107 protein-coding genes (1 of these 107 only partly in view) are annotated in these 115343 nt (G+C 50.9%); 65 read left to right on the top strand and 42 right to left on the bottom strand.

Going from position 1 to position 115343, the window contains the following annotated elements:
* From BUB30_RS12760 to porN, 5 genes are all read left to right on the top strand, one after another.
* Window positions 1-113, top strand: the 3' portion of a protein-coding gene (locus BUB30_RS12760; RefSeq protein WP_073134197.1) for a PorP/SprF family type IX secretion system membrane protein. The gene continues 838 nt to the left of window position 1, outside the view; only the last 113 of its 951 coding nucleotides appear in the window; its start codon lies off the left edge, out of view; its stop codon occupies window positions 111-113.
* 126 nt (window positions 114-239) lie between these two features.
* Window positions 240-1325 carry a T9SS ring complex lipoprotein PorK/GldK gene (gene porK / locus BUB30_RS12755; RefSeq protein ID WP_073134195.1) on the top strand — a complete coding sequence of 362 codons (1086 nt, stop codon included), beginning with the start codon at window positions 240-242 and terminating at the stop codon, window positions 1323-1325.
* A gap of 71 nt (window positions 1326-1396) precedes the next feature.
* The gene (porL, locus tag BUB30_RS12750; protein WP_073134193.1) at window positions 1397-2221 is read left to right on the top strand and encodes a type IX secretion system motor protein PorL/GldL; all 825 of its coding nucleotides are present in this window, start codon (window positions 1397-1399) and stop codon (window positions 2219-2221) included.
* A 44-nt stretch (window positions 2222-2265) separates the two neighbouring features.
* Entirely contained in the window at window positions 2266-3858 is a 1593-nt protein-coding gene (porM, locus tag BUB30_RS12745) for a type IX secretion system motor protein PorM/GldM (RefSeq protein WP_073134191.1), read from the top strand.
* On the top strand, window positions 3858-4769 hold the full coding sequence (gene porN, locus BUB30_RS12740) for a type IX secretion system ring subunit PorN/GldN (protein WP_073134189.1): 912 nt from the start codon (window positions 3858-3860) through the stop codon (window positions 4767-4769). Before porM ends, porN begins: the two co-directional genes overlap by 1 nt.
* A 31-nt stretch (window positions 4770-4800) precedes the next feature.
* Here the strand turns inward: porN and uvrC are convergent, their stop codons facing one another.
* The 3 genes from uvrC to porW are packed head-to-tail and all read right to left on the bottom strand — an operon-like array spanning window position 4801 to window position 11481.
* Window positions 4801-6597, bottom strand: a complete 1797-nt coding sequence (gene uvrC, locus BUB30_RS12735) for an excinuclease ABC subunit UvrC (RefSeq protein ID WP_073134187.1) — start codon at window positions 6595-6597, stop codon at window positions 4801-4803.
* Window positions 6598-6602: 5 nt separating this feature from the next.
* Window positions 6603-8912 (bottom strand): transglycosylase domain-containing protein, encoded by a 2310-nt coding sequence (locus BUB30_RS12730; RefSeq protein ID WP_245804077.1) that lies wholly within the window; start codon window positions 8910-8912, stop codon window positions 6603-6605.
* On the bottom strand, window positions 8881-11481 hold the full coding sequence (gene porW / locus BUB30_RS12725) for a type IX secretion system periplasmic lipoprotein PorW/SprE (protein ID WP_143164882.1): 2601 nt from the start codon (window positions 11479-11481) through the stop codon (window positions 8881-8883). Before porW ends, BUB30_RS12730 begins: the two co-directional genes overlap by 32 nt.
* Before the next feature lie 95 nt (window positions 11482-11576).
* On the opposite strand from porW, the gene BUB30_RS12720 reads away from it, so the two are divergent.
* The 12 genes from BUB30_RS12720 (at window position 11577) to BUB30_RS12665 (ending at window position 20048) form a co-directional block, all read left to right on the top strand.
* Window positions 11577-12437 carry a M23 family metallopeptidase gene (locus BUB30_RS12720; RefSeq protein WP_073134184.1) on the top strand — a complete coding sequence of 287 codons (861 nt, stop codon included), beginning with the start codon at window positions 11577-11579 and terminating at the stop codon, window positions 12435-12437.
* A gap of 12 nt (window positions 12438-12449) precedes the next feature.
* Window positions 12450-12881, top strand: a complete 432-nt coding sequence (locus tag BUB30_RS12715) for a bactofilin family protein (protein ID WP_073134182.1) — start codon at window positions 12450-12452, stop codon at window positions 12879-12881.
* Window positions 12835-13071, top strand: coding sequence for an AtpZ/AtpI family protein (locus BUB30_RS12710; protein ID WP_073134180.1), 237 nt, complete (start codon window positions 12835-12837; stop codon window positions 13069-13071). Before BUB30_RS12715 ends, BUB30_RS12710 begins: the two co-directional genes overlap by 47 nt.
* Complete coding sequence (locus BUB30_RS12705) at window positions 13068-13442, top strand: hypothetical protein (RefSeq protein ID WP_073134177.1); 375 nt, start codon at window positions 13068-13070, stop codon at window positions 13440-13442. The genes BUB30_RS12710 and BUB30_RS12705 overlap by 4 nt, the downstream gene beginning before the upstream one ends.
* Before the next feature lie 90 nt (window positions 13443-13532).
* Entirely contained in the window at window positions 13533-14579 is a 1047-nt protein-coding gene (atpB, locus tag BUB30_RS12700; RefSeq protein WP_073134175.1) for a F0F1 ATP synthase subunit A, read from the top strand.
* Between the two features lie 58 nt (window positions 14580-14637).
* Complete coding sequence (gene atpE, locus BUB30_RS12695) at window positions 14638-14886, top strand: ATP synthase F0 subunit C (RefSeq protein ID WP_073134174.1); 249 nt, start codon at window positions 14638-14640, stop codon at window positions 14884-14886.
* 80 nt (window positions 14887-14966) lie between these two features.
* Window positions 14967-15461, top strand: coding sequence for a F0F1 ATP synthase subunit B (gene atpF / locus BUB30_RS12690; protein WP_073134172.1), 495 nt, complete (start codon window positions 14967-14969; stop codon window positions 15459-15461).
* 3 nt (window positions 15462-15464) lie between these two features.
* Window positions 15465-16025, top strand: coding sequence for an ATP synthase F1 subunit delta (gene atpH / locus BUB30_RS12685; protein ID WP_073134170.1), 561 nt, complete (start codon window positions 15465-15467; stop codon window positions 16023-16025).
* A 13-nt stretch (window positions 16026-16038) separates the two neighbouring features.
* Entirely contained in the window at window positions 16039-17619 is a 1581-nt protein-coding gene (atpA, locus tag BUB30_RS12680; RefSeq protein ID WP_073134168.1) for a F0F1 ATP synthase subunit alpha, read from the top strand.
* A 23-nt stretch (window positions 17620-17642) separates the two neighbouring features.
* Window positions 17643-18533: an ATP synthase F1 subunit gamma gene (gene atpG, locus BUB30_RS12675; RefSeq protein WP_073134166.1), complete on the top strand. Its 891-nt coding sequence runs from the start codon at window positions 17643-17645 to the stop codon at window positions 18531-18533.
* Between the two features lie 58 nt (window positions 18534-18591).
* Window positions 18592-19422: a hypothetical protein gene (locus tag BUB30_RS12670; RefSeq protein WP_073134163.1), complete on the top strand. Its 831-nt coding sequence runs from the start codon at window positions 18592-18594 to the stop codon at window positions 19420-19422.
* Window positions 19404-20048 (top strand): class I SAM-dependent methyltransferase, encoded by a 645-nt coding sequence (locus BUB30_RS12665; RefSeq protein WP_073134162.1) that lies wholly within the window; start codon window positions 19404-19406, stop codon window positions 20046-20048. The genes BUB30_RS12670 and BUB30_RS12665 overlap by 19 nt, the downstream gene beginning before the upstream one ends.
* Before the next feature lie 36 nt (window positions 20049-20084).
* Here the strand turns inward: BUB30_RS12665 and BUB30_RS35145 are convergent, their stop codons facing one another.
* Window positions 20085-20462, bottom strand: coding sequence for a helix-turn-helix domain-containing protein (locus BUB30_RS35145; RefSeq protein ID WP_073134160.1), 378 nt, complete (start codon window positions 20460-20462; stop codon window positions 20085-20087).
* Between the two features lie 170 nt (window positions 20463-20632).
* Here BUB30_RS35145 and BUB30_RS12655 point away from each other — a divergent pair, with 170 nt between their 5' ends.
* Window positions 20633-21049 (top strand): hypothetical protein, encoded by a 417-nt coding sequence (locus BUB30_RS12655; protein WP_073134157.1) that lies wholly within the window; start codon window positions 20633-20635, stop codon window positions 21047-21049.
* Window positions 21050-21061: 12 nt separating this feature from the next.
* Here the strand turns inward: BUB30_RS12655 and BUB30_RS12650 are convergent, their stop codons facing one another.
* Together BUB30_RS12650 and BUB30_RS35445 are read right to left on the bottom strand one after the other, a co-directional pair.
* On the bottom strand, window positions 21062-21712 hold the full coding sequence (locus tag BUB30_RS12650) for a DUF4349 domain-containing protein (protein ID WP_178377092.1): 651 nt from the start codon (window positions 21710-21712) through the stop codon (window positions 21062-21064).
* Between the two features lie 52 nt (window positions 21713-21764).
* Window positions 21765-22640, bottom strand: a complete 876-nt coding sequence (locus tag BUB30_RS35445; RefSeq protein ID WP_084138055.1) for a YdeI/OmpD-associated family protein — start codon at window positions 22638-22640, stop codon at window positions 21765-21767.
* A 303-nt stretch (window positions 22641-22943) separates the two neighbouring features.
* On the opposite strand from BUB30_RS35445, the gene BUB30_RS12640 reads away from it, so the two are divergent.
* Genes BUB30_RS12640 through hemH form a run of 3 tightly spaced genes read left to right on the top strand, consistent with a single transcriptional unit; the run spans window position 22944 to window position 26954 of the window.
* Window positions 22944-24770, top strand: coding sequence for a PAS domain-containing sensor histidine kinase (locus tag BUB30_RS12640; RefSeq protein ID WP_073134153.1), 1827 nt, complete (start codon window positions 22944-22946; stop codon window positions 24768-24770).
* Window positions 24770-25939, top strand: coding sequence for a hypothetical protein (locus BUB30_RS12635; protein WP_073134151.1), 1170 nt, complete (start codon window positions 24770-24772; stop codon window positions 25937-25939). Before BUB30_RS12640 ends, BUB30_RS12635 begins: the two co-directional genes overlap by 1 nt.
* Window positions 25940-25946: 7 nt before the next feature.
* Complete coding sequence (hemH, locus tag BUB30_RS12630) at window positions 25947-26954, top strand: ferrochelatase (RefSeq protein WP_073134149.1); 1008 nt, start codon at window positions 25947-25949, stop codon at window positions 26952-26954.
* Here hemH and BUB30_RS12625 read toward each other — a convergent pair.
* On the bottom strand, window positions 26951-27691 hold the full coding sequence (locus BUB30_RS12625) for a LytR/AlgR family response regulator transcription factor (protein WP_073134148.1): 741 nt from the start codon (window positions 27689-27691) through the stop codon (window positions 26951-26953). The two genes, hemH and BUB30_RS12625, sit on opposite strands and share 4 nt — an antisense overlap.
* Window positions 27688-28782 (bottom strand): sensor histidine kinase, encoded by a 1095-nt coding sequence (locus BUB30_RS12620; protein WP_073134146.1) that lies wholly within the window; start codon window positions 28780-28782, stop codon window positions 27688-27690. The genes BUB30_RS12625 and BUB30_RS12620 overlap by 4 nt, the downstream gene beginning before the upstream one ends.
* A gap of 188 nt (window positions 28783-28970) precedes the next feature.
* Between BUB30_RS12620 and BUB30_RS12615 the strand changes: the two genes are divergently transcribed.
* Window positions 28971-29270, top strand: a complete 300-nt coding sequence (locus BUB30_RS12615; protein ID WP_073134145.1) for a DUF2147 domain-containing protein — start codon at window positions 28971-28973, stop codon at window positions 29268-29270.
* A 51-nt stretch (window positions 29271-29321) separates the two neighbouring features.
* Here BUB30_RS12615 and BUB30_RS12610 read toward each other — a convergent pair whose 3' ends face one another.
* The 6 genes from BUB30_RS12610 to BUB30_RS12585 form a co-directional block, all read right to left on the bottom strand.
* Window positions 29322-31322, bottom strand: a complete 2001-nt coding sequence (locus tag BUB30_RS12610; RefSeq protein WP_073134144.1) for a hypothetical protein — start codon at window positions 31320-31322, stop codon at window positions 29322-29324.
* Window positions 31323-31332: 10 nt separating this feature from the next.
* Complete coding sequence (locus BUB30_RS12605; RefSeq protein ID WP_084138053.1) at window positions 31333-32103, bottom strand: class I SAM-dependent methyltransferase; 771 nt, start codon at window positions 32101-32103, stop codon at window positions 31333-31335.
* 7 nt (window positions 32104-32110) lie between these two features.
* Complete coding sequence (locus BUB30_RS12600) at window positions 32111-33061, bottom strand: glycosyltransferase family 2 protein (RefSeq protein WP_073134141.1); 951 nt, start codon at window positions 33059-33061, stop codon at window positions 32111-32113.
* Between the two features lie 169 nt (window positions 33062-33230).
* The gene (locus BUB30_RS12595) at window positions 33231-33629 is read right to left on the bottom strand and encodes a DUF2721 domain-containing protein (RefSeq protein WP_073134140.1); all 399 of its coding nucleotides are present in this window, start codon (window positions 33627-33629) and stop codon (window positions 33231-33233) included.
* Between the two features lie 12 nt (window positions 33630-33641).
* Entirely contained in the window at window positions 33642-34880 is a 1239-nt protein-coding gene (locus tag BUB30_RS12590) for an MFS transporter (protein WP_073134138.1), read from the bottom strand.
* A gap of 4 nt (window positions 34881-34884) precedes the next feature.
* On the bottom strand, window positions 34885-35397 hold the full coding sequence (locus BUB30_RS12585; RefSeq protein WP_073134137.1) for an AAA family ATPase: 513 nt from the start codon (window positions 35395-35397) through the stop codon (window positions 34885-34887).
* Between the two features lie 87 nt (window positions 35398-35484).
* Between BUB30_RS12585 and BUB30_RS12580 the strand changes: the two genes are divergently transcribed.
* The gene (locus tag BUB30_RS12580; RefSeq protein WP_084138052.1) at window positions 35485-36954 is read left to right on the top strand and encodes a flavin monoamine oxidase family protein; all 1470 of its coding nucleotides are present in this window, start codon (window positions 35485-35487) and stop codon (window positions 36952-36954) included.
* A 15-nt stretch (window positions 36955-36969) separates the two neighbouring features.
* On the opposite strand, the gene BUB30_RS12575 is transcribed toward BUB30_RS12580, so the two are convergent.
* From BUB30_RS12575 to BUB30_RS12560, 4 genes are all read right to left on the bottom strand, one after another.
* Window positions 36970-37368, bottom strand: a complete 399-nt coding sequence (locus BUB30_RS12575) for a response regulator (RefSeq protein ID WP_073134134.1) — start codon at window positions 37366-37368, stop codon at window positions 36970-36972.
* A 27-nt stretch (window positions 37369-37395) separates the two neighbouring features.
* Window positions 37396-38886 (bottom strand): sensor histidine kinase, encoded by a 1491-nt coding sequence (locus tag BUB30_RS12570; RefSeq protein ID WP_073134132.1) that lies wholly within the window; start codon window positions 38884-38886, stop codon window positions 37396-37398.
* A 96-nt stretch (window positions 38887-38982) separates the two neighbouring features.
* Window positions 38983-39744: a sulfite exporter TauE/SafE family protein gene (locus BUB30_RS12565; protein WP_317044199.1), complete on the bottom strand. Its 762-nt coding sequence runs from the start codon at window positions 39742-39744 to the stop codon at window positions 38983-38985.
* A 154-nt stretch (window positions 39745-39898) separates the two neighbouring features.
* Complete coding sequence (locus tag BUB30_RS12560) at window positions 39899-40585, bottom strand: septal ring lytic transglycosylase RlpA family protein (RefSeq protein ID WP_073134129.1); 687 nt, start codon at window positions 40583-40585, stop codon at window positions 39899-39901.
* 169 nt (window positions 40586-40754) lie between these two features.
* Between BUB30_RS12560 and guaB the strand changes: the two genes are divergently transcribed.
* The 8 genes from guaB (at window position 40755) to BUB30_RS12520 (ending at window position 50589) form a co-directional block, all read left to right on the top strand.
* Window positions 40755-42227, top strand: coding sequence for an IMP dehydrogenase (gene guaB / locus BUB30_RS12555; protein WP_073134127.1), 1473 nt, complete (start codon window positions 40755-40757; stop codon window positions 42225-42227).
* Between the two features lie 198 nt (window positions 42228-42425).
* Window positions 42426-44501 (top strand): GAF domain-containing SpoIIE family protein phosphatase, encoded by a 2076-nt coding sequence (locus BUB30_RS12550; RefSeq protein WP_073134126.1) that lies wholly within the window; start codon window positions 42426-42428, stop codon window positions 44499-44501.
* Between the two features lie 74 nt (window positions 44502-44575).
* A complete protein-coding gene (locus BUB30_RS12545; protein WP_073134124.1) occupies window positions 44576-44920 on the top strand; it encodes an STAS domain-containing protein in 345 nt (114 codons plus the stop codon).
* Window positions 44910-45329 (top strand): ATP-binding protein, encoded by a 420-nt coding sequence (locus BUB30_RS12540; protein WP_073134122.1) that lies wholly within the window; start codon window positions 44910-44912, stop codon window positions 45327-45329. The genes BUB30_RS12545 and BUB30_RS12540 overlap by 11 nt, the downstream gene beginning before the upstream one ends.
* A 45-nt stretch (window positions 45330-45374) precedes the next feature.
* Window positions 45375-47303: a foldase protein PrsA gene (locus tag BUB30_RS12535; RefSeq protein ID WP_178377091.1), complete on the top strand. Its 1929-nt coding sequence runs from the start codon at window positions 45375-45377 to the stop codon at window positions 47301-47303.
* Window positions 47257-48198, top strand: a complete 942-nt coding sequence (locus tag BUB30_RS12530; RefSeq protein WP_245804076.1) for a peptidyl-prolyl cis-trans isomerase — start codon at window positions 47257-47259, stop codon at window positions 48196-48198. Before BUB30_RS12535 ends, BUB30_RS12530 begins: the two co-directional genes overlap by 47 nt.
* Window position 48199: 1 nt before the next feature.
* The gene (locus BUB30_RS12525) at window positions 48200-49621 is read left to right on the top strand and encodes a peptidylprolyl isomerase (protein WP_178377090.1); all 1422 of its coding nucleotides are present in this window, start codon (window positions 48200-48202) and stop codon (window positions 49619-49621) included.
* Window positions 49621-50589 (top strand): AAA family ATPase, encoded by a 969-nt coding sequence (locus BUB30_RS12520; RefSeq protein ID WP_073135129.1) that lies wholly within the window; start codon window positions 49621-49623, stop codon window positions 50587-50589. Before BUB30_RS12525 ends, BUB30_RS12520 begins: the two co-directional genes overlap by 1 nt.
* A gap of 11 nt (window positions 50590-50600) precedes the next feature.
* Here the strand turns inward: BUB30_RS12520 and BUB30_RS12515 are convergent, their stop codons facing one another.
* The 7 genes from BUB30_RS12515 to BUB30_RS12485 all read right to left on the bottom strand — a co-directional run bounded on the left by BUB30_RS12515 (window position 50601) and on the right by BUB30_RS12485 (window position 57769).
* The gene (locus BUB30_RS12515; RefSeq protein WP_073134117.1) at window positions 50601-52022 is read right to left on the bottom strand and encodes an amidohydrolase; all 1422 of its coding nucleotides are present in this window, start codon (window positions 52020-52022) and stop codon (window positions 50601-50603) included.
* Between the two features lie 164 nt (window positions 52023-52186).
* Entirely contained in the window at window positions 52187-54718 is a 2532-nt protein-coding gene (gene ccsA, locus BUB30_RS12510; protein WP_073134115.1) for a cytochrome c biogenesis protein CcsA, read from the bottom strand.
* 96 nt (window positions 54719-54814) lie between these two features.
* Entirely contained in the window at window positions 54815-55219 is a 405-nt protein-coding gene (locus BUB30_RS12505; RefSeq protein WP_073134114.1) for a cytochrome c maturation protein CcmE domain-containing protein, read from the bottom strand.
* Window positions 55220-55306: 87 nt separating this feature from the next.
* A complete protein-coding gene (locus tag BUB30_RS12500; protein ID WP_073134112.1) occupies window positions 55307-55543 on the bottom strand; it encodes a CcmD family protein in 237 nt (78 codons plus the stop codon).
* Window positions 55527-56204 carry a cytochrome c biogenesis protein CcsA gene (ccsA, locus tag BUB30_RS12495; RefSeq protein WP_073134110.1) on the bottom strand — a complete coding sequence of 226 codons (678 nt, stop codon included), beginning with the start codon at window positions 56202-56204 and terminating at the stop codon, window positions 55527-55529. The genes BUB30_RS12500 and ccsA (BUB30_RS12495) overlap by 17 nt, the downstream gene beginning before the upstream one ends.
* A 57-nt stretch (window positions 56205-56261) precedes the next feature.
* Window positions 56262-56918 carry a heme exporter protein CcmB gene (locus tag BUB30_RS12490; protein ID WP_073134109.1) on the bottom strand — a complete coding sequence of 219 codons (657 nt, stop codon included), beginning with the start codon at window positions 56916-56918 and terminating at the stop codon, window positions 56262-56264.
* Window positions 56915-57769, bottom strand: coding sequence for a Wzz/FepE/Etk N-terminal domain-containing protein (locus BUB30_RS12485; RefSeq protein WP_073134107.1), 855 nt, complete (start codon window positions 57767-57769; stop codon window positions 56915-56917). Before BUB30_RS12485 ends, BUB30_RS12490 begins: the two co-directional genes overlap by 4 nt.
* A gap of 90 nt (window positions 57770-57859) precedes the next feature.
* Here BUB30_RS12485 and BUB30_RS12480 point away from each other — a divergent pair, with 90 nt between their 5' ends.
* From BUB30_RS12480 to BUB30_RS12400, 17 genes are all read left to right on the top strand, one after another.
* Complete coding sequence (locus tag BUB30_RS12480) at window positions 57860-58879, top strand: NAD-dependent epimerase (RefSeq protein WP_073134106.1); 1020 nt, start codon at window positions 57860-57862, stop codon at window positions 58877-58879.
* A gap of 17 nt (window positions 58880-58896) precedes the next feature.
* Window positions 58897-60147, top strand: a complete 1251-nt coding sequence (locus tag BUB30_RS12475) for a nucleotide sugar dehydrogenase (RefSeq protein WP_073134104.1) — start codon at window positions 58897-58899, stop codon at window positions 60145-60147.
* A gap of 8 nt (window positions 60148-60155) precedes the next feature.
* A complete protein-coding gene (gene galE / locus BUB30_RS12470; RefSeq protein ID WP_073134102.1) occupies window positions 60156-61184 on the top strand; it encodes a UDP-glucose 4-epimerase GalE in 1029 nt (342 codons plus the stop codon).
* Window positions 61185-61218: 34 nt separating this feature from the next.
* The gene (locus BUB30_RS12465) at window positions 61219-62349 is read left to right on the top strand and encodes a DegT/DnrJ/EryC1/StrS family aminotransferase (RefSeq protein ID WP_073134101.1); all 1131 of its coding nucleotides are present in this window, start codon (window positions 61219-61221) and stop codon (window positions 62347-62349) included.
* Window positions 62346-62930, top strand: coding sequence for an acyltransferase (locus tag BUB30_RS12460; RefSeq protein ID WP_073134099.1), 585 nt, complete (start codon window positions 62346-62348; stop codon window positions 62928-62930). Before BUB30_RS12465 ends, BUB30_RS12460 begins: the two co-directional genes overlap by 4 nt.
* Window positions 62927-63838 carry a Gfo/Idh/MocA family oxidoreductase gene (locus BUB30_RS12455; protein ID WP_073134098.1) on the top strand — a complete coding sequence of 304 codons (912 nt, stop codon included), beginning with the start codon at window positions 62927-62929 and terminating at the stop codon, window positions 63836-63838. The genes BUB30_RS12460 and BUB30_RS12455 overlap by 4 nt, the downstream gene beginning before the upstream one ends.
* Before the next feature lie 50 nt (window positions 63839-63888).
* Window positions 63889-64761 carry a dTDP-4-dehydrorhamnose reductase gene (gene rfbD / locus BUB30_RS12450; RefSeq protein WP_073134096.1) on the top strand — a complete coding sequence of 291 codons (873 nt, stop codon included), beginning with the start codon at window positions 63889-63891 and terminating at the stop codon, window positions 64759-64761.
* A 27-nt stretch (window positions 64762-64788) separates the two neighbouring features.
* Window positions 64789-65205: a GtrA family protein gene (locus BUB30_RS12445; RefSeq protein WP_143164881.1), complete on the top strand. Its 417-nt coding sequence runs from the start codon at window positions 64789-64791 to the stop codon at window positions 65203-65205.
* Between the two features lie 157 nt (window positions 65206-65362).
* The gene (locus BUB30_RS12440) at window positions 65363-66640 is read left to right on the top strand and encodes a flippase (RefSeq protein ID WP_084138049.1); all 1278 of its coding nucleotides are present in this window, start codon (window positions 65363-65365) and stop codon (window positions 66638-66640) included.
* Between the two features lie 39 nt (window positions 66641-66679).
* On the top strand, window positions 66680-67303 hold the full coding sequence (locus BUB30_RS12435; protein ID WP_073134091.1) for a class I SAM-dependent methyltransferase: 624 nt from the start codon (window positions 66680-66682) through the stop codon (window positions 67301-67303).
* Window positions 67270-68484 (top strand): glycosyltransferase family 4 protein, encoded by a 1215-nt coding sequence (locus BUB30_RS12430; RefSeq protein WP_084138048.1) that lies wholly within the window; start codon window positions 67270-67272, stop codon window positions 68482-68484. Before BUB30_RS12435 ends, BUB30_RS12430 begins: the two co-directional genes overlap by 34 nt.
* A 59-nt stretch (window positions 68485-68543) precedes the next feature.
* Complete coding sequence (locus tag BUB30_RS12425) at window positions 68544-69293, top strand: polysaccharide deacetylase family protein (RefSeq protein WP_073134087.1); 750 nt, start codon at window positions 68544-68546, stop codon at window positions 69291-69293.
* A 121-nt stretch (window positions 69294-69414) separates the two neighbouring features.
* The gene (locus tag BUB30_RS12420) at window positions 69415-70032 is read left to right on the top strand and encodes a methyltransferase domain-containing protein (RefSeq protein WP_178377089.1); all 618 of its coding nucleotides are present in this window, start codon (window positions 69415-69417) and stop codon (window positions 70030-70032) included.
* Window positions 70033-70078: 46 nt separating this feature from the next.
* A complete protein-coding gene (locus BUB30_RS12415; RefSeq protein WP_073134085.1) occupies window positions 70079-70906 on the top strand; it encodes a glycosyltransferase family 2 protein in 828 nt (275 codons plus the stop codon).
* A gap of 200 nt (window positions 70907-71106) precedes the next feature.
* The gene (locus tag BUB30_RS12410) at window positions 71107-72321 is read left to right on the top strand and encodes an alkaline phosphatase family protein (protein WP_178377088.1); all 1215 of its coding nucleotides are present in this window, start codon (window positions 71107-71109) and stop codon (window positions 72319-72321) included.
* Window positions 72314-73606: a hypothetical protein gene (locus tag BUB30_RS12405; RefSeq protein WP_143164880.1), complete on the top strand. Its 1293-nt coding sequence runs from the start codon at window positions 72314-72316 to the stop codon at window positions 73604-73606. The genes BUB30_RS12410 and BUB30_RS12405 overlap by 8 nt, the downstream gene beginning before the upstream one ends.
* Before the next feature lie 290 nt (window positions 73607-73896).
* Complete coding sequence (locus tag BUB30_RS12400) at window positions 73897-74700, top strand: glycosyltransferase (RefSeq protein ID WP_178377087.1); 804 nt, start codon at window positions 73897-73899, stop codon at window positions 74698-74700.
* 3 nt (window positions 74701-74703) lie between these two features.
* Here BUB30_RS12400 and BUB30_RS12395 read toward each other — a convergent pair whose 3' ends face one another.
* Window positions 74704-75858 carry a glycosyltransferase family protein gene (locus BUB30_RS12395; RefSeq protein ID WP_073134079.1) on the bottom strand — a complete coding sequence of 385 codons (1155 nt, stop codon included), beginning with the start codon at window positions 75856-75858 and terminating at the stop codon, window positions 74704-74706.
* Between the two features lie 163 nt (window positions 75859-76021).
* On the opposite strand from BUB30_RS12395, the gene BUB30_RS12390 reads away from it, so the two are divergent.
* From BUB30_RS12390 to BUB30_RS12365, 6 genes are all read left to right on the top strand, one after another.
* On the top strand, window positions 76022-77284 hold the full coding sequence (locus BUB30_RS12390) for an O-antigen ligase family protein (RefSeq protein ID WP_073134077.1): 1263 nt from the start codon (window positions 76022-76024) through the stop codon (window positions 77282-77284).
* Between the two features lie 75 nt (window positions 77285-77359).
* Entirely contained in the window at window positions 77360-78166 is an 807-nt protein-coding gene (locus tag BUB30_RS12385; protein WP_073134075.1) for a glycosyltransferase family 2 protein, read from the top strand.
* Window positions 78167-78251: 85 nt separating this feature from the next.
* Window positions 78252-79301: a glycosyltransferase family 4 protein gene (locus tag BUB30_RS12380; protein ID WP_073134073.1), complete on the top strand. Its 1050-nt coding sequence runs from the start codon at window positions 78252-78254 to the stop codon at window positions 79299-79301.
* Window positions 79302-79373: 72 nt separating this feature from the next.
* A complete protein-coding gene (gene pheS, locus BUB30_RS12375) occupies window positions 79374-80408 on the top strand; it encodes a phenylalanine--tRNA ligase subunit alpha (RefSeq protein ID WP_073134071.1) in 1035 nt (344 codons plus the stop codon).
* An 8-nt stretch (window positions 80409-80416) separates the two neighbouring features.
* Window positions 80417-81286, top strand: a complete 870-nt coding sequence (locus BUB30_RS12370) for a 3-hydroxyacyl-CoA dehydrogenase NAD-binding domain-containing protein (RefSeq protein WP_073134069.1) — start codon at window positions 80417-80419, stop codon at window positions 81284-81286.
* Window positions 81261-81725, top strand: coding sequence for a Rieske (2Fe-2S) protein (locus BUB30_RS12365; protein WP_084138045.1), 465 nt, complete (start codon window positions 81261-81263; stop codon window positions 81723-81725). The genes BUB30_RS12370 and BUB30_RS12365 overlap by 26 nt, the downstream gene beginning before the upstream one ends.
* A gap of 86 nt (window positions 81726-81811) precedes the next feature.
* On the opposite strand, the gene BUB30_RS12360 is transcribed toward BUB30_RS12365, so the two are convergent.
* A complete protein-coding gene (locus BUB30_RS12360) occupies window positions 81812-84379 on the bottom strand; it encodes a phosphoenolpyruvate carboxylase (protein WP_073134067.1) in 2568 nt (855 codons plus the stop codon).
* Window positions 84380-84619: 240 nt separating this feature from the next.
* The gene (locus BUB30_RS12355; RefSeq protein WP_073134065.1) at window positions 84620-85039 is read right to left on the bottom strand and encodes a DUF1573 domain-containing protein; all 420 of its coding nucleotides are present in this window, start codon (window positions 85037-85039) and stop codon (window positions 84620-84622) included.
* 225 nt (window positions 85040-85264) lie between these two features.
* Here BUB30_RS12355 and BUB30_RS12350 point away from each other — a divergent pair, with 225 nt between their 5' ends.
* Both BUB30_RS12350 and BUB30_RS12345 read left to right on the top strand, forming a co-directional pair.
* Entirely contained in the window at window positions 85265-86530 is a 1266-nt protein-coding gene (locus BUB30_RS12350; RefSeq protein WP_073134063.1) for a sensor histidine kinase, read from the top strand.
* A 19-nt stretch (window positions 86531-86549) separates the two neighbouring features.
* Complete coding sequence (locus tag BUB30_RS12345; protein ID WP_073135122.1) at window positions 86550-87236, top strand: response regulator transcription factor; 687 nt, start codon at window positions 86550-86552, stop codon at window positions 87234-87236.
* A gap of 93 nt (window positions 87237-87329) precedes the next feature.
* Here BUB30_RS12345 and BUB30_RS12340 read toward each other — a convergent pair whose 3' ends face one another.
* The 8 genes from BUB30_RS12340 to BUB30_RS12305 all read right to left on the bottom strand — a co-directional run bounded on the left by BUB30_RS12340 (window position 87330) and on the right by BUB30_RS12305 (window position 100950).
* On the bottom strand, window positions 87330-88775 hold the full coding sequence (locus BUB30_RS12340; protein ID WP_073134060.1) for an amino acid permease: 1446 nt from the start codon (window positions 88773-88775) through the stop codon (window positions 87330-87332).
* Window positions 88776-88933: 158 nt separating this feature from the next.
* Window positions 88934-89629: a lipoprotein signal peptidase gene (locus tag BUB30_RS12335; protein ID WP_073134058.1), complete on the bottom strand. Its 696-nt coding sequence runs from the start codon at window positions 89627-89629 to the stop codon at window positions 88934-88936.
* 48 nt (window positions 89630-89677) lie between these two features.
* Complete coding sequence (ileS, locus tag BUB30_RS12330) at window positions 89678-93106, bottom strand: isoleucine--tRNA ligase (RefSeq protein ID WP_073134055.1); 3429 nt, start codon at window positions 93104-93106, stop codon at window positions 89678-89680.
* Window positions 93107-93253: 147 nt separating this feature from the next.
* Entirely contained in the window at window positions 93254-95680 is a 2427-nt protein-coding gene (locus BUB30_RS12325) for an efflux RND transporter permease subunit (RefSeq protein WP_073134053.1), read from the bottom strand.
* 181 nt (window positions 95681-95861) lie between these two features.
* Window positions 95862-97187 carry a deoxyguanosinetriphosphate triphosphohydrolase gene (locus BUB30_RS12320; RefSeq protein ID WP_073134051.1) on the bottom strand — a complete coding sequence of 442 codons (1326 nt, stop codon included), beginning with the start codon at window positions 97185-97187 and terminating at the stop codon, window positions 95862-95864.
* 143 nt (window positions 97188-97330) lie between these two features.
* Complete coding sequence (locus BUB30_RS12315) at window positions 97331-97921, bottom strand: LURP-one-related family protein (protein ID WP_073134049.1); 591 nt, start codon at window positions 97919-97921, stop codon at window positions 97331-97333.
* A gap of 105 nt (window positions 97922-98026) precedes the next feature.
* Window positions 98027-99571, bottom strand: coding sequence for a glycine--tRNA ligase (locus tag BUB30_RS12310; RefSeq protein WP_073134047.1), 1545 nt, complete (start codon window positions 99569-99571; stop codon window positions 98027-98029).
* 101 nt (window positions 99572-99672) lie between these two features.
* On the bottom strand, window positions 99673-100950 hold the full coding sequence (locus BUB30_RS12305) for a sensor histidine kinase (RefSeq protein WP_073134045.1): 1278 nt from the start codon (window positions 100948-100950) through the stop codon (window positions 99673-99675).
* A gap of 260 nt (window positions 100951-101210) precedes the next feature.
* Between BUB30_RS12305 and BUB30_RS12300 the strand changes: the two genes are divergently transcribed.
* Both BUB30_RS12300 and BUB30_RS12295 read left to right on the top strand, forming a co-directional pair.
* Window positions 101211-102068 (top strand): universal stress protein, encoded by an 858-nt coding sequence (locus BUB30_RS12300; RefSeq protein ID WP_245804075.1) that lies wholly within the window; start codon window positions 101211-101213, stop codon window positions 102066-102068.
* A complete protein-coding gene (locus tag BUB30_RS12295) occupies window positions 102061-103308 on the top strand; it encodes a cation:proton antiporter (RefSeq protein WP_073134043.1) in 1248 nt (415 codons plus the stop codon). Before BUB30_RS12300 ends, BUB30_RS12295 begins: the two co-directional genes overlap by 8 nt.
* Before the next feature lie 46 nt (window positions 103309-103354).
* On the opposite strand, the gene mazG is transcribed toward BUB30_RS12295, so the two are convergent.
* Entirely contained in the window at window positions 103355-104167 is an 813-nt protein-coding gene (gene mazG / locus BUB30_RS12290; protein ID WP_073134041.1) for a nucleoside triphosphate pyrophosphohydrolase, read from the bottom strand.
* A 299-nt stretch (window positions 104168-104466) separates the two neighbouring features.
* Here mazG and BUB30_RS35140 point away from each other — a divergent pair, with 299 nt between their 5' ends.
* The 4 genes from BUB30_RS35140 to BUB30_RS12270 all read left to right on the top strand — a co-directional run bounded on the left by BUB30_RS35140 (window position 104467) and on the right by BUB30_RS12270 (window position 107869).
* Complete coding sequence (locus BUB30_RS35140; RefSeq protein WP_178377086.1) at window positions 104467-104640, top strand: hypothetical protein; 174 nt, start codon at window positions 104467-104469, stop codon at window positions 104638-104640.
* A gap of 34 nt (window positions 104641-104674) precedes the next feature.
* Window positions 104675-106078 carry a phosphoglucosamine mutase gene (gene glmM / locus BUB30_RS12280; protein WP_073134037.1) on the top strand — a complete coding sequence of 468 codons (1404 nt, stop codon included), beginning with the start codon at window positions 104675-104677 and terminating at the stop codon, window positions 106076-106078.
* Between the two features lie 30 nt (window positions 106079-106108).
* Entirely contained in the window at window positions 106109-107254 is a 1146-nt protein-coding gene (locus tag BUB30_RS12275; protein ID WP_073134035.1) for a cysteine desulfurase family protein, read from the top strand.
* A 141-nt stretch (window positions 107255-107395) separates the two neighbouring features.
* The gene (locus tag BUB30_RS12270) at window positions 107396-107869 is read left to right on the top strand and encodes an SRPBCC family protein (protein ID WP_073134033.1); all 474 of its coding nucleotides are present in this window, start codon (window positions 107396-107398) and stop codon (window positions 107867-107869) included.
* 132 nt (window positions 107870-108001) lie between these two features.
* Here BUB30_RS12270 and BUB30_RS12265 read toward each other — a convergent pair whose 3' ends face one another.
* From BUB30_RS12265 to BUB30_RS12250, 4 genes are all read right to left on the bottom strand, one after another.
* Window positions 108002-108868, bottom strand: a complete 867-nt coding sequence (locus tag BUB30_RS12265; protein ID WP_143164879.1) for a Calx-beta domain-containing protein — start codon at window positions 108866-108868, stop codon at window positions 108002-108004.
* Between the two features lie 190 nt (window positions 108869-109058).
* Window positions 109059-110846: a MutS-related protein gene (locus tag BUB30_RS12260; protein WP_073134029.1), complete on the bottom strand. Its 1788-nt coding sequence runs from the start codon at window positions 110844-110846 to the stop codon at window positions 109059-109061.
* Window positions 110847-110879: 33 nt separating this feature from the next.
* The gene (locus BUB30_RS12255) at window positions 110880-111362 is read right to left on the bottom strand and encodes a GAF domain-containing protein (RefSeq protein ID WP_073134027.1); all 483 of its coding nucleotides are present in this window, start codon (window positions 111360-111362) and stop codon (window positions 110880-110882) included.
* 94 nt (window positions 111363-111456) lie between these two features.
* Complete coding sequence (locus BUB30_RS12250) at window positions 111457-111816, bottom strand: cupin domain-containing protein (protein WP_073135119.1); 360 nt, start codon at window positions 111814-111816, stop codon at window positions 111457-111459.
* Window positions 111817-111859: 43 nt separating this feature from the next.
* Between BUB30_RS12250 and BUB30_RS12245 the strand changes: the two genes are divergently transcribed.
* Window positions 111860-112555, top strand: a complete 696-nt coding sequence (locus BUB30_RS12245) for a glutamine amidotransferase-related protein (protein WP_073134025.1) — start codon at window positions 111860-111862, stop codon at window positions 112553-112555.
* Here the strand turns inward: BUB30_RS12245 and ribD are convergent.
* The gene (gene ribD / locus BUB30_RS12240) at window positions 112526-113590 is read right to left on the bottom strand and encodes a bifunctional diaminohydroxyphosphoribosylaminopyrimidine deaminase/5-amino-6-(5-phosphoribosylamino)uracil reductase RibD (RefSeq protein WP_073134023.1); all 1065 of its coding nucleotides are present in this window, start codon (window positions 113588-113590) and stop codon (window positions 112526-112528) included. The two genes, BUB30_RS12245 and ribD, sit on opposite strands and share 30 nt — an antisense overlap.
* Before the next feature lie 29 nt (window positions 113591-113619).
* Here ribD and prmC point away from each other — a divergent pair, with 29 nt between their 5' ends.
* Together prmC and BUB30_RS12230 are read left to right on the top strand one after the other, a co-directional pair.
* Window positions 113620-114525 (top strand): peptide chain release factor N(5)-glutamine methyltransferase, encoded by a 906-nt coding sequence (prmC, locus tag BUB30_RS12235; RefSeq protein ID WP_073134021.1) that lies wholly within the window; start codon window positions 113620-113622, stop codon window positions 114523-114525.
* 30 nt (window positions 114526-114555) lie between these two features.
* Entirely contained in the window at window positions 114556-115329 is a 774-nt protein-coding gene (locus BUB30_RS12230) for a Rossmann-like and DUF2520 domain-containing protein (RefSeq protein WP_245804073.1), read from the top strand.
* Window positions 115330-115343 lie beyond the last annotated feature (14 nt).

The raw sequence follows: 115343 nt of genomic DNA, 5'->3' as shown, positions 1-115343 counted from the left end.
AGGATCGGGCTGCAAAAGAGACTTTTTCACTGGAATTTATGATAAGCTATGATCTACCGGTAGTTGGCACCAGCGGCAAAAAAGTCGTTCGGACCCCCCGGTATAGGCACTAGCCGACATTTGATTTTGGTATTTTTAAGAATTTGTGGAATTTGTAAATAGTTTCTCCAAAAAGTAAGGCGAATAAAGGGTAACTTTCGAGCCTCAAAATTTTAGCATAGCAAACTGAGCAGAAGTATATGAATAAATCGGTTGTTTCTAAAGTAGTTTTAGTATTCGCAGGGGCTGTTGCCAGTGCTTGTGGATTACTTGGCCTTGGCGGCAAAAAAGGCGGCGACCAGGGTGAACTCGTTGGTGTTCCCGGGCGAGAAGGCTGGGTGATGACCATCCCCTATGGTATGGTGCCCATTCCTGCCGGAACATTCCACATGGGGCAAGCGGATGAAGACCCTGCTTCTACGCAGATCAACTTCAACAAGCAAGTAACGATCGGTTCGTTCTTCATGGACGATACAGAAATCACGAACAATGAGTATCGCCAGTTCACCAACTTTTTCCTGGTCGATAACGGAAGCATTGAAGGCTTCGAAACTGTAGACGCAGAAACGTTCCGTCAGAAATACTATCCGGATACCGCTTCCTGGGTTCGCGACTTCGCACACCACATGGGCGATCCTATCCAGGACTATTACTACTGGCACCCCGGCTACGACGACTATCCGGTCGTGGGCGTGAACTGGGACGCTGCCGTGTTCTTCGGTCAATGGAGAACCGCTTACCTGAACGACTACCGCAAGAGCGTGGGTGATTTTCCGATGCCCGCCTTCCGTCTGCCCTCCGAAGCAGAATGGGAATATGCAGCCCGCGGTGGCCGCGATATGGCAAAATATCCTTGGGGTAACCCGTATATCCGTAACTCGAAAGGTTGTATGCTGGCCAACTTCAAACCCGGCCGCGGTAACTTCTACGACGACGGCTTCGCCTACTCCTCACCCGTACAGTCCTACTTCCCCAACGACTATGGTCTGTACGACATGTCAGGCAACGTATCCGAATGGTGCCTCGACGACTTCAACCCCGCATCCGTACCCACGGTTTGGGACTTGAACCCACAATACATCGACCCCCGTACCAACCCGGAAAGTGCCAAGTACAACCCCCGTGTTCCGCCCAAGAAAGTGGTTCGCGGCGGCTCGTGGAAAGACGTGGCCTACTACCTGGAAACCGGTACACGGACATATGAATTCAAAGATTCCACCCGTGCGTATATAGGCTTCCGTTGCGCCATGACGCACTTGGGCCGTTCGTCAGGTCAGGAATTTTAGCACTCAGATCGACCCTAATCCATTTTCTATATTTTATAATATCAAAAGGCAAAACTTAAACCATTACTACAATGAGCAAGAAAAAAGGCGGATTTGTTGAACTACTCTACAAAACTATAATGCCAAAAGTCTATGGTATTGGTGCGGCAGTCGTAATTATTGGGGCGTTATTCAAGATCCTCCACTACGAAGGTGCTGACCAAATGCTGTTCATAGGCTTGACCACTGAAGCAGTTATTTTCTTTCTGAGCGCTTTTGAGCCGCCTCATCAAGAGCCCGATTGGTCGAAAGTATACCCCGAACTGGGCGAAGACTACGAAGCTCCTGCAACGCCTACCCGGATCTCTAACAAGCCTGCAGGCGCATCGCTGACACAACAATTGGATGTTTCCCTGGAGAAAGCCAAAATTGGCCCTGAACTGTTGGATAGCTTAGGCAAAGGTCTGACCAACCTGGCCGACTCTGCCAAGAAAATGTCGAACCTCTCCGATGCAGCAGTAGCCACCAACGACTACGCTACCAACGTGAAGAAGGCTTCTACACAGCTTTTGGAAATGAACAAGTCCTACGACACTGCCATCAAGGCCGTATCGAGCATGTCTGAAGCATCCAAAGACGCTGGCGAATACCACTCGCAAGTACAAAAAGTGACGAAGAACCTTGCTGCTCTCAATTCAGTGTATGAAATGGAGTTGAAGGATGCCGATAGCCACGTTAAAAACATGAACAAGTTCTATGAAAGCCTCACTGGCGCTATGACCGGACTTTCCAAAGTTGGTGATAACACAGCGAAGTTCACTTCCGAACTTGGTAAGCTCACAGACAACCTGACTTCTTTGAACAAGGTTTATGGCAGCATGCTCACCGCGATGAAAGGCGGCGGACAGAACGCATAATGAAATTGGGTTTTTAACGTTTATAACTTAAAAGGAACTACAACATGGCAGGTGGAAAAGAAACCCCGCGTCAGAAGATGATAGGCATGATGTACCTCGTGCTTACAGCGCTCCTCGCGCTGCAAGTAAGTAACGCGGTACTTCAGAAATTTGCCATCATCAACGAAACCCTGAATGGCTTGATCACGGCAGGTAATACCAAGAGTGAGCAAGTATTGGGTCAAATCATAAAGGATGCCGGACAGACCCAGGATGCAGGCGTGCTCGATGCAATGGCACGTGCTCAAAAAGTGAGGGAGCTCACGAAGAGCACGATGAAGCAGATCGACGATCTGAAGAAGAAGATGATGAGCGCATCCGGAACGGATAAAGTCGATGAAAAACTGATCAACGACCACAGTTCCAAAGTGGCCACCATGATGATCGATGTGTCGTCGCCGGATGGCAAAAACTATGAAAAACTGTTGAACGACTATGTAACGCAGGTAAATGATCTCTCCAAGATTCAACCCGCGTTGCCTAAAATTGCCAAGGCTCCTAAAGATCTCCCGCTTTTCGCAGGAGATGCGAACCATGTTAACAAGAGCTTTTTGGAATTCACCTTCGAAAACACGCCCGTTATTGCAGCCTTGGCCTCTGTAACCCAGGCACAAACCGAAGTGCTTGACTACGAAGGTCGTGCCCTGGATAAACTGGCAACCGACGCCGGCGCGAAACGCATCAATCTCGACAAGTTTATTCCCATGGTGCGCGCCAAGTCTTCCACGGTAGCTGCGGGAGCAAAATACGAGGCCGAGATGTTCCTTTCCGGTTCATCAACATCTTTGACGTCAGAATTCTTCAAGGACGGCGCGAAACTTCCGATCGTCCCGGATCCCAGCGGCGTGCAAATGGGTAAGATCGAATTTACAGCACAAGGTGGTGGCTATGACCCTACCGGCATTGCAAAAAAATCGTTCAAAGCTGAGATCAAAGTGAAGGGTCAAACTTTTGAGCAAACCATTGAGTACTTCGTGGCGCAGCCTGTGATCCGTGTAACAACGGGTAACGCTCCTACGCTTTACATGAATTGCGGTAATACGGTGAACATTGAAGTGCCTGCATTGGGTACAAACTACAATCCTACTTTCTCTGCGGCGAGCGCTGAGATCAGAAAGGGTGATAAGCCCGGCCGTGTTACAATCATTCCGAGTGCCCGTAAAATCACTGTGGGTGTTACCAACGGTGGAACGAAAATCGGTGATCAGCAATTCGATGTGAAGAACGTTCCGGATCCCCGCTATGTGGCTTACATTGGAAGTACAGCTGTGGATTTGAGAAATGGTATTAAGCCCAACCAACTTGCTAACCTGCGTTTTGTAGCAGAACCTGAGAACAACTTCAAAGAAGAAGTTCCCAAGGATGCACGCTACAAGATCAAACGCGCAGAAGTAATCTTGGGTCGTGGAACTGCCGGCGTGCAACGTCTTAATGCAACCAACGAAAATCCGGACCTTCGCTCCTGGTCAAGCCAGGCAAGACCCGGTGACCGTGTGGTTATCGACATCAAAGAAGTTGCCCGCAGAACGTTCACCGATGGCGAAGAAAAGGTTCCCGTTAAAGGTTCAAGTGGTATTATAATCATACCGATAAACTAATGAAAAAGAGCATTTTTATAACACTGTTTTCAGTTGGACTGACCGGCGCATTTGCGCAGGAGGTGCAGGATTTGGAAGTTCAGTACAATCCGAATTCGCTCAATCCAATTCCCGTGTATGAGCAGCACTACAAAGTGCGTGTGTGGAGGAATATCGATCTCCGGGAAAAGCAAAACAAAGGCTTCTTCGCCAAAAACGGAGAGATCAGCAAACTCATTGTTGATGCCGTAAAGTCTGGGGAGCTAACAGATATTTATAACAGTGACTCTTTGACCACCAAATTATCGAAGGAAGACTTCCTGGGACGGTTGGTACAAGAGCAAGCCCAGACCTTCCCGGCCTGGACCCCGACCACCGACTTCTACACGGATGATATCGTGAGCTTCAACGGCAAGAACTATCGCGCCGTGCAAGACAGCAAGGGCATCACGCCCAGCGAAGACGCCACCGACTATTGGGCAGGTACCAACCAAGGTAGCGGCCTTGAATATGCTGTTGGCGACATGAGCTCGATCCACATGATGGAAGACATGATCTTCGACAGAAGAAGATCCAGATTGTACTATGACATCCAGGCTTTTGAGATCATCGTTCCGGGTGCGAAGACCACCACGGGTATAGATAACTCGCTCGGATGGTTCAAATACAAGGACCTGGAAAAATTATTCAGAAACAACATTCCGAAGGCCGTTTGGTTCAATCGCCAGAACACCGCGCAAAACAAGAACTTTGCCGATGCATTCCTGCTGAGATTGTTCCAGGGCTCGATCTACAAAGTGCAGAACCCCGACGATGAAACCATCGACGACACTTACCGTGGCAACGGGCGTCCCTACAGAGAAGGCGTTTGGGCTCGCGAGTGGACGGAGATGATGCTCATGGAGAAGGAACACAACCTTTGGGAATTCTAAGAATTTGCTTTTTTGATATTGAGAAGGGAGGTCACTTGACCTCCTTTTCTTTTATGCCCAAAATGATCTCCGCCTTTTTGCGCCCCACCAATTTCTCGATCTCCTCAAACGGCGCCTCCTTGATTTTCTTCACGGATTTGAAATGCTGCAATAACTTCACGGTGGTTTTCTGACCGATGCCCTCAAGACCCTCCATCTCCGTTTTCAGCTGCACTTTGCTTCGCTTTTGCCGGTGGAAAGTGATGGCAAATCGGTGAGCCTCGTCCCGGATCTGCTGCATCAACAACAGTCCAGGTGATTTTTTACTGATGTGCAAGGGCAAGGGATCTTCCGGATAATAGATCTCCTCCAAGCGCTTGGCAATGCCGATGATGGGGATCTGGCCATAGAGATTCAATTCTTTCAACGCCTCACAAGCACTGCTCAGTTGTCCTTTGCCACCGTCGACCATGATCAGATCGGGGAGTTTGCCAGCTTCTTCCTGGATCCTTTTATAGCGCCGGCCGACGATCTCTTTCATGGAAGCAAAGTCGTCGGGTCCTTCCACGGTTTTGATATTGAAATGCCGGTAGCCTTTTTTATCCGCCTTTCCATCAACAAAGCGCACCATGGAGGCCACCGGTGTGGTGCCTTGCAGGTTGGAGTTATCAAAGCATTCGATGATGTTGGGCAAGTGTTGGATCTGCAGATCCTTTTGAAGGATCATCAGCACTTCTTTTTGTTTTGATTTCTTTCCTTCGCGGAAGATCTCGCGCTCACGCTTTAGTTCCAGGGCGTTCTTGATCGACAACGCCAGCAGTTTCTTCTTGTCGCCGATCTGCGGGATCACATTTTCAACCTTATCTTCTAACAGCGTGATCGCCACGTTGCTTAAGATCAGTTTGTTTTGACTATGGGTTTGCTCCCGTAGTTCGAAAGCCGTAAAGCTCAGGATCTCGTCGTCGGGTTCGTCGAGTTTCTTCTTCACTTCCATCGTCTTGGAGAAGATGATGGCGCCCTCGCGGATCATCAGGTAGTTCACATACGCATAGGATTCCGTGCTGGTGATCGTGCATACATCGATGTCGGTAAGATCTTTATTGACGACAAGCGATTTGGATTGGAATCGCTCCAAGGTTTCCAGCTTCTCCTTATAAAAATGCGCCCGCTCAAATTCCATATTGGCGGCCGCGGTTTTCATTTGGGAGGTAAAGTGGTTGTAGACGATGCTGAGATTTCCTTTCAAAATGTTGCGGGCCTGCTCGATCTCCTCCAGGTATGATTTTTCATCCTGGTACGCTTCACAGGGCCCCTTGCAATTGCCCAGATGATACTCCAGGCATACTTTGAATTTCTTTTGCTCGACGTTGGTCTCACTGAGCAGGAGATTGCAAGTTCGGATGGAGTATAGCTTGCGGGTCAGCTCCAACACGTTCTTCATGGCTACTACGCTGGAAAAAGGGCCGAAGTATTCGCCTTGCTTGGGCAGGTATTTGCGCGTGTAGATGATCCGGGGGAATCGCTCCTTAAGGATACACAGGTAGGGGAACGTCTTGTCGTCCTTCAGCAGGATGTTGTACTTGGGCTGGTTCTGTTTGATGAAATTGTTTTCCAATAACAATGCATCGAACTCGGAATTTGAAACCGTAAAATCAATCCGTTCAATCTCCGAAACCAGCTTGAGCGTTTTTCGATTCACGCCGGTGCTCTTGCTGAAATAGCTGCTTACTCTTTTCTTGAGGCTCTTTGCCTTGCCGACATAGATCAGCACATCTTCGTCGTTATAAAAACGGTAGACACCAGGAGATTCCGGCAGTCGCTGAACAACTTCTTTGAGCCGGTCGTACATAAAAATTATTCGTTATTGGGGTTCCAGTCTTCCTGAGGGGTCCCGGCTTCGTCGGGCGGCAGCTCATACGAACTGCAATCGAAGGTGATGTCCATTTTTGTGGCGGGCCTTCTGAACTGTCCTTTTTTGTACTCCAATGAAGCGTCGGCATAGACTTTCAACATAAATTTTTCCCAGATCGGGCGCGCAGTTTTTGAGCCCTGTCCAAGATCCCACTGTTTGTAGTGAATGCTGCGCTCGTCGCCACCGACCCAGGCGCCCGAAACCAGGTCGCGTGTGATACCCATATACCAGCCGTCGGATGCGTTGTTGGTGGTGCCGGTTTTGCCGCCAATTTCGTTTTCGGTCTTGAGGTTGAAATTCAGACCCCTCGAGGTTCCGCCTTCTTCCTGCACACCGCCCATCAGCATGTAGATCATCTTGTAGGCCGTTTGCTCGCTGATGGCCTGTCGTGTTTTGGGCACAAAGTTCTCGATCACGTTGCCATTCTTGTCTTCGATCTGGGTGATGTAGAAGGGCTCTGTGTGAATGCCAGAGTTCACGAAGGTGCTATAGGCTCCAACAATTTCATACAACGATACATCGCTTACGCCCAGACACAAGGAAGGCACGGCATCCAGTGGACTGGTAATGCCAACCCGGTGTGCAAAGTTCACCACATTCACCTCGCCTACCCGTTGCAGCACTTGAGCGGTGATGGAGTTCTTCGATTTGGCCATGGCTTGCCGCATGGTGAGCCACTCGCCGGTTCCACGATCGCCTTCGGCGTTGGGCGGGCTCCACGTGCCGCCAGGAACCTTGAACGTGGGTGATACGTCCTGCAATTTCAAACAAGGATTATAGCCAGCCTCCATCGCTGTGCCATACACAAAGGGTTTGAAGGACGAACCCGGTTGTCTTGTGCCCTGACGGACGTGATCGTATTTAAAATATTTGTGATTGATGCCGCCCACCCAGGCTTTGATAGCTCCGGTGCGGGCATCCATCGACATAAAACCTGCGTTTAGAAAGCGCTTGTAATAATTCAACGAGTCCATCGAGCTGAACAGTGTGTCGCGCTCGCCGTTCCAGGTGAAGATGGTCATGGGCTTCTTCACCTTGAGCATGATCTTCACCGAGTCGTTGCCGGCGCCATAGCGGGCCACCAGGTTTCGGTAGGTCTCCGTTTGTTTGATGCGTGAGTCGAGGAAACCTTTGATCTCATTCCAATCCTCGTCGATCCAGGGGTTCTTGCCTTTCCAGTGGACGTCGAATGTCTTTTGCTGGGGCTTCATGCTTTCGGCCATGGCCTCTTCGGCATAGCGTTGCATACGGCTGTCGATCGTGGTATGAATTTTTAATCCCGACTCCCACAGGTCATAGCCGTGTTCCTTGCACCAGGTCATCAGGTCGTTCAGGATCACCGTCCGGAAATAGGTGGCCAGCCCTTCGTTTTGATTTTGTACGGCATACTCCAGGTGAATGGGAAGCTTCAGCAGCGAGTCGTAGGTTTCGCGCGAACGGATGTAGCCGTGATTGTATAATTTAAATAACACCTCATTCCTTTTGGACAGGGCATTCTTGGGATTTCGCTTGGGATTATAGAAAGAAGGGGCCTGTAGCATGCCCACCAGCACGGCTGCTTCCTGCACGTTCAGTTCGGAGGGTTGTTTGTTGAAATAGGTTTCGGCGGCCACTTTGATGCCATAGGCATTGCTGCTGAAATCGCTCGTGTTGAGATACATGGTGATGATCTCCTGTTTGGTGAAGTTTTTTTCGAGCTTCACGGAGATGATCCATTCCTTGGTCTTGCTGATGAGGATGCGCAGCGGCCCCACCATCAAAGGTCCATCCAATTCCTCCCCGCGGGTGCTGAAAAGATTTTTGGCCAGCTGCTGGGTGATGGTGCTTCCGCCACCCTTGGAAGAAGAGTTGAATGTGAGCACCCCAAAGATCACCCGCATATAGGCACGGAAATCCAGGCCGGAGTGATCATAGAAACGATGGTCTTCCGAGAGCAACAGGGTATTCACCAGGTCCGGCGACAGCTGTTCATAGCTCACCTGGCTGCGGTTGAACCGGAAATACCGGCCCAGCGAAACGCCATCGGCAGAGATCAGTTCCGACGACAAGTCGTTCTTGGGGTTTTCAATGGCTTTCAGGCTGGGCATGTCGCCAAACAGGCCGAATAAGTTGATGCTAACCGAGAGTACGTAGAGCGGAAAACCGAGTATGATGCAGAGAAAAAGTATCCAGATGCCTTTGGTAGTTTTTTTAAACCAAGGATTTCGGGTGAGCAGGATTCTATTGACTTTCTGCAGGGTAGTTTCTTTCAAAGAATTGGAGGTATTCATCAAGACCTTTTGTTCGGTAAAATATATCGAAATTGTCTTTTGTAATGACAAAGCTATGGAATTTATGGTTCCTTAACTCGGTGAGTGTGGAAAGCTTTTCGTTGAACGTTTTTTTGTATTCCAGGGCCCAACTGATGCGGGGCAATTCGTCGACGAGCGTAAGGATGTATTCGTCGTTTAGCACCAGGTTGCTGGTCTTCAATTTCAGTTCTTTGAAATTCTCCTCGTCAAATCGCTCCAGCATCGCGGATACCACGGCGCTGAGGTTGTCGGTCCTGCGGTGAACCAACACAAAATAGTGAGGTTCTTCAAACGAGCGGATGTATTGTATGCCTTTCACTTTCTCCTGGTCGGTCTGGAAGGTGTGCGAGGCATCCAGCAGCTTCTTGGCGTAGGTGGTCAGGGGATCGTCGGGATGGGTTTTAATAAATTGGTCCAGGGCAAATTGATATTGATTAATATCTTCTGTTTTTCCCATCAGGATGACCTTCATTAATTCGATGTTGGAAGAAAACGACGTTTCTCCCATTTCCGCGGCCTGGTCAAGGGCTTGCAGGGCCTGGCGGTATTCGCCGTTCTGATAAAGGTCGTAGCCCGTTTTGTACAATTCTTTTTGCTTCTCGGCCGTTTGGCTGGATTCCTTCAGGTAGTCGGGGTTTATCAGGATCTTGGCGAAATCCGAATTCGGATATTTTGTCTTTAACAGGGACGCGTAGCTTTCTGATTTGGCCGGATCGATGTCTTTAAAGATCAGGTAGAGCTTATATAATATTTCGGGCTCATAGGCGGTCTCCGGGAACCGGCGCAGCAGGGTGTTGTAGGACGTTACGGCGTTGTCTTTTTCCAGGAGTTTGAAATAATAGATATCGCCGAGGGCAAAGTAGGCGTCCTCAATTTTTTTGAGGGCCTCCTTTTTCTGCTCGGCCGTGCGAGGGATCTGTTTGTCTACGCGCGTGTATTCAGCTGCAACGGGATCGCTGGGCGCTGGTTCGGCTGCAGTTTGTTGTTCTGTGTTGGCCGGTGTGGCGCCATCGGTGGTGCTGCGGGCGGCCTGTGCAGTGGCGGTTCGGAGCGACCGTCGCCAGTTGTCTTCCAGCGTAATGTTTCCCCAGATGCGTTGGAATTCAGTTTGCCCCAATGACATGGCGGATGGATTTCCAAAATACCAATCGGCTGCGTCGTCGCCTTCTTGTTGTTGTCCGTCGTCTCCAGAGGAAAAAACATTGTTTGTGTTGGAAACGATCTCAACGCGGTTGCGCTTTTTCTTTTTCTTGCTCTCGTTGCTGTCGGCCAGGCGCTTTTTCGCCTGGTAGGCGGAGTCGATGCGTGCACGCAGCGCAGAGGAGTCCAAAGCAGACATGGCCAAGAGGCTGTCCTGCCATTTGATGGTGTTGAGGTTTTTTACGAACTCGTCCAAAATGCTTTGGCGCGCTTTTATTTTGTCGTAGCCTTCATAGTCCTTGGGCAAGGCGTTGATGGCGCTATCGTAGTAGGCTTGTGAGAGTTCGTATTTGCGCAGCGTGTCGTAATAAATTTCACCTAACCTCAGATACGCTTCTCCGTCGATTCGTTTGTTGTTGCCTTCGCGGATCGAGCGATTAAAATCCTCCAGGGCTTGTGCGAGATTTTTCTGCTTCAATTCAAAAACACCCATCTCATAAAAGATCTTGTCTTTGAATTCCTTGTTCTTGCTATCCTTCAAAAGTTTCCGGAACGATTTGCGCGCGGCGTTCACACTCTTGCTGCGTGATATTTCCGTTACCTGCGCCATGTAAAGACGGGCATAAAAATCCACTTCGTATTCGGGATTGGTGGAGAGGCATCGTTTGTAATAATTATAAGCCTCCGATTCGAATCCTAGCTTTTGATAGATCTGCCCGATGATAAAAAAGATCCGGCCGGGGCGGTCTTTCTTTTTTAGCAGGGGCGTCACCTCGGTGAGGTTTCTCACCATGTAGTCAAGGTCGCCTTGTTCCTGGTAGAAGTAGGCTTTGGCCAGCAGCAGGTTCTTCTTGTTCTCCTTGCTCAGTTTTCCTTTCTGCACAAAGTCGATGGCGGCCTGGGCATTGTTGTACTCCTTGTGTTCCGTGAAGGTGCGCACCAGCTCGATGATGGCGGCGTGTTTGGTGTCGAGGTCCAGGCTCTTGGTGTTCACAAACTTGAAGGTCTGGATGGCGTTGCCCCAGTCCATGCTGTAGAACCGGGCCTTGCCCACCAGCAGATAGGAGTCGTCGACCCATTTGCTGTTGGGGTGGCGTTGAATGGCGAGCGAGGCCATCTTGATGGCTTCTTGTATGTCTTTGTCATAACCCTTGGCCTGAGCGGAGTCGAGCGCGGGGCAGAGTCTCAGCACGCGGTTGTAGTCATCGACCATGCTGCTCCAGACGGTCTTTTCAACTTTCTTGATCTCTTCGCGCGCATAGTAATATCCGTTGAAGTGAGCCGTTGTGTTGTGATAGGCAAGGGACGTTAGGGTCTTTTGGTCAGACGAACAGGCCGTCATGACAGCCAGGACGAACGCGAGCAGTATATAAAAAAGGGGGCCTCTCAAGCGACTGTGATTTGTGATGTTAAAAACGCAAAAAACCTAAATTCCATATTATAATAGCCTGGAATATCTAATTTTGTGCAAAAAAGCGGAATATTTTGAAGCCGAAAAAAACATTATCGAACTGGTTGACCACCCGTTATCAACTCGTTATCCGCAACGAAGAGAACTTCGCCGAAAAAACGAGTATGGGTTTTACCTACTCGAAAGTAATTCTTTTTTCAGTGATTTTGTTTACGGGCCTTTTCACGATGAGCCTGTTCATGTCCAAGACGATCCTGGCCAAATGGTTTGACCCCAAACACGAGCAGATGGTGCTGAACCGGCAGTTGCTCGAGCTGGCCCTGAAGGTAGATTCGTTGGGGCTGGAGGTGGAACGCAAGGATCAATTCATCGCCAATTTTCAGCGTGTGCTGAGCGGCGACACCAGCAATTTTGAGGATCCCGCCAAGACGCTGGGGAGCGATCAACAGCCCCTGGCGAAGCCTACCGACTTAAAAGCCACTCCCACCGATTCGGTGTTCCGAAAAGACTTCGAGCAATCGGACATGTCGCTGATCGCGCTCAACTCGAAATACAAGGAATTGCAGGAGACGTTTTTCTATTCGCCCATCACGGGATTCATCTCCGACCAATACGACGTGAAAAAGGGTCACCTTGGGGTGGACGTTGTGGCGAAGGCGAACGAGCCCATCAAGTGCATCGCTGACGGTACGGTGGTTTTTTCATCGTGGACCCAGGATTCCGGTTATGTAATTATGGTGCAACACCGCGGTAATTTGATCTCCACCTACAAGCACAATGCCCAACTCTTGAAAAAAGTTGGTACTTTTGTCAACGGAGGTGAAATTATCTCTATAGTTGGCAATAGCGGAGAGTTAACCAATGGCCCACACCTTCACTTCGAATTGTGGTATAACGGCAATTCTCTGAACCCGGAAGAATTTGTAACTTTTTAAAACCAGAACGTCATGCTAACTTCTAAAGAACAAAAACGCGCAGCCGAAGAGATTAGCAACTCCAGCAACAACATCGGCAAAGGCACCTTTTTGGAGGGCAACATCGAAACGTACGGCAACATCCGCATTGAAGGAAAGATTACCGGCAACGTGAAGTCCAAATCCAAAGTGGCGCTGGGCACCTCCTCGCAGGTGCAGGGCAATATCATTGCTCAGAATGCCGACATCGAAGGCGAAGTGAAGGGAAAGATCGAGGTCACCGAATTGCTTGTGTTGAAAGCCACGGCCGTTATCAACGGCGATATCATCACCGGCAAAATGGTGGTTGAACCCGGGGCTGTTTTCAATGGCTCTTGTAAGATGGGCGCCGTGATCAAAGACATTAAAATCGGCGAAAATGGGCTTAACAGAGCCATCCCCCAACAAGAAGTTAAAAACGTATAATAGCTATCTGAAATATAGCAGCCTGGCCATTCAGCTCCTCGTCGTTATGGGTGTGTTTGGATGGCTGGGACATTGGCTGGACCTTCGGCTGCAGCTCAAAACGCCGGCCTTCATGCTGTTGTTTGGATTCGCGGCGTTTGCGGGGATGATGTTTCAGGTCTACCGGTCCATAAAACGCGACAATCCTTGATTCGATTTCTAATAGCCCTGCTGGCAAGTGCCGTGTTGCTCGCGTTGGGCAGCCTGTACGCACACGCACACGGCTGGATACCTACCCTACCTTCCTTTTTTTATCAGACACTCATTTTTCTGGTGTTTAGCACCGCAATCATCTACCTCTATCTTTATAGAAGCAACAAGACCGGTTTGTTCCTGCACCTGTATCTCCTCACCATGGTGGTGAAATTCATTGCCTACGGGGCCTACAATCTGTTTGTCATTCTGGAAGACAAGCCTGGAGCAGTGTCCAACGTCATCTTTTTTATGCTCGGTTATTTCATTTTTACGGTCGTGGAGATCGCTTTTTTGTACCGCCGGATTACCAGCGGCGGGGAGCGTTGAAGAGGGGTAAAATCTTTATAAAAGATTTTTTTCTGGAGCATTAATTAATACCTTTGCGCTCGTATTCAAAAACCTTGAAATTAGCCCTGAATGAGCGTATTTTTGAGTCTTTCCAAGAAAATTTCTGTTGCCCTCATCGTATTGCTCGCGGCCTTTTCGCCGGCCCTTTTTGCGGCCGATGAAGCCCAGGTACACGAGCTGCAGGAAGAGCCTACCGCATCCGAACACGGGTTCAATGCCAGCGAGGTTATTATCCACCACGTGCTGGATGATCATATTTGGCACTTGTGGGATCATGGCGGCACCATTTACCTGCCGGTGATCGTCTATTCTGAAAAAGGCCTGGATATTTTCTCTTCCCACCATCTCTACGACGAACATCATAACAAAGTAGAATACAACGGCTACAAGCTTGACGAACTGGGTCACATCGTGTTTAACGGCCAGTCTGTGCTTGACCTTTCTATAACCAAGAACGTAGCCATGCTACTCATCAACGCTGCATTGCTGGTGTTGGTGTTCATGGCCGTTGCAAAGGGCTATAAAAAGAACCTTGGTAAAGCTCCGAGCGGCATCCAATCGTTCATGGAGCCGGTGATCGTTTTTGTGCGCGACGAGATCGTGAAGCCCAACATTGGCAAGCACTACGAAAAGTATCTGCCCTATATGCTGACGCTTTTCTTCTTCATCCTCTTCGGTAACTTCCTCGGCCTGTTGCCGGGTGCTGGGAACCTGACGGGTAACATCGCCGTCACATTGACCTTGGCGGTGCTCACGTTCCTGATCACGAACATCAAAGGGAACAAAGACTACTGGGCTCACATTTTCTGGACGCCCGGTGTGCCGCTGCCCCTTCGCCTGATCATTTTGCCGGTTGAAATTGTAGGCATCTTTACAAAACCCATTTCCCTGACCATCCGTCTTTTTGTGGCCATCACCGCAGGACACATTGTGTTGCTGAGCCTGATCTGCCTCGCGTTCATTTTCAAGAGCGTGTGGGTAGGCGCGGGATCGACCGTGATGGTATTGTTTATTAGTTTGATTGAATTGCTGGTTGCTGGTATACAAGCTTATGTGTTCACGTTGTTCTCTTCGTTGTACATCGGCATGTCCACCGCAGAACACGAACATCATTAAGATTTAAATAAAGATTTCCCCGGAGTCGGGGTTTGTTTCACTTAACTATTTTACAATTATGCTATTAGCTCTTTTATTGGACATCAGCTATGCGATCATGGGTGCAGGTATCGGTGCTGGTCTGGCTGCAATTGGCGCCGGAATTGGTATCGGCCGCATTGGTGGTTCGGCCATGGAAGGTATGGCACGTCAGCCTGAGGCTTCTGGAAAGATCCAGGGCGCCATGCTGATCATCGCCGCCCTTATTGAAGTGGCTGCCCTCTTTGCGCTCGTAATTTGCTTGCTGATCTCTCAGCGCGCAGCGTAAAAAAATCAGGAACCTGTCTTAGGCACTTGGCCGGACAGGTTTCTCTTTGTTGAAACTACACCAGATATTTTCTATAAAATATGGAACTTCTAACCCCCGGCACTGGCCTCATCATTTGGCAACTTATCATTTTCGTGCTGTTGTTTTTACTGTTGTCGAAACTGGCATGGAAACCCATTCTGTCATCGCTGAAAGAACGAGAGAAATCCATCCAGGATGCTCTTGACACAGCCGAGAACACGCGTGCCGAGATCGCCAAGCTCAAAGCCGACAACGCGAACCTGCTGAGGGAAGCCCGCGACGAACGCGACAAAATGTTGCGCGACGCCCGCGAAGCCGGCAACCGTTTGAAAGAGGAAGCGCAGATCGCTGCAAAGAAATCGGCCGACAAGATCATCGAAGATGCCCGCGCGGCCATCAACATCGAAAAGCAAGCGGCGATGAAAGACATCCGGATCCAGGTTTCCAATTTCTCGTTGGAGATCGCCGAAAAACTGTTGAAGAAAAACCTTTCCGACGATTCGTCGCAAAAGGCGTTGGTGGACAGCTATCTCAAAGATCTAAAGATCAACTAAGGCATGGCAGATTCAAGAGCAGCCTCACGCTACGTAAAGTCTCTGCTGGGCCTCGCCGTAGAGAAAAACGCACTGGAAGCCGTGCACAGCGACATGCAGTTGCTGTCGAAGATTTGTAATGAGAATCGGGCATTCGAACTGATGCTCATCAATCCCATTATCAAGCACGATAAGAAAAGAGATATCCTGGAGAAATTGTTCACCGGCAAAATGAATGCCCTCACACTTTCCATCCTCGACATCCTCACCCGCAAGAACCGTGAACCCCTGTTGCCCGCGATAGCCCGTGAATTTCACACGGCCTACAACGTCTACAAAGGCATCGGCAAGGCCAGCATCACCACGGCCATTCCGCTGGACGCCAGGTTGCGCGGAGAGTTTGAGACCATGGTGAAACAGCTGACGGAGAAGAAACAAGTCGAGCTCACCGAGAAAGTGGACAAGGACATGATCGGCGGCTTTGTGCTCAACGTGGGCGACCGTCAGATCGACGCTTCCATCAAGAACAAGTTGAAAGCGCTGAAAGTGAATTTTAGTTATAACCCCTACATAAAAGAATTTTAATCTCTAAAGAATCATGGCAGAGATCAGACCAGAAGAAGTATCAGCAATATTGCGCGAGCAACTTTCCCAATCCCGCACCGAAGCCGAACTCGAAGAAGTGGGCACCGTTCTCACGGTGGGCGATGGTGTGGCTCGTATCTACGGCCTCACACAGGCACAAGCCGGCGAGTTGCTGGAGTTTGAGACCGGCCTGAAAGCGCTGGTGCTTAACCTCGAAGAAGACAACGTAGGCGCCGTGTTGCTGGGTGAATCCAAAGGCATCAAGGAAGGCGACACCGTGAAACGCACCGGCAAGATCGCTTCCGTGAACGTAGGCGACGGCATGCTGGGCCGCGTAGTGGATACACTCGGTCAGCCCATCGACGGCAAAGGCCCGTTGAGCGGCAAGCTGTATGAAATGCCACTGGAGCGTAAAGCTCCCGGGGTTATCTTCCGTCAGCCCGTGAACGAACCGCTGCAAACCGGCATCAAGGCGATCGACTCCATGATCCCCGTAGGTCGTGGTCAGCGTGAGCTTATCATCGGCGACCGTCAGACCGGCAAGACCGCTGTGGCGCTCGATACGATCGTGAACCAAAAGGAATTTTACGAAAAGGGTCAACCTGTATACTGTATCTACGTCGCCATCGGACAGAAGGCTTCTACCGTAGCCTCCGTAGCTTCGGCTTTGGAGAAAGCAGGTGCTCTTCCCTATACCGTTATTGTATCTGCATCGGCTGCCGATCCCGCACCTATGCAGTTCTTCGCTCCCTTCACGGGTGCAGCCATCGGCGAATTCTTCCGCGACACCGGCCGCCCTGCGTTGGTGATCTACGATGACTTGTCGAAACAAGCTGTTGCCTACCGCGAAGTGTCTCTCTTGTTGAGAAGACCTCCCGGACGTGAAGCTTATCCCGGCGACGTGTTCTACCTCCACTCCCGTTTGCTGGAGCGGGCGGCCAAGATCATCAACAACGACGCCATCGCGCAAAACATGAACGACCTGCCTGCATCGATCAAAGGATTGGTGAAAGGTGGTGGATCGCTGACCGCTCTTCCTATCATTGAAACACAGGCCGGCGACGTATCTGCTTATATTCCTACGAACGTGATCTCCATCACCGATGGTCAGATCTTCTTGGAAACAAACCTTTTCAACTCCGGTATCCGTCCGGCAATCAACGTAGGTATTTCGGTATCGCGCGTGGGTGGTTCGGCACAGATCAAGTCGATGAAGAAGGTAGCCGGTACGTTGAAGTTGGATCAAGCTCAATTCCGCGAACTCGAAGCTTTTGCGAAATTCGGTTCCGACCTGGATGCGGCTACGAAACTGACGATCGAACGCGGTCGCAGAAACACAGAGATCCTGAAGCAAGATCAATACGCACCTGTGCCCGTGGAAGAGCAAGTGGCCATCATCACGGCGTCGACCCGTGGTTTTATGGACCAGGTTCCGGTTACTAAAGTGAAGCAGTTTGAGAAAGAATTCCTCGACCTGCTCCGCGCCCAGAACCGCGGTTTGCTCGACAACCTGCGCGCCGGCAAATTTGAAGATGCCGATGTGGCCATCATCAAGAAAACGGCTCAGGACCTTGCATCCAAATACGCTGCTTAATCCGTAGACACTGATCACCAGGTATGCCTAATTTAAAAGAAGTTAAGAACCGGATCACGTCGGTGATGAGCACGCAGCAGATCACCAAAGCCATGAAGATGGTGGCGGCGGCCAAGCTGCGCAAATCACAGGACCGGATCACCCAAATGCGTCCCTACGCCCAGAAGCTGAACGCTATCCTGAGAAATCTCTCCGAGGCCCAGCTTTCCGGCGACAGCGACAACTGGTACAGCCAGGTGCGCGAAGAAAAACGCATTCTCATCGTGGCGGTTAGCTCCGACCGTGGTCTTTGCGGATCGTTCAACACCACCGTGATGAAAGGTGTGACCCGCTTGATCCAGGAAAAATACGAAGCACAATCGCGCCAGGGCAACGTGGTTATCTTGCCGATCGGTAAGAAATCGGCCGAGTATTTTGGCAAGCGCAAGTATGAGCTCGTAGACCAATACACCGGTCTGTTTTCTTCCCTCACGTTCGCGCACGCTTCCGAAGCGGGCGAGTACATCATGAAGGTTTTTCGCGAAGGCAAATTCGATAAGGTAGAGTTGGTCTACAACGAATTCAAGAACGTGGCCACACAGATCCTGCGCACAGAGCAACTGTTGCCGGTGGTGTCGCCCGAGCCCCAGACCGGTGCTACCTCCAGCCAGATCGACTACATCTACCAGCCCAGCCAGCAGGAGATCGTAGAAGCCCTGATCCCCAACTCGCTGAAAGTACAGATCTTCAAAGCCCTGCTCGACTCCAACGCTGCCGAAAACGGCGCGCGGATGACCGCCATGGACAAAGCCACAGAAAACGCGGGCGAGCTTTTGAAGGAATTGAAATTGAGCTACAACCGCTCACGCCAGGCGGCCATCACCAAAGAGATCCTCGAGATCGTGGGTGGCGCGGAAGCGTTGAAGTCGGCATAAGAATTATAGTTTTAAGGTATACATTTGAAGTCTCTCCGGTTGCGGAGAGACTTTTTTTATGACCGGATTTACGCGGGTATATCGTTACGTTAATCTGCTGAGCCTTGACATTGTGGCGGGCGCGGTCGTGAGCGCCCTTTTCTTTGCCCGCGTATTGGATGTTACCCTTCGCCCGGTGGGTCTTTTAGCCCTGGCGTTGACGGTCTGGGTGATTTATACAGCCGATCATTTGAAGGATGCGCGCGACATCGGAAGAAGCGCATCCACATCGCGTCACCGGTTTCACCAGGAACATTTCAGAACCTTATTGATAGCCGCCGGTCTGGCCGTGCTCGTGAATATGTTTATTGTTTTTTTTCTTCGTAAGCAGATCTTTGTCAGGGGTACTGTGCTGGCCGCGGGCGTGGGGATTTATCTGATCGTGCAGCGTTATCTGAAATTCCTGAAAGAGATCTGCATTGCCTTTCTCTATACGTGCGGTGTGCTGTTGCCTTCCTATACGTTAACGAAAGTTGAACTTGTTCCCGCGCATTACTTGCTCATTGTTCAATTCGCCATGGTGGCGTGGCTGAACTTGTTGATCTTCTCGTGGTTCGATCGCGAAGGCGACGAGAAGGATAAGCAGACCTCTTTTGTTACCATGTTGGGAGAGCCCATCACGCGGGCCAGCATCTGGTGTCTGATCGGCAGCATTTTCCTGGTGACGAGTTTTTCTCTCTACTACGCCGAAATGAAACCGGCTGTGCTCATCGTGGCTACCATGGGCCTGGTGTTGGCGTTGATCTTTGTCTTTCGAGAGACTTTTGCCAGGCAAGACTATTATCGCTTGTTGGGCGATGCCGTATTTCTTCTTCCCTTGTTTTATTTGGCATGGAGCAGCAATCCTTAACGGGCTTCGATCTCCTGGCGCCTGTCTACGACCGGTTTGCCAGCCTGGTGTACGGGTCGGCCATACGCGAAGCGCAGTTGGTTTTTCTAAAGACCATACCATCGACCGCCCAGGTTTTGATTCTTGGTGGCGGCACGGGATGGCTATTGACCGAACTTTTGGAAACGCATCCCCAATGTAATGTGTGGTACATCGAAGCCTCGGCGAAGATGCTTGAACAAGCGCGGCAGAAGCTTTCGGAACAACAGAAATCTCGCGTGAAATTTATCCACGGTACAGAAGATTCTATTCCACGCGAAATACAATTCCATGCGGTGATCACTGCCTTTTTCCTGGATTTGTTTTCACCCGCTTCATTGCGGCGTGTGATCGATAGCGTAGATACCTCGCTTGCACCGGAAAGTGTTTGGCTGGTATCTGATTTTATGGCCCGTAAAGTCTGGTGGCAGCGGCTATTGCTAAAAATGATGTACACATTTTTTCGCTGGTGCTGTGGCATCGAGGCGAAGCAACTTCCGCCTTGGGAGCAGTATATGACGGCAGAAGGGTGGCAAGTGGAGGAGGAGCAGCTGTTTTTTCGCGGCTTTATAAAGAGCGTCAGATATTCCCGGCAAGAAAAATTATGAGATCAAACGAGGGGAGGATTTTAGGGGACTATGGCTTCACTGAAGCATCATCGAATCTTTTCCCAATTGCTGCACCAGCTCGGCTTTTTCCTCCATCAGTTTGATGATCCGGCGCAAATAGTCGATCTCCTTTCGGGAGAGCTCCAGTTGTTTCTGGAAATCCGAGGTTTCGGTTTTGAGTTGTTTGATGGCCTCTCCTTCTTCCTGGACGGGAGATGACACATAGTATTGGAAAAAATTATGGTCCAGCACCTGCGATATTTTCAACAGCAGGCCCGTGTCGACATGACGTTTTTTGAAGATGCGGTAAACATTTTGCCGAACGGTTCCCAGCTCGTCGGCAAAATCGGTAAGCTTCATGTGACGGTTGTCGAAGACTTCCTTGATTTTTTCGCCAATTTCTATGGTTGCCATGGGATTGGATTTTGTACTTCTAAGTTACGTAAATTTTGCGGTTACGGTTTGGCCCTTTTCAGGGGTAGTTTTGTAACCAATTATTTTACAGTGTCGCCTTTAAGCAGTAAACTTACGTATGCAAAGCCATGACAATAGGTTTTGCCCCACCTCTCACCGCTTCAGAAAGCATGGTAAAAGCTTTTTATAAGGACGAATACGCCACCATTGAGCTGGACGAATCGATTCCCTGCATCAAGCTCACCTTGAACGGCGTGCCCCGCTACAGCGAGCACTACAACTTTGTGCAGATGAAGCGCCTGGAGCTGATGCGTCAGGAAATCCGCAATTACCCCAAACTCCACATGCTCACCGACAGCCGCACCGCCGGCCCCGTGCTGGACGAGGACGTGGCCTATTTCAGAGGGCACGTGATGCCGGAAATGGAAAAAGCCGGTGTCCGCTACCTGGCCATTGTCATGCCCAGCAGCAAATTCACCCAGCTCACGATCCGGGAAATGATCGGGGAGGTGACCATCATGAAGGTGCAATTCTTCGACTCCATCCGCGATGCCCGGCACTGGCTCCGGAAGATGACGTTGTTATAATCCAGGTTACATTTAGTCGCGAACAAAGAGCCATTTTATGCCTTTGTAGAGCCCCACGAAAGGATAGCCCAGAAGGCCGATCTTGTGCTTTTTCTCCAGGTGTATGGTCACGGTCGAAAAAGCCGCCAGGTGGTCAAAACGGGCCAGCCTGCCCTTAAGCAAATCGATCTCGCTGTTGAGTCGTTCCAGCTCCTTCTCAACTTTCACAGCCGCTTCAACGTTTTCTGCTTTTTCCAGCAACTGCAAATAGCGTTGCCTGGCTTTCTCGGCGTTGTCGAGCCGGATGGTGTAGTCTGTATAATCATCGGTCACGTCCTGGCCGGAGAGAGAGCGGGCTGTCACTTTACCCATGGCAGACAGGTCCTGTAGAACATTGCTAAGCTGCGCGGCAGGCACCCGTATGGTTGACAGTTCGTCGCCAACGGTCATTACATAGCCATCGTATTTCTTTGTTAGCAGGGGAAGCTTTTTGTTAAGGCTGTCGGGCTCTTTTAACAGTAGCGTTATGGAGGCGTTGTAAAGCACTACGCGGCTTTTGTCGGCCGCAGGCTCGGCTGTTGGCGCTGACCGGAGGTCACTCAAATACCGGGCGCTGTACGAAGTATGCGTGCCGCATGAAGCAAGGCATAGCAGGACGGCGGCAGAGAGAAGCATGTTTTTCATGGGATAGATTTTTTTGCTTCCCATAAAAACAAAAATCAATCCAAGCCGAAAGCTATTTCGCTGCCGGGTTCTTTTTACCCGCGAGGAGTTTTGTTAATGTATCGTCGAGTCTTTTCAAACGGGTCTCCTCTTTTTTTGCGGAGGCGATCCAAACCGCATACTCCTTGCGATTGGTATACGATAAGGTCTCAAAGAATTTCCGGGCAGCAGCATTCTTCTTCAACACTGCTTGCAGGTCATCGGGTATTTCCAGTACTCTTTCTTCCGTGTCTTTTTCGAGGGTGACATCGATTTTATCTCCGGCCTTTTTGCCGATCGCTTCGCGGATGTCTTTCCGGACAATGATGACATGCCCACCTGTTCCCATCGGCGCCAGGATGCCACGATAGGGGTGGCCGTCGAAGGTGGCCTTCACTTTCACCTGGCCGCGGGTGCCATATTCTTTCTCCACATCGAAGGGTACGGTGACGAAAGCACCATCAATTCCATCGGAAGGTTTTTCCATAGCGGCACGGAAGCTATGCTTTCCGCTGGACTTCGGTTGGCGGTTCATCACGAGAATCTTTGTGCGCGAACGGAATCGCAGCGCAGACCATGTGTCGTCGATGGCGACCAGGCTCACGGCTTCGTATCCCGCGGCTTGAAGGGCATCCCAACCGTTGTCGCGGGTGATGTCTGTTTTGATAACGCTGCTCTTCTTGGGATAGGCAACCCAAAATAAGCCATCTTCTTTCAACGCCTTCAATGCTTTGGGAAGGTGCTTGTCGAGTGTGGCTTTGTCTTTGGTGAAAAGCAAAACAAAACCGTAGGAGACCTTTGCTTTTGGGGTAGTGTCATGAGGCTTTTGATCAAAGCCCGGAGGAGCGTTCAGCACCAGGCCTTCGTCCGTGGTTTTGACTTTCAATTTGCCTGAAAGAATCTTGTTCATAGTCGTTAGGTTTTCCCGGCTTCTGAATGGTTTTCTTACTTCCCATTGAGGGACACGAGACCCCGAAGCGCGTTCAAATTTAAAGGTAGACGCCAAAAGAGAGGGTGAAATTTTAACTTCTTCTCCGAAAAAATACAGAATAATATGGTGAAACACCTTTATTCTGAGCCAATAAACTTCTGAAAAGGGGGTGGTTTGCCTTGTTTTCTTAAGGGTATATAAATTATCTTGCGCAGTTTAAGATTAGACAACCATTCCTAGGCCCGCTATTTGCTCTCAAGCCGTTTGCTTGTCACGAAACCTATGCGCGATCTTATAAAGCATTTGCCCGCTGTTATCTACGAATACACGGTTCAACCCAATGGAATCCGTCGTTTCGATTTCATCAGTGAGGCGTGCGAGTCGCTGCTGGGCATATCGCCGGAGGCGGTCTTGAACGACGCCGGGGCGATGGATGCCATCGTACACCTGGAGGACATCGGACAGCTACAGGCCAGTTCGCTGGTCAGTGAGCAAGCCGGGCGCGAGTGGAATTGGCAGGGGCGCATGCACGTGCGGGGCAAGATCAAGTGGGTCGAGATTCGCTCCAATCACGAGCTTCGAAACGATGGCGTCATCATCCGCCGGGGCATTATCCAAGACATTACCGAACGCATCGAGACCGCACGCGAAAGCGAGGAGCGCTATCAATCGTTGATCGAGCGACTGCCCATTGGGGTGGTCATCCATAAACAAGGCAAATTGGTTTTTGCCAACGCCTTTGCCCACGCCATCCTGGGTGGCGAAAAAAGACAGAACCTGGTGGGCACCGATGTATTGAACTTTGTGCACCCCGAATATCATCAGCGTGTCATTCGCAGAATGAAAGAGGTGGCCGTGGGATTGCCCGGGGCCATGATCGAACAGAAATATGTGCGCCAGGACGGCCAGGTCATCGATGTGGAGACCATGGCCTACCCCTTCACCTTCCGCGGCGAGCCGTGTATCCAGGTGATTTTCCGCGACATCACCGAGCGCAAGCAGGTGGAGGCCCGGATCAAAAAGAACGAGACGCTGTTGGCCCAACTTTTCCAGAACGTGCCCATGGCGGTGGTGCTGCTCACGGATTCGGGAAAAGTGGAGCAGGTGAACCGGGGGTTCGAAGAAATGTTCGGCTACACCCTCCCGGAATTGAAAGGGCGCAGCATCAACGATTTTATCGTCCCCGAAGAGCTCACCCACGAAGGCGTCGACCTCAACAACCTGATCACCAGCCATCGCATCGTGAGCATTGAAACCGTGAGAAGACATCGTCACGGCCGGATCGTGAACGTGATCCTGTATGGCATGCCCGTGATGTTAGACAACGAGACGATCGGGATCTATGGCGTCTATGTCGATATCACCGAACGCAAACGCGTGGAAGAGGAGTTGAAAATACGCAATGGCGAACTCGACAATTTTGTTTACAAGGTCTCGCACGATCTGCGTGCACCCCTGTCGTCCATCCTGGGCCTGGTGAACCTGGCCAAGCTGCCGGGCAACACCGACAATCCAATGGACTACATCGACATCATCGGCAGCAAAGTGGAGCACCTCGATCATTTTATCGGCGATGTGCTGAGCCATTCCAAAAACCTGAAGATGGAAGTGAGCGTGCGCAAAGTTGATTTTAGCCGGATCATCGAGGAGACATTCAACGATCTCAACTACCTGGAGGGAGCCAAGGAGATCAAGCGCATCATCAAAGTGGAAGGCATTGATTTCTATAGCGACCCCTGGCGCATTGCCGAAATTTTGCGAAACCTCATTTCCAACGCCATCAAATACCGCCAATTGGAACAAGTTGCATCCGAAATTGGTATTAAAATAAACATTGATCACCTTCGTGCCGAAATAGTCTTTGCCGACAATGGCATTGGCATCAGTGAAGAGAACCTGGAAAGAATTTTTGAAATGTTTTATCGCGCCACAGAACAGTCCGACGGATCGGGCATCGGTCTTTACATCGTGAAAAATGCTGTCGACAAATTGGGCGGGCAGATCACGGTGGCCAGCCGGTTGGGTCATGGCACCCGCTTTGCTATTTTGCTGCCCAACCGCATAAACAGTATGATTGGCAAAATGCCTTCCATAGGCGTTGAACAATAATGAAGATCTACGAAGTATCTACGCCCAAGCAGGCCCGTGAATTTCTCATGCTGCCGGTGAAGCTCTATAAAGACGAACCCCACTGGATCCGTCCCCTGGACAAGGATGTGGAGGCCGTCTTCGACAAAGAAAAGAACAAGACCTTCCGTCACGGCGAATGCGCCCGTTGGATATTGGTGAACGACAAACAGGAGACCATCGGTCGTGTAGCGGCTTTTGTGAATCAGAAGACCGTGAAGAAGGGCAACGATCAGCCTACGGGCGGGATGGGATTCTTTGAGTGCATCAACAACAAGGATGCCGCCTTCATGCTCTTCAACCAATGCAAGCATTGGCTCCAGGGAAAAGGCATGGAAGCGATGGACGGCCCCATCAATTTTGGCAGCCGCGACCGGTGGTGGGGGTTGCTCATTGAAGGCTTTGATCGCGAGCCGAACTATCAGTGCAATTACAACTTTCCGTATTACAAGGATTTCTTTGAGGAATACGGCTTTAAGGTATACTTCTATCAACTCACCTTCTACCGCCTCATCAACGAGCCCGTCATCGAACGACTGCGCGAGAAGGCGGCCATCACGGCGAAGGATCCTGACTATGATTTTCATTGTCTTGAAAAAAGCGAACTCCCGAAACTGGCCGAGTACCTTCATCACGTGTACAACAAGGCCTGGGCAAACCGTTCGGAAAATCCCGAGCTAAGCTTGCAGCAAGCGCGTTTGTTGGTGGCACAGATGAAGCCCATCCTGGACCGCCGCCTGTTGTATTTCGGATTTTATAAAGGTGAGCCGGTAAGTTTCTTCTTGTCGCTGCCGGAAATCAATCAGATCTTCAAATACGTGAACGGGAAGCTGAACTGGATCGGCAAATTGAAGTTCCTGTATCATACGCTCATAAAGACCAACCGAAAGGCCTTTGGGATTTTGTTTGGTGTGGTGCCCGAGCATCAGGGCAAGGGGCTGGACGGTGCCATGATCATGAATTCACGGGCTGTACTGCAGGATCAGTACAACCGTTACGATGAATATGAAATGAATTGGATCGGCGACTTCAACCCAAAGATGATCCTTGTCGTAGAACAGGTGGGCGGAACGGTTTGCAAGCGGCATGCCACCTATCGCAAGCTGTTTGATGAAACCAAGCCCTTCAAACGGGCGCCCATCCTAGGTTAGAAAATGTATGAAAAGCAAAACTGGCGTTTTACTTATAAATCTGGGTACACCCGATAGCCCTGCTGTCGGCGATGTGCGCTCGTATCTCTCACAATTTCTCAACGATCCACGGGTGATCGACATACCGTGGCTGCCACGGAAGCTCCTCGTGAACTTTCTGATCGTCCCGTTCCGCGCCTCCAAGTCGGCCAAAATTTATAAAAAACTATGGACGGCCAATGGATCGCCTTTGTTGTATCATAGCGAAAAGGCAAAGGGTCTTTTGCAGGCATCGTTGGGTAGCGACTATGAAGTGCATCTGGCCATGCGCTACAAGAATCCATCGCTTCCGGATGTGTTGGAGGTGATGAGAAAGAAGAACTATGAGAAGATCATTGTGTTGCCCATGTTCCCGCAATATGCCTCCGCGTCGACGGGGTCGGCCTTGGATGAGGTGATGCGGGTGATGCGCACCTGGTGGGTGGTGCCGGAAGTGAAATTCATCAGCCAGTATTACGACCATCCGAAATTCATCGAGGCTTTCGCAGCCCGTGGCCGGAAGTATAATTTTGCGGACTACGATCACATCTTGTTCTCCTATCACGGCTTGCCCGAACGGCAGGTGGATAAGGTATACGATGATGGTCATTGCGCCGATCACAACTGTGAGAACGAGATCACCGAAGAAAACAAATATTGTTACAAAGCCACGTGCTATGCTACGACACGGCTACTGGTCGAGAAGCTGAACATTCCCCAGGGAAAATATACCGTCTGCTTTCAATCGCGCCTCGATAAAAAATGGCTGATGCCGTTTTCCGACAAGGTAGTGGAGGAATGTGCGCGCAAGGGAATGAAAAAGATCCTTGTATTTTCCCCAGCATTCACGGCCGATTGCCTGGAGACCATCATCGAGATCGGCGACGAATACCAGGAGATCTTCAAAGAGCACGGTGGAGAAAAAGTACAACTGGTGGAGAGCCTGAATGATCACCCCACCTGGATCGACTGTCTGAAAGATCTGGTGACCACCTAAGGGGTTGCATCGTTCACGCCAACCTTATTCAACCGTTTCATAATTTCCTGTTTGTACAACGGGCCCACGGGCAATTCTGTCTTGCCCATGAACACGGCGTGTTGACTATACGAATCAATTTTCTTCACCGACACAATGAAGGAACGATGGATGCGCATGAAGTCTTCTTCGGGCAACATTTCTTCCAGTGCGGTGATGGTTTGTTTGGTGATGACCTGTTTGGAGGTCACGATCTTTACATAATCTTTCAGGCTTTCGATGTATTGGATCTCGTCGACCATGACCTTCACCATCTTGCGATCGGCGCGGACGTAGAGGAAGCGTTCGTCGGCGGCGTGCAGCGATTCCTTTCGGCCGTGCGCTGGGGTGTGACGATGCTCTAGGTCCAGCACTTTGTGGACGGCACGCAGGAAGCGCTCCAAGGAGTAAGGCTTCAATAGATAGTCAACCGCACCCAATTCAAAGCCTTCCACGGCGTAGTCGCGGTGAGCCGTGGTGAAGATGACGCGGGGTGGATTGGGTAGGGCTTTTAGAAATTCGGTGCCCAGCAAGCGGGGCATTTGGATGTCGAGGAAGAGCAGGTCCACCGGATGCTGTCGGAGAAACTCGAAGGCCGCCAGTGCGTGATGACATTCGCCCACGACTTCCAGCGTTGGCAGCGTCGCGATATACGTCCGGAGCACCTCCAGCGCGGGGGGCTCATCGTCGATCAGCAGGCAGCGGAATTTGGGCGTCACGCGTAGGGTATTTTGATCTTGTCCAGCTCGATGGTCAGGGAGACCACAAAAAGGTCCGTGTCTTCGGTGATACGCAGTTCGTGGCCATTGGGATACAGCAGTTCCAGCCTTTTCTTCACGTTGAGGAGGCCCACGTGGGCAGAATTTTCCTGCGCGCCGTTTTCGTCAGCCCTTCCGTTTGCCAATTTGAACTTCAGCACCGATTGCTGCACGTTCAGGTCAAGGCTGATCCATGCCTGTTCGATCATTTCGTTGGCGCCGTGTTTGAAGCTATTTTCCAGGAAGGGCAGCAACAACAACGGCGCGATAGAGGGCCGTTGCAGGTCGCCTTGAACGTTCACGGTCATATCCAACCGATTGCCAAATCGTTCTTTTTCCAGGTCGATATAGCTGTAGAGCACCCGGATCTCCTTTTGCAGTTCGATGGTTGCTCCCCGGCAATCGGTGAGGATGTAGCGCATGAGCTGCGAAAGTTTTAAGATGGCCTCGGGCGTGCGATCGGATTTTTTCAGGGCGAGTGAATAAATGCTGTTGAGTGTGTTGAACATGAAATGCGGGTGCAGCTGTCCTTGCAATACTTCCAACTCGGCGCGAAGCTTTTCTTTTTCGAGCTTTTCGGTCTCGATGCGCTTGCAATAAAAGTTCTTCACCAGCTTGATGGCCACGGCAAATCCAGCCGCCGTCATGGAGCCGCGCAAGCCGCCCATAAACGAATAGAAGACGGTCGTTTTTCTCATGGGAAAATCTACCCACTCGCGGTAGGTGGAAATCACGAACGTGTTCAGCAACATGGATATTCCCGCAGCCAGGAGGATCATGAAGAGCGTCGCTAGCAGGGCTTGCCAGTAGCGGTCCTTCAGGATGAGCCGGGGAAGCACGCCGTAGATGATGCTGTAGCTGAGAAAGATGTGGGCTGGTAAAAAAATCAGGGATTCCATGAAGGAGATCTTGAAAAGCGTGGAAGCGTCTACATAATAGAAACCGTAGAGCAGTCCAAAGAACGCCCACCACGCCAGCCAGAAGAGGAAATGCCGAGCAAACCGGTAAGCGCGGATTTCGGACAGGACGAGCCGTGAGAAAAAACTATCCATCGTTAAACTTACTCGTTCTGCCGCTAAAGGTTGAGGGAAAAAGTCTTTTGTAGACAAAAGTGCCGTTATCGTCGATAAAATCATTTCATCGCCGGGCTCCTTCTCTCTGTCCGGCAAAGCCTTGGATAGGGCTAAGCTCCAAATATTTCTCAGGGGACTTTGCGTATTTCATACAAAGATCAAAGTTTATGAAACGTCTTGTCCTTTTGTCCTCCTTCGCGCTGTTGGTCATGACCACAGCCTTCGCTCAGCAAGCCCCGACGTCGCCCGTCTATTGGGTAGTGGAAACCAACCCCAGGAACATCCCTTATTCTGTCGTTCGTTTTTATGATGCCAGTAACACGCTGGTGCATGAAGTGACGATCGATGGTGTGTATATCAACATAAAAAAAGCAAAATATAGAAAGAAGCTTGACTTGCTGTTAAGACAGTACAACGAGCGCGGCATGTCTGCTTCGAAAAAGCACAGATCGAAACGTTCGATTTGATTTAGTAGTTAGAGCGAAGCCCGGTCAAAAAAAGACCGGGCTTTTTTTTGTCTATTTTAAAATCAAAAAACGCTCCCCGGAAACGGTGTCCGTAAATTGTTGTTGGGTGCGGGCTTGAAGAAATGGCGGTATGGTAGCCTTCGCGGAGACAATGGCATAGCGAACGCGGTATTTTTCGATGAAATCAAGCTGACTTTGTTCGACCGTGTGAAAAGTGCCCTTTTCTTTTTGCGCTTGTACGAAGCGGTAGAACAGTCCAAGTTTTACGGCATTCAAATCCCGGATGGCATCGATGCTGTTGGCGGTACTCAATTTGATCTCAAAATCACTGATGCTGATGGGGACAAAGCCGTTGGCAAAAAATGGAAGGTAGTCGCCCAGCGTATAGTAAACAGTGTACTTCGAAAAGACCGTGGCGTATTCATCCGGTCCTTTTAGAGAAACGCCGGCCGCAATTCCCTGCGATGAAGAAGACGCGACAAAGGACTTGATGGCTTGCAGGTATTCTTTTCCGAAGTGATCATAGTTCTTCATTTGATTTTTTTCACTCAGGAAGCTGTAGAGATGCGCGCCAATCACCAGGAGAAAAAGGAACATTCCGGCCGCCATCCGGAATTTTTTTGGCTTAGGCTCCGGTTGTAATTGACTTGCCATTTCGATGATCACCACAAAACAAACGCAATTGATCGTGGGTATTGCCGGATTGTTAAAAACCTGCATCCCGTTAACCAGTCGTTGAAAAAGAACCCACCCTCCCAGGCCAGCAGCACATATTGCCACAGCGAGCGTAGCAAAGATGCCAAGCTCCCTTTTTCGAAGCATGGAAACGAAATCACTTTTGAAAAGCAGAAGAAGGGCTAAAAAAGGAAGATAAAGAGCAGAAAGCTGAATAACGGTGCCACCGATAATATTTATTCTTGTCCGGAGGCTATTGATATTTAAAAGGTCCTCGACGAACAGAGCTTTCACGTCACCGACATGTGTTCCCTCCATGTTGACTTGTGCATGATCAAAGAGCACATAGAAAAGGCCGATAAAAAGTCCCGTAAGAACCGTGCTGAGCAATATTTTTTTTGAGACGACCGGTGGGATCCATTTGCCCTTCAGATTGATAAGCAAAAACAACACGAGGCCACCCGCGATGGCAGGCAATGCTGTGATAGACATCACCGGAAGACAAAGCAGCGCAAGTGTCGCCGACAACGTGTTGTTCTTGTAAAGGAACACGACAGCGGCCAGGATAAAAATATAGTAGAAAGTCAGCTTGGGATGTCCATGCACGGCGGTTAGTGCAAAGTTGTCGGCGTTGGCAAAAAGTGGGAAGAGGTCAACCCAGGGATAGAGAACGCCGCCGAAGAACAGTAGGGAGAAGGCCAGTCCGAAGCCGGTTACGGTCGGGAGATCTTTGATTTCACAAAGGGCAAGCAAGCCAAAAACAATCAAAGAATAAACCAAGGGCAGGATACACAAATAGTAGTTGACCACATCGAGCCGGCCAAATGCCGTTGATGTCAAAACGTTTATCCAGGAGTCCAGGTAGTGATGGGGCTTGGCGCCATGATAGCTTGCATCGTAAAGGTTGTTGATGTGAAAAATATTTTCCTGTCCGGTGACGCTAAAGAAATAGGATATGTTATTGTACAAAATGTAGTCATAGTGCGGGAGCACAAAAGGAAGTACGGACGACGTCGTAACGGATTGCCAGTAGCACAATGAAAAAATGAAGAGTGTGGTTAACGCCGCGAGAAGCGTTGTGGTTCGAATATTTTTTTTTTGACGGAGCGGCGCTTCCGTCTGCTGATGAGTCGACCGGTGCAGGAACCCCAATGCAATCCCTAGTGGAATGAATGCAGTGAGAATGGTTTTGCCCCGGGTAAAAAATACAGCCGTAAGGGTTGCCGCCAGTATGGCACCCACCAACACGCTGGCGAAGAGGGTTAGAAAATCAAATTCCCGGAACCAATTTTTGTTAAAGAGCCGAATGGCGAGAGCACCTGTACCTCCAAAAAATAAAAGAACGAAAACGAATTGAAGGAGGAATGTAAGGTACATTTCAAATCGTTTAGGTAGTCTGAATTTTTCGTCCGATGGCCATCACCGAGGTGCCGCTCAACGGGTTGAGTGGAAGAAAAGTCTCCACGTTCATCACTCCCTTGAGGAGGGCGTGTGTAAGCGCATTGGGCGGCGCAAATCCTTGTTCGATGATTTTTTCGGTCCGGTTCCGGAGAACTTGTTTCCGAAGCATGGCAAGGGGAATGAGCGACCCGCCCCAATAAAATACTTTCAGTGGTTCTATGCCCGCTTTTGTGAAAGCATTTCGAAGGCTTTCCTTTGAATATCTGCGCACGTGGCCGGCGGCGTCATCGTACTTACTAAACAGATACATGTGCGCGGGGACGTTGACCACAACCAATCCTTGAGGTTGAAGATATTCGGTCGCTGTTTTCAAAAAAGTGATATCATCGTCAATATGCTCGATAACGTCCATCAGGAACACCGCCGGATATTGCTTGATCAGGGCTGGGTTGAGGTCGAAGATATTATAGACCATCAATCGTCCCTTGCCAGGTTGGGCAAGATCGAGCGCCTTCAGATTGAGGTCACATCCGTCCACCGTATAGTGGAGGTGCCTTTCCAATTGTTCCATGAAGATGCCATTGCCACATCCGATCTCAAAAACCCGCGACGATGCCGGGGGGAGCAGCTGTTTGTAGCGGAGCAAGGCCTTCATTCGCCACTGCATCCAAAAGTGGGAAGCATTTGCAATTTCAAACCAATCGTCGGCCATGGAGACCGGTATGGATTTCGATATATATTCTAATCTTGATGTCATGCGGGAATTATTCGTTGATGAGTTTTTTACCGACGATTCGGTTTTTTATAATGAACAAGGGTCTGTTCTTTACCTGAAAAAAAATTCTGAGCACATATTCACCGATCACGCCCAGGGAGACCAGTTGGACGCCGCCAAAAAGGATCATCACAAACAAAAGCGCTGTGAAGCCGGTAGGCACATCGTGGTACACGAATTTTCGAAAAAGCGTGATGCCGAAGTACACCAATGAAAGTAGGATGGAGGTAATACCCAAAACGGTGATGAGCTTGATGGGGATCTTGCTAAAATTGAAAATCCCGTTATAAGCAAGTTTAAAGAGCATTTTAAAGGAGTATTTCGAGTCGCCTGCAGCTCTTTCCTGCCGATCATATTCTATTCCGATTTGTTTGAATCCAATCCACGATCGCATGCCCCGGATAAAGCGGCTTTCTTCGGGCATTTGATTCAAAAGATCGACCACTCGTTTGCTGATGAGGGAGAAGTCGCCGCTGTCCAGCGGGATTTCTGCATAGGAGATGGAGCGAAGCAGTCTGTAGAAGGCATGATAGGCGACTTTTTTTATGTACCCTTCTTTTCTTTTCTTCCTGACCGCATAGACCACATCGTATCCCTTTAAAAAATGCTGGTAGAAATCAAAAAAGAGTTCGGGTGCATCCTGCAAATCGCCGTCGATGATCATGACAGCTTGCGTGGCATTGATCACGGAAAGTCCAGCACTCAAGGCAAGTTGGTGACCATAGTTGCGCGATAAAAAAATGCATTGATAACGGTCGTCCTCCAGCGCAAGGAAGTGCATCAACTGGGCGGTATTGTCGCGACTGCCGTCGTCCACCAGCACGACTTCGATGGGTTGCGTCGTGCTGTCCATCAGGGCATTTAGCCGTTGAATGAGCAATGGAAATACCTTGCTTTCATTGTAAAGTGGCACGACAAATGAAATCTCGGGTTTGTCCATTTACGACAGATTAATGGAGGATGCCCGGCTAAAGGCATCTGGTTTGTCAAAACTTGTAAGCCACTGCTGGCGGATGTCAAATATAGGTATTCCAGTTGGCAGAGTGGATAAAAAAAACGGCTTTTTGATTTGAGGGGGTGTGGAAAAGTCTGGAGGTGTAGCCGCATTTTTACTCCTCCAGCATATCCTTCAACTCAATCTCCAACGCCCGCGTGCTGATGTAAATTTCATTCAACGAAAGCGCCAGCGAGATCAGCAAAAACAATAAACTAAGCCCAAAGCAACTAAAGGCCATCACCTGATTCTCCAGGTAAAAGAAAAGCATCGAGAGCACGCAAAGAAAGAAGCTGCTGATCCCTGCGCCTTGCATGTGCTTGATGAGCATCAATCTTTTTCTGAGGTTCCGGATCTGGGCCCGGATAATCTCACGGTCCTCCTGCACTTGCTTGTATTTCGTGTGAAGACTGCGGATCAACGTGGCCAGTCCCAGAAACCGATTGGTGTAAGCCAGCATCAGCAAGGTGATGGCAGGAAAAAGCAAGGCCGGTGTATTGATAGAGATATCCATACCAAAATTCGTTTAATGAACACGTTGTAGCCTGCGCAACGATTTCGCCAGCACGGCAATCGTTCCAACCGAAACCAGCGTCATACATCCCCCGAAGATCACCGACGGCACTACCCGCAGCAATCGCGCCGCCACGCCCGACTCGAACATCCCGATCTCGTTGGACGACCCAATGAAAATGTGATTCACCGCCGACACACGTCCTTTCATATTTTCGGGTGTTAACGTTTGCAGTAGCGTGCCGCGAATGATCACACTCACGCAATCGAACATACCGCTCATCATGAGCAGGAACAAGGAAATTAAAAAGTTGGTCGAAAGGGCGAAGAGGATCATACACACGCCAAAGCCGGCCACACAATATAAAAGAATTTTGCCGGTGTTCTTCTTGATCGGGTGATGGGTGATGTAGAACGCCATGAGCAACGCTCCAATGGAGGGTGCCGCTCTCAAGAGACCAAGCCCCTGTGGTCCTACCATCAATATTTCTTTGGCAAAGATCGGCAACAAAGCCACGGCGCCACCAAAGAGCACGGCAAACAAGTCGAGTGAAATAGCACCCAGGATAATTTGATGATGAAAGACAAACCGCAAGCCTGCCTTGATCTTTTCGAAGATGCCCTGCTCTTCGCTTTCGGGAGGGACCGGTTTGTTCGTAACACCGATTGCCAGAAGCAGTCCGGTCAGCATGAGCAGTACATCTGCGGCATAAGAGGCTTGAATACCAAGCCAGCCATAGAGTAGCCCCCCAAGGGCAGGACCACCGATCGCAGCGGTTTCCCAAAGCGTGCTGTTCCAGGTGATGGCGTTGCTATACAATTCGCGGGGAACAAGTTGGGGCATGAACGAAAAAAGTGCCGGTGTGATGAAGCCACGCGCAATGCCGCTGACAAAGATCACGGCATAGATGGGCAGGGCACCATAGCTCAGAATAAACTTACCCGGCTCCAACGTGAAAAAGAGCAGCGACAACGAGCACAGTAATAAAGTCGCCAGGCAGATCACGATGATCTTCTTCCGGTTCATGATGTCGGCGAGGTGACCGGCATATAACGAAACGCTGATGGAAGGAACCGCTTCTGCCAGACCGATCAACCCAAGCGACAGCGCATCGTTGGTGATCTCGTATACTTGCCAGGCGACCACTACGGCCTGGATTTGGATGGCCAGTGTCACGCAAAATCGCGTAGAAATAAAAAGACGGAAGTCCGGGATCTGAAGGGCCGCATACGGGCCGGTCGGCGTACTCATGGGTCTAGAGAATTTTTTTGACCGCGTCCAGAGCGGTTTGCTGGCGCTGTTCGCGCGCGCCTTTGATTTCCACGAAGGGAACAGTCTGGTTTTTCATTTCGCTCAGGTAGCGCTCATAAAGTTCTTCGCGGCGCGTGGGATGTTCGCGCTGGGGGTCGTCTTGCCAGGGCACGTCAACGTAGGTGAGCAGATAGAGATCGTAGGGCCTGGTCTGGATTTCGCGGAGAATATCCGGCGCACAGGAGCCGAATTTCACCTCGCTCCACACTTTGATCACATACAGGTTGGTATCGCAAAACATGACCTTGTTGCTGTCGCGGGCATATTCATCTTCCAGCCGAAGCTGGCCGTGGGCGATGGTGAGCAGGTCATGTTCCTCGTAGGGACGGATCAGGTGGTCTATGAATCCCCGCGCATATTCGGGCACCCATTCGGTCTTATAATACCCAGCCAAAAATTGTGATAACTCGGATTTACCGGTACACTCCGGACCAATCACCGCGACTTTTTTAACCATTGGCAGTGAATTTGAATTCATAGGCCGAAAATCGTTTATATTTCTGTAAAATTAGCCCGATCCTTAACTTTCCAAAAAAATAGTAGCGTGAAGCGTAGAAAAGCTATTCAACGTCTTGGATGGGGATTGACTGCAGGTTTGGTCGTGCCCTCCTGGCTAAGTTCCTGCAAAAAGGACGACGATCCCCAACCCAATACCGGCCCCACCGTGGCGATTGTTGGCGCAGGCGCCGCCGGCTTGTATGCCGCCGACATCCTGAAAGCACAAGGCTACAATGTGGTGATCTATGAAGCGTCCGACCGCATGGGCGGCCGCGTGCGTTCCTTGAAGACCAGCGACAAGCCATCTGCCGCATTATACCTCAACTCGCAGACCGAGCTGAGCAGCGACTATCCCAATGAGCTTGGCGCCGAACAAGTGCTGGGATCTGATTCGGTCTGGGGAAAGATCATCACCGATCTCAAACTCGCCACCGGCAACATCACCAGCGGCACCACGGACAATTACTTTCTCGACAACGCCCTGGCCGACGCGGCCACAGCCGCTGCCGATGCAGATTTCATTGCAGCGCAAAACTTTTTCAATACACTCTCCACCTATGCCGGTCCACACGTGTCGGTGCAAGACGCCATCACGGCGGCGGGACTCTCATCGCGTACCCACGGGATCTTGAACGCGTGGATTGGAAACAAATACGGAACGTCCAACGACCGGCTGGGCATTGCCGGATTGGCCGAAGGGCTTGCCCTGCGAACGCGCAACAACACCATCCAAACCCTCAGCGACAATCCCATGCAGGATGCCTTGCTCTCGCGCTTTAGCAAAGTCGCCGATAATGTACAGGTGAACTCGGTGATCAAGGCAATAAACTATAGCAACGATAAGATCACGATCAACGGACAAAATACGCTGAACGGCGAACCGTTCACCACCGATGTGGACAAGGTCATTGTAACCGTGCCCGTGTCGGTGTTGAAGGCTGGCGATATCGGCTTCACCCCGGCGCTGACCAGCGAAAAAACAGCAGCCCTGGCCAACATGGACATGGACGCAACGGTGAGGGTACTGATCGATTTCAAGATAAACTTCTGGGGAGCCACTTCCGGTTTTCTCTATGGTGGAACGAAGGGCCCTGAATATTTCAACAGCGGTGCCTTGCGCAGTGACTATAGCAAAACGCTTAGCATCACGGTTGGCGGCGCACAGGCTGTGGCGCTGTCGGGCATGGGAAAAGATGCCATCCCTGCGCTGCTGGCTGAATTGGATACCATCTATGCGGGCAAGGCCAGTCTGAACGTCCGGAAAGATCTGGACACGGTACCTAACATTATCGCGGTGATCCAGGATTGGTCCAAGGAGCCTTACATCCGCGGGGGAACGGCCTATCTTAAGCCCAATGGCACGCAACAAGACCGGGTGGCGCTGGCCAAGTCGCTGAACGACCGCGTTTTCTTTGCCGGCGAGGCTACCGACGTGAACGGGGAGTTTGGCACCATCAGCGGTGCCCTGCTTTCGGCACAGCGCGTGGCGGCAGAAGTGATTGCTAAATTAGGTTGAGTAGTTAGCCCGGGTTCAGGCCTGGGCGCCCATCAGTTCGTCGAGCAAACCCGTGGGGACCGGTTTACTGAACAGGCTCTTCACGTATTTGTGATCCGTGGCACGCCGAATGTCGGTGGGATCCAGTGTGGAGGAGAGCATGATGATGGTGGTTTTGTGTTTCACACTTTCGTCCACCTCTTCGTAGGCCTCCAGAAATTCGAAGCCATCCATTTCGGGCATCTGGATGTCGAGCAGAATGATCAGGCACTCGCCGATGGTGTCGCCCGAAACTTTCAACCATTCCAGGGCTTCGCTTCCCGTGCGGACCTGGCTCACATCTTCCACGGCAAGTTTCTTTTTCAGGAGCGTGCGGGTAACCATTTGGTCCACCTCGTTGTCGTCCACAATCAAGAATTTACATTTTTGTTTCATGGGGGCTATGAAAAAAATAGTTGTGTTCTACGATAAGCCATTCGTGTGATCTGCATGTTCGACACGTTCCAAAGATACAACATGGTTTTTAGGAATCTGAACAATAAATTTTGATCCCGCATTTTTTTCCGATTCAACGGCAATGGAGCCGCCCAATTTATCCACCGCTTCTTTCACAATGTAAAGTCCCAGCCCGGAGCCTTTGTTGGTGTTTTGGGTCACGAAGAACATGTCGAAAATATGTTTTTGGTCTTCGGGCCTGATACCGATACCGTTGTCTTCGACTATAATGACGTGATGCGTGTCGGTGGCATAGGTTTCCACATTCAGAAAGCTTTGTTCTTTTTTCTCGTCACTGTACTTGATCGCGTTGGAAATGAGGTTGTTGAACAGGATGCTGAGACGCAGCGGGTCGGAATAGGCCTTGTCTGACCGGAACACCGTGTGCATCTTGATCCTTTCGGCGCCCAACATAAACCGGTGCTGGTTCAAAGCGCTTTCGATAAGTTCCACCAGGCTGACCTCCTGGAGTTGTAGCGACACTCTTTTGTTTTTGGAAAAATCGATGATGTCGTTGATGAAATGATCTTGCTTCTCCAGACTCTGTTGCATCAGCGCCAGATACTCTTTTATCTGTGCGACGTTGTCCTCCAGGTTCGCCAATTCGATAAGACCCTTCAGCGAGGTGATGGGGGCCCGCAGATCGTGTGAGGCGCTGTAAACAAAATTGTCGAGCTCGTGGTTGGTGAGGGTGAGGTCAGTATTTTTAGATTCCAGTTCGCGTTGCGATCGCATGATCTTGCCGATCATGGAAGCTCCATAGCCGATGGCGCTGCCAATGATGATGAGCGTAAAGAAAAAATTGGCCACAAACAGATAACCGTTGATCCGGCGCGATGCGTCGCCCAACACATTTGAGAAAGCGCGCTCCTTTGCGGTAAGCAAACCCGTGATCGAATTGATACGACTGATCACCGCCTCCTGATCCGTTCGCGTCCAATGTCCCGTTTTGATCTTGGTGTGAATTTCTTCCGCGAGTAAATATTCCTGGTGGATGATGCCGTCTGCTTGTTTCCAGATAGCGATGGCGTTGGCCATAAACGAAATGCGACCAAAATTCCGGAACAACCAGATCATGTCGTCGTGGTCGTCGGGGTGATTGCGGCCCTGGAGGAAGCCTTTTTTGATCACCTCCGGGTTGCCATCTTCTTGCGATAGCGCGACGCGTGCAATGCTGTCGCCGAACGTGACGCCGAGCTCCTGCTTGAACTGCTCCCAATGTGTTTCATCGTGCGTGTTCACGTACATGATCAGGTGGCGGGCGGCACCTTTCTCTCCTTTTGAATATTGCGATTCGCCGTTGGTGTAGGCCCGGACGGCCGAAAGGGTTTTAATGGTGAGGTAGTTGACGACGATCAGCGAAGCGGCCGCCACGATGAGGATCGATAACAATATGAACACATTACGCTGTGTCAGCGGGTTGAATTTTTTGAAAAACGTGACCAAACGATTTGTCATGAAACTGGATTTGGATCCAACGGAGATAGGGATAGAGACCGACCAAGTTAGGGAAATTTGACCAAGGCGCCAGCGAAACCCGAAAAGAACACCAGCCTAAACCAGCACAATTTCGTGAAACAAAATCCAGCACCCCATGACCAGCACCAGCCAGCCAAACGCTTTGCGCAACTTCGCGGAGGAGATCTTGTGCGAAAGCCGGCTGCCGATCAAAACACCTGCAACGGCGAGGGCAGTGATCAGCAACAAAAATTTCCAATCGATGTGGTAATTCATCACATCGCCTAAAAAGCCGGTCAATGAATTGACCGCGATAATAAAAAGGGATGTGCCCACTGCGGCTTTGAAGGTTAGGCCGGTCAGTAAAACCAGGGCGGGGATGATGAGGAAGCCTCCGCCGGCCCCCACCAGTCCCGTGAGAAAGCCGATGAGTATCCCTTCCAACACAATGAAGAAAGCCGCATAAGGACGCTCGTCGCTTTTGAATTCCTGTCGCCCGCGGATCATGGAGATCGATGCGAGCACCATCAGCACGGCGAAGAGGCCCAACAGCAAGAGTCGTTTGGTGATAACAACGGAATCCGTTTGCCAGATCACATCCGGAATAGCCGGCACGATCCACCGGCGCGTGGTGAAAATGGTGAGGATGGAAGGAATGCCGAACTGGAAGCCGGTCTTGATGTTGACGAGTTGTTCTTTGTATTTCGGGATCGTTCCCACCAGGCTGGTGGTGCCCACAATGAAAAGCGAATACGCCGAGGCGTACACGGCATCGACCTGAAACAAATATACTAATATCGGTATCGATAGGATGGAGCCTCCTCCACCCAGCAGGCCAAGGATGAGGCCGATACACACTGATGCCAAATAGCCAACAATTTCCATGAATCCACACGGGAGGTGCGAACGTCATCGTTACACGTCTTCCCCTTCGTCACAAAGGGAATGCTTTTTCATGGAAAATGAAATTAACCGACTACTTCCATAGAGTTTGAAGCCAGCCGGCGAAGGCTTAGAGGCGGTTGTACTCGACGATGAACACGTCGGGAAATTTGTTGCGCAACTCTTCGCGGAACTGTTCCGCTTTTTCGCGCGACGAGAACTGACCCAGGATGAGGCCATAATATTTGACGCCGTTCAGCACCTTCACCTGCACGGTGACATCTTTCTTATAGGAGTTCTTGAGATTGTCGGCCAAACGCATGAGGTTGACCAACTCCTGGTAGGTGCCGACCTGCACGCCATAGCCTTTTGGATGGTTGATCCGGGCGATGCCAAACTCATAGAATTCCTTTTCGTCGACCGACACCTGGTCGATAGGGCGGCCGGGGTCGCTGGTTTTGCCGTCGCCGGGATCGATCACTTCCAGGGAGACGTCGGCCAGGCCCAGGTTGGTGTAGCCCAGTTCTTCGGCGGCGGCGCGGGAGAGGTCGATGATGCGGCCTTCCACGTAGGGACCGCGGTCGTTGATGGTCACTTCAACCGTTTTTTTGTTGGCCAGGTTGGTGACGCGCACTTTGGTGCCGAAGGGGAGTGTTTTATGCGCCCCGGTGAATTTGTGACGTTTGTATTTCTCGCCGCTGGCGGTCATGACGCCCTCAAATTTGTCGGCGTAAAAAGAGGCTTTCCCGGTTTGGATCTGCGCAAAGGAAACGGTTGCAAAAAGAACGATTGCACTCGTGAACAAAGTTCTCAGCATAAGATAAGGTTTAGCGCTCAAAGATAGTTTGACAGCCCAATTTGAGCATAAATTTTTGCGCCCAAACCATCGCCAAAGAAATATTCCTGGCAATTGGACGCGATTAGTAAATTAATGGTCGAAAGTCTGTACCTTTGCCCGGCAAATAATGAATCGTAAATTATTTGCCATGCCACTCGATACATCCAAATTCCTCTTTGAAGCGCTTACGTATGACGATGTGCTTCTGGTCCCTGCCTACTCCGAAGTACTGCCCCGCGACACCAGCACATCCAGCAAGCTAACGCCCAACATTTCTCTGAACATCCCCCTCGTTTCCGCCGCTATGGACACGGTCACGGAAGCCGAACTGGCCATTGCTATTGCGATGGAAGGCGGCCTGGGCTTCATCCACAAGAACATGAAGATCCAGTTGCAGGCCGAGCAGGTGCGCAAAGTGAAGCGCTCGCAGAGCGGCCTCATCCTCGATCCCGTGACGCTGAACATCCATTCCACGGTTCGTGAAGCGGAAAACATCATGCGCGAATTCAAGATCGGGGGCATTCCCATCGTGGACGATGGCAGCAAACTGGTGGGTATCATCACCAACCGCGATTTGCGTTTCCAAAAGGACATGAATGTGCCCGTGGAAAAGATCATGACCAAAGACAATCTGATCACGGCCGCCGAGGGCATCACCCTCGAACAGGCCGAAGGCACGCTGAAGAAATACAAGATCGAAAAGCTGCCCATCGTCAGCAAAAAAGGCAAACTCATTGGCCTCATCACCTTCAAGGACATTCAGAAGAAAAAGAATAAACCCACCGCCTGCCAGGATCAGTTTGGCCGGCTCCGCGTGGGTGCTGCGGTGGGTGTAACCCCCGACATCCTCGATCGCATCGACGCCTTAAAGGCTGCCGGTGTGGACGTGATCAGCATTGACACAGCCCACGGCCACAGCAAGGGTGTGATGGAAGCCGCCAAGCGTGTAAAGAAAAAATACCCCGAACTTGATCTTATCGTGGGCAACATCGCCACCGGCGAAGCGGCCAAAGCGTTGGCCAAAGTAGGTGCCGATGCCGTGAAAGTAGGCGTTGGACCGGGCAGCATTTGCACCACCCGCATCGTTGCCGGCGTGGGCCTTCCTCAACTCTCGGCCGTTTACGAAGCATCCAAAGCCCTGAAGGGCTCTAACGTCTGCGTTATTGCCGATGGCGGTATCCGTTTCTCCGGCGACATTGTGAAAGCCATCGCCGCCGGTGCCGACAGCGTTATGATCGGCTCGCTGCTGGCGGGCACCGAAGAAGCTCCCGGCGAAGTGATCATCTATGAAGGCCGAAAATTCAAATCCTACCGCGGTATGGGCTCCCTCGAAGCCATGGAAGACGGTTCCAAAGACCGCTATTTCCAGGATGTGGAAGACGACGTGAAGAAACTCGTGCCCGAAGGCATTTCCGGCCGTGTTCCCTTCAAAGGATTGGTATCGGAAGTGCTCTATCAGCTCACCGGCGGTCTGCGTGCCGGCATGGGCTACTGCGGCGCCAAGAACATCGAAAAGTTAAAGCTGGCCAAATTTGTAAAGATCACGGCCGCTGGCGTAACCGAAAGTCACCCCCACGATGTGAGCATCACCCGGGAGGCACCGAACTATAGCCGCAAATAGAAATATTCCGCGAAAGCACAGAAAAGGGAGCGGCTCAGGGAAAAACAACCCTTGAGCCGTTTTCTTGTGCGAAAAATGGTATTAAATCGAGAATATGGAGGCAGGCCACCTTTCCGGGAGCCTGAATTTCTCACTTTATTCCTATAATTGTAGGCCAATCTCAGGATTGGTTTTTTTTGGTCAAAATCCGGCTGTTCAGTGCGTTCCAAAGCAATTACCAGGCTCTTATTCACCGTGGGTGTTATCACCTGGCTGGCCTTGGTATTTACGGATATTTCCATCCTGTTCAGTACCACCAGCGGCATTAAGCCGGAAGTGCCCGTTTGGTTGCCCGGGATCATCCTGAACCTGTTTATCCTTTCCCTTTTCTATTACTACAAGCTCAAGATCGAGCGGGACGAGGTGCTGAATTTCGTGGATCTGCTCTGGCGCGTGTTTGCCACCGGTTTGATCTCCACGGTGATCTCACTGGGATTACGCGTGATCGACCACTTGTTGGGTAGCCCTGACATTGGATCCCGGTCGGCTTTCAATATTGTTTTTAATGACCTGATCTACCTGATCAACCTCGGTCTCATGATCGGCTTCCTCATGATGGGCTATAGCGCCTGGAAGCGGCTCATTCTCTATCAAAAGTCAAAATGGCTGTTACGGTTGTGGGCGTTTTTCGAGGTGGGCCTGCTGATCTCGCTGCTGTATAACACCTTCCGGTTTCCCCAGGTGCAGTGGCTCCACGTCACGTTGCTGAGCATCTTTGTGGTGGTGGGTCTGGTGCTGTCGGGCAACATGAAGTGGGTGGCATTTTTGAACTTCCGCCAGAAGTGGACGAGTTTGCTGTTGCTGCTGCTCACGATCTTCTATTTGTTCTACAGCTTTTTTACCAATCAGTCGCTGTCGGACAACATCGTGAAGGTTTCGGAAAACTTTACCGACTACCACCGTCACATTTTCGTTTTGTCGCTCATGGTCTTTGTGACCGTGTACAGTATTTTTTCGTTCCTCGTTATTTTATTCAATCTCCCCACAACCTCCGTCTTCGAGCAGAAACTGGAGGAAGTGGTGAACTTTCAGCGCATCAGTCAATCCATTCAAACGGAGCAAAGTGAAGAAAGCGTCTACAATATTTTGTTGGAGACTTCCGTTAGTTCCGTGTTTGCCGATGCCGCGTGGCTGGAGATCAACAGCAATGCGCACGAGCATAAAGTTTTCACCTATAAGATCACCGATAAGGAGTCGCGCGACATCATCAATCATCTGAATGCGCACAACATCAAAGGTGTGTTCGATCAGGGAAGCGAGAAGACCAAAAATTTGTCGAAACACCTGGCCACGCTGAAAGGTTCACGCTTTCGTTCCATCCTGGCATTTCCCATTTATGTAAAGGGCGATAACATTGGAACCTTAGCGCTGTTAAAGGAGTTACCAGAAGGGTTCAATAAGGAAATGACCAAGATCGTTTCCACCTTCTCCAACCAGGCGGGAATTTCCATCGAGAACTTCCGGTTGATGGAGGAGGCCCTGCAGAACGAACGTTACAAGGAAGAGCTGAAGATTGCCAAAATGGTGCAGAAGAGCTTGCTTCCTACCCTGTTGGAGCAGGATCATGATTTCGATGTCGCTGCATTTTCAGAATCTGCCGATGAAGTGGGAGGTGACTACTATGACACGTTGCGCATAAACGATCACCTGGTCTCTATCATCATTGCCGACGTGTCGGGCAAGGGCACGACGGCAGCATTTCACATGTCGCAAATGAAAGGGATCTTTCATAGCCTGGCCCAGCGCGACATCGAACCCGACGATTTTATGGTGCAGGCAAACCAGGCGTTGGTCTACTGCCTGGAGCGTGGCTCGTTTATTTCGGCCACGTATTTCATTATCAACACCCAAACCAAGAAGATACGCTATGCCCGTGCAGGACACTGCCCGGTATTGTATTATCATGCCGACCGCGAACTGACCGAGTATTTCAAAGACAAAGGTGTGGCGTTGGGCATGGTGCGCAACAAGAGCTATAGCAACTTCATTCAGGCCAACGAGTTTACGTATAAGCCAGGCGATATTATGATCCTCTACACCGACGGTGTAACGGAGGCGAAGGACGCCAAAGGCGAGGAATTTGGCTACGAGCGTCTGGCGGCTATGGTATGCGATTTACGCGACCTGACGCCCGCCCAGGCCCAGGACCATATGATCCACAAATTGTATGAATTCTCGGGTACGGAAAATATCGACGACGACTATACGACTATGATTGTAAAATTTAAATCCTGAAAAAGTTCCTTTTTCACTTGAAAAAGAGGCCATTGAGGAAGTCAACATAAAATTTAAAACCACGTTAAAAACTTATGATCCACATTAAAAGACTACAGGAAGACGGCGCCGACGTGATCGCGCTCGTGGGCGAAATAGACGCCAGCTCTTCCATTGAGCTTGACCTGGCAATAGCCAAAAGTGTGGGGGAAGGATTCTCCAAAATACTGATCGACTGCAGTGCGTTGGAGTATATCTCTTCGGCGGGCCTCGGCGTATTCATGTCCTACATCGAAGAATTCAAGGACCGCAACATTAAAATGGTTTTATTCGGAATGAGCGATAAGGTGGCCAATACGTTCAGTATCCTGGGACTGAATGAGCTTCTGCACATCGGGAAAGATAAGGTTCAAGCTAAGCAAATCGTCAATGAACTATAAGTTTAAAGTTGGGTGCAGTATAGAGAACCTGAAAGGGGTCAGAGATTTCATCAGGGGATCGTTGAAGAATCATAATATCTCCGAATTGGAGATCAGCGAGATCGTGCTCGCCCTGGACGAGATGTGTTCCAACCTCATGATCCACGCCCACCAATGCAACCCCGATGACCTTTTCGAGTTAGTGATCAACGTAGAACAAAACCACCCCCTCGTTTTCGAACTCATCGATGACGGAACGGTTTTCGATATCAACGAATTCAATACCCCCGCCCTGGATAACATCGTGCACGAAAAACGGAAGGGAGGCTTAGGCATCCGCCTGGTGAAATCCATCATGGACAAGATAGAATATCAAAAAACCGGTGGCCGGAATATCTGTCGCCTGGTCAAAACCGTTCATTTTATTTAATCACCTGAACATCCGCCCAAGCCCATGTTGAAAAGCGCAGTAACGATGCTACTCTGCAGTGCACTTCTTTCCGTAAGTGTTGCCCAAACCCCCTCCAAACCCATCACCGTTTTTTCAGTAGGAGGAAAGCCCGTGAACTCCGATGAGTTCCTCTACCTCTACAAAAAGAACCACCCCAACAAAGCCACGGACTACACCCCCGAAAAGATCGACGAATACCTCGCGCTCTTCATCAACTTCAAAGTGAAGGTCGACGAAGCCAAGCGCCGCGGCATGGACACGACAGCCGCCTTCCTGAAAGAATACAATTCCTACAAAGACGAGCTACGGAAGCCCTACCTGCCCGACGCCAAATTGATCGACAGCCTCGTTCGCCTCACCTACGACCGGATGAAAGAAGAGATCAGGGCCTCGCACATCCTCATCAGCATTTCACCCGACCCCTCACCCGAAGACACACTCAAAGCCTACAAAAAGATCACCGACATACGCAACAGGGTGTTATCGGGTGTCGATTTCGCAGAAGCTGCCGCTACGTATTCAGAAGATCCCTCGGCACAGTTGAATCGTGGCGACCTGGGCTATTTCACCGCCCTTCAAATGGTATATCCCTTCGAAACAGCAGCCTACCAGTTGAAAGTGGGTGAAGTGAGCCAGCCGGTGCGAACACGGTTTGGCTATCACCTGGTGAAGGTGACCGACCGCCGGCCATCCCCCGGCGAGGTGGAGGTGTCTCACATTATGCTGCGTACTGGAGAGGGGAAGGACAACGAAAAAGTGAAGAACAACATCTTCGGCCTCTACGACCAGTTGCAGGCAGGGGTGAAATGGGAAGAGCTTTGCAAGCAATATTCGGAGGACCCCAGTTCGAAAGACAATGGTGGCAGGCTCCGGCCGTTTGGTCCGCGGGGCATGTCGGGGGTGCCGGAATTTGAGAAGGTGGCGTTCAGCCTGAGAAAACCCGGCGAATTGTCAGATCCCTTTCAAACCCAATACGGCTGGCACATTATCCGCCTGGAGAAAAAGATCCCTTTGCCTTCCCTCGAGGAAGCAACGCCTGCCCTGAAAGCCAAAGTGGCCCGCGACGAACGAAGCGAAGTGTCGAAACAGGCCCTGCAGGCAAAATTGAAACAGCGCTACCAATTCAAGGAAAATATTGCCGCCAAGGCAGCCGTTATGGGTCTGGCCGATTCATCGCTAATGAAAGGCGCCTGGAAAGCCCCGGCGCTGAAGACCGAAAAAGAGATGCTGTTCAGTCTCACGAGTAAGCCGCACAGCGTAAAGGACTTCCTGGTCTACGCCCAAAAGAATCAACGCCCTAACATCCAGGCACCCCGCAAATATTTCGAGGAACTTTACAACCATTATGTCGAGGCCAGCATCATGCCGTTGGTGGAAGAAAAGATCAAAGCCCAGAACCCCGACTACAGTTTCCTTTTGAGGGAGTACTACGAAGGCATTCTGCTTTTCGAGATCATGGAAAAAGAGGTGTGGAACAAGGCATCGCAGGATTCGGTTGGTCAAAAGGCCTTTTTCGAGACCCACAAGGCTGATTATACGGCCGGCGACCGTGTGAAAGCGGCTTTTTATTCGGGTAGCACGGGCGATTTTATGACTCCGCTCCGCGAGCTGATCCTGAAAGGCGACGAGGCGAAAGTCCAGGAAACGGTGATCCTGCGGAAGCTGAAAACGGAGACCGGCTACTATAAAAAAGACGATAAAGCCGTCCTTCAAAAGATGCCCTGGACCAAGGGCGTCTATCCCGCGGAAAACAATGGAATATATTACCTTGCGTGGCTAAAGGAGATACTGCCCCCCGGCTTTATGGCGTTTGAAGAAGCGAGGCCCCAGGTGATCTCGGATTACCAGACCTTTTTAGAGAAAAAATGGCTGGAACAGCTCAAAAAGAAGCATACCGTAAAGGTGAATGAGAAAGGCAAAAAATTCATATCGGAACAACTTCAGGCAAAATAATCTGCTGGCGGGCGGAGGCATGAACGGTCTTGGAACCGTTTTTGTATTTTTGTGCCTGCTTTTGTCCGGATGTGACCTCATCAAAATGAAGGGAACCCACGCCGAAGGCGATGCAGGACGGATACCCGTGGCGCGGGCCAATGATTTTTATTTGTACAAGGACGAGCTGGCCGGCATCACCGCCCCCGGCACGCCCCCCGACGACAGCGCCAAACTGGTGGAGGCCTATATCAACACCTGGATCCGCAAACAACTGCTCATCCAGGAAGCCTCTACAAAAATTGACATCAATGAAGCCCAGGTAGAACGCAAGATCCTGGACTATAAGTATAGCATCATTGCATACGAATACCAGACCTACTACGTGAAGCAACACCTCGATACCATCGTTGCACCCGATGAGATCGCGGCGTACTACAAGGCCAATATTGATAATTTTATTTTGAAACAAAACATTGTGCAGGGCGTGTTCATCAAAGTACCGAAGAACGCACCGCGCACGGCGAAGATCAAGGAGTTGATCTATTCCCAAAAGGATAAGGACAAACGGGAGCTGAAGTCGTATTGCCTCAGCTTCTCATCGGCCTATCACATATCGGACTCCACGTGGGTGGTGTTTGACGACCTGGTGAAGAACTCTCCGCTGGCGGAGATCCCCAACAAGATCCAGTTCCTGAAATCGAACCCCTACTATGAAATGTCGGACGAGACGTTTTTATATTTTCTGAAGGTGGGTCAGTACAGGATTTCCGACAACGTGTCGCCACTGGAATTTGTGAAGGATGATATTCAAAACATCATCCTCAACAAACGCAAAGTGGAGCTGGCCAAACAACTGGAAGACGAAGTGTTTAAGGAAGGACAAGATCACAATGAGTTTGAGATTTTTAATTGATATGAAGAGCGTACGGAACATAAAATTTGCAGGGCTGGTAGTGATGGCGTGTTTGGCCATGAGTGCCGCCTTTGCACAGGAGCCTGCCACCGGCGAGACCCCGACCGGAGGCGAAAGCACCACGGGAGGAGAGAGCACCGGCGAAAGCAACAGCTTTGTGGTAGACAAGATCATTGCCAAAGTAGACAACTACATCGTGACCAAGTCGGAACTGGAGCAAGCCTACCAGGACTACGTCACCAACGGAGGCAGCCCCTCGCCACAAGCGAAATGTCAGTACCTGGCCATGTTGGTGCGCAACAAACTCATGTTGGCCAAAGCCGAGATCGACTCCGTGGTGGTGTTGGATGGCGAAGTGGATCTGAACACACAGAACCGCATGGACATGATCATATCGCAATCAGGCCGGTCGGTAGCGGACCTGGAGGAATTGTATGGTAAAACCCTGGAACAAGTGAAGCTGGAATTGCGCGAGCAAGTGCGCGAGCAAATGATCGTTTCCAAAATGGAAGAAGAAATGACCAAGGGCGTGGCCGTTACTCCATCGGAAGTGAAACGCTTTTTTTCCAAGATCCCGAAAGACAGCTTGCCCTATATCTCTGCCTCAGTGGAGGTAGCGCAGATCGTGCGCATCGCCAAGGTGAGCGAGGCACAAAAAAATATTACCAAGGGCGAGCTCATGGATATCCGCAAGCGGATATTGGCCGGCGAAAATTTCGCCGAGTTGGCCCGCAAATATTCCGACGACCCCAGCGTGATCCAGAACGGTGGCGAAATGGGTTGGTCGGGTCGTGGCCGCATGGTGCCGGAGTATGAAGCCATGGCCTTCAAACTCAAACCCAATGAGATCTCGATGCCCTTCAGCTCGCCTTTTGGCATACACATCATGCAGCTGATCGAGCGTCGTGGAAGCGAATACAACTCGCGCCACATCCTCGTCTCGCCAAAGCCCTCGACAAAGGATCTTCAGAATGCCACCCGCTACCTCGACAGCATCCGGACGCTGATCGTAAACGACAGCATCAAATTCCAGAAGGCCGCCAAGGAATTTTCGGACGACGTGCCCACCAAAGGCAACGGCGGATTCTTTAGCGACCGCGAGGGAGGCACGCGCCTCACGGTAGATGAACTGGACCCCATCATTTTCTTCAAGCTCGATTCCATGACCGTGGGAGAGATCTCGCAACCCATTGCCTACCGGACCGACGACGGCAAAGACGCCGTACGCATTTTGTTCTACAAAGGCCGGGTAGCCCCCCACGAAGCCTCGCTGGAGCAAGACTGGACAAAAATTCAAAACGCCACGTTGGCTGAGAAAAAAGATAAGATTTTACAAAAGTGGTTTCAAAAAGCACGGACCGATGTGTTTATCAACATCGACCCGACCTACGATAATTGTGGACTATTAGACGAGCGACGATGATACAATTTTCTTCTGACGTAGAAGCGGCCGACGCCCTGGCCGCAGCCTATAAAAAACTCAAAGCAGAAATTTCCACCGTCGTCATTGGCCAGGATGAGGTCGTGCGGCAAGTGCTGACCGGCATTTTTTGCCAAGGACATTCTTTGCTGGTAGGCGTGCCCGGGCTGGCGAAAACCTTGTTGGTGCAAACCATCGCGTTGGCCCTGGACCTGGAGTTCAAGCGCATCCAGTTCACACCCGACCTCATGCCCTCCGACATCATCGGTGCGGAGACCATGGACCGCGAGCGCAATTTTAAATTTGTGCGCGGCCCCGTGTTTGCCAACATCGTATTGGCCGACGAGATCAACCGAACGCCACCCAAAACACAAGCCGCTCTGCTGGAGTCGATGCAGGAATATTCCGTGACCATCGCCGGCACGCGCTACGACCTGCCCCGGCCCTTCTTTGTGTTGGCCACCCAAAACCCCATCGAACAGGAAGGAACGTATCCGCTACCCGAAGCGCAGCTGGACCGTTTCATGTTCAATATCAAGCTCACGTATCCTTCGTTTAAAGACGAAGTGGAGGTAGTGAAGGCCACCACATCCGACGAGCCGAAGAAGATCAGCAAAGTGCTCTCCGGCGAAGAGATCGCTTATTTCCAGCACCTCATCCGTCGCGTGCCCGTGGCCGACAATGTTATTGAGTACGCCGTGGGACTGGCCAACAAAACGCGCGCTGGCGTGACCGGCGGCTCGGCCATCGCCAACGACTACCTGGAGTGGGGCGCCGGGCCGCGTGCTTCCCAATACCTGGTGCTGGGCTCGAAGTGCAATGCCATTCTCAACGGCAAATATTCACCCGACATCGAAGACGTCCGGGCCATTGCCAAGCCCGTGCTGCGCCACCGCATCGTCCGCAATTTCAAGGCGGAAGCGGAAGGCATCAGCGTGGACGAACTCATCGAAAGATTGATGAATGCTTAAAGATGGGAAGATCAATCCCGGTAATTCAGCGCCGGTTTGCGATCGCCTATCAGGGCTTCATATTTAAAATCTTCGCCTCTCCTTTTTCTTAGCTCTTTCCAGGATTCTTCAATCACCGTGGGAGAATCAAATAAGTCCATCGCCGTAAACGCAAGGGTCTTGGCCGCTACCATCATGCCCTTAAAACCAATGCTGGTGCCGCCCGCGGCAACTGCCTGCCAACTGTGTGCAGCCGTGCCCGGAACCCAGGTTGCTGTAGATAGACCAACCGTTGGGACCACCCAGCTCACATCGCCCACATCGGTGGAGGCGGGGCCTTCCACAATTTTAAAGGGCTCGATCTCATTGGAGCTCTCCAGTTTCGGAATGGTACCGGTGAAAGTTTGCTGGATCTTGGTGCCGAATTCTTTTTCTTCCGGGGTATAGCTGTAGCCGCCGGTGGCATGCAGGTTTTTATCCATAATGTGCGCCAGTGTTTCATTGGGGAGCATGTTGTATACCCCGCCCGTTACCTCCACTTCCATGCGTGTTTCGGTGCCGAGGGCAGCGCCTTGTGCGGCTTTTACAATACGTTCCCAGATCGCCTTCACGTCGTCGCGTTTGGGATGGCGTACATAATAGTATACTTCGGCGTAAGCGGGCACCACATTGGGGGCTTCGCCACCGCGGGTGATCACGTAGTGAATGCGGGTTTCCTGGGGCACATGTTCGCGCATCATGTTCACCATGACGTCCATGGCTTCCACGGCGTCCAGCGATGAGCGGCCGCGTTCGGGAGAGGCTGCGGCGTGTGAGGCAATGCCATAGAACCTGAACTTGCCGTTTTTATTGGCCAGCGAGCCGCCGGTGGATGCCGTATTGCCATCGCCGGGGTGCCAATGGAGCACGACGTCAACATCGTTGAAGAGACCTTCTCTGACCATGTATACTTTTCCGGAACCGCCCTCCTCGGCGGGTGTGCCATAGAATCGCAGCGTGCCTGCTTTTTTGTTGGCGATAAGCCAGTTCTTTACTTCAATCGCGGCAGCCGCCGAAGCCGTGCCGAACAAATGATGGCCACACGCATGGCCGGCAGTTTTTCCGTCGATGGTTTTTTTCTCGGGCACGGCGTCTTGCGAAATGCCGGGTAAGGCGTCGTATTCTCCCAGGATGGCGATCACCGGCTTGCCGGAGCCGTAGCTGGCCACGAAAGCGGTGGGTATGCCGGCGATGCCGCTTTCTACTTTGAAGCCCGCCTGTTTAAGGGTTTCCTGGAGCAGGGCCGAACTTTTCACTTCCTTGTAGCCCACCTCGGCAAAGTCCCAGATCTGTTTGGCCACACCGGAGTAGGTTTGATATTTGGAATCGATGGCTTTGGCGACTTCCGTTTTGGTTTTCTGTGCCACGGCGAAGAGCGACGCGCATAGGCACACGGTGGTGAGGATTTTCTTCATAGGTCGGTTAATGGTTTAGGGAAAATAAGGAAAGCCCTTCGCAAAATCCAACCTTTTCCAACAACGGCGAACAAATCGCACAGCAACGGATTGTGCTGGCGACAACGCAAACGCACCGTCACCATGGACGGCGGGCGTTGATTTGAATGGTTTGGGGTGGACGCTTATTCGAAGCCTTTGGCTTTCATCTTCCGGAATTCGCGCACGCGCCGCGTCATGGCAATGCCGAAGCCGCCCATCAGCACCAGGGTGCCGAGCCAAAGCAGGTTGATGTAGGGCTTCTCCAGGGCCTTGATCACCACCCAATCTTTTTGGCGGGTGTTGATGCCCAGTGCGAATTCGTTGGTTTCGGGGTGGATGTTCAGCAAGGTGATGCGCAGGCCCAGGTCGGCCACCTCGTCGGGGATGCGGCCCGCCATTTTATCTTTGATCAGGAAAATGGGCTCAGCATAGTAGTCACCTTTTTCGCCGCGGATGCGGATCTTGGCTTTCACGGCCACGTCTTCCGGATTGAGGTGGACACCGTTTACGTCAAAAACGCGGTCGATCGAATCCAGCACGCAGACATAGTCGTTGGCGTAGAATTGTTGGCCGATCTTCACATTCATTTCTTCCAGTTTGCTCCACGCTTCTTCCTCCGAAGGTTTCATCACGGACGATACGTGGGTGTAGAGATCGGCTGAGACCGTTCTGTAAATATCAGGCGAAACCAAAAGACCGCCCATTTCCGGGTTTATCTGCGCGCGGGGATAGAGCGTATAGGCGCGACCGTTTTTCCGGAGTTGAATTTCATAGAATGTATTCTCCCCGCGGATGTCGATCGTGTCGTTGGCTTTGAAGGTTGTTCCGTTGGCGGTGAAGTTGCGTTTGGCAACCACAAGATCCCTGTCGCCGGTGGGCATCACATCGCTTTTGCGTATATAGCCACCGTGATGACGCGGCTCCAGACGTTCGCCGAGGAACTCGATGTCGTATCCCCACATGGTGCGGGGTTCGTTTATGAAGAGGAGGAGGTTGTCGCGGTTGAAATCTTCGCTGAATTCATTCGAGATGCGCATGCCCGTGTTGTTCAGCGAAACGATCTTCGAATAGCCGGCGGAAAACATAATACCCAAAAGCATCATGCCGACACCCATATGGGCTACCGCTCCGCCCGAAAGACCGGGACTGGATTTCAACAAGGAAAAAAGAATTTTTGTATTCGACACCACCGTGAAAACGCCGGCGAGGGTAAGGATCACGTAGGTGTAGGTGTAGACTTGTCCGATGGTCACGATCAGGGCAAAAATAATGAGGGTGATCAGCACCGGGACGGTCAGTTCTTTTTTGAGTTGATCCTTGTCGATCTTCTTCCACCAGAAAAATTGTCCGACACCCGAAAGCAACCCTACCACTACCGCGAACCACAACTGGAACCGGGAGTAGAACGTGATCTGATCGCCGGGGATGGCAAGATTTGAGGTGATGCCAATGCCGTGGAGAATCTTGTTCCAAACGGGAATGGAGGTGGGCAACAATACCTGGAAGCCCATGAGGCACAAGGTTACGGCGCCGATAAAAATCCAGAACTCACGGGAGTACGTCGAAGCTTCTTTCTCGGAAGAAGGAATTTCACGCCAGCGGGCGATGGACAACGCTACGGCCGCAATCAGGAAAAAGAAAAGATAGATAAGCAACTGACCTGAAAGTCCAAGGTCGGTGAAGGAGTGCACGGACGCATCGCCGAGCACGCCGCTGCGGGTGAGGAATGTGGCGTAAAGAATGAGGATGAAAGTGGTGATCACCAGGACGATGGAGGCCTTCAAGGCAGTCTCGCTGTTTTTGTAGGTGATCATGGTGTGTATGGCGCCGACGAGGACCAACCACGGAACGTATATCGCATTCTCTACGGGATCCCAATTCCAATAGCCACCAAAGTTCAAGGTCTCATAGGCCCAATAACCGCCCATAAGAATGCCCAGCCCCAACACGGCGCCACTGAACAACGCCCACGGCAATGCGGGACGGATCCAGTCCTGGTATTTTTTCAGCCAAAGTCCCGCGATGCAAAATGAGAACGGCACCAGCGTGGTGGCGAAGCCCAGGAAGAGTGTGGGCGGGTGAATGACCATCCAATAGTTTTGTAACAGTGGATTGAGACCGTTCCCATCCTTTGGCACAAACTCGGGTTGGGCCATGAATATGGGCGCTTCGTGCATGGCGTCACGCAACAAAATGAAAGGCGAGCTTCCGATCTTGGATCCAAGTCCCGGAATGACCACACCCAGGATCATCGAGGCCAGGAACGCCTGCACCAGGGCAAACACCGTCATGACCGGCGCTTCCCAGAATTTGTTGGTGTGGATGAGGACAAGACCCAGCATAGCCTGCCAGAACAGCCACAGCATGAAGCTGCCTTCCTGGCCGTTCCAGAATGTGGAGATGAGGTAGTAGACGGGCAGCTTGCGATCGGAGTAGTTGTAGGCGTAGTGGTATTCGAAGTAATGATTGGAGATGATGACAAACAGCGTGACGCAGATGCCCACCACGGCGGCGGCATGCAGATAGAAACCGGTTCGCCCGTTGTGCAGCCAAAAGGTCTTTTTCTCCAAGTCGTTGACGGTGGTGGCCTTGAAGTAGGCAAAGGCCGTGACAAGCGAAGTGATGAAAGAGGTGATAACAAAAAGGTGACCCAGGTCACCGATCAGGTAATGCATGCTGGCTGATTTAGTGGACGATCCGCAGGGCGCGAAATGAAGGGTGTGGGTGTGATGCGAGCGAGGCCGGCACTAGCTGACGGCAGTTGGAGCCGATCAAACATTGATCTTTTGCTCCTGGTATTTGGAAGGACACTTGAGAAGGATCTTGCTGGCGTTGAAATCCGTGCCGTGATAGCTGCCGATGACCACCACTTTTTCGGAACGCAGAAAATCGGCGGGCATGGGCTGGTTGTAGTTCACGCGCTGTTCCTTGCCGGTGTCGTCGATCATCACAAAGGAAAAGGACACCCGGTCGGCGCCTTCGGTGATGCCGATCACATGGCCTTCGTCATCCTTCTTCAGCTCGCCCACCACGTGAATGTCTTTTTTGTTGCCGGAAGTAGACAGGCTGAGCGCCTCGTCAAAGCCGACGTAGGTGCTGGCGTCGTTGGAGGTGGAAACGATGATGCCGATTGCGACGGCAATGACCACCAGGATGAGAATGTGTGATTTTTTCATAAAGCGTTCCCTTCAAAAGTCCGGGCAAAATTAGCCACAAACGACTAGAAATTCAGGTAATTTTTTACCTGAAATACGGAGGCCGCCCTATTTGGTTGAGTGATTTTTGTCAGCGAGAAGATCTTCCAGCTTTTTCACTTTGCGATCCATCAAAAAGAGGTACGTGATCAGTCCGGCCAACACAATGAGGATAATGGCGACCACCACATAGATCTTGCCTTCGGAGCGGAGGCCGTCGGCCATGGGCACGTCGGTTTGCGCGTTTGCGGAAAGGCTGAGGGCCATCAAAATGAGGCCCAGGAGGCTGCTAATGAGTTTTTTCATCTTCTAAGTCGTGAATTTTATCTTCGATGCCCCGCATTCTCACCCGCAGCGTCGTCACCCAGATGCCGATGAGGATCCAGCCGATCACCGCTGGGTAGAAAACCATGCGCATGCGGTTGTCGAGGTCGTACATATTGAAACCCGGGTTGCCGCCGCTGCCGGGGTGCAGCGAACTGGTGAGGCGGGGAATGATGAATATGAGCGGGATCATGGCCGCAAAGGCAAAAATGTTATAGACGGCGCTGAGGCGAGCCTTTTGCTCTTCATTTTCGACCGAGCCGCGCAAGATGAAATAGGCCAGGTAGACCAGCAGGGCGATGGCGGCACCGTTTTGTTTTGGATCGCCGTGCCAGAAGGAACCCCAGGCATAGTTGGCCCACAACATGCCCGTGAGCATGCCCAAAATGCCAAAAACAAGGCCCACATTGGCGAATTCCACGGCTTTGCGATCAAGCGCAACCGAGGGATTGACCAAATATAGAACGGAGTAAACCACGGAAATGAGAAATAACGTCACCATCCCAAACCACATGGGCACGTGGAAATAGAGGGCCCGAATGGTCTCGTTCAGGATGTTGAGCCGTGGAACATCCATGAGCAGGCCGCCGATGTGAACGTAGAAAAGCAAAACGATAGCAAGAATTTTTAGCCAGGTCTTCATGGAGGAGATAAAACAAGGGGTGCAAACGGATTTCTGAAAAATGGGTTGCCCGCCTTCTTAACTGCGCCAAATATACGGGAAGAGCATGTACGACAGACCCGTCAGGATGCAATTTATTGCCAGCAGGTTCAGCAATTCGTCTATGCTAACGGATCGGTCCAGGCCGTCGAGCACGTTTTTGGTGATCTTGATGGCCATCAGGAGCAACGCCAGGATCACGGGGAAGCTGAGCACGGCCATCAGGATGTTGCTGTTGTTGGCTTTGGAGGCGATGCCGGAAATGAGGCTCAGCGCCGCCGAAAATCCGAACGAGGTAAGCAAAAGGGTGAGCAGAAAAAGCGCGTGGTCCTGGATGGGGTTGCCGATGAACAGGGAGAACAGGGCATAGCCGGCCAGCGACAAAAGGAGACACAGCAAGGTGTTATACAGGATCTTGGACAGAATGATGGCCTGCGGGCTGGCAACGGCATAATAGTAAATGAAGGAGCCTTTTTTTTCCCCGATAAAGCTCTTGGCCACGCTATTGACCACCGAAAACAAAATGGCCAGCCAGAACAGGGCCGACCAGGTAGCTTCGTTGATGGAATTCTGGCGTAGGCTGAACGTGAGGTAGCAAATGAAGATGAGGCTGAACAGGTAAACGCCGATGCCCGAGATCACGGCTTTGCGCCGGAGCTCAAGCGTGAGTTCTTTATGGATGAGGTGGAGGATCATGCGGCTTTGCGTGATTCTTCTTCCATGCGGAGGAGCTTACGGACGGACTTGAAGGCCAAAAGCAAACCTACAAAGGCGATGCCCACAAACGAGCCGGCAATAAGGTTTAGGTTGAGTTTGGGCCTGATCGGCGTTTCAAATCTTTTGAAGCCATCGATTACATGAACGCTGTTTACAAGCTCCAATTCGTCTTGCAGCTCGAGTTTTTGCTTAGAGATCTCCAAAATTTTTGTACTGATCTGGGTTAAGTCAAAGACAATGCTACCTTTTGCATTCTGAAACAACTGACCGTTATTAATTTTTGTCTTGAGTTCTTCGAGATCTTTAATTTCCTGCTCCGACCGGTCGATGAGTTGGCGATAATCGCTCTTCTTTTGCGCTACCCTTATTTTAACATAGTCGTTGTTTTCAAAGTAATTGATGAGGCTTTTCTGAAGTTCGTCCAGGATATCGAGGCTGTAGACTTCCACCGTGACGAGAAGATATTTGCGATCATTTTCTTTGCCCACTTCATCTTCATTGGAGTATGGACTTTTGATGGTGAGGAGGGCTATCTCCTCGGCAACGGCTTCAGAAATGTTCAACTGCTGGGCTAAAGCATGAAAATTGTCTTCCTGTCTGAATCGGTTAAGGCTGGCCACCAATTGTTTGCTGTACGACTCGGTCAGGATCTCGGAACTGATGACCATACTGCTCTCGTACACCTTTGTGGAAGAATAATAATAGGCAGATCCCAGGGCGCTGCCGACGATAAAGAATGCAAGGATAAGCCAAAAGTTATCCCGAATGATCCTTACCCCCTTTAAAAGCAGTTCTAACAAATCAATTTCATGGTTTGAGGCGGTGGTCATTCTTGGACGCGGTTAAATTCCTGGAAAATTAGAAAATATTACAAATTCCCCCTAATCTGTTAATTTTGCCCCCTAATTCAGCAGTCATTCATGCATTCAAACTCAACGGTTCTAGTCACCGGAGCGGCCGGCTTCATCGGGTTCCATCTCACACAAAAGCTCACCGCCTTGGGATTCAGGGTGGCAGGCCTCGATAATCTTAACGACTATTACGATGTAAATCTCAAAAAGTCGCGTTTGGACATTCTCAAGACCCTTCCGGGCTTCACGTTCCACCAGATCAACCTGGTGGATTATCCGTCGCTCGACAGCCTTTTTAAACAGGAGCGTTTTGATTATGTCGTGAACCTTGCCGCGCAGGCCGGCGTGCGCTATTCGCTCACCAATCCGCATGCCTACCTGGAAAGCAACCTGCACGGGTTTCTGAACGTCCTGGAAGCTTGCCGCCATCATAAGATAAAGCATTTGGTCTACGCGTCATCCAGCTCGGTGTATGGTGCGAATAAAAAGATGCCTTTTTCGGTGCATCATAATGTAGACCACCCGATCTCGCTCTATGCAGCCTCGAAAAAATCGAACGAACTGATGGCGCACACCTACTCGGCCTTGTATAATCTGCCGACAACAGGGTTGCGCTTCTTCACCGTATATGGCCCCTATGGCCGCCCCGATATGGCCTTGTTCCTTTTTACAAAGGCCATTCTCGAGGGCAAGCCCATCGATGTTTACAACCATGGCAAGATGAAGCGCGACTTCACCTATGTAGACGATATCGTGGAGAGTATTTCGCGCCTGGTGCCGAAGCCCGCGCGCCCCAACACGCAATGGAACGGAATGACGCCCGATCCTGCGACAAGTTTTGCGCCTTATCACATCTTTAACATCGGCAACAATCAGCCGGTAGAGCTGATGCGATTCATCGAGGTGATCGAGGAAAAGCTGGGCAAGAAGGCCATAAAGAACATGATGCCACTCCAGGAGGGCGACGTGCCTGAAACGTATGCCGATGTGGAAGACCTGATGCGCGAGGTCGACTTCAAACCGGCCACGCCGATTGACGAGGGTATTGGAAAATTCATTGCTTGGTATACATCCTATTATAAACACTAAAACAAAAACGTAGGCTCGTGGAAAAAATTAGCATAGTAGGGCTGGGGTACGTTGGTCTGCCCCTAGCCGTGGAGTTCGGAAAGATTCTGCCTGTGGTAGGATTCGATATCAACAAAGAACGTATCGAAGAGTTGAAGCGCGGCTACGATCGCACAAAGGAAGTGGATGGTGACGAATTGAAAGCGTCCACCCATCTGCAATATGCTTTCGACACCGCGGCGTTGAAGGACGTTAATTATTTTATCGTCACCGTCCCCACACCGATCGACGAATTCAAGAAGCCTGACCTCCGTCCGCTGGAAGGGGCAAGCAAAACCGTGGGAAGCGTATTGAAGAAGGGGGATATTGTCATCTATGAATCGACGGTTTACCCGGGATGCACAGAAGAAATTTGTGTGCCCATCCTGGAGCGTGTGAGCGGGCTGAAATTTAACGTGGATTTCTTCTGCGGCTATTCACCCGAGCGCATCAACCCCGGCGACAAACTGCACCGCGTCACCACCATCAAAAAAGTTACCAGTGGCAGCACGCCTGAAATTGCCGAGAAAGTAGACCAGCTTTACCGGAAGATCATCACGGCCGGCACACACAAGGCCTCGTCGCTGAAAGTGGCCGAAGCTGCGAAGGTCATCGAAAATTCGCAACGTGACCTCAACATCGCTTTTGTGAACGAGCTGGCACTCATCTTTGATCGTGTAGGCATCGACACGCACGAAGTGTTGGAAGCCGCCGGTACAAAATGGAATTTCCTTCCTTTCAAACCGGGACTGGTGGGTGGTCATTGCATTGGCGTGGATCCTTACTACCTGACCCATAAGGCTGAAAGCCTCGGCTACCATCCGGAGGTGATCTTGTCGGGAAGACGGATCAACGACAACATGAGCGTGTACGTCGCCAACACCATCATCAAACTGATGGCGAAGAACGAACTGCCCATTCACGGCGCCAACGTGCTGGTGCTGGGTATCACCTTCAAAGAAAATTGTCCTGACATCCGGAACAGTAAGGTGATCGATGTGGTAAGAGAATTGCAAAGCTTCGGCACATCGGTAGATATATTCGATCCTCAAGCGGATGGGGCAGAGGTGATGCACGAATACAATGTGCCACTGGTGTCGGGCCTGACGAAAAAATATCATGCCGTCGTGTTGGCCGTGAATCACCAGGACTTCAGCACGCTGGACTGGTCTGCCTTCACCACGGCGAAAACGGTAGTATACGACGTAAAAGGTTCTTTGGATAGAAATAAAATCACAGCACGACTCTAACAAAAACTATGGCTTTAACAAAAAAAATCCTCGTCACCGGCGGTGCAGGCTACATTGGCGCTCATACCGTAGTGGAACTGATAAATGCCGGCTACGACCCCGTAATTATCGATGATCTTTCTAAAAGCGATCGCACCTTATTAGCAGGCATCGAGAAAATCACGGGAAGGAAAGTGGATTTTCATAAGGGCGACTGCTGCAACAAGGAATTTGTGACCGGCGTTTTTAAAACGGCAGGTCCGTTCTCCAGCGTGTTGCATTTTGCGGCCTACAAATCGGTGGGCGAGTCGGTGGAGAAGCCCTTGATGTACTATCAAAACAATATCGATTCGCTGGTCACCGTTCTGGATGTCATGAAAGAAAACGGTGTCACCGATCTTATTTTCTCATCTTCTTGCACGGTCTACGGCCAACCCGATCATATACCCGTCGATGAATCGGCGCCATTCAAGCGGGCCGAGTCACCCTATGGTGCCACGAAGCAGATGTGCGAGCGCATCCTGGAAGATGCACACCTCAATGGCTACCGGGTGGTTTCGCTGCGGTACTTCAATCCCATCGGTGCGCATCCCACCGCGGAAATGGGTGAGCTGCCCGTAGGAGCTCCCAACAACCTTGTTCCCTACATCACGCAAACCGCCGCCGGCGTTCGTGAAAAGCTTACCGTCTTTGGCAATGACTATGATACCCCCGACGGCTCCTGCCTCCGGGATTTTATTCATGTTGTGGATCTGGCCATTGCTCACGTGAAGGCGATGGAGTACCTGGCGAAGCGCCCTGAAAAAAAACTTGTGGAGGCTTTCAACGTGGGGACCGGAATCGGTGTCTCTGTGCTGCAGCTTTTAGACAAGTTTGTCAAGGTGACCGGCGCGAAACTCAACTACGTCATCGGTCCCCGTCGACCAGGCGATGTAGAAAAAGTGTATGCCGATCCGTCAAAGGTGAATGCGGCGCTGCAATGGAAGACAAAATATTCGGTAGAGGATTCGCTTCGCGATGCGTGGCGATGGGAGAAGAAAGTACGAAATATTCAGTGATCACAGCCTAACCAAATTCGACAAGCGAGGGTTTATGGGACAGATAAAGATGGTTGACCTGCATACGCAGTACCTCCGCATCAAAGCGGAGATCGACGAAGCTATGCAACATGTGCTGCACACTACCGCTTTTATCCAGGGACCAGAAGTTGCCGAATTTGCCGCGTCGCTCTCCAACTACCTGGGCGGCGTGAACGTGATTCCCTGCGCCAATGGAACAGACGCGCTTCAGATCGCCCTCATGGCGTTGGATGCAAAACCCGGCGACGAAGTGATACTGCCCGTGCATACCTATGTGGCCACAGCCGAAGTGCTGGCCCTTTTGGGATTGAAGCCCGTCTTTGTGGACGTCGATGAGCACGCGTTCAATATCAATGTCGTGCAAGTGCAGCAAAGGATCACTTCGCGCACGATCGCGATCGTGCCCGTTCACCTGTACGGCCAGTGTGCCGACATGCAACCGTTGCTGGAGCTTGCTGCCAGAGAGGGCCTGTCCGTGATTGAAGATGCAGCCCAGGCATTAGGTGCTGTCTACACATTTAAAAACGGCATCACTAAAAAGGCCGGCACCATGGGCACCATCGGCACCACGTCGTTCTTCCCCACAAAAAACCTGGGTTGCTTTGGCGACGGTGGCGCAATTTTTACTTCCGACGACGTCCTGGCAGAGAAGATCAGGATGATCGCCAACCACGGCCAAAAAATAAAATATCATCACGAACTTGTCGGCGTCAACAGTCGCCTGGACACGCTGCAAGCTGCCGTGTTGAAGGTGAAGCTGAAATACCTCCGCGAATATGAATCGCTGCGCAACGACGTCGCCCGCTACTACGATGCCAAGCTTTCCGGTGTGCCAGCTTTGAGAACGCCAGCGCGTGTTGGAAACTCAACACACGTTTTTCACCAATATACGTTGCAGATACTGGAGGGCGATCGCGATCAATTCAAGAAGTACCTGGAAGAGAAGGGTATACCCACGATGATCTACTATCCCGTTCCGCTTCACCTGCAGAAGGCGTACCGGCAACCGGAATTCGGGCCCGGGTCATTTCCCATTACGGAAAAACTTTCAAAGACGGTGATCTCACTGCCCATCCATACGGAGATGCCCGGCGACCAACTGGAATTTATCAGCACTACCATCAGAGCCTATTTTAAAGCATGACCGACGCAAAGGAATTTTATGTTCACCCCACAGCCGTGCTGGACGAGGGCTGCGAAATAGGAAAGGGAACAAAGATCTGGCACTTCTCGCACATTATGCCGCATTGCAAGATCGGCGAGAATTGTAACATCGGCCAAAATGTGGTGATCTCACCCGAAGTGGTGCTGGGAAAAAATGTGAAGGTGCAGAACAACGTCTCCATCTACACCGGCGTGACGTGCGACGACGATGTTTTTTTGGGACCTTCCATGGTGTTCACCAACGTGACCAACCCGCGAAGTGCAGTGAACCGGAAAAATCAATATGCAAAAACGCGGGTGAAGCGAGGTGCCACCATTGGGGCAAACGCTACCATTGTTTGTGGTCACGACATTGGTGAATATGCTTTTATCGGCGCAGGTGCTGTAGTTACCAAGACGGTGCCGGCCTATGCGCTCGTCGTCGGTAATCCAGCGCGGCAAAACGGCTGGATGAGCGAGTATGGACATAAACTGAGTTTCAAAGAAGGCGTAGCCATTTGCCCCGAAAGCAAGCAACGCTACCGGCTTCAGGATGGAGTGGTTTCTAAAATAGAAGAATGAAAAATTTTGCATTGATCGGCGCCGCGGGTTTCATCGCGCCCCGCCACCTTAAGGCATTGAAAGATACGGGAAGCAACCTGGTGGCTGCGCTCGACAAGCACGACAACGTGGGGGTGTTGGATTCCTATTTCCCAAATGCCGATTTCTTCACGGAGTTTGAGCGCTTCGATCGCCACCTCGACAAACTGAAACGAAAAGGAGAGAAGGTGGACTACATCACCATCTGCTCGCCAAATTATTTGCACGACTCTCACATTCGCTTTGCATTGCGGTATGGTGCCAATGCCATTTGTGAAAAGCCGTTGGTGCTGAACCCCTGGAACCTCGACGCGCTCGAGGAAATAGAAAAGGAGACCGGCAACAAGGTGAATACCATTCTGCAGCTGAGGCTTCACCCCAGTATCATCGCGCTGCGTGAAAGAGTGTTGAACAGTCCGAAGGATAAGGTCTTCGATGTTGACCTGAAGTATATGACCTCGCGTGGTCACTGGTACCAAAGCAGCTGGAAGGGCGATATTTCGAAGTCCGGCGGGATCGCCACCAACATCGGCATTCATTTTTTTGATATGCTGATGTGGATTTTTGGAAGCGTGAAAAGCAACGAGGTGTACAGCCTCACGCCAAGCCAGGGGTCCGGTTACATTACGTTAGAAAAAGCGCGGGTCAATTGGTTTCTCAGCATCGATTACGAAGACATTCCGGCCGAGGTGAAAGCGCAGGGCAAGCGAACGTTCCGCACATTGAGCATGGAGGGTGAAGAGATCGAATTCAGCGACGGTTTCACCGACCTGCACACCAAGAGCTATGCCGAAATTTTGAAAGGCAATGCGTTCGGGCTGCGCGAAGCCAAGCCTTCTATCGAGCTGGCGTACGACATTCGTAACAAGGCATTGACCAAGAAGCCGTGAAAATAAACGGAGTTTATCAACGATACGAAATCTTATAAATTTTCAATCACGTGAAAATACTGGTCACTGGCAGCAACGGACAATTGGGGAGTGAACTGAAGCTTCTCTCGGCTCTGTATCGGCAATTCGATTTCACCTTCATCGATGTGGAGGAAGTGAACCTCGCAGAAGAGGTGTCGATCCGCGCTTATTTTGCCGATAAGCATTTCGATTTTCTTATTCACTGTGCTGCCTACACCGCCGTCGATAAAGCGGAAGAGGAAGTTGCGTTGGCCTATGCCATCAATGCCGGCGCCGTGAAAACGCTGGCCGAGATCTGCCTGGAGAAAAAGATCCGTCTGATCCACATCAGTACCGACTATGTTTTCGACGGTGAGGCCAATCAGCCGATCACGGAGACGGTCCAACCTAATCCGGTGTCGGTCTATGGAAAGTCGAAGTTGGAAGGTGAACATCACGTGTTGTCCATTTTGAGCAATGCCTATGTCATTCGCACGGCCTGGGTCTACTCGTCTTTTGGGAAGAATTTTGTGAAGAGCATTCGCCACCTGGCCAGCCAGCGCGAAATGTTGGGCGTGGTCTGTGACCAGATAGGCACACCAACCTATGCCTATGACCTGGCCTCAGCCTTGTTGCAAATTGTGGATGCTATTCACCGGGGCCAGGCGGATGAGCCCGGGGTCTATCATTTTACCAACGAAGGCGTAACGTCCTGGTACGACTTTGCTTATTTCCTGGTGCAGGAAAGCGGGCTCAACTGTCGTATTCAACCGATTTCAACGGCACAATACAAAACAGCCGCCGTTCGCCCGAAATTCAGTTTGCTGGATAAGTCTAAAATTAAGGCTACTTTTGCGGTTCAGATTCCCCACTGGTCGGAGAGTCTGAAGATTTGTATCGATAAATTGAATCAAGGAGCATAACGATTGAGGCCAGACAAAGTGGAATACATGGTTAAGAAGTTTTTGCAAGGCACGTTTTTTAGATACGTCATCGTTGGGGTTACGTCGGCTGCTCTGGAGACACTTTTATTGATTGTATTTGTCGAGCAATTTGCCATGACGCCCCTGATGGGCAATCTCTTCGCTTTTCTGATCACCTGTATTTTGAACTATCTGCTGAGCCGCAAATGGGTCTTTGAACGCACGGGCGAACGCAAACGTGTGGAGTTTGCCCTGTTCATGTTCTTCGTGACCTGCGGTTTGTTGATCAGCCAGTTGGTGATGTGGGTTGGCGTTGATCGGTGGCATCAGGACTACCTGGTCTCGAAGCTTGTTGCGATTTTCTTTGTGGTGATATGGAATTTCTTTACCCGGAAATACTTTGTGTTTAACAGCGCGGTGAAGGGTTTTTTCTCAAAGCGCTGAAATGGCTGGTGGTATTCACCACAAATTTTAATCCCGTGTTAGTTTACAAAATTCTTGCGAGCCTGTTTTGAAGACACAATATCGCCAACTCATTGAGAAAACTCGGGTCGTATCGTCACACCCCGGAATACGAAAATATTTTTTTAATACGGGGTGGATGTTCCTGGAGAAAATACTTCGGATCATTGCAGGGTTGTTTGTAGGTGCCTACGTGGCCCGCTACCTCGGACCATCCCGATACGGATTGTTGAACTATGCGATCAGCCTGGTGACACTACTTTCAGTTGTGGGTGACTTGGGAATGGAATCCATACTGGTGCGTGAATTGATTCGCCACGAAGACAAAAGGCAACGGATTCTTGGGACAGCCTTTGCGTTAAAACTTTGCGCAGGCCTGCTGGTGTTTATTTGTCTGATTGTGCTGGCACAGGTAACGACGGCCGATCCACTGACGAAGAAGATGATCTACATCATTGCTGGAGGAACGGTTTTTGAAACCTTGCGGGTGATCGAATATTTTTTCCAATCCAAAGTTTGGTCAAAGTATTTGGTGTGGAGTCAGATTGCGGCGCTGGCCACGGTGTCGCTGTGTCGTATTGCGCTCGTGCAAAGGGAAGCCTCGCTGGAGTGGTTTGCCGTGACCTATAGCCTGGACTTTATGATCGTAGCGATCGGTTCGGTTATTTTTTTTGTAAAAAGCGGGCATCGTTTTTCAGATTGGAAGTTCGACCTCCCCATCGCGCGAAATCTGCTGATCGATGTATGGCCTCTCATCTTTGCTTCGGTAGCGGTTTCGGTTTATATGAAAATCGATCAGGTTATGGTGAAGTGGATGTTGGGTGACGAGGCAAACGGTTATTACGGCGTGGCTGTACGGCTGAGTGAGATGTGGAATTTTATTCCAGTGGCGATATCAGCATCTTTGTTTCCCGCCATTGTGAGTTCAAAAAACGCCAGTGAGACCTTATACATGAACCGCCTGCAGTGGTTATACGACCTTATGGTTTTTATTTCCGTGTCGATTGCCATACCGATGACTTTTCTTTCGGGCTTTGCAGTAAAAATTATTTTTGGCGAAGATTTTGTGCCGGCTGGCAATTTGACATCCATCTACATTTGGTCTAGTGTTTTTGTGTTTGTTGGGGTGGCAAACAGCAAATGGATTTTTACGGAGAATCTCCAAAAATTCCGGATGTATAGCTACGTCGTCGCTGCCTTGATCAATATACTGCTCAATCTTGTTTTGATCCCCAAGTTGGGGCTGGTGGGTGGTGCGATCGCCACGTTGATCGCGTACGCGTACGCCTACTATTTTAGTCTCCTGTTAAGAAAAAAAACAAGACCTGCTTTTCTTCAATTTTCCAGGGCCTTGAATCTCTGGTCCCTTCCCGGCAGGCTGATCAAAGGATTTAGCACATTTAATAAAACCGATTGAGGATTAATGTTTAAATTTCTGTAGAATAGGCTATTTATTATGGACATACAAGTAGAACATACCGTTTACAACGACCTGAATTATAATGACAAGGGGCGATTTAATAGTTTCTGGCACCAGATCGATGCGGCATTGGCCTTGAAACCAAAGACCATCATGGAGGTGGGTACAGGCAATGGCTTTGTGAAATTTGTACTAAAAAAGAACAATGTGGCGGTATCCACGATCGACATCGATCCGAAACTAGAGCCCGATATTTTGGCTTCTGTGTTGTCTATCCCTGTGGGTGACAATGCATTTGATGTAGCACTCTGCTGTCAGGTACTGGAACATTTGCCCTATGAAAACTTTGTTCCTGCGTTAACAGAGATACGACGTGTGGTGAGTGGACATCTTATTCTTTCGTTGCCCGACATGCACCGGGCCTATCGCTTCAATATGCAGCTTCCGATCCTTGGCGAAATAAAGTTTTTATGGACGTTACCGCGGCTAAAGTCACAAGAATGGACTTTCAACGGCGAGCACTATTGGAACATTTCTAATAAGAATTATTCGGTTGGTCGAATTCGGTCGGACATTGAAAAAGCAGGATTTAAAATTGAAAAGGAGTTTTGCGTGTTTGAAATGTCATGGCATCGTTTCTTTATTCTAAAGAAGAAATGAAGGGAAAGTGCATCCTGTATGTTCAGCACGCCGGCGCCATGGGCGGATCAGTAGTTAGCTTGCGGGAATTAGTTCTTGATGCTGTTCAGCAGCAATACCGTTGTGTAGTGGCTTGTCCGAATCAGGAGATTGCCGATGTATACAGAGCGATCGGTGCGGAAGCTTTTGTGACACCCATCATGGGTTTTAATCACAATACGGCCCTTTTCTATAAGGCAACGGTGTTGGACATTCTTCGTTTTATAAAGATGCTGTTGATGACCCGCATCAGCTTTTGGAAGATGCGGAAAATAGTCAAGGCCGTGCGCCCGGACATCGTTCATCTCAATAGTTCTGTCCTGATTTTGTATGCCTTGTTTTTTCGCCGATTCTCTATCCCCGTGATTTATCACGTACGCGAAAATGTGGTGCAAGGCTATTTCGGGTGGCGCAAGTCCTTCATTAGAAAGGCGGCTAATAAATGGGCCGCTGCCATCATATACATCAGCGAATATGAGTTTGAGTTGCTGGGTACCGATCTCGGAAAAAGTACAGTAATATACAATTATGTACACGAACACGCGTTCCAGCAGGATGCGGAGGCGGATAACCGGCCCGTTGCTGACCAGCAGTTCAAGATCGTGATCTTGGGTGGTCTTTTCAATCTCAAAGGAGGAAAGACCATCCTGGAATCGTTGATGCGTGCCCCCTCTGAGGTGGAACTCCTGGTATTGGGCGGTGTAGATCCCCGCGAGAAAGGCGCGGAGCTCAGCGCGTTAGAAAGCAAGACCTATTTTGCGGAGATCGTGGCGTTGTTAAACCGCCCCGAAGTCGGCGACCGGGTTAAATTTTATGGAAGGGTGAGCAATCCAGCCAAATACATTTCCCGCGCGAATGCGCTGCTGTTTTGGGCTGCGGCACCCCACTTTCCACGGCCCGTTTTTGAAGCTTGGTTGCTGGAAAAGCCTGTATTGTATTATAATCCGTTGTTCAAGAATCCGATCATCAACGAACGGAATGTCTCCGTCGTGCAGGAGAACACACCGGATGCGCTGGCAAAATGTATCCAGGCACTGCCGGGGAGTTCGTTTACCTCCGCCGAAACCATCGCCGCCAACTATGCCGTGGCGAAAGCGAACTTCACGGAGCAGAATTTCCTGAAAATAGACGCGATATATCGACAACATTTAAGCCCCGAATAGTCATAAATATAAAACTCAAAATAGTCAACACCCTTGCCGCGGCCATCCCCGATGCTGTATTGAAAAAGGTATTGCCTCGGAAGTTCATTGTCTATGGCCATCTTATCGGTAATGCAAATCACCCGGTGGCCCAATATTACCGCTACCCCACCGAGCAGGAGTTCGACGCCTTAGTCGTTTGGTGCGAAAAAATGGGGTATGCCTTTGTCGGGCTCGAAGACTATTTAGCGGACGACAATCGGAAAAAAATCCTGGTCACGTTCGACGATGGGTTCAAGATCGTGAAAGAAATATTGCATCCCTATATGATGCGACGGCAACTACCCTATATGTTGTTCGTTTTGACCGATCCTTTGGCAAACCCTGCTTTTACCATTCCAACGATCAAAACCAACGACACCACAGCGATGTTCTTGTCGAAAGCGGAGATCCTGGAATTGAAAGCACAAGGGGTGCACATCGGTTTTCATACGCGGAATCATACAAAGATCTTGGGCAGCGATCGTTTAACAGATGAAAGTATTAAAGATCAGTTGACCTTTCCCAAAGAACACGATGAATTGTTCTCCAAACCGTTATGTTTTGCGTACCCCTACCTGGCGCCGGAGAATTATGGATTATTTGATAATTTTATGAGCGACGTATTGGGTTACCGCTATTTCTTCGACACCAAAGGGTTCAGGAACTCCAAAGGGAATCATTTTTTCAGAGTATCAATCGATATCGAGAAAAATGTGACCCGGAAAAATTGGATCAAGTTTGGTATCAAAAGGCAGTGGCTCTCGTCGCTGAAACAACGGTCTGGTTGATCATCAATTGAAGCTCATTAATTAACCCCCCCCTTTTTATATGATTGCCAACATCGCCCGGAATATTCTTAAGGGTATTAACCGCAGACTGAATGCTCCCAACTGGAAAAGTTTTAGGCATTTGGAACCCATATCCAATGTGTTTGGATATGACAGAGGAAATCAGTCCATCCACCGGTATTACATCGACAATTTTGTTGCCATGAATGCCGGTAAAATAAAAGGACGAACACTTGAAGTGGCCGAAAGGACCTATACCCAACGGCATGGCCAGCAGGTTACCCAGGCGGACATCATTCACTACAGCGAACATAAGGGTGACGGATCTTTTATCGGCGATCTTACCAAACAAGAGACGCTTCCGGAGGAGAGATTTGATACGTTTGTGTGTACGCAGACTTTTAATTTTATCTACGATTTCAAGGCTGCCATCCAGGGTTCGAAATACGTGTTGAAACCCGGTGGATTTCTGATTGCTACGGTTTCAGGTATCCAGCAGATCTCAACATATGACGCCTCCCGTTGGGGAGATTATTGGCGATTCACAAGCGAGAGCTGCAAAAAAGGCTTTGGAGAAATCTTTGGAGAAGCCAACGTAGAGGTTACAACCTTTGGCAACGTATTGGCGTCTATCGCAGCATTGGAAGGACTGAGTGCCACCGAGCTGACCAAGGAAGAACTGGCCTTTTCCGATCCCAGCTATGAAATTATCATCGGTATAGTGGCCAGGAAAAATTGACTGAACGCTCAACCACGTAAGCGGACGTTCACCTAGACGAACATCAATGACGAATACAGACAGCGCCGGCACATCGAACAACCCAAGGGTTACCATAGTAACGGTTGCCTTCAATGCCGTGGCCTCTATCGAGCAAACGATACAAAGTGTGTTGAACCTGACCTACGACAACCTCGAGTATGTCATTATTGACGGCGGGAGCACGGATGGAACGGTGGAGATCATCAAGCGCTACGCGTCACAAATTGACTTTTGGATAAGCGAAAGAGATCGCGGCATTTATGATGGCATGAACAAGGGCGTCCGGAAGGCAACGGGTGAATGGATCAATTTTATGAATTGTGGCGATAGGTTTTTGGACGAGGCTGCACTGAATTTTTTTAACGGCCAAACGTTCGATGCCGACCTGCTCTATGGTGACGCGCTGATCCAATATCCGGGATTTCAGACTCTCTATGTGAAAACCCCTCTCAATAGCATGTGGAAACGCATGCCATTCTGCCATCAGGCGACGTTTACAAGAACGGCCCTGATGCGGCAATTTCCCTTCGATCTGGAGTACAAGCTGAGTAGCGATTTTGACTTTATATACAAAATGTACCTTGCAAACCGAAGATTTCGGGAAGTCCATCGGGTGATCTGCCTGTTCGATTTCACCGAGGGCGCATCGATCAAACATGTCTTTCGGTCGGGTACAGAACGAAAGCAAATTGTGCTGGCGCATTCGTTCAGCATTGTAAAATGGGCCTATCACACGCTTGCGATCGGCTACATTTATCTTACGGTCTATTTCAAAAAGCTGGGTGGGCCGAGACTGACCGCCTTTCTGACGCGGTTGTTAAGGCAAAAAGACGCTTCCGCCGGTGGACAATAAACAGTTTTTAAAATGCGCGAACGACAATATCTTTGCCCTGAATTTTGCCGGACCGCTTTTCCGGCCTCCCGGCATGGATTCGGCTATTTCCCGCTTTTGTATTTTAAATTTGATTTGACTCTATGAAAAAAAAATCGATACTGGTTGGCCTTAATGAAATAAACTTTGAATTCATTCAAGAGTACATAAATCGAGGATATTTGGAAAACTTCAAACATCTTTTCTCGACCTACGGTTATGCACGCACAACGTCGGAAGATAAATATGAACTGTTGGAGCCCTGGATTCAATGGGTGTCGATACATACGGGGAAGTCGTATGCTGAACACCAGATCTTCAGACTGGGTGATATTGTTAACCACCCTGAATTGAAACAACTTTGGGAGATTGGCGAACAAAAAGGACTAAAGGTCGGCGCAGTTTCTCCGTTTAATGCTGCCAATAATTTGAAGCGCGCAGTTTTTTTTGTTCCGGATCCCTGGACACAAACATCACCCACGGGTAGCCAGACGTTGGTTCAATTGTCACGCGCAGTGTCGGCAGCGGTCAACGATAACGCCAATCAGAAACTGTCGGGCGGTGCCCTGCTCGCGTTGGTAAAGGGCGTACTAAAATATGTGCCGTTGTCCCGGTATGTACACTATTTTTCGTTAGCGTCTAAATTCAAAAGGAAAATGGCCAAACCGGCCATACTGGACAATGTACTGGCCGACACCTTTATTCATTTATGGAAAGCATCGCAGCCTGATTTTTCGTCGCTCTTTTTGAATTCGGGTGCTCACTTGCAGCATCACTATATGTACAATTCCCAGGTATATTCAGGCACCCAAAAAAATCCCGAGTGGTACTGCCCGGCAAGCGAGGATCCTTTGCTTGACATTTTGAAAGAGTATGACGCCATTTTGGGTCGCCTTATAAAACTTGATTGCAGACTTTTTATAGCCACCGGTTTGCACCAGAATCCACATGAGGAAAATACCTACTACTGGAGGCTCAGAAATCATACGGAGTTCCTCAAATTGGTGGGCATACAGGAGTTCAAATCTGTGGTTCCCCGGATGAGCCGCGATTTCTTGATCGAATGCCACAGCGTTGCGCAAGCCAAACAGGTTCAGGAGCGATTAGAGGAAATGTCTATTCCGGGTTCTGACGAGAAGATCTTTACGGTGGACAACCGTGGGGAGAGTCTTTTTATTGAACTGACATACTCACAGGAATTGAACACAGGATCGTTCATAAATGCGGGGAAACAGAATCTTGGAATCGATTTGTTTAAATATGTTTCATTCGTCGCCATCAAAAATGGCGAACACGATGGCATTGGCTATTATATCGATACCGATAGAAAACAAGCGCCATCCAGCATAAACCCCGTCAAGAATATATTCTCGGAAATTGTAAGCAGTTTTGGATAATCGAGTGAGTGACTTGGATGTGATTCGGACGGACCGCTCTGTTAAGGGTATCTTGTCATATATCGTTCTCACGTCTATATACCTTACTGGCCAATATATCGAAACCGGCATAGGCTTTACCATTTACTGGTTTTATTTTCCCTATGCGTTTTTGATATTTCTTGGGATTGTAAAGGACAGCAAGTTTGATCTTCGCATCCTCTTGTTTTTAGTTGCCTTGGTGATTTTTTCGCTCGCCACTTTTCAGTATGGTTTCCCTCTCGTAATCAAGCAGCTCTTCAACATTTCTTTTTCGTTGTTCGCCTTTTACTACCTGATTAAATTTGAGCAGTTCAATTTTCCGGCAATCCTCTCAAAATATATTCAAATCTCAAAAGTTGTCCTGGTATTGGGATACGTTCAGGTTTTTTTGTTTGCGATAGGTGGCGATCAGTATTTTGGTTTTGTCTTTCCATTCGTAAGGGAAACGAATATCTCGATTCGAATGCAATCCATTGCGACGGAACCTTCTTTTCTGACGCTGGGCTTAACCCCTGTAGTTTTCTTGTCCCTTTATAACCTTTTCTATCGGCGTACTTTTTATTTGAATTGGAAATGGTGTCTTCTGTTTGTCGGGGGCTACCTGTTGACCCTGGCGAGCACGGCATATTTAGGATTACTACTCATGTTGGCTATTCTGTACTTCAAGAATTTCTCGGTCAGAAAATTTTTGTGGTCGATTGGTGCGCTAACAGGCATTTTTCTTTTTGTGATACTTGCCTATTCATTTATCCCCTTAATAAAGGAGCGTGTGGACGACACGGTCATGGGGCTTAGGGGAAATTTTGTTCAAAACGGAAAATATCGGGAGTATAATCTAAGTACCTATATACTTCTTTCTAATTTTCATGTAGTAAAACAGTCTTTAAAAGACCGCCCATTGACGGGCTATGGTTTAGGGACCCATGAGCTAACCTATGACCATTATCTGCCGGCAGAAATGCGTGCTTACTCCTCTTTGAATCGCAATGACGCCGGTAGTATGGCTTTTAGGCTCATTACCGAGACCGGAATTTTAGGGCTTTTTGTGTTTTGTTTTTTCACGCTCCGGTATAGAATACGATCAAGAGCATGGTTTTCCGACGAAGAAGAGATACTTTGGATAATCAATGCCAGCGCTTTCGTGTTGATTTTTTTGTACTTATTGAGGAATGGTAACTACACCTTCAACGGAAAGATGCTTTTTATGCTGCTTTACTTTTATTCTTACAAAGCGATTGTCATGACTAAAAAAATTGAACGATGAACCAGACTATCGTTATATCCGCTATATCGATTCGCATGGCGGGAATGCTTTCGATTTTGGTAGACTGTCTCAAGGAATTGGAATCGCCGAAGTATTCCGGGTTTAAAATTTACGCCATCGTCAAGGATCGTAGCCTGGTGGAACACGTAAATCCCGCTGTCACCTATATTCAAATTGACGGAACGCGGTCGTATGTTCACAGGCTGTACTATGAATATTTTTATTTTCGGAAGTTATCAAAACAACTGAAGCCTTTTCTGTGGTTGTCGCTTCACGACGTGACCCCGCGCGTGAAAGCAGATCGCAGGGCGGTGTATTGCCACAATCCAGCGCCCTTCTATAAGGTGTCGTGGCGGGAGTTTCTCATTGAACCAAAGTTTGCTTTGTTCAACCTGGTGTATTTGATTTTCTATCGAATCAACATCAAAAGAAACAAGTACACGATTGTTCAGCAGGATTGGCTGCGCGATGAATTTGCCGCGATTTTCGGACTTAGAAAAGAAGACATTATCGTGGCCCGACCCGAAGGTGTCTCTCAATCTGAAGTTTCGAGGCCAAAGGTGGACGGCGTCAAGCGATTTATTTTTCCGGCCCTTCCCCGGGTGTGGAAGAATTTTGAAGTTATCGGCGAAGCCGTGACAATTTTAAATGCCAGGGGCATCACGAACTTTGAGGTGATGTGGACCTTGAGTGGCGACGAGAATAAATATGCGAGTTGGCTAAAGCAGCAATATGCCGATGTGCATGGAATACATTTCTTGGGGGGGCTCAAAAGGAGTCGCCTTTTCGAGGTTTACGGTGAGGTGGATTGCCTGATCTTCCCCTCTAAACTTGAATCGTGGGGTTTGCCGATAAGTGAATTTAAGAACTTTAACAAAGCGATTTTGTTGGCAGACTTGCCCTATGCACATGAGACCATGGGGAACTATGATAAGGTATCTTTCTTCAGCCCTTCTTCGGCAGCCGATCTGGCAGAACGTATGATAGGAATCATCGAAGGGAAGGATGATTTTGACGGAAACACGCTGAAGAAGATACAGCAGCCCTATGCGAAAAACTGGGATGCACTGTTTACCATTTTGCTTGCCCCATGAAGGCTATAGCGAAGTGATTTTTGAATAGATCTGATGGAAAGCAGCGTTTTTCATTTCATTTAATTCTTCAGCAAGCTTCACCGCTTCACTTTTCTTTTGTTCGACTGTTGCGCGGTCGAGTGTTTTCAGGAGGGACGCGATCTCCTCGTTTAAATTTTCCTCCCGTAAGCGCCAACCGGCCCTTTGTAACAAGTGCCAATTATCGGACTCGGCATCGCCGTCATATAAAAGAGCGGAACCGCAGCAAACCGAACTAACCGCCTTGGAAGGAACACAGACGTTTACCCATTCTTTCTTAAGAGAAGCAAGGTGCACGTCGATATATTTCATATCGACCCGGTTCACAAAGCCTAGAATTTCTACACCTGGCTTCCCTTCGGCGTAGGCCAGGACTTCCTTTGCCTTCGATCCGTACAAAGCAAGAACGAGTTTATGACGCTCCGGATTTAAGGTATCTATAAAGGATGTGATAAATTCGGTGGAGTGCGCTTCCCCGATATTGCCACAGTATCCAAAAATAATTTTTGTTTTGTTCTCCGCCCAGGACGGGGGGTTCATGGAGCCTTCTGATGTTTCTTTATAAATACCGCAAGGTAGGTTGGTGAAAGTTACATCCGCTCCGAATTTGTTTTGTAAGTAACGCGTCTGATACTCGCCTAGCGAAATAATATGCCAGGGCTTGTTCTTTAAAACGATCCGGTCAAGGAAGTTATAAATGAAACCTGACGTCGTTACGATTCGTCCTGATGAAAGCGCTTCCGGGAACAAATCCATGGACCACAAGATCCATTTTTGTTTCTTTTTGAAGATGAGAGCGGCACAGATGTTGAGCAACGGCGGCTCCGTCATGCAGATCGTTACGTCGGGCTTAAGCGACTGGGATTTTCTTAAAATTGAAATTCCCTCGTAGAGGTTGCTGAACAGCCGCAGGAATTTATTTTTCCCATTGTAGAACGTTTTGATCTTGTGGGAATTACCGATGGTCTTCTTCTGGACCGTACCTTTTCGGTAGTCCGCATCAACGTGTAATGCGTTTATTTGAATCCCCTTGTCTAATAGATACGCCGCCAGCTCTGCGGCAGATTCTCCAGTCATTCCAGAATTAGGAGGATAGCTCCTATTGACGATGTTAACGGTAATCGCTTTTTGTTGGTCCATGCTTCAAAAATCTCTACGAACGTATCTTTTAATGTTTTGGTGATATCCCAACCCGGAAAGTGCTATGATTTTAGCGGGCAAAGTTAGATTATTTTGAATAATTATTGGTATTTGGGCCTGTGAAGGTAAAATTGGGCATATTTAGCACTTTGACGTAGGCTCCATGAAGAACATGTTTTCAAGAATTCCGATAAGCGACATTCTGCTTACAGGCATATTGATTTTTCTACCGGCATCCATTCGAATCACAAATTATTTTCTTCTCCTGTTGGCGTTGCTTTTTGTTCTGACGCTCAACCGAAGCAAGCTTCGTAAACTCACCAGCGCACAAGTCAGGACGCCCTTACTGATTTCCATCCTGCCCTTCCTGTATATCATTCTTTCGCTCACGTATTCAAGTGACGTCCCCAGAGGATGGAAGGCCATAGAAACATACCTGCCGCTGTTGGCTTTTCCAATTATCTTCAGCACGCTGGAGACGAGAAACAGACCGGTGTTTTTTTTGCGGGCATTTGCCTGTGTCATCCTGGCGATGTGTGTGATCTGCACGACGTATGCCTTGTATAATTTCTTTTTTCTTCCCGAGGGCAACCAACTAACGGTAGGCGATAGCTACAGCGCTGTCCATTCCCGGTGGAATGCTTTGTCGAACACGAGTTTGATGGAGCCCTTTGACATTAGTCCGATCTACATGTCGTTGTATGTGTCGTTCGCGTTGTTCATTTGCGTCACCGAGCAAAGTATTAAAACCTCATGGAAGATCGTGCTGGTGGCCATCCTCATCGTTTTTCAACTGCTGGCGAGCAGTAGAATTGGCATTGCAGCTTTGCTCCTTTCAGGGTGTGCCTCGATCTTTATCTTCAGAGAAAAATTAAGGGCTTACTACAAACCGATAGCCGTGGTCTTTGTGATCACGGTAACCTCGCTTGTTTTGTTGGTTTTTTATAATCCAGTACTGGAGAAGCGGCTCATGGGCGACTTGTCAAAATTTGACATTCCCGAGGATGTCTCCGGTTGGAACGGCATCAACATACGGACCGCTGTATGGACCTGCTCCATTCAATTATTTAAGGAATCACCGGTCATAGGGTATGGGACGGGATCCTTGTCTGAAGTACGACAAGCTTGTTACAAAAATTATTCTTTTTACGGACCCTTCGGAGATGATTTGAATTGTCACAACCAATATTTCGATTTTGGCCTTACAGGAGGAGCTTGCTTATTGATACTCTTTTTGGGCCTCTTGGGATATTCATTCTGGGATGGAATGAAAAAGCAGTCACCACTACAGATGATTTTTGTGATGCTTTTTATCATAACCTGCCTGGGCGAATCTCTGATCGAAACGCATAAAGGCGTCGTGTTCTTTTGCTTTTTCAATTCGCTCTTTCTTTTCCGAACACAAAGTGGAGAAATGAAGATCTGAAAATAATCACATGCCTTGCCACGCGCTGGCTGACCGGGAGGATATCGCAACTATGGAAGCGTTAACAATGGGATCATGGCATTTTCTTTAACAGCATCCCTCGTTATTTACAATAACGACCCGGGAACTTTGGCGAACACGATCACCAGCTTTCTCCATTCGACGCTGCCCGGTAAACTCATTATCTGCGATAACTCGGAGCAGCCGACCCGTTTGGACTTGATGCAAGATCCGCGATGTCATTGTATTTTCAACAGTCAAAACGTCGGATTCGGAGCCGCTCACAACATCGCTATGAAACAGATCCTGGAGGAAGCGAAGTATCATGTGATCCTCAATCCCGATGTCATGTTTGATGCAGGGGCGTTGGAAAAACTGTACGATTACATGGAGCGCAATCCTGACATTGGCCTGCTGTTGCCCCGCGTTTCGGATTTTAAGGGGGAACCAAAATTTCTCTGCAAGCGACTTCCCGCGCCCCTCGACCTTTTGATACGAAGGTTCGGCTCAAAATTTATGCAGGCGATCTTTGAAAAAAGACTGATGCACTATGAAATGCGCGACAAAGATTACAGCCGTCCGTTTGAGGCGCCCTACCTGTCCGGGTGCTTTATGTTTTTTCGCGTGGACGCCCTAAAGAAAGTCGGCCTTTTCGACGAACGCTTCTTTATGTATATGGAAGACGTTGACCTCTCCCGAAGAGTCCACCGGCATTTCAAAACCGTGTACTATCCCGAGGTTCATATTCGTCATGGGCACGCCCGTGAGTCCTACCGCTTTAACCGGCTCTTGTTTGCGCACATCAGATCGGCCATTCGCTACTTCAACAAATGGGGCTGGTTTTTTGATGCCGAGCGGAGCGAAGTGAACCGCCATCTATAGAAACCCGGTAGAATTAGCTCGGATTCTACCCGAATTCTTTCAATTCCTTCCAAATTCACTATTTTTACCCACTTTTGAATTTTCTATGGCTGTAGAGCTTGCCGCTGCGATTACGTCGTTTGTCATCTCCTTTCTCATCGTTCCGGTGATTATCAAATACTCCCTGCGGAAGAACCTCGTGGACGTTCCCGGGCGGCGCAAGATCCATAAAAAGGTTACCCCATCCATGGGGGGCATCGCCATCTTCATCGGCTTTTTTATCTCCTCCCTCATCTGGATCGACATCCAGGGGTGGGGCAATATCAAATTCATCCTCGTAGCCCTGTTCGTCATCTTTTTTATCGGCGTGCGCGACGACCTGGTTCCCCTGAGACCTCTTATCAAGCTCATGGGGCAGATCATGGCGGCCTCGCTGGTCATCTTCTTGTTCGACTTGCGCATCCGCACATTCTATGGCCTTTTCGGGGTCAATGAGCTGCCTACGGTAATCAGCTACGCCATCACCTATTTTACCATCATCGTCATCACCAACTCGTTCAACCTCATCGACGGGCTCGACGGCCTGGCGGGCACCATTGCCATTGTGGCGTTGCTTTCCTTTGGTGTGTGGTTCTTTTTGGTTGGCGAAGACATCTTTTCCATCCTTTCCTTTGCCATGCTGGGCGCCATCTTTGCGTTCCTGATTTTCAATTGGGAGCCGTCGGAGGTCTTCATGGGCGACACGGGGGCCCTGGTGATCGGCATGATGCTGGCCATCCTGGTCATCCACTTTATCGACGTCAACTATGCCTTGCCGGCCATGGCGCCCTATAAGTTCAATGGCTCCGTGGGGTCGGCGGCATGTTTCATTATTATTCCCCTGGTCGATACGCTCCGGATCGTCATCCTGCGGCTCTCCAAGGGACAGTCGCCGTTCAAGCCCGACAAAAGCCATATTCACCACGCCATCATGCGGCTAGGCATGACCCACAGCCAGACCACCCTCATCCTGGGCGGTGTTCAGCTCTTGTACATTTCGCTGGCCATTGCCTTCAATCACCTGTCGGATATGTATGTGTTATCGGGGTTGGTGGCTTTGTCGTTTTTGTTGAGCGTCACGCTGGACCGGCTCATCATCAACAAACTGTCGGATTAGGTCGGACTGTGGCCTGGGCGATTGACAAATGCCCGCGTAAAACCGTATTTTTGGAGCTTTATAGAGTGTTTCATGGAAGAAAGAATTCAAACCCTGCTCAATGAAGTGAATGCCTACGCCGCCGGCGACAAAGCCGCGCTGGAGGCTTTCCGGCTGCGCTATGTGAGCAAGAAAGGTGCTGTGAGCGAGCTGTTCGAAGAGTTGAAGCAGGTGCCCGTCGAGCAAAAGAAAACGCTGGGCAAAGTGCTCAATCAACTGAAACAGACGGCCGAGGCCCGCTTACAAGAATTGACCGAACAATTGGAGTCGGCCCCGGTGTCGAGTGCCGAGATCGACCTCTCGTTGCCGCCCATCCCAAACCAACTGGGCAACCTCCATCCCCTGTCGCTCACCCGCTATCGCATCATCGAGATCTTCGAGCGCCTGGGTTTCAATGTGGCCGACGGCCCGGAAATTGAGGACGACTTTCACAACTTCTCGGCACTAAACTTCCCCGAGAACCACCCCGCCCGCGAAATGCAGGACACCTTTTTTATCGAGAAGAAAAGTGCCGGCAGCCAGCAGGATATTTTGTTGCGCACCCACACGTCGAACGTGCAGATCCGCATGATGGAAAACCAGAAGCCTCCCATCCGGGCCATCATGCCGGGAAGGGTATATCGCAACGAGGCGATCTCGGCCCGGGCGCACTGCTTCTTCCACCAGGTAGAAGGCTTGTATGTGGACAAGAACGTGGGCTTTGCCGACCTTAAGCAAACGCTCTATCACTTTGCCAAGGAAATGTATGGCAAGGACTCGAAGATCCGTTTCCGGCCGTCGTACTTCCCCTTCACCGAGCCGAGCGCCGAGATCGACATCTCGTGTCTCATCTGCAAGGGCGTGGGTTGCAACGTATGCAAGCACACGGGTTGGGTAGAGATCGCCGGCTCCGGCATGGTACACCCCAACGTGCTGCGCAATTGTAACATCGACCCGGAAGAATACACGGGCTTTGCCTTCGGTATGGGCATCGAGCGCGTGACCATGCTTCGTTATCAAATTAATGACCTTCGGTTGTTCTCCGAAAACGATGTTCGTTTCCTGCGACAGTTTCAACCGGTAGTGTAAAAAAAAATATGATGGTTGAGTCCATAAAAAACGTGGCCATAATCGGCGCCGGCACCATGGGCCAGGGCATTGCCCAGGTGTGTGCATTGGCGGGTTACCCGGTCATGCTCTATGACACACAACCCGAAATAACAAAGACCGCCATCGCCAACGTCCGCAAGCGCTTGGAAATGGCGGTGGAGAAAGGCAAGCTGTCGGCCAACCTGAAAGATGAAGCGCTGGCGCGTATCGTAGCCGTTGGCGATTTCCGTCAGCTGCAGGTCGACATTGCCATCGAGGTGGTGGTGGAGAAGCTGGATGTGAAACAAAAGATCGTGGCCGAACTGGAAAAACTCAACGCCATCGACTGCATCCTGGTGAGCAACACGTCGTCTTTTCCCATCACACAGATCGCGTCGGTGATGAAGCACAAGAACCGTTTCGCGGGACTTCATTTTTTCAATCCCGCGCCGGTGATGAAACTGGTAGAAATTATTCGTGGTGCCGCCACCAACGACCATACGATCAAGGTACTCGAAGCGTTTGTAGAGAGCCTGTCGAAGATCTCGGTGATGGCCACCGATTCGCCGGGCTTTATTGTGAACCGGATCGCCCGGTTATTCTACGCCGAATCCCTGAAGATCGTGGAGGATGGCGTTTCGGATTTTCAGACGGTCGACCGGTTGCTGAAAGAGACGGGATTCAAGATGGGACCGTTTCAATTGATGGACCTCATTGGGGTGGACACGAACTTCGCGGTGACCACCAGCATGTATAACGCGTTTCATCACGAACCCAAATTCAGGCCCAGCCGTCTCCAACAACAGAAAGTGGATGCAGGACAACACGGACGTAAAAGTGGAAAAGGTTTCTATGAATATCCTCAAACAGATCAATAGTGCATGGCCCACCCGTTGGGCTGTCGTCTTCCTTTTTTTATTCTTAAACTGCTCGCCCGACCAAAGCGACGACCCCATCCCATACCAGCCCTTTGCTGACATTGTGATGAACCTCAACCTGCCAGAGAACACGGGCTTGCGGTCCACGGGAGGCTATCGCTACATTGGCGGGGGCATCCGGGGGATCATCCTGTATAACCAGGGATCTAATGTTTTTTATGCCTACGAGCGCAACTGTTCTTTTCACCCGAACGATGCCTGTGCCACCGTAAACGTGGATGTGTCTACACTGTTCATGATCGACCCGTGCTGCAATTCGCAGTTCAATTTTTCCACCGGCAACCCTCAAGGCGGCGCCGCATCGCGACCGCTAAGAAAATACCGCACAACGCTGCTCGCCAATACGCTCACCATTACGGATGAGATCGTAGATCAATAAGATCAAAGATTTTTTTGGAAGGATAAGCATGAACCGGTACCGTCAACGACAGTACCGTTTCATGCATTTTCAAAATATTGGGAAGCTTACGCCGAATTCCGCGCAGCGTTAATAATTCCAAACATACACCGCACCACCAGTGACCGGTATTGTTTTTCAAAAGGCTTATCGGCAGCCTCCATGTTGCGCAGCTGCTGCAGGGCGAATTGCTGGATAGTGATCAGCGGTAACACAATGCGCTCGCGCAACTTCACCGAATCGCGGTTCGTCGGCGTGTTGTCCATCAACTCCGTGAGTCCGGACACTTCCAGGATCATCTGGGCGGAGAGCTTGTATTCGGCATGCATCTTTTTCCAGAACTCGCTGAACTCTTTGTCCTTGGCCAGGTAGGCCGTGGCGGGATAATACGTTTTGGTGAGCGACATCATACTGTTGCTCAACAGCGTGCGGAAGAAAAGCGATTCGTTGAAAAGATTTTTTATCTCGCGAAACTTGCCTTGTTTTTTCAATTCTTTCAGCGCCGTGCCCACACCATAAAAGCCGGGAATGTTTTGCTTCATCTGCGCCCATGAGCCCACGAAAGGAATGGCGCGCAGATCTTCAAACTTCAAACTTCCGGAATTGCGTTTCACGGGACGCGATCCGATGTTGATGTCGCCAAAGAACGAAAGCGGCGTGATCTTTTCCAGGTAGGGAACAAACTTGGGATGCTTCTTCAGGTCGAGATAGGCCTTGTGGCCTTCTTCCGCCAGGGCATTCATGAGACTGGTCTCGTCTTCCTTGAACTGGTGTTTCTTTTTGAACACGGAGTTCTCGATGCCGGCCGACAAAAGCTGCTCGATGTTGTAGCCGCACGACACCGGCTTGCCAAAATTCGAGCTGATGGTTTGCCCCTGGATGGTGATCTGCACTTCCTTGTCTTCAATGGTGTCGCCCAGCGATGCATAGAAGTCGTGGGTGTTGCCACCCCCGCGTGCGGGCGGGCCACCGCGGCCGTCGAAGAACACGGCGGTGAAGCCGTTCTCGCGCGTAATGCGCGTCAGGTTTTCTTTGGCCTGGAAGATGGACCAGTTGGCGCGCAGGTAGCCGCCGTCTTTGGTGCCGTCGGAGAAGCCCAGCATAATGGTTTGCTTGCCACCGCGGCGCTTGAGGTGTTCGCGGTAGGCTTCTACGTCATAGAGTTTGGCCATGATGCCAGGGGCATGGGCCAGGTCTTCAATGGTCTCGAACAGGGGCACGATGTCGAGCGACAGTTCGTCGTCCTTGCCCAGGATGAGCTTGGCCAGTTGATAGACGCGGATCACATCCAGCGCCGATTGGCAATTGCTGATCACATAGCGGTGACAGCCCTCCACGCCATTGTCTTCCTGGATCTGGCCGATGATGTCGATGCTTTCGATGAGCTCGCTCACAAACGTATCGTCGAACTTCATGGACGTGGGCTTGAAGGAGAGGCCGAGCAAGGTCTCGATCTTTTCTTCTTCCGACAGTTTGTCGAAGTTCTTGAGCGCTTTATTTTTTGATTTCAGTTTTTCGAAGATCGCCTCCCAGGCATAGGCGTGTTTGCGGCTATCCTGGCGGATGTCCATGCTGGCGAAATAGAAGCCGAAGATCCGCACCTTCAGGATGAAGTCGTCGAGCAAGCTCAGGAAGAGCCCTTTGTGGTCGCGGATCAACACCTCGCGGGCTTCGAACAGGTCGTTGAGCAATTCGTCGGGGTGGCCGTAGATCTCACCTCCGAAACCACCGCCAAAAGCCATGGGATATATTTTGCGTTCGATGCGTGCAATGATGTGGTCAAGGCCTTTGAAGGTGAGGCGGCGCTTCAGGAAACGGATGTCGCGGTAGTAGCACTTCATCAGGGTTTGCTGCAGGTTTTGGGCCACCCTCACGGTGATCTCGTGCGTCACGAACGGGTTGCCGTCGCGGTCGCCGCCGGGCCAGAAGCCGATCTTGATCAGGTCGTAGTTGGTCCATTCTTCCAGCTTCATGTTCAGCCCCGTCATCAGTTGGGTGATGATCTCGGGGATGACGTTGTAGAAGACATTTTCGAGGAACCACGACAGGCTCACCGCCTCGTCGAAGGGCGTGGGCTTTTCTTTGTTGATGAAGGCCGTCTTTCCCAGTTGGCGCAGCAGCAGGTTGATGTGCTCCAGGCGGTTTTCGTGAATGGCCTCTTCCAGGTCGTTGAGGATGGCCAGCACGTTGCCGGGGTAGAACTGGGTAGGGTGGGCTGTGAGTACGATGCGCACGCTGAAGTCTTCCAGACGTTTCTTCAGGTCATCGAGGAGGTTTTCGGCGTTGGCGCGGAGTAGCAGCTCCGAAACGCTTCCCTTGCCCTTCAGGTCGTTGATTTCCGCGAAAGCGGAATCTTCCACGGAGTCGAACAGCACCACCTGGCGCTCGATGTATTGAATGAAATTGAACAACAGGTTGAACTGCTCTTCGCGGGTAGCCTGGGGTGTATAGTTGGCAAAAAATTTCTTGATGATGGTCTTCGGATCCTTCCCTTTCTCATAGTCGCTTTCGCACGATTGCTGCAATAGGGGAAGTAAGGTCCCGGTACGATAAATGCCCGTGTAGGGAAGGTTGAGAAAAAGGCTGTTATACATGTGATAACGTGTGGAAACAGCCTCGTTGAATTGACTTGCCATGGGTTTGATTTGAACGCTAACAAAGTTATCAAATCCTCCCTAGGGCGGCGATGGGCTCCGGTGAATTGCAGATTTTATTTTCGAAAACGTTTACGGGATAAGAAAGCCCAAAGTATTCATTGGACACATCCCGCAGGCAGGGCACGCCCGTGTGTGATGTTTCCAGGATCGTTAAACAAAAAAAGCAGAAGCCGTTGGATACGGCTCCTGCCTTCGTGATCGGTCTCGGGGATGGCTGGATTAGGGCATCACTTCGCCGCTAATGTTCAACACCACGGCGCCGCCGCCGGTGTTGGCATTCACGGTGATCGTTTTGTTGAACACCCCGGCCCGGGCGGCATTGTAGGTCGCCTTCACAAATCCCTGGCCGCCGGGGGCGATGGGTTCTTTGCTATACTCGGCCACCGTGCAGCCGCAGGATGCCTGCACCGAGGCAATGACCAGGGCGTCGGAGCCGCTGTTGGTGAATTTGAACTCGTGGGTCACCGGCTTGTTGAGCGCGATCTTGCCAAAGTCAAAAGAGGTGACATTCCAGTTGAACGCAGCTACTTTGGCGGCGACCACCGAGGTGGACGCGGCGGCCGTGGCAGTGGGTGTGGATTGGGCCAACAGGGCCGTGGCACAGAGGCTAAAGAAGAAGCCTATCATACATTTTTTCATAGGTAAAAAGTTTTTGGTTTAAAATGAATCACAAAATGGTGGTGGACGATGGTGCCAAAACCCCGCCGGCTGCGCATTACAGGCGGTGTCGGGGTCACTTCCTCCCCCATCAACAACACAAAGCTCAGGAATGCCGTAAACACCCTTTGTTAACGGCTTTCTAAATTTTGTTAATGATCTGTTAATGTTTTTTAGCCCCTTCGGGCATTATCGTAACTTTAGCATGTGAAAAGTTCAACCATCCGTCTGGTCGTCATCCTGGCAGCGCTCTGCATCGTGGGCATCACCATCACGCAGATCTATTGGGTGCGCCGCGCCTTCGATTTGAAGGAGGCCGAATTTGAGCGCACCGTGAACACCGCCCTCTACAATGTGGCGCAGCGGATCTATGAGATGAACAAGACCCCATCGCCGGCCAACAACCCCGTGAAGCAACTGTCGACCAACTATTTTGTGGTGATGGTGAACAGCGAGATCGATGCGGGCATTTTGGAATTTTTGCTGCGCAATGAATTTGAAAAACGCGGCATCGTGGCCGACTTTGAATATGGTGTCTACGATTGCCACAGCGAACGCATGGTCTATGGCGACTATGTTCCCATGCAGACGGCAAAAGAAAAAATAACCAGTAAAAGACTGCCGCAGTGGGCCAACGAAGGCTATCACTTTGGCGTCCAGTTCCCGAACCGCGCCGCACACATCACAAACCAAATGGGCATCTGGTCATTCTCGTCGGTGGTATTATTGCTGGTGATCGTGTTCTTTTCCTACACCTTGTTCGTGATCCTGAAACAGAAAAGGCTTTCCGAAATTCAGAAAGACTTCATCAACAACATGACGCACGAATTTAAGACGCCGATCGCCACCATCGCCGTGTCCACGGAAGTGTTGAAAGATCCGGGGATCGTGCACCAGCCCGAGCGCCTGTTGAACTACACTACCATCATCGAAAAGGAGAACCTCCGCCTGAAACAACAAGTGGAGCGCGTGCTGCAAATGGCCCGCCTCGATAAAGAAGACATCGGTTTGCGCAAAGAGCGCGTGGACGTGCACAACCTCATCGAAGACTCCATCCGGCACTCAGCGTTGCCGTTGCAGGAGCGCGAGGGCTGCGTGGCCTTTGAGTTCAACGCCCGCCAACACGAAATGGAAGGCGACAAACTTCACCTCACCAACGTGTTCAATAATTTGGTCGACAACGCCATCAAGTATTGCAAGACCATCCCAAAAATACTGATCCGCACCACCAACGATGCCCGCGGCCTGCTGGTGGAAGTGCACGACAACGGTATTGGCATCGGCCCCGAAAATCAAAAGCGCGTCTTCCAGAAATTCTATCGCGTGCCCACCGGCAACGTACACGACGTGAAAGGCTTTGGACTGGGGTTGAGCTATGTGAAGACCGTGGTGGAAGCCCACAAAGGCGGCGTGTCGCTGCAGAGCGAGTTGGGTAGCGGAAGCATATTCAAGATCTACCTGCCGTTTGCCTGAGCAGAAAAAACACAACCGGATGAGCGATAGCAAAAAAATATTACTCGTGGAAGACGACCCCAACCTCGGTTTTGTCATCAAAGACAACCTGAGCATCAAGGGCTACGACGTCACCTTGTGCAAAGACGGCGAAGAGGGTGAACGCAGCTTCTTCGAACATCCTTACAACCTTTGCATTTTTGATGTCATGCTTCCGCGCAAGGATGGGTTCTCGCTGGCCCGCAGCGTGCGCGAAAAAAATAAAAGCATCCCCATCCTCTTCCTCACCGCCAAGTCGATGATGGACGATAAGTTGGAAGGCTTCCAGGCCGGCGCCGACGACTACATCACCAAGCCGTTCAGCCTCGAGGAGTTGCTTTGCCGCATCGAAGTGTTCATGCGCCGTGGTGCTGTGCAGCCGGGCAGCGACGAGAAACGATTTTTCCTGGGCAACTTTGAATTCGATTTTTCGAACCTCACGCTCAAAAATCACAAAACCGAAAAGACACTCACCCAAAAAGAAGCCGACGTGCTCCGGCTCCTCTACCTCAACCGCGAGCGCGTGCTCAAGCGCGAAGAGATCCTGAAGCAAGTGTGGGGCGACGACGACTATTTTATGGGCCGCAGCCTCGACGTGTTCATTTCAAAACTCCGGAAATATTTGAAAGACGATCCCAGTGTACAAATCGTGAACTATCACGGTGTGGGATTCAAGCTGGAAGCCTAGTCCTGGAAGATTTGTTTTCAATACCTACCACATCAAAATAAAAAAGCCCACCGCCTGTTGAAGACGGTGGGCTTTTTCTATTGAAGCAAATGCTTATTGAAGCTTTCTCAAATTGCTGTTCCCTCTACTGTAGGAGAAGTAAATGACCAACCCGAGGATCATCCAACCGCCTGCAGCTAATAAGGTTTCCTGCGGGAGGGAGAAGATCATTGCCGAGCAAATAAGAATGCCCAGAATCGGAACGAGCGGTACCAGGGGCGTTGTGAACGGGCGCACAGCCTCCGGATTTTTTCTACGCATTACCCAGACACCAGCGCATACCATCACGAACGCGAACAAAGTTCCAATACTCGTTAAGTCACCAGCCACTTTGCCGGGGACGAATGCGGCGAACAGACCTACAAATACAAACAAGATCATGTTGGATTTGTATGGTGTTCTGAATTTAGGATGCACTTCGGCAAACACTTTGGGGATTAGCCCGTCGTTGGCCATCGAATAGAATACACGGGATTGCCCCATCAACATCACCAGGATCACAGAAGAAAATCCGGCAAGGATCGCCACGGAGATCAACGTTGCCAGCCAGCCATAGCCGGGCATGTAGTGTTGAATGGCATAGGCCACCGACGCTTCCTTGCCCACGGTCTTGAACTCTTCCCAGTTGGCAATGCCCGTCAGCACGCGCGAGAAGAGAATATACAACAGCGTACAAACGATGAGTGAACCCAAAATACCGATAGGCATATCGCGCTTCGGATTTTTCGCTTCCTGTGCAGCCGTAGAAACAGCGTCGAAACCAATGAAAGCAAAAAACACAATAGCCGAACCTCCCAGCACACCGCCCCAACCATGACGGTTGAAAGCTTCGTGGCCCGGTGCGTTCTCGGGAATGAGGAACGGCGTGTAGTTATCGGGGTTGATGAACTGCCAGCCCAGGGCAATAAAGATCAAGACAATAGACACTTTCACAAACACAATGATGGCATTGACCATCGCCGATTCTTTTGTGCCTTTGATGAGGATCAGGGTGAGGATGAGGAGGATCAGCAATGCCGGCAAATTGATGATACCGGAAACACCGTCGACCGATTGCTCCATCGGCGAATGGCACCATTGATACGGTATGGTCCCCCCTAGAAGATTGTTGAGGTATTCGCTCCATGCAATGGACACGGTGGCGGCTGCCAGCGCATATTCCAGCACCAGGGCCCAGCCGATGATCCAGGCGATGAATTCGCCCATGGTCACATACGCATAGGTGTAGGCGCTTCCGGCCACGGGGATCATGGAAGCAAATTCGGCATAGCACAGGCCGGCAAAGGCACAACCCACGGCTGCCACAATAAAGGAAATCACTACTGCAGGACCGGCAGCTTCGCCTGCCGCCGCGGCCGTTCGCACAAATAAACCGGCACCGATAATGGCGCCAATGCCCAGGGCGATCAGGTTGCCCGCGCCCAGGGTGCGCTTCAGGCCCTTTTCGGAGTCGCCCGTCTGCATGAGCTGTGCTAAAGGCTTTTTGATAAACAAACTCATTGTTATTCTTCTTAAGGTTAGGTGAAATTTTAAGTGCCTAAAAGTAAGAAGAATAATGTATTTGGCTAACGCTTATTAGTTTTCACGGAATAAAATTCTTCCGCAACCGAAAGGCAGCCATCGAAAAAAAAGAACAGAAAAATGAATTCGGGCGAATTTCAGACCTGTGGCGAATCCGTGGGTTTCTCCACGGTTTCCTGAGGGGGCTCCTCGTTCACGGGCGGGATGGCAGCTGCTGGCTCCGGGTGTGTTTCCAGGGATTCGCCATGGAAGCGCTCACCAAAATACCGGCGCTGGAAAATGAGGATGATCACCACCCCGATGAAAATGGAAGAGTCGGCGATGTTGAACACCGGGCTGAAGAAAAGAAAATAATCTCCCCCAACATAGGGCACCCAAGTGGGCCACGTATAGTCGAACAAGGGGAAGAACAACATATCGATCACCTGCCCATGAAACCAGGGCGTAGGCGAGTTTGCGGGGTGGTTGTTGAGGAACACGCCATAGAACGTGCTGTCGATCACGTTGCCCACAGCCCCGCCCAGGATCAACGCCATGCACCAAAGAAAGCCTTCGCTCGATCCCCGCTTGGCCATCTTCACCAAATAGTAGCCAATGCCACCCATGGCTGCAATGCGGAAAACCGTCAAGGCCAATTTGCCAAACTCGTTGTGCCAGCGGATGCCGAAGGCCATACCCGGGTTAAGCAAGTAATGTAGTTTGAACCCGTACTGCTCGTTGCCGATCACCGTGATCTCCTGGTGCAGGTACATCAGGTTATGGACCAACAATTTTGAGGTTTGGTCCACGAGGATAACAGCCAGGGCAAGCAGGAAATATTTGTAAATCTTCATGATCAGCGTTGTGTTCCCGCGTTGACGGCCATGCGCGGGGGTGTTCCGTTAGTTGTTGTTTACTTTAATTTTCACTTTCAGTACCACATCGTCCATGTCCACGTCAACGGCATCGACTACGGAAGGTTTGATGTCGAGGGTCGTGGCCTGGGTTTCGGTTTGTATGTAGCTGCTGAAGTCTTTCAGCGCGGCATTTATGGCGTCGTCGGAGGGTTGCACTTCGATGGTGATCTTGTCGAGCACTTCCAGGCCTGTTTCTTTGCGCAGGTTTTGGATGCGGTTCACGAAATCGCGGGCGATGCCTTCCTTCTTTAATTCTTCGGTGATGGTGATGTCGAGCGCAACGGTGAGCTCGTTCTCCGTGGCCACTGCCCAGCCGGGGATGTCCTCAGAAGTGACGAGCACGTCTTCCAGCACGAGGTCGTAGCCACCCTTGGAAAGCGTGCCTTTGCGTTCGATCTGCTGAATGTCTTCTTTGGTGAAGGTGTTCACCACGGCGGCAACATCCTTCATCTTGGGACCATATTGTTTACCCAGTTTGGCAAAGTTGGGTTTCACCTTCTTCACCAACACACCGGACGTGTCGTCGATATACTGGATGTATTTCACGTTCACCTCGGCCAGGATGATCTCCTCTACCGACTTGATGCGGGCGGCAAACGATTCGTCCAACGCGGGCAGGAGGATTTTTTCCAGCGGGGTTCGCACTTTGATCTTGCTGTTCTTGCGGATGGAGTGCACCAGCGAACAAATGCGCTGCGCATAGTCCATGGATTTCTCCAACGCAGCATCTATGCGGCTGGGAACGGCCTGGGTCAGGTCGGTCAGGTGGGCAGAGATATGGCGGAACGGCGAATGCGAGGCGATGGCGCGGTCGCGGATGCTGTCGGTCAGGTTTTTATATAACCACTCGGCATAGAACGGTGCGATCGGCGCCATGAGCTGCGCGGTCACCGTAAGGCATTCGTATAGCGTTTCGTAGGCCGCCTTTTTGTCGGTCGACATTTCCCCTTTCCAGAAGCGCTTCCGGTTCAGGCGCACATACCAGTTGGAGAGGTGATCGTTCACAAACTCCTGGATGGCGCGGGCCGCGCGGGTGGGCTCGTATTCGTCGTAGGCCTTGGTCACTTCGATGATGAGCGATTGCAGCTTGGAAATGATCCAACGATCCAGGTGATTCAACTGGTCGTAAGGAACATTGTTCAGTTCTTCTTTTTCAAATCCGTCGATGTTGGCATACAGCGCGAAGAAGGAATACGTGTTCTGCAACGTGCCAAAGAAACGGCGCTGCACTTCCACGATGCCCTCGAAGTCGAACTTGAGGTTGTCCCACGGCGGCGCGTTCTCGATCATGTACCAGCGGACGAGGTCGGGACCGTATTGGGCCAGCGCCTCGAAGGGGTTCACCACATTGCCTTTGCGCTTCGACATTTTGTTGCCATTCTTGTCGAGCACCAGGCCGTTGGAGATCACATTTTTGAAAGCGACGCTATCGCATAACATCACGGCGATGGCGTGCAAAGTAAAGAACCAGCCGCGGGTTTGGTCCACGCCCTCGGCGATGAAATCGGCGGGATAGTTTTTATCAAAGATGTCTTTGTTCTCAAAAGGATAGTGCCATTGCGCATAGGGCATGGCGCCCGAGTCGAACCACACGTCGATGAGATCGGCCTCGCGATACATCGGCTGACCTGAAGAGCTCACCAACACCACATCGTCAACATAGGGACGGTGGAGATCGAAATCTTTTGGCAGCTCGGCTTTCATCAAGCCTGCTTTCACCGCCTTGGCTACTTCTTGATTTAATTCTTCGAGCGAGCCGATGCAAATTTCTTCCTTGTTGTCTTTCGTGCGCCAGATGGGCAGCGGTGTGCCCCAGTAGCGCGACCGTGACAGGTTCCAGTCCACCAGGTTTTCCAGCCAGTTGCCAAAACGACCTGTTCCCGTGGATTCGGGTTTCCAGTTGATGGTCTTGTTCAACTCCACCATGCGGTCTTTCAGCGCAGTGGTCTTGATGAACCAGGCATCCAGGGGATAATACAACACGGGCTTGTCTGTGCGCCACGAGTGCGGATAGGTGTGTTCGTATTTCTCTACCTTGAAAGCTTTGTTCTCTTCTTTCAGGATGATGGAGATGATGACGTCCGTGGTTTTGTAGTCGGGGTTCGTCTCATCTTCATCGGTATAGTTTTTCACATAAAAGTCATCGACACCGAGGGGCTTGTGGGTCTTGATGTGATATTTCGCCACACCTTCCTTCAGCCTTTCGCCGATCACCGAAATGAATTTTCCTTTTTTATCTACCGTGGGCACCTCGTTGCCACCTTCGTCTTTCACGGTCAGGGGAGGAATGCCGTTTTGTTTTGAAACACGGAAGTCGTCCGCACCAAACGTAGGCGAGGAGTGCACGATACCCGTACCATCTTCCGTAGTAACAAAATCACCGGCAACCACTTTGAACGCCTTATTGGCATCATACAGCGGTTGCACATACGGCATGAGTTGATCGTAGGCGAGACCCACCAACTGCGCGCCGGCAAATTCCTGCACCACTTTGTAGGGGATCGCTTTATCGCCTGACTTATACGCGTCGAGCGACAGGTCTTTGTTCTTCTCCGGAAAATATTTGCCCAGCAGATCTTTGGCCAACACCACGCTCACAGGTTTGAACGTGTAAGGGTTGAACGTATCCACTTGAACATAGCGGATCTTTTCTCCGACTACCAGCGCGGTGTTCGAAGGCAATGTCCACGGGGTGGTCGTCCACGCCAATAGCGACACTTCGCGTGTGGTGGCCTTGCGCAAAAATTCGGATGCGCTATCGGCCTTCAGGGTGAACTGGGCCACGATCGAAGTGTCTTTCACTTCCTTGTAGCAGCCGGGCTGGTTGAGCTCGTGCGAGCTGAGACCGGTTCCGTCGGAAGGGGAGTAGGGCTGAATGGTGTAGCCTTTGTAGAGCAGGCCCTTGTTGTAGAACTGCTTCAGGATCCACCACAGCGATTCGATGTATTCTCTTTCGTAGGTGATGTAGGGATGATCAAGGTCGACCCAATAGCCCATTTTCAGGGTGAGGTCGTCCCACTGGTCCTTATACATCATCACCGTTTCGCGGCACTTCTTGTTATAATCTTCGATGGAGATCTTGCGGCCGATGTCGTCTTTGGTGATGCCCAGTTGTTTTTCCACCTGGAGCTCCACGGGTAACCCGTGTGTGTCCCAGCCGCCTTTGCGCTTCACCTGGAAACCTTGCAGGGTCTTGTAGCGGCAGAAAATGTCTTTTACGGTGCGGGCCATCACGTGGTGAATGCCGGGCGTGCCGTTGGCCGACGGCGGGCCTTCATAAAACGTGAAAGAGGGAGCCCCTTCGCGGTTGCTGACCGATTTCTCGAAAATCTTTTCTTTTTTCCAGAAATCGAGGACTTCTGCTGCCACCTGGGCAAAATTCAACGCTTTATATTCCTTGTAAGGGCCGGCCATTCTGATAAATACGGTAAAATTGAGGTTTTCTGCTTTTTATAGCCCGCAAAGATATTTGTTTTTAGTAAACAGTCCACAGACAAAAACCTGTGCGGTCCCGGGCTTTTTTAGGGGCTGGGGAAGGCAAATTTTTGCCCTGAAGTGCACCTATTCTGCCGCCGAATGCCGGTTGTGGATCTTGATCTTGCTGAGGTCGATCTCCTCGTCCTCATGCTCGCCATAGAAGCTGGAATCGAAGTCCTCGATCAGGTCGCCCTTGCGGCGTTTTGGCTTGTCGAAGGTCATGATCAGCGCGGGGAGCAGGATCAGGTTGGTGAACATGGAGATCACCAGCGTCACAGAGGTAAGAATTCCCAGCGCAATCGTTCCGCCAAACGATGAGAAGGCAAAAATGATAAACCCGGCGAAGAGCACGACCGAGGTGTACATGATGCTTTTGCCGGTTTCCAGGATGCTATCGCTCACCGCCTTGGCGATAAAGAAATTGTTAGCCAGAATTTCCTGCCGGTATTTGGCCAGGAAACGGATGGAGTTGTCCACGGAAATACCAAAGGTGATGCTGAAGATCAGGGCTGTGCTGGCTTTGAGGGGAATATGAAAGAAGCCCATCAATCCCGCCGTGATGAGCAAGGCCAGCAGGTTGGGGATGAGTGAGATGATGATCATGCGCACATTGGCAAACAGGATGGCCATCGACAGCGTGATGAGGATGAACGCCAGCAGCAAGCTCTCCTGCAGGTTGGCGACGAGAAATTTATTTCCCTTGATAAAGATCTTTGACGTGCCGGTGATCGTGGTGATCACCGAATCTTTGGCCGTGGAGGTAAAGGTGGCTTTCATGCGCGGTTCGATCACCTGGTGCACCAGGGAGTCCAATCGCGTGGAGCCGATGTCGGCGATCTGGCACGAGATGCGCATCTTGCTGAAGGTGGAGTCGACAAACGATTTGTAGAGCCCGCTGCTGTCGGTTTGTCCTTTCATGTAGCGCATGATGAAGCCACCCTCCGCTTTCGTGGGCAGTGTATATTTCGCAGGGTTGTTGTTATAGAAGGCCTGCTTGGCCGCCTTCACAAACGTGAGCACGGAAATGGGGCGCGACATCATTGGGATAGAATCCAGAAAGTTCTCAAACTCGTCGACCTTCTGCAGGTTCTTCACATCCAGGATGGGCCTTCTCTTTTTGGTTTTGAATTCCACCATGATCTCCAGGGGCATGATGCCGCTGAAGTTGCTCTCAAAAAATTTCAGATCTCTCTTTACCTGGCTTTGTTCCGGCACATCGTCGACCATGAAGGCCACCGACCGGAGTTTTGAAATGCCATAGAGTGAAAGCAGGGCCACGGTGAGGGAAACGGCATAGATGGCCACCCTTTTGGTGTGTACCCAACCATCGACCACCTTTAAAAAGCCACCCATGATTTTAAAGTCGAGATGGCGCAAATGTTTTGGGGATGGCACGGGCAGCCAATACAAAATGCTGGGGATCATGACCAGGCTCACAAAGAACAAGGCCAGGATGTTGAGACCCGCCACAATACCGAACTCGCGCAGGATAATGATGTCGGTGGAGAGTAACGTAAGAAAGCCAATCGCTACCGTAAGATTGGTAAGAAACATCGCCAATCCCATTTTGCGCACCACGATGGTGATGGCTTCCATTTTGTCTTTTGTACGGGCAAACTCCAGGTGGTATTTGTTGAGCAGGTAAATCGCATTCGTCACACCGATGGTCACGATCACGGGCGGGATCAGCCCGCTCAGCAACGTGATCTTGAACGCGAAGATGGCCAGCGTACCCAACGTCCACACCACCAGGATGCCGATGATGATCATGGAAAACAGCACGGCCCGGAATGAACGGAAAAACACGAACATGATCAGCCCCGTAACAATTGCCGAGGCGAGCAGGAAAATATTCATCTCGCGTTTCAGTGCTTTGGCCACAACGGTACGGATAAACGGCAAACCGGCATAGCGAAGCTGGATATGTGTTTTGTCTTCAAATTTTTTCCCGGCATCCTGCAGCGACTGCGTCAAAGCTTCACGCTTTATCGAGTTCATCACTTCTTTCTTTACCGACACCAGCATCATGGTGGCCCCGTTGGAAGTGTTCACCAATTGGCTTTCGTAGAGTTTTTGCTCGGAGGCCAGGATCAGCAGGCTGTCGAGATCTTTTTGTGATGCGATGGTATCGTTGAAAATCGCGGCGAGGTAGAATTTGGCTTGGGCCGTGTCTTTCAGGATCATCTTCAGCACGGGGAGCGCCAGCACATTGGTGACGCCGTTGATTTTCTTAACGTCTTTGATGAGATCGCTGTAGGCTTTGAAATTGTCGAGCTTGTAGATGGCGCTGTCTTTCATGCCCACGGCAATGATGTTGGCGTCTTCGCCAAACTGGGCTTTGAAGTTGTCGAGATAGACCTGGTCGGGGTCGTTGGGGGGAACGGTGCGGGCAAATTCGTAGCTCATCTCTACCCGGGAGGCATAGTAGCCCATGACAAGGGTGATGGCGCCGATAATGATGCTCAGTAATAGCCTGTTTTTGATGATGGCTTCCGCAACTTTATTCCACATGATGAACGCGTCTGGTTAAGAATGCATGCGCTTTGGGGTGGCGCAATTTTCGGTCCAAAGCTAAGGATTTTTGGGGTTTTTGCGGGGCCCTCCTTCGCTGAAGCTTCGGCGGGCAAGTGAGCAACGTTGGAGCAAAGGCTTCCGGGCTTCCGTCAATAATAAAACCGGATGTAAAGCCTTTTTAGGCCATTCCTTTGATCTTGCGGTAGAGGGATAACGCATGCCTATCGGTCATGCCGGAAACAAAGTCGGTGATGAGCCGCAGCATGCCATAGACCTGGCCAGGCTGGCGCTCAATATCACTGCGGATATCCTCCGGGAGCAGGAGTTGGAGGTTTTGGTATTTTCGTGACTTCGTGCCGTTCATCAAATACCAGCCTGCGGTGGTGAATTCCTGTAAAAGTCCGGGCAACACCTCGTGGCCTGCGGCCTCGATCTCCACCACGGTGCGGGCGCGGTAGATCTTCTCGATGGAAATTTTGATGATCTCTTTTAAGGCATCGCGCGAAGGACAATGATCCGCCAGCGCCTGGTCGAATTTGCCGGCCAGTATAGCGTCTTCGTTGGCCAGGAAGAGCGACGAGCACTCGTCCATCAGGTCGCCGATGGCGAGGGCGCGCAGGTAGCCGATCTTTTCGGGGAGGCTGTGGAGGTGGTCCAGCTTGCCGAGCTTGGTTTTGTTTTTGGTGATCAATCCCTCGAACAACGCCCGGGCTTCTTCATAACTGACCAGCCCAAGGCTACACCCGTCTTCCAGGTCGATGATGCTATAACAAATATCGTCGGCGGCTTCCACGAGAAACGCGAGCGGGTGGCGCACAAAAGCGCAGTCGGCTGCGGGGATCAGCTCCAGGGCCTGGCCCACTTCGCGGAAGATCTCTTTTTCGCTTTCGAAGAACCCGAATTTCTTCTGGCTTCTCAGCGTCTTGTCGCGCTTCGGAAACCAAGCCGGGCAAGGGTATTTGGTGAACGCGCCCAGCGTGGCAAACGTGAGCTTGAGACCGTATTGATTTTTGTTAAGGATGCGGAAGCCCTGGGCGTTTCCTTCAAAGCGGGTGAGATCGCCCCACTCGGCGTCGCTCACTTTGTCTTTGAAGAATTGTCCCTGCGGGTGGTGAATAAAAAAATCGGAGAGCGCATCCTCGCCGGCATGACCAAAAGGAGGATTGCCCAGGTCGTGTGCCAGCGATGCCGCGGCCACGATGGCGCCAAAGTCAAAAAGGGAATGCGTCGCTTTCAATTCCGGGTGACGCTGCAGAATGATCTCGCCCACGCGTTTTCCCAACGACCGGCCTACACTGGAAACTTCGAGGCTGTGGGTGAGGCGTGTGTGCACAAAGTCGTGTTCGGGCAACGGGTGCACCTGCGTTTTGTCTTGCAGCCGCCGGAAGGGGTGCGAGAAAATGATGCGGTCATAGTCCTGCTCAAACGCGCTGCGCGAGGGCTCGGTGTTGGCCACCGGCTTTTGGCCTGTGCGTTGGGAGGAAAGTAGTTGATGCCAGATCATGAATGACGATGTTGATCGCTGTTGCGTTGGAACCGGGTATAAAAATCAGCGGGCAACCGCAACCTGGATCGCGATAGCCCGCACAAAGATATTATTTCTCATCAAAAGCCCGAGAAACCGCAGGCCTGGGATGGACAGGATCGTTATTCTTTCAAAACAAAATCGATGCACATCACCGCCGCCAAAATGAGCTGGCGCAACGGGTGGTTGGCGGGCACTTCGGGTTTGATCTGCAACACATAATTGTCGGCCGTGGTGAAAAACTCTTTGCCAAAGCCTGCCCATTTTTTGGTGACGTAGGCAAATTCCCGGTTGTCGCCGGCAATGAATTTGAAGTCCCAGCTCGTCCATTTGCCCTTCAGCGTGCAAAGCACCTGGTCGTTGGCATCCAGCACATCGAACTTGCCGCCGATGCTGAAAAACTTTTGTTTGAACTTGCCCACCAGGGCGCCGTTCTCGTCCAGCACTTCCACGGTGGAAATAAAGAACGACGTGCCGCGGCGCACCGAGACCACTTTTTCGCCTGCGGGCGTGCGGATCTCGATGTCGAATGGGGTCATGCGCTTGTAGTCGGTGAAACGAAACATCTTGGTGAAAAAGCCAAGGTTCTCTTCACGACATTCCAGGATGATCTGGTTGGACTCCGGATCGTAGATGTCGAAATTGTTGGCCGCTTTGAAAATGCCAGTGTGCTCCTTCACAAAGAAGAGCTCTCTGTTCAATACAGGGTTCATAGAATATAGAGGGATTGGTTAAGTTCGAAGGGGAGGGTGGAGGGGGTGTAGCGAAATAGTTATAATGAAACAGGCCATCGGTAAACGATGGCCTGTCGTATAGGATTAGATTTTTCTAAGCAAGTTATTGATCGAACAAGCATCGATCAATTGGGCTTTTACATCCGAAATTTTTACACGCTCTTGCTTCATCGTGTCGCGGTCGCGAATGGTAACGGTGTTGTCTTCCAGCGTTTGATGATCGACCGTGACGCAATAGGGTGTGCCGATGGCATCCTGTCTTCTGTAACGGCGGCCGATAGCATCTTTTTCTTCGTAGAAACAGTTGAGATCGAATTTCAATTCATTCATGATCTCCATGGCTTTTTCGGGTAAACCATCCTTCTTCATCAGGGGTAGAACGGCCACCTTGTGCGGGGCAAGGGGGGCTGGAATTCTCAAAACCACGCGGTCGCTTCCGTCTTCCAGTTTTTCTTCTGTGTAGGACTTGGACAGAATGGAGAGGAACATGCGGTCGAGGCCTACCGAAGTTTCAACTACATAAGGAATATAACTCTGATTTTCTTCCGAATCGAAGTACTGCAGTTTTTTACCGGAGTACTTTTCGTGATTTTTCAAATCGAAATCTGTGCGCGAGTGAATGCCTTCCAGCTCTTTGAAGCCGATCGGGAAATTGAACTGGATGTCGCACGCTGCGTTGGCGTAGTGAGCCAGGTTGAGGTGGTCGTGGAAGCGATAGTTTTCGGCGCCCAGGCCAAGCGTTTGGTGCCAGCGCATTCTTTTTTCTTTCCAGTATTCATACCATTGCATTTCTTCACCGGGCTTGACAAAGAATTGCATCTCCATCTGTTCAAACTCCCGCATGCGGAAAATGAACTGGCGGGCTACAATTTCATTGCGGAAGGCCTTGCCGATTTGCGCAATGCCAAACGGAATTTTCATCCGGCCGGTCTTTTGCACGTTGAGGAAGTTCACAAAAATACCTTGTGCTGTTTCGGGGCGAAGATAGATCTTGTTGGCATCGTCGGCCACGGAACCCATCTCGGTGGAGAACATGAGGTTGAACTGGCGCACATCGGTCCAGTTCTTGGTACCCGAAACAGGATCGGCGATGTCGAGGTCGATGATGATCTGCTTCATCGCGGCCATGTCGGCATTGCTGGTGGCGGTTTTGAGGCGCGCATTGGTGTCGTCGATCTTTTTTTGATATTCCAGCGTGCGCGGGTTGGTGGTGACAAACTTTTCTTTGTCGAACGACTCACCAAAGCGCTTAGCGGCTTTCTCCACTTCCTTTTCGATCTTCTCTTCCATCTTGGCGATGGCGTCTTCGATGAGCACGTCGGCGCGGTAGCGTTTCTTAGAGTCTTTGTTGTCCAGCATGGGATCGCTAAAGGCGTCTACGTGGCCGGAAGCTTTCCAGGTGGTGGGGTGCATGAAGATGGCGGCGTCGATGCCCACGATGTTTTCGTGGAGCAGGGTCATGAACTTCCACCAGTATTCCTTGATGTTGTTCTTTAGCTCGGCCCCGTTCTGCCCGTAGTCGTAGACTGCGCTGAGGCCGTCGTAAATTTCACTGGAGGGGAAAATGAAACCATACTCCTTGGCGTGGGAGATCACGTTTTTAAAAATATTGTCTTCTTGTGCTGCCATAGAACGGCAAAGATAATATTCGCGGGGATTCGGCAGCGTGGGGGAAGTCGATTTTTACATTGCCCGCCGAATCCGCCAGTGGCAGAGAAGGCGGGCGGTTCCTACCGGGGCAGCCGGACGGTGAAAGTAGTGCCCAACCCCGGTACAGACTCCAACTGGATCGACCCGGAAAGCTTTACCAATGCCTCCTTTACAATATACAGTCCCAATCCGGAGCCTTTAGACTGTTCGTTAGCACGAAAGAACATCTCGAAGATCTTTGAATGATATTCTGGCAAAATACCCTGCCCATTGTCTTCCACCTTGATGGAGATCACATGGCCGCTTACCTGGTATTTCAGGCGGATGTATTGCTCCTGCTTGCGCATATCGTGGTAGCGCACGGCGTTGGAGATCAGGTTGCTGATGACCACCTGCAAACGGGCCTTGTCGGACTCGATGTAGATATCGTCCGGGATCTCGATCTGGAAGTTGATCCGTTCGGCCTCGGGCTGATACTTCAGGCTTTCCCACACGTCCTGGGCCAGGTCGGCGAGCTTCACGTTTTCGCGACGGATCTCCAGGCGGTTGTTGCGCGAGTAGTCGGTGATGTCCTTGATGAACCGGTCCAGCGAATGGATGCGGTCTTTGATCATCGCCAGGTATTTTTTTACGTCTTCCTTGTTCTCGGCCCGCTCGGTAATGTTGATGAGCCCCATCACCGAAGTGAGTGGCGCGCGAAGGTCATGCGACGTACTGTAGACAAAGCGATCGAGCTCGGCGTTGGTCTTGGTGAGCAGCGTGTTGTTCTCCACCAATTGCATGGCGTTGTGGTGATTGAGACTGATGAGCAGGTACACGGCCATCATCCCGCCGGGCAATGCCAGGGTGAAGTTGATCACCACGAAAAACAACAAGGTGTCTTCGTCGTAGTTGCGTGGTGGCAAGATGCTGAAGTCCACAAAATAGGCCAGCACAAAAAGAACATAGGTGAACGCAGCAAACAGGATAGAAAGCAGGCGCTGTTTGTAGTTGAATACGGCGAAGGCCGCTAGCGCATTCACAATAAAGAAAATGAACGCACCCGTATTGGGCGACTCACTCGAAGCAAAAATGTATACCGTAAAATTGATGGTGGGCAGCAAAAAGTAATTGGCCAGACAATGATCGCCTTGACGGTGAATGGCAATGGAAAGTGCCAGGAAAAATATGGCTGCAAAAAAGATGGGAGCGGTTTCATAGACACCGGCCGCAAGGTCGAACGTCATATAGAGCAGACACATCACGATGCCGATCATGGCAAATTGCCCGGAGAGCATGGCTTGCTTGAACTCACCATACGACTCTATATACTTATCCTTCCCGATGATCAGATCCCGCACACGTTTACTCACCGACATACCAACAGTGTTGTTTTATTGATGCAAAGGTTGGATTTTCTATGAAACGACATTTTTGCAATGTGAGTGGCACGGTATGCATGCAAGATTTTTAAGGGAAATGATAAAGTTTTCGTAATAGCCAACGTATGAAAACGGCCGGAAACGGCGGATTTGTGATGGTTGAAACGACGCCAGGAATATCTTTTCGGCCCTGGCAGGGGTTTTCGGTGGTCGCATGAATAAAATAAAATGAATACCTTTCCACGCTCGAACCGCCCATGATCATCCGTAAAATAGGACTTGCCATTGCTTTTTCGCCACGCCTGGAAGCGTTGTTGGCGGAGGCCGGTCGTCTTAAACGCATGTGGGATGCTGAACTCCTCCTTATTCATGTCGGCGACCACGGCCTGGAGGAAGAAGCCAAGCTGAACAGCCTGCTGCAAACTGCCGGGCTATTGGGCGACGCCAGCGTGAAAATTTTCTGGGAAAAAGGAAAGCCTGGCGACCGCATTCTCAGCACCTGCAAAAAAGAAAACATCGACCTGCTGGTGGCGGGCGCATTAAAAAAAGAAAACCTCGTCCAGTTTTATCTTGGCACCATCGCCCGCCAGATCTTAAGAAAGGCGGATTGCTCCGTGCTCTTGTTCACCACACCCAGCGTGACCCCGCAGGCTTTTAAGAACATTGTCGTGAATGCCGAAGACAACCCGTTTGTGGAACAAGCCCTGGGTCTGGCCTGCAATGTGGGGTTAAAAGATAAGGCGCACTGGCTGCACGTGGTGCGCGAAATAAAAATGTATGGCCTCACGATGGCCACCGAGCAATGTTCGGAAACCGAATATGAGTCGCTCCGCCAGAGCCTGGTGAGAGAAGAAATTGAAAATGTTGAAAAGATCCTCCAACGCATACCGCACGACGGCTTGAAAGTGAATATCAAACTGGTGGCCGGGAAGTCGGGGTTCGAACTCTCAAAATTTGCACAGCGCAAGCATGCCGACCTGTTGGTGGTGGGCGCAGCGCAACGCAGATTCTCGTTGTTCGACCGCGTATTCACTCACGACCAGGAGTATATTTTTGCCGACCTGCCGTGCAATCTGTTTATTGTCAATCCACGAAAGGAGGCCAGCCATGGGTAAATTAGGACACGCCGATGTGGTGCACTTGTTGGTGCAGCTCAGCATCATGTTGGTGATGGGAAGACTTTTTGCGGAAGTGTTCCGCAAACTCAACCAACCCGCTGTGATCGGCGAGATCATCGCAGGCATTTTGCTGGGACCCACCGTGCTGGGCATGCTTCAACCCGAATGGTTCGAGGCGCTGTATCCGCACAACGCCGCTGCGGGGGTTGTGCTCACCGGCTTTGTGCAGGTGGCCGTGATCATGTTGTTGTTTATCGCGGGCCTGGAAGTGGACCTTCACATCGTGGTGCAGCAAGGCCGGCAGGCGCTTACCACCAGTCTGTTCGGACTCATCATTCCCTTCTCGATCGGATTTATATTTCCCTATTTCTTTCCCACCTTTTTTGGAATAGCCGATGCCAACGGGCGTCTAACCTTCGCGTTGTTTATGGGCACGGCCATGGCCATCACCGCCTTGCCCGTGATCGTCCGCATTTTGATGGACCTGAATTTGTTCAAATCGAAAATGGGATTGCTCGTGGTGGCGTCGGCCATGGTCGATGATTTGGTGGGGTGGATTATTTTTTCGGTGCTCCTGGGTTTGATCGGCAAAAAAACGGGCGAACACATGCCGCTGTTCAACACCATTATATTGACCATCGGGTTTGCCGCCTTTATGCTCACGATCGGGCGAGGCCTGTTGAATCGTCTGCTGCCCTGGATCAATAGAAAGATGGCCTGGCCGGGCGGTGTGTTGTCGGTGTCGCTGGCCCTGTGCTTTTTGGCGGGGGCATTCACGGAATACATCGGCATTCACGCCATCTTCGGTTCTTTTATTATGGGCGTGGCATTGGGAGACTCCGAGCATTTTTCGGAACGCGCCAAGGAGATCGTGCACCAGTTCATCAATAACATTTTTGCGCCGTTGTTCTTTGTGTCCATCGGCTTGCGGGTGAACTTCTTTTTGAACTTCGACCTGGGGTTGACCCTCATCATTTTAGCCATTGCCTTCACGGGAAAAATTGTGGGCAGCGGACTGGGCACGCGACTGGGAGGTTTCTCCTGGAAAGAGTCGCTGGCGGCGGGCTTTGGGATGAACGCACGCGGGGCCATGGAAATTATTCTTGGGCTTATTGCCCTGGAGAATGGGTTGATCAACGAGAAGGTGTTCGTGTCGCTCGTGATCATGGCGCTGATCACCAGCATGACGAGCGGACCGTTGATGAAATGGAGCCTGGCCCGGAAATGGGAGCGCTAAGCATCCCAAGTTTCAACATCGAAATCTAAGTCGCTTCTATTTTATTTTAGAGATTCTTGGCCCTGTTCCAGTAAACGTCCATTTCGGCCAGCGTCATTTCCCCCATCGTCTTGCCGTCTTTTGCCGACTCGGTCTCTAAATATTGAAAGCGTTTGATGAATTTTTTATTGGTGCGCTCCAGGGCTTCTTCCGGATCGATGTTGATGAAGCGGGCATAGTTCACCAACGAGAAAAGCAGATCCCCGAATTCGGCCATGGCTTTCTCGTGGTTGATGGCTTCGGGCGCCGTGGCGTTGAACTCCGCTTTGAATTCCTGCATTTCTTCCTCTACCTTCTCCCACACCTGCTCTTTTCTTTCCCAGTCGAAGCCCACACCGCGGGCCTTGTCCTGGATGCGGATGGCTTTGACCAACGCGGGGAGTGAGCCGGGCACGCCTTGCAAGACCGATTTGTTGCCGGTCTTCAGCTTTATTTTTTCCCAGTTGGATTTCACGGTCTCTTCGTCGTTGGCCACCACATCGCTATAGATGTGGGGGTGGCGTTCGATGAGCTTGTCGCAAATGGCGTTGAGCACGTCGGCGATGTCGAAGGCTTTTTGTTCGGAGGCGATGCGCGCGTAGAAGACATTGTGGAGCATGAGGTCGCCCAGCTCCTTTTTTATTTCGGGGAGGTCGTTTTCCAGGATGGCGTCAGACAATTCATAGGTCTCTTCGATGGTGAGGTGACGCAGGCTTTCGAGGGTTTGTTTTTTGTCCCACGGGCAATTTTCGCGGAGCTCGTCCATGATGGTGAGCAGGCGGTTGAAGGCTTCGAGTTTGGCTGGACGGTTGGGGTCGGGCGTGGCGGGGACTTGTTTCATGGTAAGTAATTTCCTGTGGGTTTAAAATTAGAAAAAAGCGGCGGGGTTCTATGGTGTTTTTTTGGTGGGTGGCGGGGATAGGGGTGGTTCGTGGGTATGGGGCTGTTTGTGAAAACACATGGGACGATGGGTATTGTTTTTTTTTGTTGTGTGGGGCAACATGGAGGTGTGATGGGCTTGGGCGGGTGTTAGTGGAGTCCATCATAAGGGAGAGAGCGTGTTGGTGGGACACCAACACGAGGGTATGGAATCTCTATCGGAGCGATCGGCAAGGGATAGAAATGGAATGCCAAAAGTGCGTGGAATGGATAGATTTCCGAGGGGGAACGCCAAGTGGAATGGGGCTGGAAGCTGGGTTGTTAGTGGAGAACACCAACAACGGCGTGGCAACGGCGGCGGGGGCAAAAAAATTATTTTTTGTCGTTGTGGCTGGTGAACGGTTGGTGGCTCGCTCCTTCCATTATTCTTATTAATTTTGCCTCACTTTTTATATAAAAACCCCAAATCGTGGCTTTAATCAAATCTATTTCCGGCATTCGTGGGACCATTGGTGGTAAAACCAGTGAAAATCTCACGCCCGTCGACGTCGTAAAATTTACGGCGGCGTTTGGGACCATGATCAAGAAGAAAACCGGTTCCACCAAAGTGGTGATCGGGCGCGACGCCAGGCCCTCGGGCGAAATGGTGAGCGCCCTCGTGGTGTCGACCTTGCAAGGCTTGGGCATCGACGTGGTCGACCTGGGGCTGTCCACAACACCCACCGTGGAGATCGCCGTGCCGCTGGAAAAGGCAGCCGGTGGCATCATCCTCACGGCCAGCCACAATCCCGTGCAATGGAATGCCCTGAAATTATTGAACGATAAAGGCGAGTTCATTTCGGGCAAAGACGGCGAGGCCATGCTGAAGATTGCCGAGGACGAAGATTTCGACTTTGCTCCGGTGGGCAAGCTGGGCCAGTATACCAAAAACGACACCTACCTTCAGAAGCACATCGACATGATCCTGAAGTTGCCCTTGGTGGATGTAGAGGCCATTCGCAACAGAGGCTTTAATGTGGTGGTGGATGCCGTGAACTCAACGGGCGGCATTGCCGTTCCTTTGCTGCTGAAGGCTTTGGACGTGAGCGTGAAAGAAATGTATTGCGACCCCACGGGCCACTTCCCCCACAACCCCGAGCCGCTGCCGGAGCACTTGACGGATATTTGCCGCGAGATCAAAAAAGGCAAATACGACATGGGCATTGTGGTGGACCCGGATGTGGATCGCCTGGCCTTTGTGTCGGAAGACGGCTCGCCTTTCGGCGAAGAATATACGTTGGTGGCCGTGGCCGACTACGTGTTGCAGGCAACCAAGAAAAAGAAAGTGAACACGGTGTCGAATCTTTCTTCGACCGGCGCATTGCGCGACATCACCGAGAAAGCCGGTGGCCAATATTCGGCCGCGGCGGTAGGCGAAGTGAACGTGGTGACCATGATGAAAGAAACCGGCGCCATCATCGGCGGCGAAGGCAATGGCGGGGTGATCTATCCCGAGTTGCACTATGGTCGCGACGCCCTGGTGGGCATCGCCCTGCTGCTGACACACCTGGCCAAAAGCGAAACCAGCCTGCTGCGGCTGCGCTCGACGTATCCGAACTATGTGATCTCCAAAAACAAGATCGAGCTCACGCCCAACATCAACGTGGATCGCGTGCTGGAGGAGATGACTAAGAAATATAAAAAACAACCCATCAATACCATCGATGGCGTGAAGATCGAGTTCGACAAAGAGTGGGTGCACCTGCGCAAATCCAACACGGAACCCATCATCCGCATTTATGCGGAGTCGGACATGGAAGTGAAGGCCGATAACCTGGCGAAGAAAATGATCGCCGATATAAAAGAGATCATCGCCGAAAAGGCTGTGGTCTGATTGTTTGATTTATTAACCGAATGGAGAGAGATGCAAGTTTATTTGGATAATGCCGCTACCACCCCACTGGATCCCGAAGTATTTGAAGCGATGAAACCTTTCATGCTGGAAGACTACGGCAACCCGTCGTCAACCCACGCGCATGGCCGCAAGGTGCGGGCCGCCATCGAGTCGGCACGCAAGAAAATTGCCGAGCTGTTGCATTGCACACCCGGCGAGATCATTTTCACCAGCGGCGGCACGGAAGCGGACAACACCATTATCAACAGCAGCTTGCAGACGTACGGCATCCGTAACGTGATCTCGTCACCCATCGAACACCATGCCGTGGAGCAAACCCTCCACAACCTCGAGAAACGTGGCCTCATCAATTTACACATGGTGAAGCTGGACGAGAAAGGACACGTGGACATGGATCACCTGGAAGTGTTGCTGAAAGAAAATCCAAAAGCCCTGGTGTCGCTGATGCATGCCAACAATGAAGTGGGCAACGTGATGGACATCCGGCGCGTGGGCGACTTGTGTGATCAGTACGGCGCTTACTTTCACTCGGACACCGTGCAAACGGTGGGACACTACCGTCATAACCTGAGCGAGATCAAAGTGCACGGCATGGCGGCAGCGGCGCATAAGTTTCATGGACCGAAAGGCGTGGGCTTCATGTTCATTCGCAAGGATAAAAAATTACAACCTTTTGTGCACGGCGGCGGTCAGGAACGCAGCATGCGCGGAGGAACGGAAAACGTGTATGGCATCATCGGGCTTGCCAAAGCGTTGGAGATCGCCTACCGGGATATGGATGAGCATGTGCAGCACATCAAGCAGTTGAAGGGAAGAATGATCGAGAAGTTAAAGCAGAATATTCCCGGCGTGGATTTTCATGGCGATTCTGCTAACCTGGACAAGAGCTTGTACACGGTGTTGAATGTTTGTTTGCCCGAGTCGGAGGACAATGGATTGATTTTGTTCAACCTGGATTTGCAAGGTGTGTCGGCATCGGGGGGTAGCGCTTGTTCCAGCGGCGCCGTTACGGGGTCGCATGTGTTGGGAGCGTTGTATCCTGGGTCGAAGCGTGGAGCGGTGCGGTTTTCGTTCAGTAAGTATAATACAGTGGAGGAGATTGATTATGCGGTGGAGAAGCTGGCAGCGTTGTATAGAGTAGAGGTGGGCGGATAAAATTTTGAACCGCCTCGCCTTCGCTAAAGCTTCGGCGAGCAAAGAAAGGCGCTTACTTCGGCGGAGCAAGGCAAAGAATTTTGATAAAATTCTACGGACTTCCACCTTGGTAGGATTTGGGTTCGTGGAGTTTAAGTGCAAATGAATATCATTCGTCTGGAGACTTTTATTGACGCGCCGGTTGACCGGGTTTTCGATCTATCGCGCAGCGTCGAGTTGCACAAGCTCTCTACAAGAGGGACCCACGAAGAAGCCATCGATGGCAAGACCAGCGGGCTGGTGGAGTTGGATGACTTCATCACCTGGCGCGCTAAGCACCTGGGGGTCTATCAAAGATTAACCGTGAAGATCATCGCGATGGATCGCCCCCGATCCTTTGTAGACACCATGCTGAAGGGCGCGTTTGCCCACATGAAACACACTCACCTCTTCGAAGCCTCCGCCACCGGCACGCTCATGACCGACGTGTTTGAATATAAATCGCCGCTTGGAGCGTTGGGCAGAATGGCGGACAATCTGTTTTTGAAAGCGTATATGACAAAATTCCTGATCAACCGAAACCAGGAAATAAAAGCTGTCGCAGAGAGCGATCGTTGGAGAGATTTGCTGGCATGAGCGGATAAAAAAACAGAGGCCACAAATCGACAAAGTAACCCCTCTGCGTCAACTTTGCGTCTTTGTGCCTCTGCGCCTCTCTTTGCTCGCCGAAGCTTTAGCGTAGGCGAGGCGGTTCAAAACTCACTCGAACTACAAGCCATTCAACACTTTTGCATTCAATTTATATTTCACAAGCTGCGGAGCAGCCAGCCGGCTAAACGTGTTCCCTGATTTCTGAATCGGCCCATAAAACAAAGCCGACCCGGCATCACTGGATGTGAATGACCCCGCGCTTTGACTAGATCCATTCGCCGTCGTACTAAATCCAAAAGTAAATGGCACCGCTACGCTTCCGTCCTTGTACACCGCCGCCACATAATACTCCGTATCCTTTACCGCCGAGCCGATCACAAAGCTTTCAAATCCCGATGTTTTCTCGCTGTAAACATCCTGGTTGACATCGAGCGAAGTCACCTGGTTGTTCTCGACCACCACGTTATACACCAGGTACATGTCGAGATTGGCGCTGTCGATGTCCACCCCTTCGCCGAGGTTCCACGTGAGGTCAACCTGCATGCCGTCGGTGGGGATCTTGTCGTTGTCGGTGATGGTGTAGGTGTAGGTGAGGCGGTCGGAGTTGGTGTCGAGGGTTTGGCCCTGGACGCCGGTGATCTCGAACGTGATCTTTTTGTCGGTCGCTTCGATGACGGAGTCGTCGATGATCTTGAAATCGATTTGGGCGGTGGATGCCCCGGCTTTCACCGTGAGGGGTGAAGGTGTGAGTAAGGTATAATCGCCGTTGAGGGCGGCGGTTCCTTTCAGGGCAAAGGTCACCGTCACGTCGCTGGAGGCGGCTTTGTTCAGCTTTAGGGTGGCCGATTGCGTGCCGGCATCTTCTGCACCCGTTGAAGCGGCCACGTCAAAACCCGTGGGTTGGCTGTTGTTGTTATCCTGGCACGACATGAAAAGCGCTGTTATAAAAAGGCCTGCCCATCCCGTCACTCTGTCAATCTTCATAGCATTTTTGTTTGAATTCTGATGCTAAGAACGTTGTGAAAAAGGATTTTTGCGGAGTGGGATTTGTCAAAGTAGACGAGGGGTGGCAATGACAAGACGATATACCGGAAGGTGTAGATGAGAAAAGATGCTTCGCGTTGGATTTTAACCGCCCGCCTTCGCTAAAGCTATGGGAGCAAAGCCGGAGAGCCTAGTCCTTTGGGATGATGCCCATTTTTTTCATGAGGAATGTGGCGTTCATTTTTTGCGCGAGGCCAGGTTTTAGTTTGTAGTCGAACGACAGTTGATCGTTTTCAATGGTGGCTTCGAAGCAGAAGTTTTTTACGTGGCTGGGGTATTCGGTTTCCAGTGCTCCAAGAGCGAGGTCGTGGGTGGCGATGAGCGCAAGACAGGGGTGGGGGATGAGTTGTTTTACGAGGGCGATGGAGCCGGCTTGTTTGTCGGTGGAGTTGGTTCCTTTTAGGATTTCGTCCAGCAGAATGAAGAGCGGCTTGTCGCTGCGCAGTTCGTCCATGATGGTTTTGAGGCGGTTGAGCTCGGCGTAGAAATAGGATTGGTGATCTTTTAGCGAATCGGCCGTGCGCATACCCGATCGCAGGCCGATGACCGGGCAACGGAAAGAGGTGGCACAAACCGGTCCCCCACTCAGCGCCAATACGAGATTGACACCGATGGTGCGAAGGAACGTGCTCTTGCCCGCCATGTTCGCGCCGGTGATGATGAGCACCGAGGGCCCTTGACCCAACGTGACACTGTTGGGGACACATTCGCTTTCGGGGATCAACGGATGGCCCATACGTTCGGTTTCGATGGACAGCTGCGTGTGAATCGTCGGGAAAGTAAACGATGGATGATTGAACGCAAACGTCCCGATGCTGCACAACATCTCCGTTTCACAGATCACATCCAGCCACATTTTCAGGTTGGACGCATTGTCGGCTTTCCATTTTTCGAGACGGTAAACAAATTGCAGGTCGTAGAGCAGCGTGCTGTTCACCAGCAGGTTGGTCATCGCGTTCAATCGTGCGTTGAGTGAACTGACCAGCCCGGCCAAGGCTTTCACTTTCACGTCGGCATCTTTCGCCTGCGCGGAAAGGTTTTGCAACAGGGGGGAATTGAATTTTTCCGGCTGGAGATAGTGGAGCAGGTGCGCGTATTTTTCGAGAATATTTTTTTTGCGGCTGATGTAGTCATGAAAAACGTTGACGCGCTTGATGTACAAACCCAGGAACGCCCACTGCGAGAGAGACAAAACGATGGCAATTGTTTTTAGCACCGGAAAGAAGAATGCACCGAGAATGGCTCCAACGGTAATGGAGGGAACCACCACGAGCAACACTCCAAAATAAGATTTGTCAAACAGGAAAGAAGGCTGTCGAAGCCATTCCAGCAGTTCGGCGCGGTCGCGTGTCTGTTCGTCAATTTCTTTTCCCGCTGCCTGAAAGTGTTGACGGAAATTGGTGTTCCCTGCCAGCTCACGAACGGCTTCCTGGTGGGCTGCGATGTCCTCCGCCGATGCCAGGGGTGTGGAAAGGCGATGGGCCATCTGTTTTTTGCCGTCCAGCGTATTGCAGCGATTGATGGCCTGGAAGACCGAGCCTTCTCCAAAAATATCGAGATCGTGCGAATAGGGATGATGCCCGTCGATGAATTCAATGCCCGGAGCAAAGCCGGATATATCGCCCACGAGGGCGCGACCCTCCGCGATGTTGATGTTTAGTAAATTTTCAACGTGTGTCTTCTCGGCATGGAGCTTTGCGTGACGTTGAACGAGGACCACAAAAAGAACTAACAGCACGAAGGCTGCATACAAAAAATAGGTCGTTGAAAATCCGAAATAGAGCGCACCCAAAAAGGCTACTGCGGTGAGGAGCCTCAGGTTGGAAATGACGTTTATATTCTTTTTCTGCTGCGCCAGCGAAGCCTTGAAGGTGGCCACGCGTTTTTCATAAAATAACATGCACTCTTCCCGGGTCATGCAGCGAAGGTAAGCCTAAGTTTTGGTTTAAGATCAGAGCAAGGTCTCGATGATGCGCATCACCTTTTCGAGCTCGCGTTGGTCGGTGTCGTCGAAGTCATTGAGCACGTCGCTGTCGACGTCCAGCACGAGGGCGACTTCGCCGTTTTTAAAGGCGGGCAGCACGATCTCCGACTTCGAAGCGGAGCTGCAGGCAATGTGGCCGGGGAAGGCTTCTACGTCGGGCACCAGGATGGTCTTCTTTTCCTTCCACGAGGTGCCGCAAACGCCCTTGCCGAAGTTGATCCGCGTGCAGGCAATCGGTCCCTGGAACGGTCCCAGCACCAACTGATCGTTCTTCACCAGGTAAAACCCCACCCAAAAGAAGTTCAGGGTCTGCCGCAGTGCCGCCGCGATGTTCGACAGGTTTGCGACCAGGTCAGGCTCGCCCGTCACGAGCGATTCGATTTGTGGGACCAGCGTTGCATAGCGCTCGGCTTTGTCGGCAGTGGAGGCAATGATCAGTTCTTCAGCCATGTTTTATTTTTGAAAGACTAAGCCACCAGCTCAAGTATTCCGTGTCTCAGAATACCCGGTACTAATGACTCAGGACTTAATACTAACTACTAATTTAAATTTTCTCCAACTCCTTCCGGGTACGCTCATTTTCCACGTTGCCGGTGTTGAGGGTGGAGGCGGGTTCGAAGAGCAGCAATTCCACTTCCTCGTCGGCCACCGGCCTGTGCTCTACCCCGCGGGGTACAATGATAAACTCTCCGGGGTTCACTTCCACGGTTTTTTCGCGGAATTCCATTTTTAATTTCCCCTTGATCACCAGGAACAACTCATCCTCGTGGTCGTGGTGATGCCATATAAATTCGCCCTTCAGTTTCGTGGCTTTTACGTGCTGTCCGTTCAGTTCGCCTACGATGCGCGGGTTCCAATGGTCCGAAAACGAGGCCAGCTTCTCCTGAATGTTGACTTTTTGCATAGTATCTTTTGTTTTTATTTCCGTTATTCGAAACGTCACTTTTATGAAACGCATTCGCCTCGCCTTGGTTGGCGACTTCAGCAAAAAGATCCCGACCCTCCGTGCCCTCCAGGAAGCGATCGACCACTGTCGCCCCTTTCTGGACTTCATGCTGGAAGCGGTATGGACCCCCACAGCCTTCCTGGATGAAACCACTTTTCACGAAAATAAATTTCATGGCGTCCTCATTGCGCCCGGCTCACCCTACGACAACGACGATGCCGTGTACAACACCATTCGCTGGGCCCGCGAAAATGACTTTCCCTTGTTGGGCTTCTGCGGCGGGTTCCAATACATGGTCATCGAGTATGCCCGGAATGTGCTGAAGATCGAAACCGCTTCCCACGAAGAAAGTGACCCGCAAGGCAAACGCCTGGTGGTCTCCAAAATGAGCTGCTCTCTAAAGGGATTGACCGAAGAAGTGCGCATCACCGATAAAGAATCCTGGCTGTTCAAAACGCTTCACACCGAAACGCTGACAGGACATTTCTTTTGCAGCTATGGTGTGAATCCCAAATTTCAATACCAGATCAACAAGCCACCTTTTGTCTTTACGGCGCTGTCGCCACAAGGCGAAGCGCGCGCCGTTGAATTGAAAGGTCATCGTTTTTTTAATGGCACCTTATTCCAGCCTTCGCTGGATTCGGCACCCGGCCATCCTAATCCACTGCTACTGGACTTTCTTTGGAGATGCCGCTAAGGGCCGCAGGGTCTTCAGCGTGTCTTCTGCCAGCGTGTGTTGTGCCGCTAGCCTGCCTCGAATGACCGGCGCGGCAATGCCTTTCTCAAAACAACGCGGCGATTGAAATATGCGCGCCTCGTCCCACAGTCCCTCATCAATGAAATGTTGCAACGTGTGGGCGCCACCTTCTACCAGAATGGACTGGATTTTTTGTTTGTGCAGATCTTTTATCAGTTGCTGCAGAAAATCGTTTTCATCCAGGCGCACAAAAGAAAGCCCGGGATGTTCTTCGTGTTTCAGTACGTTGTAGCGCAATGTTTTTTGTGATCCATCGAACACATGTAACTTGGGATCGAGCCGCAGAAAGCGATCGATGACCACACGAACGGGATTGCGCCCGCTCCAGTCGCGCACCGTGAGTTGAGGATTGTCGTGGGCGACCGTGCGCGACCCCACCAGGATCGCATCCAAGCCCGCGCGCCATTGATGCACCACTTGCCGCGACAGCTCGTGACTGATCCACTTCGAATCATAATTTTCGCGCGCAATAAATCCGTCGGCAGTCTCTGCCCACTTCAGCACAATGAAGGGTCGTTGCAGGGTGATGGAGGTGAAGAACGCTTCGTTAAGGGCATGACCGTCTTTGTCCAGGATGCCCGTGATCACCTCGACGCCCGCGGCACGAAGTTTTTTGATGCCCGCACCCGAAACCAGCGGGTTGGAGTCGAGGTTGGCCACCACTACTTTTTTTACGCGATGGGCGATGAGCATGTCGGCACACGGCGGTGTTTTGCCAAAATGCGAGCAAGGTTCGAGGTTCACATACACCGTGCTTTCTGCGAGCAGCGCTGGGTTGTCTACGCTGTTCACGGCGTTCACCTCGGCGTGGGCCTCACCGTATTTTTTGTGCCAGCCTTCGCCAATGATCTTGCCTTCGTGCACGATGACACAACCCACCAACGGGTTCGGGCTCACTTGTCCACGACCCAGTGTGGCCAACTCGAGCGCGCGGCGCATAAAAAGCTCGTCGGTATGATGGTCGTGTTTGGTCATTGCCTTATACTTGCAAAGATTGCCAAGCGATGAAGAATTCCAAAGCGTTGTTCCGGTATTTCGTGAGCCGCATGCCCTCCGAGGACGCGGAAGAGGTGAATGCCATGGCCTACATCGTGCTGGAACATCTTTTTTCAATTTCCAGAACCGACGTGCTGGCAGATAAGCCGGTGACGATGTCGCCGGTGATGGAGGAAAAAATGGAGACCATCCTAAACCGGCTCAGCACAGGCGAGCCGCTGCAATATGTGTTGGGGGAGACGGAGTTTTATGGGAGGAGGTTTGGGGTGAGGCCGGGGGTGCTCATTCCTAGACCGGAGACGGAGGAGTTGGTGAGGCTGGTTGTTGGGGAGGTAGGAGCCAGAAGCCAGGAGCCAGGAGCCAGGAGTTGGGAGCCGGTAGTTGGGAGTTGGAGATCTGGTGCACCTATTCGGGTGTTGGATATCGGGACGGGTACGGGGTGTATTCCGATTACTTTGTTTTTGGAGATCAAGGGGGCGGAGGTTTTTGCGGTGGATGTGAGTGAGGTGGCGATTGCTGTGGCGAGGGAGAACGCTTCTTTGTTGAATGCCAAGGTGGATATTGTGAAGCTGGATATATTGAATGACGCGTTGCCTTGGGATAAATTGGATGTGATGGTTAGCAATCCGCCATATATTCCCTGGAGCGAGAAGGTGGAGATGCGCAGGAATGTGACGGATTTTGAGCCGGCGTTGGCGCTTTTTGTGCCGGAGGATGATCCGCTGATTTTTTATAAGGCCATCGCCCGGCAGGCCTCGCGGGCGCTTCGCAGGTCTGGGTTGCTCGCGGTGGAGATCCATGAGCGGTTTGGCGAAGGTGTGGCGAATATCTTCCGGGAAGAGGGATTCAGGGAGGTGATGATTGTAAAAGACATCTTCGGGAAGGAAAGAATTGTAAAAGGTGTTTTAGGTTGATATTTTTGGAGGATGACAAAACCGGCTTCCGTGTCTTTTATTGGTTCGGGCAACCTGGCCTGGCACCTGGCGCCCGCCTTGGACAACGCCGGGTTTGCTGTGAAAGAAGTGTATAGTCCCAATCCCTCACACGCGGGCGCGCTCGTCGAGCGCCTGTATGAAGCCGACGTGAAAGCTTCGCTGGACTTTTCGACAAGCCCTTCCAAAATTTTTGTGATTGCCGCCACCGACGATGCCATTGCCGATATCGCGAAAGAGATCGTGTTGCCGGAAGACTCCATCCTGGTCCATACCTCCGGCGCACAGCCCCTGAGTGTGTTGGGCTACGCGGCCACATCGAGCACGGGAGTTTTTTATCCGTTGCAAACCTTCAGCAAATCGAGAAAGATCGATCTGGCCGCCGTGCCTTTTTTTGTCGAGAGCGAAAACAGCGACACGGAAAAAGTGCTGACGGCCATGGCCAAGAGTGTGAGCAAGCACGTGTTCAAGATCACCTCACAGGAGCGCAAGGCCCTGCACGTTGCCGCGGTGTTTGCTTCGAACTTCACCAACCACATGTTGCTGCTTTCGCAGGAGATCATGAAAGACAACAGCCTGAGTTTCGACTGGCTAAAACCGCTCATCTCCGAAACGCTCAATAAGAGTCTCACCATCGGCCCTGAAAATGCGCAGACCGGTCCGGCCCGACGCGGCGATTTCGAAACGCTCGATCACCACCTGGAGTTTTTGACGGGAGAAGATGAAGAAGTAGCAGAGCTTTACAAAGTGATCAGTCAGCACATCATTGACCGGTATCAGAAATAGATTCTCTTCGATAG

It is taken from the genome of Chryseolinea serpens (genome assembly GCF_900129725.1).
In the GTDB taxonomy this organism is placed as follows: Bacteria; Bacteroidota; Bacteroidia; order Cytophagales; family Cyclobacteriaceae; genus Chryseolinea; species Chryseolinea serpens.
The sequence above is the reverse complement of the archived record's forward strand: the minus strand, read 5'-3'. Positions and strand labels throughout refer to the sequence as shown.

Excerpts from the sequence above, each read along its gene's own strand:
- porK (WP_073134195.1), top strand. The coding sequence starts at position 240 with ATGAATAAATCGGTTGTTTCTAAAGTAGTTTTAGTATTCGCAGGGGCT.
- porL (WP_073134193.1), top strand. The coding sequence starts at position 1,397 with ATGAGCAAGAAAAAAGGCGGATTTGTTGAACTACTCTACAAAACTATA.
- porM (WP_073134191.1), top strand. The coding sequence starts at position 2,266 with ATGGCAGGTGGAAAAGAAACCCCGCGTCAGAAGATGATAGGCATGATG.
- porN (WP_073134189.1), top strand. The coding sequence starts at position 3,858 with ATGAAAAAGAGCATTTTTATAACACTGTTTTCAGTTGGACTGACCGGC.
- uvrC (WP_073134187.1), bottom strand. The coding sequence starts at position 6,597 with ATGTACGACCGGCTCAAAGAAGTTGTTCAGCGACTGCCGGAATCTCCT.
- BUB30_RS12715 (WP_073134182.1), top strand. The coding sequence starts at position 12,450 with ATGCTAACTTCTAAAGAACAAAAACGCGCAGCCGAAGAGATTAGCAAC.
- BUB30_RS12710 (WP_073134180.1), top strand. The coding sequence starts at position 12,835 with ATGGGCTTAACAGAGCCATCCCCCAACAAGAAGTTAAAAACGTATAAT.
- atpB (WP_073134175.1), top strand. The coding sequence starts at position 13,533 with ATGAGCGTATTTTTGAGTCTTTCCAAGAAAATTTCTGTTGCCCTCATC.
- atpE (WP_073134174.1), top strand. The coding sequence starts at position 14,638 with ATGCTATTAGCTCTTTTATTGGACATCAGCTATGCGATCATGGGTGCA.
- atpF (WP_073134172.1), top strand. The coding sequence starts at position 14,967 with ATGGAACTTCTAACCCCCGGCACTGGCCTCATCATTTGGCAACTTATC.
- atpH (WP_073134170.1), top strand. The coding sequence starts at position 15,465 with ATGGCAGATTCAAGAGCAGCCTCACGCTACGTAAAGTCTCTGCTGGGC.
- atpA (WP_073134168.1), top strand. The coding sequence starts at position 16,039 with ATGGCAGAGATCAGACCAGAAGAAGTATCAGCAATATTGCGCGAGCAA.
- atpG (WP_073134166.1), top strand. The coding sequence starts at position 17,643 with ATGCCTAATTTAAAAGAAGTTAAGAACCGGATCACGTCGGTGATGAGC.
- BUB30_RS12670 (WP_073134163.1), top strand. The coding sequence starts at position 18,592 with ATGACCGGATTTACGCGGGTATATCGTTACGTTAATCTGCTGAGCCTT.
- BUB30_RS12665 (WP_073134162.1), top strand. The coding sequence starts at position 19,404 with ATGGAGCAGCAATCCTTAACGGGCTTCGATCTCCTGGCGCCTGTCTAC.
- BUB30_RS35145 (WP_073134160.1), bottom strand. The coding sequence starts at position 20,462 with ATGGCAACCATAGAAATTGGCGAAAAAATCAAGGAAGTCTTCGACAAC.
- BUB30_RS12655 (WP_073134157.1), top strand. The coding sequence starts at position 20,633 with ATGGTAAAAGCTTTTTATAAGGACGAATACGCCACCATTGAGCTGGAC.
- BUB30_RS12650 (WP_178377092.1), bottom strand. The coding sequence starts at position 21,712 with ATGAAAAACATGCTTCTCTCTGCCGCCGTCCTGCTATGCCTTGCTTCA.
- BUB30_RS35445 (WP_084138055.1), bottom strand. The coding sequence starts at position 22,640 with ATGAACAAGATTCTTTCAGGCAAATTGAAAGTCAAAACCACGGACGAA.
- BUB30_RS12640 (WP_073134153.1), top strand. The coding sequence starts at position 22,944 with ATGCGCGATCTTATAAAGCATTTGCCCGCTGTTATCTACGAATACACG.
- BUB30_RS12635 (WP_073134151.1), top strand. The coding sequence starts at position 24,770 with ATGAAGATCTACGAAGTATCTACGCCCAAGCAGGCCCGTGAATTTCTC.
- hemH (WP_073134149.1), top strand. The coding sequence starts at position 25,947 with ATGAAAAGCAAAACTGGCGTTTTACTTATAAATCTGGGTACACCCGAT.
- BUB30_RS12620 (WP_073134146.1), bottom strand. The coding sequence starts at position 28,782 with ATGGATAGTTTTTTCTCACGGCTCGTCCTGTCCGAAATCCGCGCTTAC.
- BUB30_RS12615 (WP_073134145.1), top strand. The coding sequence starts at position 28,971 with ATGAAACGTCTTGTCCTTTTGTCCTCCTTCGCGCTGTTGGTCATGACC.
- BUB30_RS12610 (WP_073134144.1), bottom strand. The coding sequence starts at position 31,322 with ATGTACCTTACATTCCTCCTTCAATTCGTTTTCGTTCTTTTATTTTTT.
- BUB30_RS12605 (WP_084138053.1), bottom strand. The coding sequence starts at position 32,103 with ATGACATCAAGATTAGAATATATATCGAAATCCATACCGGTCTCCATG.
- BUB30_RS12600 (WP_073134141.1), bottom strand. The coding sequence starts at position 33,061 with ATGGACAAACCCGAGATTTCATTTGTCGTGCCACTTTACAATGAAAGC.
- BUB30_RS12595 (WP_073134140.1), bottom strand. The coding sequence starts at position 33,629 with ATGGATATCTCTATCAATACACCGGCCTTGCTTTTTCCTGCCATCACC.
- BUB30_RS12590 (WP_073134138.1), bottom strand. The coding sequence starts at position 34,880 with ATGAGTACGCCGACCGGCCCGTATGCGGCCCTTCAGATCCCGGACTTC.
- BUB30_RS12585 (WP_073134137.1), bottom strand. The coding sequence starts at position 35,397 with ATGGTTAAAAAAGTCGCGGTGATTGGTCCGGAGTGTACCGGTAAATCC.
- BUB30_RS12575 (WP_073134134.1), bottom strand. The coding sequence starts at position 37,368 with ATGAAACAAAAATGTAAATTCTTGATTGTGGACGACAACGAGGTGGAC.
- BUB30_RS12570 (WP_073134132.1), bottom strand. The coding sequence starts at position 38,886 with ATGACAAATCGTTTGGTCACGTTTTTCAAAAAATTCAACCCGCTGACA.
- BUB30_RS12560 (WP_073134129.1), bottom strand. The coding sequence starts at position 40,585 with ATGCTGAGAACTTTGTTCACGAGTGCAATCGTTCTTTTTGCAACCGTT.
- guaB (WP_073134127.1), top strand. The coding sequence starts at position 40,755 with ATGCCACTCGATACATCCAAATTCCTCTTTGAAGCGCTTACGTATGAC.
- BUB30_RS12545 (WP_073134124.1), top strand. The coding sequence starts at position 44,576 with ATGATCCACATTAAAAGACTACAGGAAGACGGCGCCGACGTGATCGCG.
- BUB30_RS12540 (WP_073134122.1), top strand. The coding sequence starts at position 44,910 with ATGAACTATAAGTTTAAAGTTGGGTGCAGTATAGAGAACCTGAAAGGG.
- BUB30_RS12535 (WP_178377091.1), top strand. The coding sequence starts at position 45,375 with ATGCTACTCTGCAGTGCACTTCTTTCCGTAAGTGTTGCCCAAACCCCC.
- BUB30_RS12530 (WP_245804076.1), top strand. The coding sequence starts at position 47,257 with ATGAGAAAGGCAAAAAATTCATATCGGAACAACTTCAGGCAAAATAAT.
- BUB30_RS12525 (WP_178377090.1), top strand. The coding sequence starts at position 48,200 with ATGAAGAGCGTACGGAACATAAAATTTGCAGGGCTGGTAGTGATGGCG.
- BUB30_RS12515 (WP_073134117.1), bottom strand. The coding sequence starts at position 52,022 with ATGAAGAAAATCCTCACCACCGTGTGCCTATGCGCGTCGCTCTTCGCC.
- ccsA (WP_073134115.1), bottom strand. The coding sequence starts at position 54,718 with ATGCATTACCTGATCGGTGACCTGGGTCACCTTTTTGTTATCACCTCT.
- BUB30_RS12505 (WP_073134114.1), bottom strand. The coding sequence starts at position 55,219 with ATGAAAAAATCACACATTCTCATCCTGGTGGTCATTGCCGTCGCAATC.
- BUB30_RS12500 (WP_073134112.1), bottom strand. The coding sequence starts at position 55,543 with ATGAAAAAACTCATTAGCAGCCTCCTGGGCCTCATTTTGATGGCCCTC.
- ccsA (WP_073134110.1), bottom strand. The coding sequence starts at position 56,204 with ATGAAGACCTGGCTAAAAATTCTTGCTATCGTTTTGCTTTTCTACGTT.
- BUB30_RS12490 (WP_073134109.1), bottom strand. The coding sequence starts at position 56,918 with ATGATCCTCCACCTCATCCATAAAGAACTCACGCTTGAGCTCCGGCGC.
- BUB30_RS12485 (WP_073134107.1), bottom strand. The coding sequence starts at position 57,769 with ATGACCACCGCCTCAAACCATGAAATTGATTTGTTAGAACTGCTTTTA.
- BUB30_RS12480 (WP_073134106.1), top strand. The coding sequence starts at position 57,860 with ATGCATTCAAACTCAACGGTTCTAGTCACCGGAGCGGCCGGCTTCATC.
- galE (WP_073134102.1), top strand. The coding sequence starts at position 60,156 with ATGGCTTTAACAAAAAAAATCCTCGTCACCGGCGGTGCAGGCTACATT.
- BUB30_RS12465 (WP_073134101.1), top strand. The coding sequence starts at position 61,219 with ATGGGACAGATAAAGATGGTTGACCTGCATACGCAGTACCTCCGCATC.
- BUB30_RS12460 (WP_073134099.1), top strand. The coding sequence starts at position 62,346 with ATGACCGACGCAAAGGAATTTTATGTTCACCCCACAGCCGTGCTGGAC.
- BUB30_RS12455 (WP_073134098.1), top strand. The coding sequence starts at position 62,927 with ATGAAAAATTTTGCATTGATCGGCGCCGCGGGTTTCATCGCGCCCCGC.
- BUB30_RS12445 (WP_143164881.1), top strand. The coding sequence starts at position 64,789 with ATGGTTAAGAAGTTTTTGCAAGGCACGTTTTTTAGATACGTCATCGTT.
- BUB30_RS12440 (WP_084138049.1), top strand. The coding sequence starts at position 65,363 with ATGTTCCTGGAGAAAATACTTCGGATCATTGCAGGGTTGTTTGTAGGT.
- BUB30_RS12435 (WP_073134091.1), top strand. The coding sequence starts at position 66,680 with ATGGACATACAAGTAGAACATACCGTTTACAACGACCTGAATTATAAT.
- BUB30_RS12430 (WP_084138048.1), top strand. The coding sequence starts at position 67,270 with ATGGCATCGTTTCTTTATTCTAAAGAAGAAATGAAGGGAAAGTGCATC.
- BUB30_RS12415 (WP_073134085.1), top strand. The coding sequence starts at position 70,079 with ATGACGAATACAGACAGCGCCGGCACATCGAACAACCCAAGGGTTACC.
- BUB30_RS12395 (WP_073134079.1), bottom strand. The coding sequence starts at position 75,858 with ATGGACCAACAAAAAGCGATTACCGTTAACATCGTCAATAGGAGCTAT.
- BUB30_RS12390 (WP_073134077.1), top strand. The coding sequence starts at position 76,022 with ATGAAGAACATGTTTTCAAGAATTCCGATAAGCGACATTCTGCTTACA.
- BUB30_RS12385 (WP_073134075.1), top strand. The coding sequence starts at position 77,360 with ATGGCATTTTCTTTAACAGCATCCCTCGTTATTTACAATAACGACCCG.
- BUB30_RS12380 (WP_073134073.1), top strand. The coding sequence starts at position 78,252 with ATGGCTGTAGAGCTTGCCGCTGCGATTACGTCGTTTGTCATCTCCTTT.
- pheS (WP_073134071.1), top strand. The coding sequence starts at position 79,374 with ATGGAAGAAAGAATTCAAACCCTGCTCAATGAAGTGAATGCCTACGCC.
- BUB30_RS12370 (WP_073134069.1), top strand. The coding sequence starts at position 80,417 with ATGATGGTTGAGTCCATAAAAAACGTGGCCATAATCGGCGCCGGCACC.
- BUB30_RS12365 (WP_084138045.1), top strand. The coding sequence starts at position 81,261 with ATGAATATCCTCAAACAGATCAATAGTGCATGGCCCACCCGTTGGGCT.
- BUB30_RS12360 (WP_073134067.1), bottom strand. The coding sequence starts at position 84,379 with ATGGCAAGTCAATTCAACGAGGCTGTTTCCACACGTTATCACATGTAT.
- BUB30_RS12355 (WP_073134065.1), bottom strand. The coding sequence starts at position 85,039 with ATGAAAAAATGTATGATAGGCTTCTTCTTTAGCCTCTGTGCCACGGCC.
- BUB30_RS12345 (WP_073135122.1), top strand. The coding sequence starts at position 86,550 with ATGAGCGATAGCAAAAAAATATTACTCGTGGAAGACGACCCCAACCTC.
- BUB30_RS12340 (WP_073134060.1), bottom strand. The coding sequence starts at position 88,775 with ATGAGTTTGTTTATCAAAAAGCCTTTAGCACAGCTCATGCAGACGGGC.
- BUB30_RS12335 (WP_073134058.1), bottom strand. The coding sequence starts at position 89,629 with ATGAAGATTTACAAATATTTCCTGCTTGCCCTGGCTGTTATCCTCGTG.
- ileS (WP_073134055.1), bottom strand. The coding sequence starts at position 93,106 with ATGGCCGGCCCTTACAAGGAATATAAAGCGTTGAATTTTGCCCAGGTG.
- BUB30_RS12325 (WP_073134053.1), bottom strand. The coding sequence starts at position 95,680 with ATGTGGAATAAAGTTGCGGAAGCCATCATCAAAAACAGGCTATTACTG.
- BUB30_RS12320 (WP_073134051.1), bottom strand. The coding sequence starts at position 97,187 with ATGATCTGGCATCAACTACTTTCCTCCCAACGCACAGGCCAAAAGCCG.
- BUB30_RS12315 (WP_073134049.1), bottom strand. The coding sequence starts at position 97,921 with ATGAACCCTGTATTGAACAGAGAGCTCTTCTTTGTGAAGGAGCACACT.
- BUB30_RS12310 (WP_073134047.1), bottom strand. The coding sequence starts at position 99,571 with ATGGCAGCACAAGAAGACAATATTTTTAAAAACGTGATCTCCCACGCC.
- BUB30_RS12305 (WP_073134045.1), bottom strand. The coding sequence starts at position 100,950 with ATGTCGGTGAGTAAACGTGTGCGGGATCTGATCATCGGGAAGGATAAG.
- BUB30_RS12300 (WP_245804075.1), top strand. The coding sequence starts at position 101,211 with ATGATCATCCGTAAAATAGGACTTGCCATTGCTTTTTCGCCACGCCTG.
- BUB30_RS12295 (WP_073134043.1), top strand. The coding sequence starts at position 102,061 with ATGGGTAAATTAGGACACGCCGATGTGGTGCACTTGTTGGTGCAGCTC.
- mazG (WP_073134041.1), bottom strand. The coding sequence starts at position 104,167 with ATGAAACAAGTCCCCGCCACGCCCGACCCCAACCGTCCAGCCAAACTC.
- BUB30_RS12275 (WP_073134035.1), top strand. The coding sequence starts at position 106,109 with ATGCAAGTTTATTTGGATAATGCCGCTACCACCCCACTGGATCCCGAA.
- BUB30_RS12270 (WP_073134033.1), top strand. The coding sequence starts at position 107,396 with ATGAATATCATTCGTCTGGAGACTTTTATTGACGCGCCGGTTGACCGG.
- BUB30_RS12265 (WP_143164879.1), bottom strand. The coding sequence starts at position 108,868 with ATGAAGATTGACAGAGTGACGGGATGGGCAGGCCTTTTTATAACAGCG.
- BUB30_RS12260 (WP_073134029.1), bottom strand. The coding sequence starts at position 110,846 with ATGACCCGGGAAGAGTGCATGTTATTTTATGAAAAACGCGTGGCCACC.
- BUB30_RS12255 (WP_073134027.1), bottom strand. The coding sequence starts at position 111,362 with ATGGCTGAAGAACTGATCATTGCCTCCACTGCCGACAAAGCCGAGCGC.
- BUB30_RS12250 (WP_073135119.1), bottom strand. The coding sequence starts at position 111,816 with ATGCAAAAAGTCAACATTCAGGAGAAGCTGGCCTCGTTTTCGGACCAT.
- BUB30_RS12245 (WP_073134025.1), top strand. The coding sequence starts at position 111,860 with ATGAAACGCATTCGCCTCGCCTTGGTTGGCGACTTCAGCAAAAAGATC.
- ribD (WP_073134023.1), bottom strand. The coding sequence starts at position 113,590 with ATGACCAAACACGACCATCATACCGACGAGCTTTTTATGCGCCGCGCG.
- prmC (WP_073134021.1), top strand. The coding sequence starts at position 113,620 with ATGAAGAATTCCAAAGCGTTGTTCCGGTATTTCGTGAGCCGCATGCCC.